96 protein-coding genes, 1 tRNA gene, 3 pseudogenes and 2 riboswitches (2 of these 102 cut by a window edge) are annotated in these 115,009 nt (G+C 73.5%); of the genes and pseudogenes, 51 read left to right on the top strand and 49 right to left on the bottom strand.

The genetic code is table 11. From position 1 onward, the window contains the following. From AB0Q99_RS06935 to AB0Q99_RS06925, 3 genes are all read left to right on the top strand, one after another. A protein-coding gene (locus AB0Q99_RS06935) for an NUDIX domain-containing protein (RefSeq protein WP_363569194.1) crosses the window boundary here: on the top strand, positions 1–295 show its 3' portion. 224 nt of this gene lie to the left of the window's left edge; 295 of the gene's 519 nt are visible here — the last part of the coding sequence; the start codon falls outside the window, past its left edge; the stop codon is at positions 293–295. 237 nt (positions 296–532) lie between these two features. Continuing rightward, positions 533–1,348: a TetR/AcrR family transcriptional regulator gene (locus tag AB0Q99_RS06930; protein ID WP_363569292.1), complete on the top strand. Its 816-nt coding sequence runs from the start codon at positions 533–535 to the stop codon at positions 1,346–1,348. A gap of 175 nt (positions 1,349–1,523) precedes the next feature. Next, positions 1,524–3,050, top strand: coding sequence for a hypothetical protein (locus AB0Q99_RS06925; protein ID WP_363569192.1), 1,527 nt, complete (start codon positions 1,524–1,526; stop codon positions 3,048–3,050). A gap of 216 nt (positions 3,051–3,266) precedes the next feature. Here AB0Q99_RS06925 and AB0Q99_RS06920 read toward each other — a convergent pair. The 12 genes and pseudogenes from AB0Q99_RS06920 to AB0Q99_RS06865 all read right to left on the bottom strand — a co-directional run. Then, a pseudogene (locus tag AB0Q99_RS06920) lies at positions 3,267–3,480 on the bottom strand (winged helix-turn-helix domain-containing protein); the annotation flags it as partial. A 122-nt stretch (positions 3,481–3,602) separates the two neighbouring features. Next, entirely contained in the window at positions 3,603–4,313 is a 711-nt protein-coding gene (locus tag AB0Q99_RS06915; RefSeq protein WP_363569190.1) for a spermidine synthase, read from the bottom strand. Positions 4,314–4,446: 133 nt separating this feature from the next. Continuing rightward, positions 4,447–5,556, bottom strand: coding sequence for a putative sulfate exporter family transporter (locus AB0Q99_RS06910; protein WP_363569291.1), 1,110 nt, complete (start codon positions 5,554–5,556; stop codon positions 4,447–4,449). 59 nt (positions 5,557–5,615) lie between these two features. After that, entirely contained in the window at positions 5,616–6,197 is a 582-nt protein-coding gene (locus AB0Q99_RS06905) for a cysteine dioxygenase family protein (RefSeq protein WP_363569188.1), read from the bottom strand. A gap of 76 nt (positions 6,198–6,273) precedes the next feature. Then, positions 6,274–7,179 carry a LysR family transcriptional regulator gene (locus AB0Q99_RS06900; protein WP_363569290.1) on the bottom strand — a complete coding sequence of 302 codons (906 nt, stop codon included), beginning with the start codon at positions 7,177–7,179 and terminating at the stop codon, positions 6,274–6,276. 139 nt (positions 7,180–7,318) lie between these two features. Next, entirely contained in the window at positions 7,319–8,188 is an 870-nt protein-coding gene (locus AB0Q99_RS06895; RefSeq protein ID WP_363569186.1) for an amino acid ABC transporter permease, read from the bottom strand. Next, positions 8,185–8,829 carry an amino acid ABC transporter permease gene (locus tag AB0Q99_RS06890; RefSeq protein ID WP_363569184.1) on the bottom strand — a complete coding sequence of 215 codons (645 nt, stop codon included), beginning with the start codon at positions 8,827–8,829 and terminating at the stop codon, positions 8,185–8,187. Before AB0Q99_RS06890 ends, AB0Q99_RS06895 begins: the two co-directional genes overlap by 4 nt. A 12-nt stretch (positions 8,830–8,841) precedes the next feature. Beyond that, the gene (locus tag AB0Q99_RS06885; RefSeq protein WP_363569289.1) at positions 8,842–9,741 is read right to left on the bottom strand and encodes a glutamate ABC transporter substrate-binding protein; all 900 of its coding nucleotides are present in this window, start codon (positions 9,739–9,741) and stop codon (positions 8,842–8,844) included. A gap of 81 nt (positions 9,742–9,822) precedes the next feature. Then, positions 9,823–10,542, bottom strand: a complete 720-nt coding sequence (locus tag AB0Q99_RS06880; RefSeq protein ID WP_363569288.1) for an amino acid ABC transporter ATP-binding protein — start codon at positions 10,540–10,542, stop codon at positions 9,823–9,825. Positions 10,543–10,598: 56 nt separating this feature from the next. Further along, positions 10,599–10,844 (bottom strand): LapA family protein, encoded by a 246-nt coding sequence (locus AB0Q99_RS06875; RefSeq protein WP_363569183.1) that lies wholly within the window; start codon positions 10,842–10,844, stop codon positions 10,599–10,601. Positions 10,845–10,971: 127 nt separating this feature from the next. Then, positions 10,972–12,744 (bottom strand): ABC transporter ATP-binding protein, encoded by a 1,773-nt coding sequence (locus AB0Q99_RS06870; protein WP_363569181.1) that lies wholly within the window; start codon positions 12,742–12,744, stop codon positions 10,972–10,974. A gap of 55 nt (positions 12,745–12,799) precedes the next feature. Next, positions 12,800–14,575, bottom strand: coding sequence for an ABC transporter ATP-binding protein (locus AB0Q99_RS06865; protein WP_363569180.1), 1,776 nt, complete (start codon positions 14,573–14,575; stop codon positions 12,800–12,802). A 537-nt stretch (positions 14,576–15,112) separates the two neighbouring features. Here AB0Q99_RS06865 and AB0Q99_RS06860 point away from each other — a divergent pair. Beyond that, positions 15,113–15,976, top strand: coding sequence for an aldo/keto reductase (locus AB0Q99_RS06860; RefSeq protein WP_363569178.1), 864 nt, complete (start codon positions 15,113–15,115; stop codon positions 15,974–15,976). Between the two features lie 198 nt (positions 15,977–16,174). On the opposite strand, the gene AB0Q99_RS06855 is transcribed toward AB0Q99_RS06860, so the two are convergent. Continuing rightward, the gene (locus tag AB0Q99_RS06855; RefSeq protein WP_363569176.1) at positions 16,175–17,041 is read right to left on the bottom strand and encodes a MarR family winged helix-turn-helix transcriptional regulator; all 867 of its coding nucleotides are present in this window, start codon (positions 17,039–17,041) and stop codon (positions 16,175–16,177) included. A gap of 403 nt (positions 17,042–17,444) precedes the next feature. Between AB0Q99_RS06855 and fabG (AB0Q99_RS06850) the strand changes: the two genes are divergently transcribed. Both fabG (AB0Q99_RS06850) and AB0Q99_RS06845 read left to right on the top strand, forming a co-directional pair. After that, the gene (fabG, locus tag AB0Q99_RS06850; protein WP_363569174.1) at positions 17,445–18,212 is read left to right on the top strand and encodes a 3-oxoacyl-ACP reductase FabG; all 768 of its coding nucleotides are present in this window, start codon (positions 17,445–17,447) and stop codon (positions 18,210–18,212) included. Positions 18,213–18,457: 245 nt separating this feature from the next. Continuing rightward, positions 18,458–19,489 carry a phosphatase PAP2 family protein gene (locus AB0Q99_RS06845; protein WP_363569172.1) on the top strand — a complete coding sequence of 344 codons (1,032 nt, stop codon included), beginning with the start codon at positions 18,458–18,460 and terminating at the stop codon, positions 19,487–19,489. Here AB0Q99_RS06845 and AB0Q99_RS06840 read toward each other — a convergent pair. Next, positions 19,440–19,658 carry an I78 family peptidase inhibitor gene (locus tag AB0Q99_RS06840; RefSeq protein WP_363569170.1) on the bottom strand — a complete coding sequence of 73 codons (219 nt, stop codon included), beginning with the start codon at positions 19,656–19,658 and terminating at the stop codon, positions 19,440–19,442. The two genes, AB0Q99_RS06845 and AB0Q99_RS06840, sit on opposite strands and share 50 nt — an antisense overlap. A gap of 77 nt (positions 19,659–19,735) precedes the next feature. Here AB0Q99_RS06840 and AB0Q99_RS06835 point away from each other — a divergent pair, with 77 nt between their 5' ends. Continuing rightward, on the top strand, positions 19,736–20,008 hold the full coding sequence (locus tag AB0Q99_RS06835) for a DUF6343 family protein (RefSeq protein ID WP_363569168.1): 273 nt from the start codon (positions 19,736–19,738) through the stop codon (positions 20,006–20,008). Between the two features lie 107 nt (positions 20,009–20,115). Here the strand turns inward: AB0Q99_RS06835 and AB0Q99_RS06830 are convergent, their stop codons facing one another. From AB0Q99_RS06830 to AB0Q99_RS06760, 15 genes are all read right to left on the bottom strand, one after another. Beyond that, positions 20,116–21,516, bottom strand: coding sequence for an aspartate aminotransferase family protein (locus tag AB0Q99_RS06830; protein WP_363569166.1), 1,401 nt, complete (start codon positions 21,514–21,516; stop codon positions 20,116–20,118). Then, entirely contained in the window at positions 21,506–23,416 is a 1,911-nt protein-coding gene (dxs, locus tag AB0Q99_RS06825; protein WP_363569164.1) for a 1-deoxy-D-xylulose-5-phosphate synthase, read from the bottom strand. Before dxs ends, AB0Q99_RS06830 begins: the two co-directional genes overlap by 11 nt. Before the next feature lie 112 nt (positions 23,417–23,528). Then, entirely contained in the window at positions 23,529–24,557 is a 1,029-nt protein-coding gene (gene hpnH, locus AB0Q99_RS06820; protein ID WP_363569162.1) for an adenosyl-hopene transferase HpnH, read from the bottom strand. 2 nt (positions 24,558–24,559) lie between these two features. Next, on the bottom strand, positions 24,560–25,264 hold the full coding sequence (locus AB0Q99_RS06815; RefSeq protein WP_363569160.1) for a 1-hydroxy-2-methyl-2-butenyl 4-diphosphate reductase: 705 nt from the start codon (positions 25,262–25,264) through the stop codon (positions 24,560–24,562). After that, positions 25,261–27,228 carry a squalene--hopene cyclase gene (gene shc, locus AB0Q99_RS06810; protein ID WP_363569287.1) on the bottom strand — a complete coding sequence of 656 codons (1,968 nt, stop codon included), beginning with the start codon at positions 27,226–27,228 and terminating at the stop codon, positions 25,261–25,263. The genes AB0Q99_RS06815 and shc overlap by 4 nt, the downstream gene beginning before the upstream one ends. A 127-nt stretch (positions 27,229–27,355) precedes the next feature. Then, positions 27,356–28,387: a polyprenyl synthetase family protein gene (locus tag AB0Q99_RS06805; RefSeq protein ID WP_363569286.1), complete on the bottom strand. Its 1,032-nt coding sequence runs from the start codon at positions 28,385–28,387 to the stop codon at positions 27,356–27,358. 251 nt (positions 28,388–28,638) lie between these two features. Continuing rightward, complete coding sequence (gene hpnE / locus AB0Q99_RS06800; RefSeq protein ID WP_363569158.1) at positions 28,639–30,072, bottom strand: hydroxysqualene dehydroxylase HpnE; 1,434 nt, start codon at positions 30,070–30,072, stop codon at positions 28,639–28,641. A 127-nt stretch (positions 30,073–30,199) separates the two neighbouring features. Continuing rightward, entirely contained in the window at positions 30,200–31,057 is an 858-nt protein-coding gene (hpnD, locus tag AB0Q99_RS06795; RefSeq protein WP_363569285.1) for a presqualene diphosphate synthase HpnD, read from the bottom strand. 41 nt (positions 31,058–31,098) lie between these two features. After that, positions 31,099–32,046, bottom strand: coding sequence for a squalene synthase HpnC (hpnC, locus tag AB0Q99_RS06790; protein WP_363569156.1), 948 nt, complete (start codon positions 32,044–32,046; stop codon positions 31,099–31,101). Positions 32,047–32,365: 319 nt separating this feature from the next. Further along, entirely contained in the window at positions 32,366–33,175 is an 810-nt protein-coding gene (locus AB0Q99_RS06785) for an ABC transporter ATP-binding protein (protein WP_363569154.1), read from the bottom strand. Next, positions 33,168–34,109, bottom strand: coding sequence for an ABC transporter permease (locus tag AB0Q99_RS06780; protein ID WP_363569152.1), 942 nt, complete (start codon positions 34,107–34,109; stop codon positions 33,168–33,170). Before AB0Q99_RS06780 ends, AB0Q99_RS06785 begins: the two co-directional genes overlap by 8 nt. Before the next feature lie 141 nt (positions 34,110–34,250). After that, on the bottom strand, positions 34,251–35,096 hold the full coding sequence (locus tag AB0Q99_RS06775) for a glycosyltransferase (protein WP_363569284.1): 846 nt from the start codon (positions 35,094–35,096) through the stop codon (positions 34,251–34,253). Positions 35,097–35,146: 50 nt separating this feature from the next. Further along, entirely contained in the window at positions 35,147–35,884 is a 738-nt protein-coding gene (locus AB0Q99_RS06770; protein WP_363569283.1) for a CDP-alcohol phosphatidyltransferase family protein, read from the bottom strand. Positions 35,885–35,975: 91 nt separating this feature from the next. Next, positions 35,976–37,037 (bottom strand): iron-containing alcohol dehydrogenase family protein, encoded by a 1,062-nt coding sequence (locus AB0Q99_RS06765; protein WP_363569150.1) that lies wholly within the window; start codon positions 37,035–37,037, stop codon positions 35,976–35,978. After that, positions 37,025–37,780, bottom strand: coding sequence for a phosphocholine cytidylyltransferase family protein (locus AB0Q99_RS06760; protein ID WP_363569148.1), 756 nt, complete (start codon positions 37,778–37,780; stop codon positions 37,025–37,027). The genes AB0Q99_RS06765 and AB0Q99_RS06760 overlap by 13 nt, the downstream gene beginning before the upstream one ends. A 556-nt stretch (positions 37,781–38,336) precedes the next feature. Here AB0Q99_RS06760 and idi point away from each other — a divergent pair. Next, on the top strand, positions 38,337–38,984 hold the full coding sequence (gene idi, locus AB0Q99_RS06755) for an isopentenyl-diphosphate Delta-isomerase (protein ID WP_363569146.1): 648 nt from the start codon (positions 38,337–38,339) through the stop codon (positions 38,982–38,984). A 50-nt stretch (positions 38,985–39,034) separates the two neighbouring features. On the opposite strand, the gene AB0Q99_RS06750 is transcribed toward idi, so the two are convergent. Beyond that, positions 39,035–39,628, bottom strand: coding sequence for an ATP-binding protein (locus AB0Q99_RS06750; protein ID WP_363569144.1), 594 nt, complete (start codon positions 39,626–39,628; stop codon positions 39,035–39,037). A 322-nt stretch (positions 39,629–39,950) separates the two neighbouring features. Here AB0Q99_RS06750 and AB0Q99_RS06745 point away from each other — a divergent pair. Then, a tRNA-Leu gene (locus tag AB0Q99_RS06745) sits at positions 39,951–40,035 on the top strand. Positions 40,036–40,351: 316 nt separating this feature from the next. Beyond that, complete coding sequence (locus AB0Q99_RS06740; protein ID WP_363569142.1) at positions 40,352–42,037, top strand: APC family permease; 1,686 nt, start codon at positions 40,352–40,354, stop codon at positions 42,035–42,037. Between the two features lie 134 nt (positions 42,038–42,171). On the opposite strand, the gene AB0Q99_RS06735 is transcribed toward AB0Q99_RS06740, so the two are convergent. Continuing rightward, positions 42,172–43,173, bottom strand: coding sequence for a class I SAM-dependent methyltransferase (locus tag AB0Q99_RS06735; protein ID WP_363569140.1), 1,002 nt, complete (start codon positions 43,171–43,173; stop codon positions 42,172–42,174). Positions 43,174–43,564: 391 nt separating this feature from the next. On the opposite strand from AB0Q99_RS06735, the gene AB0Q99_RS06730 reads away from it, so the two are divergent. Continuing rightward, on the top strand, positions 43,565–44,992 hold the full coding sequence (locus AB0Q99_RS06730) for an aldehyde dehydrogenase family protein (RefSeq protein ID WP_363569138.1): 1,428 nt from the start codon (positions 43,565–43,567) through the stop codon (positions 44,990–44,992). A 180-nt stretch (positions 44,993–45,172) separates the two neighbouring features. On the opposite strand, the gene AB0Q99_RS06725 is transcribed toward AB0Q99_RS06730, so the two are convergent. Beyond that, the gene (locus AB0Q99_RS06725) at positions 45,173–46,630 is read right to left on the bottom strand and encodes a glycine hydroxymethyltransferase (protein ID WP_363569136.1); all 1,458 of its coding nucleotides are present in this window, start codon (positions 46,628–46,630) and stop codon (positions 45,173–45,175) included. Positions 46,631–46,650: 20 nt separating this feature from the next. Then, positions 46,651–46,747, bottom strand: a riboswitch (ZMP/ZTP riboswitch). A gap of 303 nt (positions 46,748–47,050) precedes the next feature. Between AB0Q99_RS06725 and AB0Q99_RS06720 the strand changes: the two genes are divergently transcribed. The 6 genes from AB0Q99_RS06720 (at position 47,051) to AB0Q99_RS06695 (ending at position 54,061) form a co-directional block, all read left to right on the top strand. Further along, positions 47,051–48,028, top strand: a complete 978-nt coding sequence (locus tag AB0Q99_RS06720) for an ABC transporter permease (protein WP_363569134.1) — start codon at positions 47,051–47,053, stop codon at positions 48,026–48,028. A 217-nt stretch (positions 48,029–48,245) separates the two neighbouring features. Next, positions 48,246–50,000, top strand: coding sequence for an ABC transporter substrate-binding protein (locus AB0Q99_RS06715; protein WP_363569132.1), 1,755 nt, complete (start codon positions 48,246–48,248; stop codon positions 49,998–50,000). Between the two features lie 140 nt (positions 50,001–50,140). Then, positions 50,141–51,133, top strand: coding sequence for an ABC transporter permease (locus tag AB0Q99_RS06710; protein WP_363569130.1), 993 nt, complete (start codon positions 50,141–50,143; stop codon positions 51,131–51,133). Positions 51,134–51,146: 13 nt separating this feature from the next. After that, entirely contained in the window at positions 51,147–52,859 is a 1,713-nt protein-coding gene (locus tag AB0Q99_RS06705; protein ID WP_363569128.1) for an ABC transporter ATP-binding protein, read from the top strand. 66 nt (positions 52,860–52,925) lie between these two features. Next, positions 52,926–53,366, top strand: coding sequence for a cytidine deaminase (locus tag AB0Q99_RS06700; protein ID WP_363569126.1), 441 nt, complete (start codon positions 52,926–52,928; stop codon positions 53,364–53,366). Positions 53,367–53,497: 131 nt separating this feature from the next. Beyond that, positions 53,498–54,061: an EF-hand domain-containing protein gene (locus AB0Q99_RS06695; protein ID WP_363569124.1), complete on the top strand. Its 564-nt coding sequence runs from the start codon at positions 53,498–53,500 to the stop codon at positions 54,059–54,061. 145 nt (positions 54,062–54,206) lie between these two features. Here the strand turns inward: AB0Q99_RS06695 and AB0Q99_RS06690 are convergent, their stop codons facing one another. Together AB0Q99_RS06690 and AB0Q99_RS06685 are read right to left on the bottom strand one after the other, a co-directional pair. Next, a complete protein-coding gene (locus tag AB0Q99_RS06690) occupies positions 54,207–54,782 on the bottom strand; it encodes a TetR family transcriptional regulator (protein ID WP_363569122.1) in 576 nt (191 codons plus the stop codon). A 149-nt stretch (positions 54,783–54,931) separates the two neighbouring features. Then, positions 54,932–56,014, bottom strand: coding sequence for an EamA family transporter (locus AB0Q99_RS06685; protein ID WP_363569120.1), 1,083 nt, complete (start codon positions 56,012–56,014; stop codon positions 54,932–54,934). A gap of 132 nt (positions 56,015–56,146) precedes the next feature. Here AB0Q99_RS06685 and AB0Q99_RS06680 point away from each other — a divergent pair, with 132 nt between their 5' ends. The 6 genes and pseudogenes from AB0Q99_RS06680 (at position 56,147) to AB0Q99_RS06655 (ending at position 60,473) form a co-directional block, all read left to right on the top strand. Beyond that, positions 56,147–56,605 (top strand): gamma-glutamylcyclotransferase family protein, encoded by a 459-nt coding sequence (locus tag AB0Q99_RS06680; RefSeq protein ID WP_363569118.1) that lies wholly within the window; start codon positions 56,147–56,149, stop codon positions 56,603–56,605. 210 nt (positions 56,606–56,815) lie between these two features. Next, complete coding sequence (gene cbiE / locus AB0Q99_RS06675) at positions 56,816–58,054, top strand: precorrin-6y C5,15-methyltransferase (decarboxylating) subunit CbiE (protein WP_363569116.1); 1,239 nt, start codon at positions 56,816–56,818, stop codon at positions 58,052–58,054. Then, positions 58,051–58,812, top strand: coding sequence for a precorrin-4 C(11)-methyltransferase (cobM, locus tag AB0Q99_RS06670; RefSeq protein ID WP_363569114.1), 762 nt, complete (start codon positions 58,051–58,053; stop codon positions 58,810–58,812). Before cbiE ends, cobM begins: the two co-directional genes overlap by 4 nt. Beyond that, a complete protein-coding gene (locus AB0Q99_RS06665) occupies positions 58,809–59,555 on the top strand; it encodes a cobalt-precorrin-6A reductase (RefSeq protein ID WP_363569112.1) in 747 nt (248 codons plus the stop codon). The genes cobM and AB0Q99_RS06665 overlap by 4 nt, the downstream gene beginning before the upstream one ends. 85 nt (positions 59,556–59,640) lie before the next feature. After that, positions 59,641–59,880 (top strand): annotated as a pseudogene (locus tag AB0Q99_RS06660) (DUF664 domain-containing protein); the annotation flags it as partial. Between the two features lie 86 nt (positions 59,881–59,966). Further along, positions 59,967–60,473, top strand: a complete 507-nt coding sequence (locus tag AB0Q99_RS06655) for a protein phosphatase (protein ID WP_363569110.1) — start codon at positions 59,967–59,969, stop codon at positions 60,471–60,473. 37 nt (positions 60,474–60,510) lie between these two features. Here the strand turns inward: AB0Q99_RS06655 and AB0Q99_RS06650 are convergent, their stop codons facing one another. Further along, on the bottom strand, positions 60,511–62,040 hold the full coding sequence (locus AB0Q99_RS06650) for a UDP-N-acetylglucosamine 1-carboxyvinyltransferase (RefSeq protein ID WP_363569108.1): 1,530 nt from the start codon (positions 62,038–62,040) through the stop codon (positions 60,511–60,513). Positions 62,041–62,186: 146 nt separating this feature from the next. After that, the gene (locus AB0Q99_RS06645) at positions 62,187–63,395 is read right to left on the bottom strand and encodes a cobalt-precorrin-5B (C(1))-methyltransferase (RefSeq protein ID WP_363569106.1); all 1,209 of its coding nucleotides are present in this window, start codon (positions 63,393–63,395) and stop codon (positions 62,187–62,189) included. Positions 63,396–63,805: 410 nt separating this feature from the next. Here AB0Q99_RS06645 and AB0Q99_RS06640 point away from each other — a divergent pair, with 410 nt between their 5' ends. Further along, the gene (locus tag AB0Q99_RS06640) at positions 63,806–65,545 is read left to right on the top strand and encodes a TIGR03767 family metallophosphoesterase (protein ID WP_363569104.1); all 1,740 of its coding nucleotides are present in this window, start codon (positions 63,806–63,808) and stop codon (positions 65,543–65,545) included. A 154-nt stretch (positions 65,546–65,699) separates the two neighbouring features. Here the strand turns inward: AB0Q99_RS06640 and AB0Q99_RS06635 are convergent, their stop codons facing one another. The 3 genes from AB0Q99_RS06635 to AB0Q99_RS06625 are packed head-to-tail and all read right to left on the bottom strand — an operon-like array spanning position 65,700 to position 69,183. Continuing rightward, positions 65,700–67,220, bottom strand: coding sequence for a precorrin-2 C(20)-methyltransferase (locus AB0Q99_RS06635; RefSeq protein WP_363569102.1), 1,521 nt, complete (start codon positions 67,218–67,220; stop codon positions 65,700–65,702). After that, complete coding sequence (locus AB0Q99_RS06630) at positions 67,217–67,843, bottom strand: precorrin-8X methylmutase (protein WP_363569100.1); 627 nt, start codon at positions 67,841–67,843, stop codon at positions 67,217–67,219. Before AB0Q99_RS06630 ends, AB0Q99_RS06635 begins: the two co-directional genes overlap by 4 nt. After that, positions 67,840–69,183, bottom strand: a complete 1,344-nt coding sequence (locus tag AB0Q99_RS06625) for a hypothetical protein (RefSeq protein WP_363569098.1) — start codon at positions 69,181–69,183, stop codon at positions 67,840–67,842. Before AB0Q99_RS06625 ends, AB0Q99_RS06630 begins: the two co-directional genes overlap by 4 nt. Positions 69,184–69,479: 296 nt before the next feature. Beyond that, a riboswitch (cobalamin riboswitch) is annotated at positions 69,480–69,565 on the top strand. Between the two features lie 47 nt (positions 69,566–69,612). Between AB0Q99_RS06625 and AB0Q99_RS06620 the strand changes: the two genes are divergently transcribed. The 3 genes from AB0Q99_RS06620 (at position 69,613) to lnt (ending at position 75,247) form a co-directional block, all read left to right on the top strand. Next, complete coding sequence (locus AB0Q99_RS06620) at positions 69,613–69,789, top strand: hypothetical protein (protein ID WP_363569096.1); 177 nt, start codon at positions 69,613–69,615, stop codon at positions 69,787–69,789. Beyond that, complete coding sequence (cobN, locus tag AB0Q99_RS06615) at positions 69,786–73,421, top strand: cobaltochelatase subunit CobN (RefSeq protein ID WP_363569094.1); 3,636 nt, start codon at positions 69,786–69,788, stop codon at positions 73,419–73,421. The genes AB0Q99_RS06620 and cobN overlap by 4 nt, the downstream gene beginning before the upstream one ends. Positions 73,422–73,549: 128 nt before the next feature. Next, positions 73,550–75,247 carry an apolipoprotein N-acyltransferase gene (lnt, locus tag AB0Q99_RS06610; protein ID WP_363569092.1) on the top strand — a complete coding sequence of 566 codons (1,698 nt, stop codon included), beginning with the start codon at positions 73,550–73,552 and terminating at the stop codon, positions 75,245–75,247. A gap of 78 nt (positions 75,248–75,325) precedes the next feature. On the opposite strand, the gene AB0Q99_RS06605 is transcribed toward lnt, so the two are convergent. The 3 genes from AB0Q99_RS06605 to gdhA all read right to left on the bottom strand — a co-directional run bounded on the left by AB0Q99_RS06605 (position 75,326) and on the right by gdhA (position 78,699). Continuing rightward, the gene (locus AB0Q99_RS06605; RefSeq protein ID WP_363569090.1) at positions 75,326–76,090 is read right to left on the bottom strand and encodes a VOC family protein; all 765 of its coding nucleotides are present in this window, start codon (positions 76,088–76,090) and stop codon (positions 75,326–75,328) included. 214 nt (positions 76,091–76,304) lie between these two features. Beyond that, the gene (locus tag AB0Q99_RS06600; RefSeq protein WP_363569088.1) at positions 76,305–77,180 is read right to left on the bottom strand and encodes an AraC family transcriptional regulator; all 876 of its coding nucleotides are present in this window, start codon (positions 77,178–77,180) and stop codon (positions 76,305–76,307) included. Positions 77,181–77,298: 118 nt separating this feature from the next. After that, positions 77,299–78,699, bottom strand: coding sequence for an NADP-specific glutamate dehydrogenase (gene gdhA / locus AB0Q99_RS06595; protein WP_363569086.1), 1,401 nt, complete (start codon positions 78,697–78,699; stop codon positions 77,299–77,301). Positions 78,700–79,019: 320 nt separating this feature from the next. Here gdhA and ribA point away from each other — a divergent pair, with 320 nt between their 5' ends. The 9 genes from ribA (at position 79,020) to AB0Q99_RS06550 (ending at position 85,052) form a co-directional block, all read left to right on the top strand. After that, a complete protein-coding gene (gene ribA, locus AB0Q99_RS06590; protein WP_363569084.1) occupies positions 79,020–79,649 on the top strand; it encodes a GTP cyclohydrolase II in 630 nt (209 codons plus the stop codon). A 498-nt stretch (positions 79,650–80,147) separates the two neighbouring features. Next, a complete protein-coding gene (locus AB0Q99_RS06585) occupies positions 80,148–80,471 on the top strand; it encodes a hypothetical protein (RefSeq protein ID WP_363569082.1) in 324 nt (107 codons plus the stop codon). Position 80,472: 1 nt separating this feature from the next. Next, positions 80,473–80,985 (top strand): DUF6879 family protein, encoded by a 513-nt coding sequence (locus AB0Q99_RS06580; RefSeq protein WP_363569080.1) that lies wholly within the window; start codon positions 80,473–80,475, stop codon positions 80,983–80,985. A gap of 9 nt (positions 80,986–80,994) precedes the next feature. Next, positions 80,995–81,843: a helix-turn-helix transcriptional regulator gene (locus AB0Q99_RS06575; RefSeq protein WP_363569078.1), complete on the top strand. Its 849-nt coding sequence runs from the start codon at positions 80,995–80,997 to the stop codon at positions 81,841–81,843. A 98-nt stretch (positions 81,844–81,941) separates the two neighbouring features. Further along, positions 81,942–82,160 (top strand): hypothetical protein, encoded by a 219-nt coding sequence (locus AB0Q99_RS06570; protein WP_363569076.1) that lies wholly within the window; start codon positions 81,942–81,944, stop codon positions 82,158–82,160. A gap of 405 nt (positions 82,161–82,565) precedes the next feature. Beyond that, entirely contained in the window at positions 82,566–82,994 is a 429-nt protein-coding gene (locus AB0Q99_RS06565) for a hypothetical protein (protein WP_363569074.1), read from the top strand. After that, positions 82,991–83,647 carry a hypothetical protein gene (locus AB0Q99_RS06560; RefSeq protein ID WP_363569072.1) on the top strand — a complete coding sequence of 219 codons (657 nt, stop codon included), beginning with the start codon at positions 82,991–82,993 and terminating at the stop codon, positions 83,645–83,647. Before AB0Q99_RS06565 ends, AB0Q99_RS06560 begins: the two co-directional genes overlap by 4 nt. Further along, complete coding sequence (locus AB0Q99_RS06555) at positions 83,611–84,453, top strand: hypothetical protein (RefSeq protein WP_363569070.1); 843 nt, start codon at positions 83,611–83,613, stop codon at positions 84,451–84,453. Before AB0Q99_RS06560 ends, AB0Q99_RS06555 begins: the two co-directional genes overlap by 37 nt. Beyond that, positions 84,450–85,052, top strand: coding sequence for a GNAT family N-acetyltransferase (locus tag AB0Q99_RS06550; protein ID WP_363569068.1), 603 nt, complete (start codon positions 84,450–84,452; stop codon positions 85,050–85,052). Before AB0Q99_RS06555 ends, AB0Q99_RS06550 begins: the two co-directional genes overlap by 4 nt. Positions 85,053–85,325: 273 nt before the next feature. Here AB0Q99_RS06550 and AB0Q99_RS06545 read toward each other — a convergent pair whose 3' ends face one another. Next, positions 85,326–86,204: a GNAT family N-acetyltransferase gene (locus AB0Q99_RS06545; RefSeq protein WP_363569066.1), complete on the bottom strand. Its 879-nt coding sequence runs from the start codon at positions 86,202–86,204 to the stop codon at positions 85,326–85,328. A 38-nt stretch (positions 86,205–86,242) separates the two neighbouring features. Between AB0Q99_RS06545 and AB0Q99_RS06540 the strand changes: the two genes are divergently transcribed. Next, the gene (locus AB0Q99_RS06540) at positions 86,243–86,614 is read left to right on the top strand and encodes a hypothetical protein (RefSeq protein ID WP_363569064.1); all 372 of its coding nucleotides are present in this window, start codon (positions 86,243–86,245) and stop codon (positions 86,612–86,614) included. Positions 86,615–86,688: 74 nt separating this feature from the next. On the opposite strand, the gene AB0Q99_RS06535 is transcribed toward AB0Q99_RS06540, so the two are convergent. The 3 genes from AB0Q99_RS06535 to AB0Q99_RS06525 form a co-directional block, all read right to left on the bottom strand. After that, positions 86,689–89,892 (bottom strand): hypothetical protein, encoded by a 3,204-nt coding sequence (locus tag AB0Q99_RS06535; RefSeq protein ID WP_363569062.1) that lies wholly within the window; start codon positions 89,890–89,892, stop codon positions 86,689–86,691. A 1,270-nt stretch (positions 89,893–91,162) separates the two neighbouring features. Further along, the gene (locus AB0Q99_RS06530) at positions 91,163–93,277 is read right to left on the bottom strand and encodes an EAL domain-containing protein (RefSeq protein WP_363569060.1); all 2,115 of its coding nucleotides are present in this window, start codon (positions 93,275–93,277) and stop codon (positions 91,163–91,165) included. 142 nt (positions 93,278–93,419) lie between these two features. After that, positions 93,420–94,226 (bottom strand): SAM-dependent methyltransferase, encoded by an 807-nt coding sequence (locus tag AB0Q99_RS06525; protein WP_363569058.1) that lies wholly within the window; start codon positions 94,224–94,226, stop codon positions 93,420–93,422. 250 nt (positions 94,227–94,476) lie between these two features. On the opposite strand from AB0Q99_RS06525, the pseudogene AB0Q99_RS06520 reads away from it, so the two are divergent. From AB0Q99_RS06520 to AB0Q99_RS06480, 9 genes and pseudogenes are all read left to right on the top strand, one after another. After that, positions 94,477–96,112 (top strand): annotated as a pseudogene (locus AB0Q99_RS06520) (glycoside hydrolase family 15 protein). Between the two features lie 46 nt (positions 96,113–96,158). Beyond that, complete coding sequence (locus AB0Q99_RS06515; protein ID WP_363569056.1) at positions 96,159–96,686, top strand: SRPBCC family protein; 528 nt, start codon at positions 96,159–96,161, stop codon at positions 96,684–96,686. 163 nt (positions 96,687–96,849) lie between these two features. Continuing rightward, positions 96,850–98,091, top strand: coding sequence for an aminotransferase class I/II-fold pyridoxal phosphate-dependent enzyme (locus tag AB0Q99_RS06510; RefSeq protein ID WP_363569054.1), 1,242 nt, complete (start codon positions 96,850–96,852; stop codon positions 98,089–98,091). 265 nt (positions 98,092–98,356) lie between these two features. Continuing rightward, a complete protein-coding gene (gene egtA / locus AB0Q99_RS06505; RefSeq protein ID WP_363569282.1) occupies positions 98,357–99,664 on the top strand; it encodes an ergothioneine biosynthesis glutamate--cysteine ligase EgtA in 1,308 nt (435 codons plus the stop codon). Continuing rightward, positions 99,661–101,136, top strand: a complete 1,476-nt coding sequence (gene egtB, locus AB0Q99_RS06500; protein WP_363569052.1) for an ergothioneine biosynthesis protein EgtB — start codon at positions 99,661–99,663, stop codon at positions 101,134–101,136. The genes egtA and egtB overlap by 4 nt, the downstream gene beginning before the upstream one ends. Further along, entirely contained in the window at positions 101,136–101,885 is a 750-nt protein-coding gene (gene egtC / locus AB0Q99_RS06495) for an ergothioneine biosynthesis protein EgtC (protein ID WP_363569050.1), read from the top strand. Before egtB ends, egtC begins: the two co-directional genes overlap by 1 nt. Positions 101,886–101,930: 45 nt before the next feature. Then, positions 101,931–102,902 carry an L-histidine N(alpha)-methyltransferase gene (gene egtD / locus AB0Q99_RS06490; RefSeq protein ID WP_363569048.1) on the top strand — a complete coding sequence of 324 codons (972 nt, stop codon included), beginning with the start codon at positions 101,931–101,933 and terminating at the stop codon, positions 102,900–102,902. A 174-nt stretch (positions 102,903–103,076) separates the two neighbouring features. Beyond that, complete coding sequence (locus AB0Q99_RS06485) at positions 103,077–104,501, top strand: sugar porter family MFS transporter (RefSeq protein WP_363569046.1); 1,425 nt, start codon at positions 103,077–103,079, stop codon at positions 104,499–104,501. Positions 104,502–104,909: 408 nt separating this feature from the next. Continuing rightward, the gene (locus AB0Q99_RS06480; RefSeq protein ID WP_363569281.1) at positions 104,910–105,959 is read left to right on the top strand and encodes a nitric oxide synthase oxygenase; all 1,050 of its coding nucleotides are present in this window, start codon (positions 104,910–104,912) and stop codon (positions 105,957–105,959) included. Positions 105,960–106,035: 76 nt separating this feature from the next. On the opposite strand, the gene AB0Q99_RS06475 is transcribed toward AB0Q99_RS06480, so the two are convergent. Then, positions 106,036–106,725, bottom strand: a complete 690-nt coding sequence (locus AB0Q99_RS06475; protein WP_363569044.1) for a TetR/AcrR family transcriptional regulator — start codon at positions 106,723–106,725, stop codon at positions 106,036–106,038. A gap of 185 nt (positions 106,726–106,910) precedes the next feature. Between AB0Q99_RS06475 and AB0Q99_RS06470 the strand changes: the two genes are divergently transcribed. The 4 genes from AB0Q99_RS06470 to AB0Q99_RS06455 all read left to right on the top strand — a co-directional run bounded on the left by AB0Q99_RS06470 (position 106,911) and on the right by AB0Q99_RS06455 (position 111,904). After that, positions 106,911–108,074: an acyl-CoA dehydrogenase family protein gene (locus AB0Q99_RS06470; protein WP_363569042.1), complete on the top strand. Its 1,164-nt coding sequence runs from the start codon at positions 106,911–106,913 to the stop codon at positions 108,072–108,074. Between the two features lie 30 nt (positions 108,075–108,104). Continuing rightward, positions 108,105–109,304 (top strand): acetyl-CoA C-acyltransferase, encoded by a 1,200-nt coding sequence (locus tag AB0Q99_RS06465; protein ID WP_363569040.1) that lies wholly within the window; start codon positions 108,105–108,107, stop codon positions 109,302–109,304. A gap of 168 nt (positions 109,305–109,472) precedes the next feature. After that, complete coding sequence (gene fabG / locus AB0Q99_RS06460) at positions 109,473–110,231, top strand: 3-oxoacyl-ACP reductase FabG (protein WP_363569038.1); 759 nt, start codon at positions 109,473–109,475, stop codon at positions 110,229–110,231. A 302-nt stretch (positions 110,232–110,533) separates the two neighbouring features. Next, positions 110,534–111,904 carry a S53 family peptidase gene (locus AB0Q99_RS06455; protein ID WP_363569036.1) on the top strand — a complete coding sequence of 457 codons (1,371 nt, stop codon included), beginning with the start codon at positions 110,534–110,536 and terminating at the stop codon, positions 111,902–111,904. A gap of 175 nt (positions 111,905–112,079) precedes the next feature. Here the strand turns inward: AB0Q99_RS06455 and AB0Q99_RS06450 are convergent, their stop codons facing one another. After that, on the bottom strand, positions 112,080–114,026 hold the full coding sequence (locus AB0Q99_RS06450; RefSeq protein ID WP_363569034.1) for a hypothetical protein: 1,947 nt from the start codon (positions 114,024–114,026) through the stop codon (positions 112,080–112,082). 403 nt (positions 114,027–114,429) lie between these two features. On the opposite strand from AB0Q99_RS06450, the gene AB0Q99_RS06445 reads away from it, so the two are divergent. Beyond that, on the top strand, positions 114,430–114,939 hold the full coding sequence (locus AB0Q99_RS06445; protein ID WP_363569032.1) for an HAD domain-containing protein: 510 nt from the start codon (positions 114,430–114,432) through the stop codon (positions 114,937–114,939). A 43-nt stretch (positions 114,940–114,982) separates the two neighbouring features. Here AB0Q99_RS06445 and AB0Q99_RS06440 read toward each other — a convergent pair whose 3' ends face one another. Beyond that, positions 114,983–115,009 carry the 3' end of a hypothetical protein gene (locus AB0Q99_RS06440; RefSeq protein ID WP_363569030.1) on the bottom strand. 732 nt of this gene lie beyond the right edge of the window, so the window shows 27 of its 759 coding nt (coding positions 733–759); the start codon falls outside the window, past its right edge; the stop codon is at positions 114,983–114,985.

Below are 115,009 nucleotides of genomic sequence, written 5' to 3'. Positions count from 1 at the left end.
CGAGACCTACGCCGAGGCCGCCGTCCGCGAGGCCGAGGAGGAGCTCGGCGTCCGCGGCATCGCCCCGCGCCCGATGTTCAAGTTCCTCTTCCGGGAGCCCGACGGCGGCAAGCTCAGCTGGTGGTGCGACATGTACGAGGCGGAGTGGGCGGGCCCGGTCTCGCCACAGGAGTCCGAGGTCGCCTGGCACGCCTGGCTCACCCCCGACGAACTCGCCGTGCGCCTCACCCGCGACACCTTCGTCGCCGACGGCCTGGAGGCCTACCGCCGCTACCTGGACTTCCGGGCCGCCTAGCGCCCGCCTGGCCGTACCGAGCCGTGCGGAGCCGTACCGAGCAGTCCCGAGCCGTGGCGTGCCGTGGCGTGGCATGCCGGCCCACCCGACCGGGGCTCCCGGACCGCATGGGCCGCCGGGCGACCGCCGGATAAGGTGACGCGCATGGCCTCCCGCACGCCGTCCCCGACGGCCGACCGCGCAGCACGGACCTCCGCACCCGACCGGGCGGCAGCGGGTGAACGGCCCCGCCGGCGGCTGAGCGTGGACGAGCGGCGGGAGCAGCTGATCGCCGTGGCGCTGGAACTGTTCAGCCGGCGGGCGCCGGAAGAGGTGTCGATCGACGACATCGCGGCCGCCGCGGGCGCCTCCCGACCGCTGGTGTACCACTACTTCCCCGGCAAGCAGGCGCTGTACGAGGAGTCGCTGCGACGGGCCGGCCGGGAGCTGTCGGCCCGCTTCGAGGAGCCCATGGAGGGGCCGCTGTCGGAGCGGCTGCTCCGGGTGATGGGCCGCTACCTGGACTTCGTGCAGAGCCACGGGCCGGGCTTCGCGGCGCTGCTGCGGGGCGGCTCGGTGGCGGCCAGCGCGGGCACCTCGGCGGTGATCGACGACGTGCGCCGGGCCGCGCAGGAGCAGATCCTGGCCCACCTGGCGATCCCCTCGCCCAGCCCCGGGCTGCGGCTGACCGTCCGTGCCTGGATCGCCAATGCCGAGATCACCTCGCTGGAGTGGCTGGGCGAGCGCTCGGTGCCGCTGGAGGAGCTGCAGCTGCACCTGGTGCAGGAGTTCGTCGCGGCGCTCACCCTCACGGCCGCCCGGGAGCCGGCGCTCGCCGCCGAGCTGGGCTCCTTCCTCGCGGACGAACACCCGGACGGTCCGACCGGGCGCCTGGTGCGGGACCTCGCCGGGCTGTTCGCCGTCCCGGGGATCCTCGACGCGGTCACGGCGCTCGCCACCGGGGAACCCGCCTCCGGGGACTCCGAGTCCTCCGGGGCCGACGGGGGCTCCAAGTCCTCCGGGCCTGGCGGGGTCGGCGGGGCCGACGGAACCGGCGGGGCCGCCACCGGGTGACCGCCGAACCGGTGGTCACAGCCCCGGCCCGAGTGATCATCACGTCATCCTGCGGTTCGGGCGGGACGGGGGGCTCTGATAGGAATGGGCGGGGATCTGACGGCCCGCCGCCCCGGCGAGCCCGGTTCCACCCGAACCACCGACGGCAGACGGAGCAGAGCGGGGGGCTCACCAGTTGACCCAGGACGTCCAGTTCAGTGCGGAGGCCAACCCCTTCGCGGCAGCCGAGCAGGTCTGCGCGACCCTCGGCACGCTCACCGACGCCCTCTTCGACGAGCACACCTCGCGCCACCCGGCGGCCTCACTCGGCGCCCTGCGCACGGGCCCGGCCGCGCACCCCGCCGCCGAGGCGCTGTTCGGCCTGCCACTCGCGCCCAACGGCCCGGTGTACGCCGCCCTCGACCGGCTCGGCACGGTGGTCACGGCCGGCACCGCCCGCCCCGGCACCGGCGCACGGATCGCCGACCGGGTGGTCGGCGCGCTGCAGGCCCGCTACGGCGGCGGAGCGGTGCGCGGCGCCATCGCCGACCGGGGCACCACCTCGGCCGCGCTGTTCCAGCTCCCGGTCACCGGTGAGTTCGCCGACGCCAAGCTGCGCCCGCCGTTCGCCCCGGCGCTGGCCGCGCTGGCAGCCGGACAGCAGACCCGTCGGCCGGTCGAGCTGCCCACCGGCGCGGGCACCGAGGTCCGGCTGGTCGTCCCGCCCGGCTTCCACCCGCTGACCTCCCCCGGCGGGCCGCCCGGGGTCTCCTCCCGGACGGTGCCCCCGCTGCCCGTCGACGCCGACCCGGCCGACGGGGTGGCCGCCACCGTGGCGGCGGCCACCGAACTCACCGGGCACCTGACGGAGGTCGCCGAGGAGCTGTTCAGCGCCACCGGCGCCGAGCCGCGCCGCGACTTCGCGGTGATCGCCGCCACCCTGGCCGACCTGGTCCACGACGCGGGCGTCGTGTACGCCGGCGTCTGCGCCCTGGAACTCGACGACCGCGCCTCGGACGCCGCGCTCGTCGTCTCACTCGCCCGGCACCCGCTGCCGATCACCGTGCTCGCCACCGAGCTGGCCACCGTCCGGCGGCACGCCGAGGTGTGGACGGTCCTGCTGCCGGCCGGCCCGGCCGCCGTCCTGGTCGAGGGGCGCACCGTCCCGGTGCCCGGACCGCTGGCCGCCGACGGGCAGCGGCGCTGGGTGGTCACCTCGGCCGTCCAGGCCTTCGTACCGCTGCCGGACGGCGGGACGGTGCTGTGCGTCCAGCTGTCCACGGCGCGGCCGGAGGACTGGGAGCTGTACACCGAGGCGTTCGCGGAGCTGCTGAGGAGCATCCAGTTCGGCTGGGACGGCGAGTCGGCCCCGACGGCCGCCGTGCCTGCTGCCGCTCCGGTTCCCGCAGCGGCGCCCGCCGCACCCACCGCGCCGACCGCCGAGAAGGAGCCGCGGGAGGAGGAGCAGCGAGCGGAGCAGGCGGAGGAGCCGGTGCACCTGCGCGGCACGCCGGTGCGCGTCCCGCCCGCGGACTTCAATCCCTTCGCCCCGATCGCCGAGCCGGCTGCGGAGGACCGGCCGAAGGGCACGCCGGTCATGATCCCGCCGCCGGACTTCGACCCCTTCGCCATGCCGGACCTCCCCTCCACGCCGACGGCGACGCCGGAGCCCGAGGCGAAGGCGGACGCGGACGCGGCGCCGGAGCACCGCCCGTTCGGCTGAGCCTTGCGGCCGCAGGTGGCGAACAACTGACAGGTAACAGCTGACAGATTTCAGATTTCGTTCGCTGAAATCTGAAATCCGTCACCTGTCAGCTGTTAGCTGTCAGCTGCCCCCGGAAGCCGCCGGCCGGCGAACCGCCGCCACCGACGCGCCCCCGGCCAGGCCGCTCCCGCCCGCCGTGCTCCCGGCCGCCCGCGCCCCGGCCACCACCGTCCCGGCCACCACCGTCCCGACCCCGGGGACGGCCCGGACCAGCCCCTCGTCCCCGCAGCCGGTTCAGCACCTTGGTCGCCATGGCCATCGCCACGCCCCACTCCTGGGTGATCCGCCGGGTCGACGGCACCCGCGCCCCCGGCGCCAACTCCCCTGCCGCGATGCGCCGTCGAAGCTCGGCCGCGATCCGTTCCGGGGGAGTCCCGTGCTCAGCCACCACCCACCACCAACCGCCCGACCCTCAACGGTCCGGCCTCAACTGCCCCGGAAGAAACCCGAAGGGGAGAACCCGACCGGACGGCGATCGCCAACCACCGCGCGCGGCAGCCGAGTTCGCCCTCAGTCCGCGCGCCGCGCCAGGTGCACGACGTCCGGCACCCCCCGGGACACCGGGATCTCGTGCGTCACCACGTCCGAGAAGCCCACCGCCCGCAGCGCCTCCTCGAAGGCCGGCGACGGCTGCGCGCTCCACACAGCCAGCACCCCGCCCGGCCTCAGCCGGTGCCAGAGCACCGCGAGCCCGTCCGCGCCGTACAGCCCGTTGTTGGAGTCGGTGACGGTCCAGTCCGGCCCGTTGTCGATGTCCAGGCACAGCGCGTCGTAGCGCTCGCCGTCCGCGGCCGCGAGGTACTCCAGCAGGTCGGTGTGGAGCACCGCGACCCGCTCGTCCTCGAACGCCCCGCCCGAGAAGGCGCCGAGCGGCCCGCTGCGGTGCCACTCGATGATCGCGGTCTCCCGCTCGACGATGGCGATCCGCCCCCAGCGCGGCTCGGCGGCCGCGTACGCGAGCGAGAAGCCGACCCCGAGGCCGCCGATCAGCACCGACGGCCGTTCGGTCCGGCGGCCCGTCCGGTCCAGCTCGTCCAGGGCCGCCTGGATCAGCAGCCGCTCCGAGCGCCCGTCGGCGGTGTCCATCAGGAAACAACCGTTGGCGATGATCTCGAAGTGCCGTCCACGCTGCCGCAGTACCACCTCGCCGTACGGGCCCTCCCGTCGGTCGAGCGTGACGACGGCCCCGTGGCCGTCCCGTTCCGGCAGTGCGGTGGTCATTCGTCCTCCTTGACGAACTCCGGCGGAAACCAGGGTGCGAACTCGCCGACGGGACCGCCCCCGCGCCGTCGCGGGACCGTCCCGGTGCGGACGAGTACCCGCCCGACAATAGCCGAGTCCGCACCCGGAACCGTCAGGTCGTGATCAGTACTCCCGCGTAGGAGACGCCCGCCACGACGACCCAGGAGCCCAGCCCGAGCAGGGCGATCCGCCCGCCGGTACGGATCATCGTCGGCAGGTGCACGGCGCTGCCGAGCCCGAACAGCGCCGCGGCCAGCAGCAGTTCCTGGGCGTCCCCGGCCAGGCCGAGTGCCCGCTCGGGCAGCACCCCGGTGGTCCGCAGGACGATCATCGCGAGGAACCCCGCCACGAACAGCGGCACGATCGGCGGACGGCTCCCGGTCTTCACCGGGTTCTCGGCCGACCCCTCCGCAACGCCCGGGCCCTCGGCAACGTCCGACCCCTCCGCGACGCCCGGGGCCCCTGAGGATCCCGAGGCCCCCGCAACGCCCGAAACAGCCCCCGCCCGAGACGCCCGCAGGTTCCGCCGCACCACCACGGCGACCCCCGCGACCAGCGGCGCCAGCAGCACCACCCGCATCAGCTTGACCAGCACCGCCTCCCGCAGCGCCCCCGCCCCACCCGTCTGCGCGGTGGCGACCACCTGCCCGACGTCGTGCACGCTCGCGCCGACCCAGCGCCCGAACTCCACCTCGCCAAGCCCCAGCGGGTGCTGGAGCAGCGGCAGCACGGCGATCGCCAGCGTCCCGCAGAGGGTGACCAGCGCCACCGAGGCCGCGACGTCCTCCTCCTCGCTGCCCGCCGCCTGGCTGACCGCGCCGATCGCCGAGGCCCCGCAGATCGAGTACCCGGTGGCGACCAGCAGCGGCTGGTCCCCGGGCAGGCCGAGCCGCCGGCCCAGCCAGAGCGTCCCCGCGAAGGTGGCCGCGACCACCACGAGCACCATGGCGACGGTGGCCCAGCCGAGGCCGAGCACGTCGCCCAGGCCGAGCTTGAGCCCGAGCAGGACGATCCCGGCCCGCATCAACCGCTTCCCGGCCATGGACAGCCCGGGCCGGGCGATCCCGCGGACCACCGGGCGCAGCCCGGGCAGGTGCGCCGCCGCCATGCCGAGCAGGACGGCGGCGGTGAGCTCGGGCACGGCCGGCACCACCGCGTGGACGCCCAGCGCGGCGGCCACCCCGAGGGCCGCGAGCAGCAGCCCGGGGGCGTCCCCGCGCATCGGGGGCAGTGAGTGGGTACGGGCGGCGCGTTGCCGGAGGGTGAGTGCCACGCCGCCGCTCACCGCTCCTGGTCGGCGGGCAGCCGGTAGACCCGCCGGATGCTGGTGCCGAGCCGCGAGACGTCCGCGCCGTACACGTGGATGGAGATGGCCGTGGTGCCGCAGGCGTTGCGCACCAGGTGGATGTCGCCGGGCGGGGCGAAGGCGGCGACGGTGCCGGCCGGGCCGGCCACGTGCTCGGTCTCGACCAGCCGGGCGGTGCGGCCGTCGGAGACCAGCCGGTAGCGGGTCTCGCTCTCCTGGCCGCGGTGGACACCGGCCACGCACCAGGAGACGTGGTCGTGGATCGGGGTCCGCTGTCCGGGCAGCCAGACCAGGGCGACGACGGAGAAGCTGCCGTCCTCCTCGGCGTGCAGGACGTGCTGGCGGTAGCGCTGCGGATCGCCCTCGCACTGGGCGGGGGTGAGCAGCGCGTCGGGTCCGTCCGCGGCGGCGTGCAGGTGCGGGGCGAGCCGCTCGCCGACCAGGTAGGCGGTGAGCTCCGGGGGCAGTCCGCGGTCCACGACGGCGCGGATCTCACTGATCAGCGCGGTCATCCGCTCGGTGAGCCGGTCGCTGCCGACCGTGGCTGAGGGTGTCATGCCAGCAGGTTGGGACCCACCGACCTATCACGTCCAAGGAGGGTTCGTAAGCGACATCCCCACCAAGGCTTATGTATCAGCAGCCGACCCGGCTCGCGGCCGCCTGCCGCAGGTGGTCCAGCACCAGCCCGGTGGCCGGGATCCGGCGGTGCTCGCGCAGCACGTACGCGCTCACCTGGCGCCGCAGGTGCGGCTCGACGGCCCGCCCGGTGACCTTGCGGTGGCACATGAAGGAGAGCACCAGCGCGGGCATCAGCGCGATCCCGACCCCGGCCGCGACGAGCGACTGCACCGCGAGGTTGTCGTCGGTGGAGAACACGATGTCCGGCGCGAAGCCCTCTTCCGCGCAGACGTGCAGCAGGTTGGCCCGGCACCGCGGACAGCCGGCGATCCAGCGCTCGCCGTCGAGGTCGGCGAGCCGTACGGCGTGCCGGCGGCCGAGCGGGTGCCCGACCGGCAGCAGCACCGTGAGCAGGTCCTCCATCAGCGGGATCTCGTCCAGCCCGTCCGGTACCCCGGTGGGCGCGCCCGGGTAGCGGAAGGCCAGCGCGATGTCGCACTCCCCGCGCAGCAGCCGCTGGACGGAGTCGGGCGGCTCGGCCTCCAGCAGCTCGACCCGCACGCCGGGGTGCTCGGCAAGCAGCCGGGCCATCGCCTCCGGTATCAGGGTGGCGTTGGCGCTGGGGAAGGCGCAGACCCGGACCCGCCCGGCCCGCAGCCGGGCGAGCGCGGCGAGCTGCTGCTGTGCGGCGGACATGCTGCCGAGGATCAGCTCGGCGTGCCGGGAGAGTGCCTCGCCCGCCTCGGTGAGCCGCAGTCCGCGCCCGGCGCGGGTGAACAGCGGGACGCCGACGGTGCGTTCGAGCGCCTTCATCTGCTGGGTGATGGCCGGCTGGGTGTAGCCGAGTTCACGGGCGGCGGCCGAGTAGGAGCCGGCCCGGACGACCTCGTGGAACGTCCTGATGTGCCGCGAGTCGAACACCGGCTCCATGGCCCCTCCCGCCCGGGTCGTCGTCCGGACCGTCCAGGCGGTCCCGTCCAGCCCCGCAATCATAAGAGGAATTTGGAGGTATCGACCCCGTCCCCATCCACATCTATGGTTCAGGCTCGAACCAGGCTTCTCACTGCTGCGCCGACGGCGGCAGCCCCAGCGCCACCCCGGCCTCGGCCACCGGCGCCCCGCCCCGTGCACGCGGGCTGCGCCGACTGCGCTTCTCGACGGTGCGGGCGAGCCAGGAGAGCAGCAGACACATGCCGATGTAGATCGGCGTGATCACGATCACCACCGGGATGAACGGCAGGTCGTAGTCCAGGTTGGTGGCGATCAGCTTGCCCGCGTGCAGGAACTCCTCGTAGGTGATCAGGAAGCCCAGCGAGGTGTCCTTGAGCGCGACCACCAGCTGGCTGATGATGGCCGGCAGCATCGCCCGGGTGGCCTGCGGCACCAGCACGTGGGCCATCACCTGGGTCTTGCGCAGGCCCAGCGCGTACGCCGCCTCCGACTGCCCCCTGGGCACGGCGAGCACGCCGGCCCGGAACACCTCGGCCAGCACCGAGCCGTTGTAGAGCACCAGCCCGGTCACCAGTGCCCAGAGCGGCTGCACCTTGAGGGCGACGAACACGAAGAAGATCATCACCAGCACCGGCATGGCCCGGAAGAACTCCACCACCAGCGTGCAGGACCAGCGCACCGCCCGGTGGTCGGACAGCCGCCCGGCCGCGAACAGCGCGCCGAAGGGCAGCGCGAGCAGCACCGTCCAGCCGAAGGCCTTCAGGGTGTTCCCGAGCCCGCGCAGCAGCAGCTCCTGCACGCCCCGGTACTCGAAGGCCATCCACTTCCCGTAGGTGAACTGGCCGGTGTGGAACAGCATGTAGACGACCCAGCCGATCACCGCCGCGATCAGCAGCAGCGCGATCCCCCCGTACAGCCGGTGGCGGGCGAGCGCCTTCGGGCCGGGGACGTCGTACAGCGCCGAGGCTTCAACGGTCATCGGGACACCGCCGCTCGTCGTTCCAGCAGGTTGAAGACGATGCTGATGGTCAGGGTGATGATCAGGTAGCCGACGGCGATCCAGACGAAGGTCCAGACGATGCTGTAGCCCAGCTCGTTGATGGTCCGGTAGGTGCCCAGCAGTTCGGTGACGCTGAACGCGCCGGCGATCGCCGTGTTCTTCGCCAGCGCGATCATCACACTGCCGATCGGCGCCACCACCGAGCGGTACGCCTGCGGCAGCACCACCAGGCTCATCGTCTGCCCGAAGCTCATGCCCAGGCTCCGGGCCGCCTCGCCCTGCCCGGTCGGCACGGTGTTGACGCCCGAGCGCAGCGCTTCGCAGACGAAGGCCGAGGTGTAGCAGCCGAGCGCGAGCACGGCGAAGGTGTAGAAGGGCAGGGTGATGTCGAACCGGGGCAGGCCCAGGACCACGATGAAGAACAGCAGGGTCAGCGGCGTGTTGCGCAGGATCGTCACCCACGTCGCCCCGAAGATCCGCAGCGGCCTGACCGGCGAGACCCGGAAGCTCACGATCAGCACCCCGAGCACCAGCGAGAGCACGGCGCTCACCGCGAAGAGCGAGAGCGTGCCGAGGAAGCCCTGCCAGTAGGTCGACCAGTTGTCGATCAGCGTTTTCACGGCGCGGCCCTCTCAGTACCGGTTGATCTGCGGCGGCGTCGGCGCGGCTTCCCCGGAGAGGCCGAGGGTCGCCTCGAAGGCCCGCTGCCAGTCGCCGTTCCGCTCGTGCTGCTCCAGCGCGTCGTTCAGCGCCGTGCGCAGCGCGGTGTCGCTCTTCGGCACCCCGACCCCGTAGGGCTCGGTCGAGAACAGCGGGCCGACCACCTTGAGCTCGTCCGGCACCTTGGCCGCGTAGCCGAGCAGGATCGCGTTGTCCGTGGTCACGGCGTCGACCTGGTTGGTGATCAGGTTGTCCACGCAGGCCGAGTAGGTGTCGTAGCCGATCAGTTCGGCCTTCGGGTACTGCGACTGGATGCGCTGGTACGGTGTCGAGCCGGCCGCCGAGCAGACCTTCTTGCCGGCCAGGTCCTCCGGACCGTGGACGGTGTCGTCGTTCTTGCGCACCAGCAGCGACTGCCCGGCGACGAAGTACGGCCCGGCGAAGCCGACCAGCTTCTTCCGGTTGTCGTTGATGGTGTACGTGCCGACGTAGTAGTCCACCTGGCCGTTCTGCAGCGCGGTCTCGCGGTTGGCCGAGGCGATGGTCTTGAACTGGATCTTGTCCGGCGGGAAGCCGAGGGAGGCGCCGAGCATCTTCGCGATCTCGATGTCGAAGCCGGAGTACTCGCCGGTGGCCGGGTTCTTCTGGCCCAGGTACGGCTGGTCCTCCTTGGCGCCGACCACCAGGTGGCCCCGGCTGCGGGCGGCGTCCAGGGTCGGCGAGCCGGTGATCGAGGAGGCGTCCTGCACCTGGTAGGTGGGCAGCGCGCTGGGCTGCGGACCCTTGGGCGGCGGGGTGCCGGGCTTGCCGCAGCCGGCCGCCAGGGCGGTGAGCAGCAGGGCGGCGACGACCAGGCGGCCGGACGCCCTCACCCGCACGCCGGCCTTCCCCTCCCGCGCACCGGGCTCCACCGCCACCGCGCCGGCTTTCGTCTCACGGTCCACGGCACCGCCTCAGTGCTTCAGGATCTTGGACAGGAAGTCCCGGGCGCGCTCGCTCTCGGGGGCGCCGAAGAAGTCCTCCGGGGCACGGTCCTCGACGATCCGGCCGTCCGCCATGAACACCACCCGGTTCGCGGACGCCCGGGCGAAGCCCATCTCGTGGGTGACCACGACCATCGTCATGCCCTCGTGCGCGAGCTGACGCATGACGTCCAGCACCTCGTTGATCATCTCGGGGTCGAGTGCCGAGGTGGGCTCGTCGAAGAGCAGCGCCTTGGGGTCCATCGCCAGCGCCCGGGCGATCGCGACCCGCTGCTGCTGGCCGCCGGAGAGCTGGGCCGGGTACTTGTCGGCCTGCGCCGCGAGGCCCACCCGCTCCAGCAGCGCGCGGGACCTGGCGTCGGCCTCCGCCCTGGACCGGCCGCGCACCTTGACCTGCGCGAGCGAGACGTTCTGCAGGACCGTCTTGTGCGCGAACAGGTTGAAGGACTGGAACACCATGCCGACCTCGGCCCGCAGCCGGGCGAGCCCCTTGCCCTCCTCGGGCAGCGGCTCGCCGTCGATCAGGATGGTGCCGTTCTCGATCGGTTCCAGCCGGTTGATCGCCCGGCAGAGCGTGGACTTGCCCGAGCCGGACGGTCCGATGACCACGACGACCTCGCCCCGGCCGACCGTCAACTCGATGTCCCGCAGCACGTGCAGGTCGCCGAAGTGCTTGTTGACGCCGTGCATCTCGATCAGCGGGCTGAAGGCCGAGGTACCGGTGCGGGCCGGCTCGGGATCCGCGGTCACCGGCTGCGCCGCCCCTTCAGCAGCCAGCCGAGCGCGGCACCGGCGATCAGCGTGGCCAGCAGCGCGATCCAGAGCGGCGCGGTGACGGTGAGCACCCAGAACTGGATCTTGACCTTGTCGAGGTTGGCGAACAGGAACCACACGGCGAGGACGACGAGGACGCCGATCCCGATGTAGCGGGTGGGGATCCCGCCGATCTCACCGCGCGGGGAGCGGGACGAACGGTCTGAAGTCTTGGTCACCGGAGCAGTCTGCGGGCCTGGCTGCCGTTTTGCCCGGTTACGCGCCCTCCCCAGCCTGGGAGTAACCCGCACGGGGCAATCCGACCCCGTGCGGGTTTACCGATCTCCCTCACACCCGCTGTCGCGCCTACCGCTCGTCCCGCCAGGAACGCCAGAGCGCCGCGTACGGACCGCCGGCCGCGACCAGCTCCGGGTGGCTGCCGTACTCGCTGATCCGCCCGCCCTCGACCACCGCGATCACGTCCGCGTCGTGCGCGGTGTGCAACCGGTGGGCGATGGCGATGACCGTCCGGCCCTCCAGCACCCGGGAGAGCGAGCGCTCCAGGTGCCGGGCCGCACGCGGGTCCAGCAGCGAGGTGGCCTCGTCCAGCACCAGGGTGTGCGGATCGGCCAGCACCAGCCGGGCCAGGGCCAGTTGCTGGGCCTGCGGCGGGGTCAGCGAAGTGCCCCCGGAGCCGACCTCGGTGTCCAGCCCCGCCGGCAGGGCGTCCACCCAGGCGCCGGCGTCCACCGCGTCCAGCGCCGCCCGCAGCTCGGTGTCCCCGGCATCGGGCGCGGCCAGCCGCAGGTTGTCCCGCAGGGTGCCGACGAAGACGTGGTGCTCCTGGTTGACCAGGGCCACCTCCGCGCGCACCCGCTCGGCCGGCATCCGGGACAGCGCCGTGCCGCCGAGCGTCACGCTGCCGCGGCCGGGGGCGTAGATCCCGGCCAGCAGTCGCCCGAGGGTGGACTTGCCCGCCCCGGACGGCCCGACCAGCGCGACCCGGCTGCCCGGGGCGACGTCCAGACTGATCCCGTGCAGGACGTCCGCGCCCTCGCGGTAGCCGAACCGGACGTCCCGGGCCTCCACCCGGCGGCCGTCCGGGCGGGCGGTCTCGTCCCCCTCGTGTTCCGGCACCTCGCGCACGCCGACCAGCCGGGCCAGCGAGGCCTGCCCGATCTGCAGCTCGTCGTACCAGCGCAGGATCAGGTCCACCGGGCCCGTCAGCAGCTGCGCGTACAGCACCCCGGTGGTCAACTGGCCGACGGTGATCCAGCCCTTGAGCGTGAACAGCCCGCCGAGCACCAGGGTGGCGAGCACCGCCGCGGCGTAGACCGCGTCGATGGTCGGGAACCAGACCGAGCGCAGCCAGAGGGTGTACCGCTCCCAGGCCAGCCACTCCCGCAGCTTCTGGTCGGTCAGCCCGATCCGCCGGTCGCCCAGGCGCAGCGCCTCGACCGTCCGCCCGGCGTCCACCGTCTCGGCCAGGACGGTGTTCACCGCGGCGTACCCGGCCGACTCGTTGCGGTAGGACTGCGGCGCGCGCCGGAAGTACCAGCGGGAGGTGGCCAGCAGCAGCGGCAGCCCGATCAGCGAGGTGAGCGCGAGCAGCGGCGAGGTGACCAGCAGGGCGCCGAGCACCAGCAGCAACGAGACCACGGCGACGGCGAGTTCGGGCACCGCCTCGCGCACCGACTTGTCCAGCCGGTCGACGTCGGTGGTGCCCCGGGACACCAGGTCCCCGGTGCCGGCCCGCTCCAGCACGCCGGTCGGCAGCGCGACCGAGCGGACCAGGAAGTCCTCGCGCAGGTCGGCCAGCACCCGCTCGCCGAGCACCGCGCCGCGCATCCGCGACCAGCCGGTGAAGGCGGCCTGTGCCACCAGCGCCAGCAGGTACCAGGCGACCGCCACCGTGATGGTGGACCCGGCGGTGCCGGTGGCCAGCGACTCGACCAGGCTGCCGAGCACCCAGGGCCCGACGAGTCCGGCCAGCGTGGCCACCGAGTGCAGTGCCACCACCGCGGCGAACCCGCCGCGGTGGCGCCGCGCGAGCAGCCGCAGGTACCCGCGCACCGCGGCCGGGGAGCCGACCGGCAGGGTGGCGGCCGGCTCCCGCTCCTCGTGGACGGGGGGCTTCATGACGTACTCCTCGCGGGTGGGGCAGGGCGGTGGCTGCGGCGGTGCACGAACCCGTTCACACCGCCTCACCCACCGGCTGGGCGGCTTCCTCGTCGCGGGTGACCACGGCCCGGTAGACCGGCTCGGTCCGCATCAGCTCGCGGTGCCGCCCGGCCGCGGCCACCCGGCCGTCGCGCAGCAGCACCACCCGGTCCGCCTGGTCGAGCAGCAGCGGACTGGTCGCGAAGACCACGGTGGTCCGGCCCGCCCGGGTGTCCCGCAGCCCGGTGGCGATCCTGGACTCGGTGTGCGCGTCCACCGCGCTGGTGGGCTCGTCCAGCACCAGGACCGGCGGGTCCGCCAGCAACGCGCGGGCCAGGGCGAGCCGCTGGCGCTGCCCGCCGGACAGCGAGCGCCCGCGCTCGGTGATCCGGGCGCGCATCGGATCGCCCGCGCACTCCGGCGAGCCGTCCACCAGCGCCTCCAGCACGTCGCCCGACCGGGCTGCCGCCAGCGCCTCGGCCGCCGGGACCCGCCCCGAGGACGGGATGTCGAACAGCTCGGCCAGCGTGCCGGAGAGCAGCACCGGCTCCTTGTCGTGGACCAGCACGGCCGCCCGCGCCTCGGCCAGCGGCACCGCGTCCAGCTCCGTCCCGCCGAGTCGCACGGAGGGCTGTTCCGGCTCGCCCTCGGCCCGTGGGACGTGGCCGCCGAGCCGCTCGGCGAGCGCCCCGGCGAAGTCCGGGTCCCCGCAGACCACCGCGGTCAGCTCGCCGGCCCGCGCGGTCAGCCCGCTGGCCGGGTCGTGCAGGTCGGCCTTGGCCGGCCGGGTCAGCGTGGCGCCGGTCTCGCCGCCGGTCCGGCTGAGCGACAGCACCCGGACGGCGCGCCCGGCGGAGACCCGGGCGACGCTCCAGGCGTGCGCCGCCTCACCCAGGATCCGCAGCGGCGCGGCCAGGAAGGCCGTCGCGCCGTACACCGCGATCAGGGTGCCGACGGCGAGCTCGCCGGAGGCCGCCAGCCGGGCGCCGTACCAGGTGACGCCGACCACGAACAGGCCCGGCAGCAAAACCTGTTGGGCCTGCATCAGCGACCAGATCCGGGCCGAGCGGACGGCCGCCACCCGGACCTTCTGGGAGGCGGCCCGGTACCGCTCCAGGAACAGCTCCTCACCGCCGATGCCGCGCAGCACCCGCAGCCCCGCGACCGTGTCGGCGGCCAGCTCGGTGGCCTTGCCGCCCAGTGCGCGCTGCTGCTCGTAGCGCCGCTCGAACGGCCCGATCAGCGGCCAGACCGAGGCCGCCAGCACCGGGACCCCGAGCAACACGCCGATGCCCAGCACCGGTTCGACCACCAGCACCGCCGAGCTGACGGCCAGCCAGACGATCACCGCGGACCGGACCCGGGCGATCAGCTCGACGTACCAGCCGATCCGCTCGACGTCCCCGCTGCCGACCGCGACGACCTCACCGGTGGCGATCCGACGGGACAGCCCGGTCCCGAGCCGGGAGGCCTGCCGGGCCACCAACTGCCGCATCTGGCAGGCGGCGTGGATCCAGTTCCAGACCGCTTGGCGGTGCGACAGGACGGTGCCCAGCGCGGCGCCCGCGGCCAGCAGCAGGGCGAGCCCGCCGGCCTGCCAGATCCGGCCGGCGTCACCGTCGACGGCGGCCTGCACGCCCATGCCCAGCGGTACCGGCAGGGCGGCCTGGCACCCCATTTCGAGCAGCGTCCACCAGGTGGCGAGCACCTGCCCGCGCCGCTGGCTGCGCTGCAGCCAGCGCAGGAAGGCCAGGGGGGAGGAGAGGTCGGGACTGCCGGGATCGGCCAGCGGCAGGGGGGTGAGCGGCATGACACTCCGATACGAACGGTGCGGAGGTACGGGGGAACGGAGGCCCGGGTACGGGTACGGGGAACCGGGTGCGAACGGGCACGGGCACGACCCGAGCGGCCCGGCAGCCCGACCCACCCGGACGGCCCGAGCCGACGGGCGACGGACGCGCGGCGCGACGGCGCGGCGACGTCGAGGCGTCCGGAGGGAGCGCCGGACGAACACGGGAAGGGCGCGAAGGGCCCGGATCTCAGGAGGTCATGTCCGCGAGCCTGCCAACCCCGGTGTGACCCTCGCAACAGGTTTTCCGCCGCCGCGTCCACCCCGCGGTCCACCCGACGGCACACCCCGCCGCCTGCCCGGCCGCCCACCCGGCCCGGCCGCCCCTCCCCCTCCCCCGCCCGCTCCCCGCCCCGTACGGCCCGCACGGCCCCGCACGGCCCCGCACAGCCCCTGCAAACCTTCACCCAAGATTCGCCCGTTCGGCGGGAACAATCACGTTCCGGTGCCAGTTGCCCCCCACTGGAAAGACCTACGACCAGGAGGGCACCCCGTCCCGTGAGCAACATCCCCAGCGTCACCCTCAACGACGGCACGACCATCCCGCAGCTCGGCTTCGGCGTGTGGCAGGTCCCGGACGGCGAGGCCACCGCGGCCGTCCGCTCCGCGATCGACGCGGGCTACCGCTCGATCGACACCGCGGCCATCTACGAGAACGAGGCCGGCACCGGCGCGGCGATCGCCGAGGCGCTGGCGGGCGGCGTCGCCCGTGAGGACCTCTACATCACCACCAAGCTGTGGAACTCGGGCACCCGCGACTGGTCCGGCGAGCAGGGCCGGGACGCGGTGCTGCGCGAGTTCGACGCCTCGTTGGACAAGCTCGGCCTCGACTACCTCGACCTGTACCTGATCCACTGGCCGCGCCCGATGCACGGCAGCTACCTCAACGTCTGGAAGGCCTTCGAGCAGCTGAAGGCGGACGGCCGGGTCAAGTCGATCGGCGTCTCCAACTTCGACACCGAGCAGCTGACCCGCCTGCTCGACGAGGCCTCGGTCGTCCCGGTGCTGAACCAGGTCGAGCTGCACCCGTACTTCCCGCAGGAGGAGCTGCGCGCCTTCCACGCCCGGCACGGCATCGCCACCGAGGCGTGGAGCCCGCTGGGCCAGGGCGGGGAGCTGCTCGCCGAGCCGGCCCTGGTGAAGGTCGCCGAGAAGCACGGCCGCACGGTCGCCCAGGTGGTGCTCCGCTGGCACCTGCAGAGCGGCGTGATCGCCATCCCGAAGTCGGTCACCCCGTCCCGGATCCGGGAGAACCTGGACGTCGCCGGCTTCGAGCTGGACGCCGAGGACCTCGCGGCGATCGCCGCCGTCGCCACCGGCGAGCGGATCGGCCCGGACCCGCAGGGCTTCGACTGGAACTGACGCCGGCCCGGGGCCCGGAATCCGGGCCCCGGGGAGCACCCGCGACGGGCCCCGAGCGGCCCTGAACGCCGGTCACGCTGAAGAGCGCCCGCCCCGTACGGGGCGGGCGCTCTTCAGCGTGCGCGATTCACGACACCAACGGGCAGGAGCCCGCAGTACGTTGGCGAATCGTTTTGGCTCCTGTTACCAATGCTTGGCCTAAAGCCTGGCCGCCTTGCCGATGAGCACGAGGGCGGCCTCGTGCTCGCCGTCCTCCAGCGGAGCCAGCAGCAGCCGCTGGACCTCGGCCACGCCGGCGGCCGAGCGGTGCAGCAGGTCCTGTCCCGCCGGTGAGAGCGAGAGCAGGTTGCGCCGCCCGTCCGAGGGGTCGCGCCGGCGCTGCACCAGACCGCGGCGCACCAGTCGGCTGACCATCTCGGCCATGGTGGCCTTGTCCAGCGAGGCCAGCTCGCCGACCGTGCGCTGGTCGGCGCCCGGTTCCAGCTCCAGCGCGTCCAGCACCGCGTACTGCGGGGCCGTCAGCTCGGAGCCGACGTGCTCCGACCAGAGCTTGGTGTGCACCTGCTGGCTGACCCTGATCAGGTAGCCGATCGCCCGCTGGGCGTCCAGTATCGGCCGCGCGTCCGTGAAGACGGCGACCGCCGCGGGCTCCAGCCTGGCTATCTTGGCCATCACCCGGACGATCTCGACCTGCTCCTCCGCCGTGAGCGGCTCGAACAGGACGCGCTGCACGCGGACAACACCGCCGGTGGCCTCGCGCACCGCCTGGGCGCCGCTCTGCGAGAGAGCGAGCAGCTTGCGCCGGCCGTCGGCCGGGTCGCGCCTGCGCAGTACCAGGCCGCGGCGGACCAGCCGCGCGACCATCTCCGCCATCGTGGCCTTGTCCAGCGAGGCCCGCTCGCCGACCGTGCGCTGGTCCGCGCCCGGTTCGAGGGCCAGGACCAGCAGTACGGCGAACTGTGGAGCCGTGAGATCGGCTCCGACGTGCTCGGACCACAGACGGGTGTGAACCTGCTGTGCAACGCGAATCAGGTGACCGGGCGACTGCTGCAGTCGCGCGGACACGCGGGTTGTCGGGATCTCCCCCAGCACCATGTATCCGTCCCGATGTCACACCCGGTGTGTGTGGGACACCCGGGTGGGGCAGTAACGGCGAGTGGGCGTCCAGCTATGAGGGAGGGCGCTCCAGCCGTGCAGCCGGTGGCTGCTGGCGGACACTATACAAACGGCGGGCCCTTGCTGGCAGGCAGGGGCGGATAGTAGACGCAGGTTCGGCAACATTGGCATATTTACGCGCTGCGACACCCTTGCAGTAACCCGTTCTCAGCAGAAAGCCGACCGGTCGGTCCTTACCGACCGTCACCTGCGCCTCTCCGCTCTGGCCGCCCTCCCTACTCGCCGGTAGGGTGTGGCCACCCTCTCCGGGGGCTCTCCCCGGAGGCGGTCCCCGAGAGAGACGAGAGCGAGCATGACCGAGCAGAGCACCGCCCCCCGGGTCGCCGTCGTCACCGGCGCCGCCCGCGGCCTGGGTGCCGCCACCGCCGTCCGGCTGGCCGCCGACGGCTTCGCGGTCGCCGTCCTGGACCTGGACGAGGCGGCCGGCAAGGACACCGTCGACCGGATCACCGCCGCTGGCGGCAAGGCCCTGGCCGTCGGCGCCGACGTCTCGGACGCCGAGCAGGTCCAGGCCGCCGTCGACCGCGTGGTCGCCGAGCTGGGCACTCCGGTCGTCCTGGTCAACAACGCGGGCGTGCTCCGCGACAACCTGCTCTTCAAGATGTCCGAGTCCGACTGGGACACGGTCATGAACGTTCACCTCCGCGGCGCCTTCCTGATGACCCGCGCGGTGCAGAAGCACATGGTCGACGCCGGTTTCGGCCGCATCGTCAACCTGTCCTCCTCCTCGGCCCAGGGCAACCGCGGCCAGGCCAACTACTCGGCCGCCAAGGCCGGCCTGCAGGGCTTCACCAAGACTTTGGCCATCGAGCTGGGCAAGTTCGGCATCACCGCCAACGCGGTCGCCCCCGGCTTCATCGCCACGGACATGACGGCGGCCACCGCCGCCCGGGTCGGCATGGACTTCGAGGACTTCAAGCGGGCCGCGGCCTCGCAGATCCCGGTCCAGCGGGTCGGTCAGCCCGAGGACGTCGCCCACACCATCGCGTTCCTGGCGAGCGAGGGCGCCGGTTTCGTCTCCGGCCAGGTGATCTACGTCGCGGGCGGTCCGCTCGACTGAGCCCCCTCGACTGAGCACGCAACCTACACAGGGTTACCACGGAGTGGGAAGCCAGGCAGACCGGCCTCCCGCTCCGTTTCCTTTACCGGCACTTTTGCAGAATCATTCGAAGACCACACTGGTATTCGATCCCGGAATAGCGGAAATCACTCCCCGGGCCGTCCCGGGCGGATCCGATTGTCGATTTCCCGGGAAAATGACAATTCCCTCCGGAATGACCCTGCCCGGATGGGTAAGGTCACCCCGTGCAATCCAGAAGCACCCCCGCTCCCATTCCGCGGCAGGGACCGCGGCAGGGGCCGGAACACCACACCGCCCCCACCGGCCCGGGACGGCCCGCCACCCCCGCCACCCCCGGCGGCGCCCGCGGCCCGATCGGCCCCGGCCACCACCGGCCCGATCACCGCCGGCCCGACCAGCGACGACCCGACCCCCGGCAGTCCGACCCCGGACAGTCCCACCCCCGGCAGCCCGGCCGCAGCCACCCCGACCGCCGCGGCCCCACCGGTCCCGACCACCGCGAACCGGGCTGGCCGCCGATGAGCCGGCGGCAGGCCGCCCTGCTCGCCGCCACACTCGTCGTCTACCTGCTGGTGCTGGCCGGCGTCCTGCTCAACACCGCCCTGGTCGACCTCGACTGGTCGGTCCGGCTGCTGCGCCCGTACGAGCGGTGGCCCCGGCCGGAGCCGCTGCTCGACACCTGGGTGGTCGCCGGACAGCGCGGCCCCTCGGCGATCGCCGCCTTCGCCTGGCTCGCCTGGCGCGCCCACCGGCTCGGCCGGCTGCGCCCGCTGCTGGTCATGGGCGTCGCCCTGCTGCTGCTCAACATCACGGTCGGCGCGGTGAAGATCGTCACCGGCCGCCTCGGCCCGCACTACGCCCAGTACGTCGGCTCGCCCGAGCTCTTCTCCGGCGGCACCATCTTCCCGTCCGGCCACACCGCCAACGCGGTCGTCACCTGGGGGGTGCTGGCCTACCTCGCGGTCCGCTGGCGTCGCACCGGTGCGGTGATCGCCGCCGCCACCGCCTGCTCGATCGGCCTGACCACGGTCTACCTGGGCACCCACTGGGTCACCGACGTGCTGGCCGGCTGGGCCGCCGGACTGCTCGTCCTGCTCTCGCTGCCGCTGCTGGAACCCCTGGTCGCCGCCGCCGAGCACCGGCTGCACCGCCGGTTCGGCCGCCGCCCGTCGCCCTACTGGGCTCGACCGGCACGGGAAGCGGGCGCTACCCCTCCCAGCTCCGCTCGACCACGCCGTCCCGCACCGCGAGGTTGAGCCGCCCCTCCCGGTACTCCATCGTCATCAGCTCCCCCGGTTCCAGCACCCGGACCGAGGCCCAGCCGTGTCGCCGGGCCAGCTCCCGGGCCCGCTCGACCCGCAGGCCCGCGTACCCCTCGGCATCCGCCCCCGCGGCACCCGACCCCACCGTGTCCGAACCCGACATCGCGCCTCCCCCGGCCAGCTCCCTCGGACGTACGCTGGAATCGTAGCCCGACCCGCGCGGTCCGGAGGTGAACCGTCATGCGCACCAGGACCCCGCGCCGGTGGCACAGCGGCACCGAGCCGGCCACCGCCCGCAGCGACCTCAAGCTCCGCTACCTGCTCTCGCTCGTCTTCACGCCGCTGTTCGTCCTGGCCACGGCGGGCTTCGCCCTCTGGGCGGCCGCCTCCCCCGTCGACGGCGTCCCCAGCCGGGGCACGCTGACCGGCTTCGCCATCGCCTGCGGGCTGCTCTCCCTGTTCGCCGTCGTCGATCTCGTGGTGGTCATCCGGCGTCGCCGGACCGAGCTCTGACGCGGTGTCTCCCACGGAGTGGGAAGTCGGCCCGGCCGACTTCCCACTCCTCGCGTCCGACCCGTACCCGACCCGGCCCGTACCCGACCCGGATCCGCCCCCGGGCCTCAGCGGCCGCCGACCGCCTGTTTCACCAGCGTCCGCCCGAAGTCCCACATCAGCCCGCTGCCCCGGTGGGCCTCGTCCATGATGTCGGTGAAGGCGTCCATGAACCGGTCGACATCCCGCTCGGTGATGATCAGCGGCGGAATCAGTTTGATCACTTCCAGGTGGTCCCCGGACACCTGGGTCAGGATCCGGTGCCGCTGCAGCAGCGGGACCACGACCATCTGCGCGAAGAGTCCCTTGCGGGCCGCCTGCAGGGCCGTCCACCCGGTCCGCAGCTTGAGCGACTTGGGCCGGCCGAACTCGATGCCGATCATCAGCCCGCGCCCGCGCACCTCGGCGAGCAGTTCGTACCGGTCGACCAGCGCGGTCAACCGCTCGCGGAGCCGGTCGCCCACCTGGCGGGCGTTCTCCACCACCTTCTCGTCCCGCATCACCTCCAGGGTCGCCAGCCCGGCCGCCATCGCCTGGGCGTTCGACCCGAAGCTGGCCGAGTGCACCAGCACCCGGTCCATCGAGGAGTACACCTTCTCGAAGATCCAGCCCTTGCCGAGCGTCGCCCCCACCGGCACGTACCCGCCGGAGAGCGCCTTGGCCGCGCAGACCAGGTCGGGCAGCACGCCGTCCTCGTGCTGGTAGGCGAAGAACTCGCCGGTGCGGCCGAGCCCGGTCTGCACCTCGTCGCAGATCAGCAGCGCCCGGTGCTCGTGCAGCAGCGCCTGGGCGGCGCGCAGCCAGCCGGGCGGCGGTGCCTGGACGCCCTTGCCCTGGATCGGTTCCACGATCAGCGCCGCGACGTCGCCGCGCTTCAGCTCCTTCGCCAGCGCCCCGAGGTCGCCGAGCGGGATGGCGGTGTCCGGGAGCAGCGGGTCGAAGCCCTTGCGGAAGCCGCTCTCCCCGTTGACCGAGAGCGAGCCGGTGGTCAGGCCGTGGAAGGCGTGGTCTGCGTAGAGGATCCGCCGGCGTCCGGTGGCGTACCGGGCGAACTTCAGCGCGGTCTCGACCGCTTCCGTCCCGCTGTTGCCGAAGAACACCCGGTCCAGTCCGGGCGCGTACGACAGCAGCCGCTCGGCCAGCAGTCCGGGCAGCGGCGAGCAGTCGAAGCGGACCAGGTCCGGCAGGTCCAGGTCCATCACCTGCTGGATCGCCGAGCGCACCACCGGGTGGTGGCGGCCGAGCGCGAAGATGCCGAAGCCGGCCAGCATGTCGAGGTACTCGTTGCCCTCGGCGTCGTAGAAGTACTGCCCCTCGGCCCGCTCGTAGTACTTGTCGAAGCCGATGGCGTGGAGCATCCGGGACAGCTGCGGGTTGAGGTAGCGGCTGTTCAACTCGTAGCGCTCGCCGCCGCGTTCGGCGAGGAGGGCGGCGAGGTCGAAGGCGGGGCGGTCGGGGTCAGCCGGCATGGCGCGGGTTCGCTCCTCGGGTCGGTAGCAGGTTCTTGGCGAAGACGGCGGTCTGGGCGGCGACGCCGGTCCCGGTCAGCCCGGCCTCCTCCAGGATCTCTCCGCGCGAGGCGTGCCCGAGGAACTCCTGGGGCAGGCCCAGCACCCGCACCGGTACGTCCACGTCGGCGTCGCGCAGCGCCTGGGCGATCGCCGAACCGACCCCGCCGGTGCGGCCGTTGTCCTCGACGGTGACCACCAGCCGGTGGGCGGCGGCCAGTTCGGGCAGCGCCGGGTCGACCGGTTTGACCCAGCGCGGGTCGACCACCGTCGCGGTGAAGCCCTCGGCGAGCAGCAGCCGGGCGGCGTCCAGGCAGGCCGGGGCGGTGGTGCCGACGGCGACCAGCAGGATCTGGGCCGGCCGCCCGGTGCGCAGCAGCACGTCCACTCCGCCGATCCGCTCGACGGCCGGCACGGCGGGGCCGACGGTCCCCTTCGGGAAGCGCACGACCGTCGGCGCGTCCCCGACCTCCACGGCCTCGCGCAGCTGGGCCCGCAGCTGGTCGGCGTCACGCGGCGCGGCGAGCCGCAGGCCCGGGACGACCTGCAGGATCGACATGTCCCACATGCCGTTGTGCGAGGCGCCGTCCGGCCCGGTCACCCCGGAGCGGTCGAGCACGAAGGTGACGCCCAGCCGGTGCAGGGCGACGTCCATCAGGACCTGGTCGAAGGCCCGGTTCAGGAAGGTCGCGTACACCGCGACCACCGGGTGCAGCCCGCCGGTCGCCAGCCCGGCGGCGCTGGTGACGGCGTGCTGCTCGGCGATCCCGACGTCGAAGGTCCGCGCCGGGTAGGCCTTGGCGAACGGTGCCAGGCCCACCGGCTGCAGCATGGCCGCGGTGATCGCCACCAGCTCCGGGTGCTCCGCGCCGAGCGCGAGCAGTTCCTCGCCGAACACCGAGGTCCAGGAGACGCCGCCGCTGGGCGAGATCGGCAGGCAGGTGTACGGGTCGATCGGGTTGACGGCGTGGAAGCGGTCGGCCTCGTCCTGCTCGGCGGGGCGGTAGCCGCGCCCCTTGACGGTCAGGCAGTGCACGATGACCGGCCCGCCGAAGTTGCGGGCCTGGCGCAGCGCCTGCTCGACCGCTCCCAGGTCGTGGCCGTCGATCGGCCCGAGGTACTTGAGGCCGAGGTCCTCGAACATGCCCTGCGGGGCGAAGGCGTCCTTGAACCCCTTCTTGGCGCCGTGCAGCGCGTCGAAGATCGGCTGGCCGACCAGCGGGGTGCGCTGCAGCGCCTCCTTGCCGAGGGCGAGGAAGCGCTCGTAGCCCTGGGTGGTGCGCAGGGTGGCGAGGTGGTTGGCGAGGCCGCCGATGGTCCTGGCGTAGGAGCGCTCGTTGTCGTTGACGACGATGACCAGCGGCCGGTCCCGGGCCTCGGCGATGTTGTTGAGCGCCTCCCAGGCGAGCCCGCCGGTGAGCGCGCCGTCGCCGATCACCGCGACGGTGTGCCGGTCGTGCTGGCCGAGCAGCCGGGCGGCCTTGGCCAGGCCGTCGGCGTAGGAGAGCGCGGTGGAGGCGTGCGAGTTCTCGACCAGGTCGTGCTCGGACTCGGCCCGCGAGGGGTAGCCGGAGAGTCCGCCCCGCATCCGCAGCCGGGCGAAGTCCTGGCGGCCGGTGAGCAGCTTGTGGACGTAGCTCTGGTGGCCGGTGTCGAAGACGATCCGGTCGTAGGGCGAGTCGAAGACCCGGTGCAGCGCGATGGTGAGCTCCACCACGCCGAGGTTGGGCCCGAGGTGTCCGCCGGTGCGGGTGACGGCGTCGATCAGGAAGTCGCGGATCTCGTCGGCGAGCAGCGGGAGTTCGGCCGCCGGGAGCTTGCGCAGCTCGGCCGGCGAGGTGACGCGGGAGAGCAGTGACATGGGAACACCTCACGACGGGAAGCGGTGCGGTGATGCCTCCGCCCGACTGCGGGCGGAGCCGGCCCGGGCGCGGGCCCGGGCCGGGGTGCCGACCTGGCGGTCAACTCCCTCTTCAGCGACTCTGGTTGCCGCTGATGGTCTCGGTGATGGCGCGCAGCGACTGCTGCAGCGAGCCCATGGTCGCGAGGACGGCCGTCGGCTCGTACCCGCAGTGGGCCATGCAGTTCTCGCAGCGCGGGTCCCGGCCGCGGCCGTACTTGCTCCAGTCGGTCTTCTCGACCAGCTCGCGGTAGGTCGGCACGTAGCCGTCCGCCATCAGGTAGCAGGGCCGCTGCCAGCCGAACAGCGAGTAGTTGGGGATGCCCCAGGGGGTGCACTCGAAGTCGGCCTTGCCCTCCAGGAAGTCCAGGAAGAGCGGGCTGTGGTTGAGGCGCCAGCGCTTGCGGTTGCCGCCGGCGAAGGCCTTGCGGAAGAGCTCCCGGGTCTGTTCGACGCCGAGGAAGTGCTCCTGGTCGGGGGCCTTCTCGTAGGCGTAGGCGGGCGAGATCATCATCTCGTCCACCTTCAGTTCGTCGTTGAGGTAGTCCAGCACGTCGATGACGGTCTGCGGGGTGTCGGTGTTGAAGAAGGTGCTGTTGGTGGTGACCCGGAAGCCGCGCCGCTTGGCCTCCTTGATCGCGGCCACCGCCTCGTCGAAGGTGCCCTCCTTGGCCACCGACTCGTCGTGCCGCTCGCGGAGGCCGTCGATGTGCACGGCGAAGGTGAAGTAGGGCGAGGGCGTGAACTTGTCCATCTTCTTGCGCAGCAGCAGCGCGTTGGTGCACAGGAACACGTACTTGCGGCGCTCGACCAGCTGGCGGACGATCTCGTCGATCTGCGGGTGCATCAGCGGTTCACCGCCGGCGATCGAGACCATCGGGGCACCCGACTCCAGGACCGCGCCGACCGCCTGTGCGACGGGCATCCGCTGCTTGAGGACGCCCGCAGGGTGCTGGATCTTGCCGCAGCCCTCGCAGGCGAGGTTGCAGGCGAACAGCGGTTCCAGCTCCACGATCAGCGGGAACTTGTCCCGTCGTTTGAGCAGCTTCTGCTGCATGAGGTAGGTGCCGACCCGCACGGTCTGGCGCAACGGCATGGCCATGGCTAGCTCGCCTCCTGGGGGAGCGTCGAGGATGTGGGGTGGTTCAGGTCCACGGACCGGGGCTCGGGCTCCGGCGCGGGCCGGGGCGCGGGCCGGGGCCGGTACCAGTCGACGAGGGCGGGTACGGTCGCCCGCAGGGTCCGCCAGGCCCGTACCCCGGCCGGGAGGGTGCCGGGCCGCAGCAGCTCGTGCTCGGGGGTGTCGACCACCACCCGCAGGACGGCGGCGGGCAGCGTCGGCCGCACCTCGCGCAGCGCGGCCAGGACGGCGGCGGCCTCCATGTCGACGGCGAGCGCGCCCTGCAGGTGCAGGGCCCGCCGCTCGATGCCGCGCACCACGTGGTCGGCGGTGTGGTGCACCCCGGTGTGCACGGTCAGGCCGCGTTCCTCCAGCGAGCGGGTGAGCCGCGACCCGGAGTCGACCGGGTAGAGGTGGCCCTCGGCGTCCCGCACGCCGTCGGCCACGACGACGTCGCCGGGCAGCACGCCCGGGCCGAGCGCGGCCCCGAAGCCGGCCACCACGACCGCGCCGTAGGCACCGGGGGCGGAGCCGAGCAGCCGCCGGACGGTGAGCCCGGCGCGCCGGCGGCCGACCCCGGTGCGCACCAGCACCGGGGGGCCGCCGAGCGCGCCGCGCCAGTCACCGCCGCGCAGGGCCCAGACCTCGGGGCCCAGCGCGCAGAGCACCAGCAGGGGGGCGGTGGTCACCGCGCCGCCCCGATCGCCGGGGTGCCGTTCGCCCGGCCGCCGCCGGTCGCCGGGCTGCCGTGGAGGTAGCGGCCGAGCGCGGTGACCGGGAAGACCAGCCGGTACAGGTGGTAGTTGATGGAGAAGTCCCACGGGAAGCCGGTGCCGGTGAACTGCGGCTCGTCCCAGGTGCCCTCGGGCAGCTGGGTGCGCACCAGCCAGTCCGCGCCGCGCTCGACCGCCGGGTTGGCCCGGCCGTCCGGGCCCTCGCCGGCCGCGATCAGTGCCATCAGCGCCCACGCGGTCTGCGAGGCGGTGGAGTCGCCGCGCCCGGCCCAGCGCGCCGGGTCGTCGTAGGAGCGCATGTCCTCGCCCCAGCCGCCGTCGGTGTTCTGCCGGTCCTCCAGCCAGCGCACCGCCCGGCGGATCGCCGGGTGCTCGTCCGGGACGCCGGCCGCGACCAGGGCGGGCAGCACCGAGCCGGTGCCGTAGATGTAGTTGGTGCCCCAGCGGCCGAACCAGGAGCCGTCCGCCTCCTGGTTGCGCAGCAGCCACTCGATGCCGCGCCGGGTCCGGGGGTCGCGGGCCCGGCCGGTCTCCGCGAGCATCTCCACCACGTGCGCGGTGACGTCGGCGGACGGCGGGTCGACCACCTCGCCGAAGTCGCAGAACGGCAGCTTGTTGGGCAGCGTGCTGGTGTTGTCGACGTCGAAGGCGCCCCAGGCGCCGTTCTTGGACTGCATGCCGAGGTTCCACAGCACGCCCCGGTCGACCGCCGCGTCGACCTTGCCCTGGTCCGGGTGGGCGACCCGGCGCAGGGCCAGGACCACCTCGGCGGTGTCGTCGATGTCGGGGTAGGTGTCGTTCTCGAACTCGAAGGCCCAGCCCCCGGCGGGGAGCCCGGGCCGCTGGACGGCCCAGTCGCCGCGCTTGCGGATCTCCTCGCCGAGCATCCAGTCGACGGCGGAGACCAGGGCCGGGTGGTCGGCCGGCACTCCGGCGTCGGCCAGCGCGATGGTGGCCAGGCAGGTGTCCCAGACCGGGGACTGGCAGGCCTCCAGCCAGCGCTTGCCGTCCTCGGTGTGCACGGTGAAGCGGTCGAAGGAGGAGAGCCCGGCCTGCATCACCGGGTGCTCCAGTTCGTAGCCCTCCAGGTGCAGGGCGATCAGCGAGTACACGGCGGGCGGCTGGATGCCGCCCCAGCAGCCGTCGGCCTCCTGGCGTTCGACGATCCAGCGGCAGGCCTGGGAGACGGCGAGTCGGCGCAGCGGGCGGAAGGCCCGGTGGTGGTAGGCGTGCAGCGCCTTGTCGAGGCGTTCGAAGAGGCCGTCCCAGGTGGTGACGGGGGCGAGCGGCCGTTCGGGGTAGGGGTCGTCCGGGTCGGTGTGCAGCTCGGTGAGCGCGAAGGGGGCCGGGCGGACGGGCCGGTGGGCCGAGACGACGGTCAGCGGGACGATGGTCTGGCGGGCCCAGCAGCCGAAGGCGTAGATGTTCAGCGGCAGCCACTTGGGCAGGAAGATGATCTCGGGCGGCATCTCCGGTAGCCGCTCCCAGGGCCACCAGCCGAACAGTGCGAGCCAGATCCGGGTGAACACCCGGGCGGCCGCGATGCCGCCGGCGGAGCGGACGTACCGGGCGGCGGCCAGCATGTGCGGGGCGTTCGGGTCGTCGCCGGCCAGCCTGAGCGCGACGTACGCCTCGACGGTGGTGGACAGTTCGGGCGGCCCGCCGTGGAAGGTGGCCCAGGTGCCGTCCTCACGCTGCTGGGAGCGGATCCAGTCGGCGGTGGCGTTCGTCTGCTCCTCGGTCCGGATGCCGAGGAACTGGCGGAGCAGCAAATCCTCGGCGTCCATGGTGACGTTGGTTTCCAGGTCGCCCTTCCACCAGCCTTCGGAGGACTGCAGCGAGAGCAGGTGGGTGGTGGCGCGGGCCAGAGCCTCCCGCGCGTCGGCCGGCCGGAGGTCCGCCTCGTCGGCCGACCGCAGCCGGTCGGCGTCCTCGGGCTGCCGCCGCCCCGGGCCCAGCAGGGCCGGGGGGCGGTCGCCCACCGCGACCGGCTCGGGATCGTACTCAGGGTCGAGCCGGCCGTCCGCGGTTGCTGTCAACGTAACGTCACCTCTCTCGTACCACCACGAATTCGGCGAGTGCGACGAAGTGCTCGCGCACCTCGTCGGACATGGGCACCTCGTCCAGGGCGGCGAGGGCAGTCGTGTGCTGGCGGCGGGCCTCCTCCTGGGTCCAGGCGCGACCGCCGGCCTGCTCGATCAGCGCGGCCCGGGCGGCGAGCTCGGGCTCGCTCTCCTCCCCGCGTCCCTTCGGGTCGGCCAGCTGTTCGGCGAGCCGGCGGGAGGCCGGGCCGCCCTCGGCCAACGCTGCGGCGACCGGCAGGGACTTCTTGCGCTGGCGCAGGTCCCCCCAGTGCGGCTTGCCGGTGACTTCGGTGGCGCCCCAGATGCCGAGCAGGTCGTCCACCGCCTGGAAGGCCAGTCCCAGGTGGTGGCCGTAGCGCTGGAGGGAGTCGGAGACCCCGTCGTCGGCCCCGGCCAGGACGGCGCCGATCGCCGAGGCGGCGGCCAGCAGGGCCGCCGTCTTCCCGCCCTCCATCTCCAGGCACTCCGCGACGGTCACGCTGTCGCGCTGTTCGAAGGCGACGTCCATGGCCTGGCCGTCGATCAGTCCGCGGGTCGCCGTGGTGAGCAGCCGGACGGCACGCGCGGCGTCGGTGGGGCTCGCGCCGCCGGTCACCGCTGCGTCGAGCAGCACCTCCGTGCCGAGCGTCGCCAGGGCGTCGCCGACCAGGATCGCCTGGGCCGGCCCGAAGACCGTCCAGGCGGTGGCCCGGTGCCGCCGGGTCTCGTCACCGTCCATCAGATCATCATGGAGCAGGGAAAAGTTGTGCACCAGTTCAACAGCGACCCCACCGGGCACCCCCACCTCGGCGTCCGCGCCGACGGCCTGGGCGGACAGCAGCGCCAGCGCGGGGCGCACGGCCTTGCCGCCGTCCCCCGTGACCGGGGTGCCGTCCCGGTCGATCCAGCCGAAGTGGTAGGCCGCGACGGTGTCCATCGGTGCGGCCAAACGGGCGACGGCGGCCCGTAGCGGCGGGGTGCAGAGCGTACGGCTGCGGGCGAGCAGCTCCGGCACCGAGACCGGTTCGGCGTGCGCCGTGCCTCCGACGGCGAAGCCGGTGCGTGACTCCACGTGCGTTCCCTCTCCCTTGTGGTGCCCGACCGCACGGGGCGGCCGGGTGCCGTCGGTGCGGCTGGTGTCGATCCGAGTGGTGCCGGTGCCAAGGACGTCGGTGCGGCCGATCCGACCGGTCCCGCTGATTCCGCCGATGCGCTCGACGGTACGCCCGTCGGCTCTGGCGGGCTCTCCGGCGGCGGGACCCGCCGTCACCTGGGCCACCTCCCGTCGCCGCGGTCCGTCGGCACCCGGGTGCCGGCCGCGGCGAGCGCGGCGTCGGCCGCGGCGTGGCCGCTGCGCACGGCGCCCTCCATGGTCGCGGGCCAGCCGGTGGCCGTCCACGAGCCGGCCAGCAGCAGGCCGGGGACGTCGGTGCGGGCGGACGGACGCAGCGCCCCGCTGCCCGGGGCCGGGTCGAAGGTCGCGGTGCGCTCGCGGGTGACGAAGAAGTCGAGCACCTCGGCCCCGGCCGCGGCCGGCAGCAGCCGTTCCAGCTCGGGCAGGTAGCGGCGGCGCAGCTCGGCGACCGGCAGGTCGATCTCGTCCTGCGCGGCGGACTGCGAGAGCGCCAGGTACTGGGCACCCGGGTGGGCCCGGCCGAGCGCGGTGGCGGCCAGGCCGGAGTGCGCGGTGCGGTCGAAGACCCACTGGACCGGCGAGCCGAGGGCGGCGAAAAACGGCCGGCGCAGCAGCTTGCGGTCGTAGATCACGTGCACGTTGAGGATCGGCGTGGTGCCGAACCCGGCCAGTCGTTCCTGCCCCGGGATCGCGTTCGGCGGCAGCAGGGCGGCCGCGCTGTCCTGGGCGCCGGCCAGGACGACGGTGTCGGCGGTGAGCGGTTCCCCGTCCTCCAGGAGGACGGCGTGCTGCGGCGCGGCCGGCTTGAGCTCGGCCACCCGGGCGCGCAGCAGGACCTTCACGCCGGCGCGCTCCAGCTCGGCGAGCGCCCGGTCGTGGTGGATCGCGCCGAGCGGGGCGGCGGCGATGCCGATGTCGGCGGCGCCCGGGTCGGAGAGCAGCCCGGTCTGGAAGACCTTCGCCGCGAGCGCCATCGAGACCTGGTCGGCCCGGCCGTTCAGGGTGGCGACGCCGACCAGGTCCCACAGGGCGGCCTGGGTGGCGGCGTTCTGCCCGTTGCGGCGCAGCCACTCGCCGAAGGAGATCCGGTCCAGTGCCGGGTCGGCGAGGTCCAGGCCCTTCAGGGCGAGCGCGCCGCGGACCACCCGGGCGCGGTCGGCCGGGGACAGGTGCGGGTAGCGGGCGAGGCTGGCGGCCAGGTGCAGCGGGACGGGCAGGCCCGCCCGCCGCAGCCGCCCGAGGGTGCGCACCGGGGCGTCGGCGGGCCCGGTGACGGAGAGCACCGGGACGTCGAGGCGGTCCTGCAGGTGGACCAGGCGGGTGGCGCCGAGCCGCTCCAGCAGGCCGCGGTAGGCGGTGCAGCAGCGCAGGTAGACGTGCTGACCGTTGTCGACGGTCAGCTCGCCGCGCCGGAAGGAGAACGCCAGGCCGCCGAGCCGGGGGCGCCCCTCGGCGAGGGTGACCCGGTGGCCCGCCTCGGCCAGGCGCAGCGCGGCGGTGATCCCGGCCAGACCGCCGCCGACCACGACGGAGTGCGGGCGCGCGGCATCGGCTCGCCCGGTCATCGGCCCTCCCCCTCGCAGTCGCTGGACCGCCGGGAGGCGGTCGCTGAAGCCGGTACTCGTTCGGTCAACACGGAACTACCCGCACGTGATTCCCCGCTGACACAGCGTGACAGAACTGTCGCGAGAATCAAGAACGCCCCCCGGCGAGCCCGGAAAGCGCCACGTACGCCTTCTCCCAGCCCGGCAGGGAGACCCGGCCGCGCAGCACCGACTCGGGGTCGGCGGCGATCCGGCCGAGCAGCCGGTGGTAGATCCCGGCCATCGCGGCGGTGCAGGCGCGGCTGCGGCGGTCCAGCATCGGCAGCAACCGCAGGCCCTCCTCGAAGGCGGCCTGGGCGCGGGCGGCCTCGAAGGCCACCAGGCCGGTGAAGTCCGCGCCGACCGGCGGCTTGGGCAGGGCGAAGCCCTGCTCGCAGCCGAACCGGACCAGGTCCTCGGCAGGCAGGTAGGTGCGGCCGTTCAGGGCGTCCTCGCGCAGGTCGCGCAGGATGTTGGTGAGCTGCAGGGCCAGGCCCAGGGTGTCCGCGTACCGGGCCCCGAGCTCGGGGTCGTCGCAGCCGTAGACGCCCAGCGAGAGCCGGCCGATCGCGCCGGCCACGCAGCGGCAGTAGACCTTCAGCTCCTCGTACGTCTGGTACTCGGCGCCCTTGAGGTCCATCTCGACGCCGTCGATCAGCTCGTCGAAGGCGCCGAGCGGGATCGGGAAGCGCCGGGCCGCGTCGGCCAGGGCGACCTTGATCGGATCGGTGTCGTCCTCGGCGACCACCCCGGAGCGGACCTCGTCCACCAGTTCCCGGGTGCGCAGCAGCGCCTCGGCCTTGCGGTCGGCCGGGAGGTCGCCGTCGCCGATGTCGTCCACCCGACGGGCCAGCGCGTACAGGGCCGACATGGCCAGCCGCTTGGGTTCGGGCAGCAGCCGGATGCCGTAGCTGAAGTTGCGCGCCTGCAGTCCGGTGACTGCCTCGCAGTACCGGTACGCCGCCATGACCTGGGCCGACGCCAGTGGTGATGCCGCCACGCGGGCGTTCACCTTCCCTTCGCGAAGATGGCCGCCGCCTTCGCTGCGAGGCGGCGCTTGTCCGGCTTCGCCTGCCGGGCGAGCACGTCGTACCCGGCGCCCTCGATGGCAGCCAGGGCCGCGTACCCGCCGGCGGTGAATCCCGCCAGGAGCAGTCGAAGCCTCCCCCGAACCGTACCTACCAATGGTGCGCCGTGATCGAGCAGGGTGCGGGCCCGCTCCGCTTCGAAGGCGATCAGCTCCCGGACCGCGCCGTCGGCGGAGGGGGCGGCGAGGTCGGATTCGGTGACGCCGAAGCGCTCCAGGTCCTCGGTGGGGAGGTAGATCCGGCCGCGGCGCAGGTCCTCGGCGACGTCCTGCAGGTGTTCGACGACCTGGAGGCCGCTGCAGATCGCGTCGGAGAGTTCGGTCCGCTCGGGGGTGGAGACGCCCGCGATGGCCAGCACCAGGCGGCCGACCGGGTCGGCGGAGAGCGTGCAGTAGCCGAGCAGGTCGTCGTAGGTGGCGTAGCGGGCGGTGGTCTGGTCCACCCGGTTGGCCTCGATCAGACGGCGGAACGACTCGGGGGTCAGGCCGCGCCGGTCGACCAGCGGGACCAGGGCCCGCATCAGCGGGTGGCGGGGGCGGTCGGCGCAGGCGGGGTGCAGCGCGGCCTCGAAGACCCGGTCCAGGTCGTGCTCCAGCCCGTCGAGCAGGGCGAGCCGGAAGGCGGTCTCCTCCGGAGTCGGCGGGCCGGACTGGTCCGAAGGGGTGGCCGGGGGCGTCCGCTCGACCCCGAGCAGGCGGGCGGTGGCGGCCGGGTCGGCCAGGTCGCCGTCGCCCGCGTCGTCGACGAGGCGGGCGAAGCCGTAGACCGCCATCAGGTCGTCGCGCCAGGCCGCGGGCAGGAAGAACGGGGCGACCGGGAAGTTCTCTGCCCCCGCCTTCTCCAGGGTCTGACCCGCGGAACGGTTCACCGGCGTATCACTGGGCTGGGCCGAAGCCGACACTGCTGTCACTCCCCCGTTCTACACCGCTGGGTACCACCGGTCCGACTCGGACACGCGTCCGAGCGCGGGCGTCACGTCCGGCACACCGCCCCCGCGCCCACCAGCCTGACACCGCGGGCCGCGCCGGAGAAGAGCGCCCCGCCTGCCGGGCCGGACCGCTCACCCCCGCGGCGGCGGCCACCCGGGGTAACGGCGGGGAGAACGCCGAAGGGCCGGTCCCGGGGGTTCCGGAACCGGCCCTGGTGGCGGGGTGGCTCAGCCGAGCACCGTGGGTCGACCCGCGGTGCTACGGGCGCTCGCCGCGCTCGTAGCGGCCGACGACCTCGTCGGTCGGGCCGTCCATGACCAGCTCGCCGGCCTCGATCCAGATCGTCCGCTCGCAGACCTCGCGGATCGAGTTGTTGTCGTGGCTGACCAGGAAGACCGTACCGGCCGACCCGCGCAGCTCGTCGATGCGCCGCTTGCTGCGCTGCTGGAAGGCCTGGTCACCGGTGGCCAGGGCCTCGTCGATCAGCAGCACGTCGTGGGTCTTCGCGGCGGCGATCGAGAAGCGCAGGCGCGCCCCCATGCCGGAGGAGTAGGTGCGCATCGGCAGGGAGATGAAGTCGCCCTTGTCGTTGATGCCGGAGAATTCGACGATGTCCTGGTACCGCGCCTTCACGTCGGCCGGGGACATCCCCATCGCCAGGCAGCCGAGGACGACGTTGCGCTCGCCGGTGAGCTCGTTCATCAGCGCGGCGTTGACGCCCAGCAGCGAGGGCTGGCCGTTGGTGTAGATGCCGCCCTTCTCGGTCGGCAGCAGGCCCGCGATGGCGGCCAGCATGGTCGACTTGCCGGAGCCGTTGGAGCCGATCAGGCCGATCGCCTCGCCCTTGTACGCGGTGAAGCTGATGCCCTTGACCGCGTGCACCTCGCGCACGCCGGCGGCACGCCGGCGGCTGAGGATGCGGCTCAGTGCCGAGGTGGCGCTGCCCTTGCCGGAGCCGGCGCCGTGCACCCGGTAGACGATGTGCACGTCGTCGACGACCACGGTGGGCTCGCGGGTCACGTCCGTGTCCCGGACGAAGTCGTTCTTGCTCAGGTCGACGTCAGCCACGGCCGTACTCCTCCTCGGCCTTCCAGAAGAAGACGTATCCGATGACGAACATCCCGACGCCCCAGGCGAGCCCGTACACCCACTGGTGCGGCGGCAGGGACTGGTACACGGGCTGGTGCTTGTTGTAGATGATCGGCGCGAAGGCGTGCCGCAGCAGGTCCATGTAGACCGAGGCCGGGTTCACGTTGCAGATCACCTGGATGTAGTGCGGCCACTTGTGGACCCGGTCCTGGATGCTGAACATCACGCCGGACAGGAACATCCACGCGCGCATCACGAACGGGATCAGCTGGGAGATGTCACTGGTCTTGGCCCCGATCCGGGCCATGATCAGGGAGATGCCGGTGTTGAACATCGTCTGCAGGATCAGCGCCGGGACGATCAGCAGCCAGGTCTTGCCCGGGGCGATGCCGCTGGCCAGGACGGTCACGACCAGCACGATCATCGAGATCAGCAGCTGCTGGAGCTGGATCACGGTGAAGGCGATCGGCAGGCTGGCACGGGGGAAGTGCAGCGCCCGGATCAGGCCGAGGTTGTCGGAGATCGCCCGGGTGCCGGACTGCACCGCGTTCTGGGTGAACTGGAACACGAAGACGCCGATGCAGAGCCAGGCGATGTACGTGTCCGGCGGGAAGCCGTCCTTGCTCGACAGGATGACGCCGAACACCAGGTAGAAGACCGCGCAGTTGAGCAGCGGGGTCACGACCTGCCACAGCTGGCCGAGCTTGGCGTCCGTGTACTGGGCCACCAGTCGGGCGGTGGCGAAGGCCCAGATGAAGTGGCGCCGGGCCCAGAGCTGCTTGGTGTAGGCGAACAGACCCGGCCGGGCGCCGCTCACCGACAAGCCGTACTTGTCCGCGAGCTGCTTGGGGGTCAGGCCCGCGTCCACCCCCCTGGGGGTCGAGAGGCTGACGGGTTCACTCACTGTCGACACATTCGTCCTTCACGCGGGATCGGTCGGGGCGGCCGGTCGGCGGCGTCCGCCGACCGTTGCGCCGATGGGGATCCACAGGGATCTCGGGGGGAGCCGGCCGGTGAGTGATCACCGGCCGAGGCGATCGATCATTCGATCAGATCAGATGATCGGTGGTCGGCCCAGCCTGGTCAGTTGCCAAACGGTACGCCATCGCATGGGCCGCCGCGGACCGCAGGGTTCGCGCCAGCCCGCCCGGAATCCGCCCCACCAGGCCTTCAGCGCCTCGGGGGAGGGGCGGCGGGCCAGGGTGAGCAGGAACCAGGTTCCCAGATAGAGAGGCACCAACAGGGCCGGAAGGTTCCGCCGCGCGAGCCAGACCCGGTTCCGGGCCACGTTGTGGAAGTAGGTCGCGTGCCGGGCGGGCGAGGTCGTGGGGTGGTGCAGCACCACGTCCGCCCGGTAGTCGATGGCCCAGCCGGCGTCCGCCGCGCGCCACGCGAGGTCGGTCTCCTCGTGGGCGTAGAAGAACTCGGCGGGCAGCTGGCCGGCCCCCTCGAACACCTTGCAGCGCACGGCGCTCGCGCCGCCCAGGAAGGTGGTCACCCGGGACGAGCGCAGCGGGTCGCTGGCGCGCAGTCGGGGGACGTGCCGGCGCTGGGTGACGCCGGTGTCCGGGTCGGCGATCCGGAAGGAGACGATGCCCAGCTCCGGGTCGGCGGCGAAGGCCTCGCGCAGCAGGCGGGCGGAGTCGGTGCGCGGCAGGTGGCCGTCGTCGTCCAGGAAGAGCACGGCGTCCACCTCCTCGCCGTCCCGGCCGAACAGCTCGATGCCGACGTTGCGGCCACCCGGGATGCCGAGGTTCTCCGGCAGCTCGACGCTGCGCACGCCCGGCGGCAGCGGGGGCAGCGGGGCGCCGTTGGCGACCACGGCCAGCTCGACCTCCGGGCCCTCCTGGGCGCGGACGGACTCGATCAGGGCGTTGAGCTCGGCGGGCCGGTTGCCCATGGTGATGATCACGGCGCCGAGGCGGAAGCTCTCCGCACTGGTCACGGCGGTCACCGCAGCCTGCTCGACAGGACGATGCTCAGCAGGTGCAGCACGGTCTGCAGCATGGCGATCGCCGCCAGGACGACCACCGCGAGCCGGGTGAAGAAGAGCCCGCCGTGCACCGCGTCGGCGATCCCGGCCGCGAGGATGAACAGCGAGGCCTCGACGGCGCCGACCAGGCGGTGGAACTTCAGCAGCGAGGCCGCCCGGCGGGCCTTGGCCACGGTGGCCGAACGCGGCACCGAGGCGCTGTCCTCCACGGCCGTCAGGCCGCTGCGGGCCCGGGCCACGTCCACCAGGTCCGTCTCGGACTTGATCAGGATCGCGCCGAGCGCGGCCAGCGTGCCGAGGAAGGCCCACTCCCAGTGCGAGCCACCGCCCGCGCGGTGCAGCAGGTCGGTGGCGCGCAGGCCGAGGCCGGTGAGCAGGGCAGCCTCGGACATGTAGTGGCCGACCCGGTCCAGGTAGACGCCGGTGAGCGAGGTCTGCCGGCGCCAGCGGGCCACCTCGCCGTCCACGCAGTCCAGCAGCAGGTAGACCTGGATCAGCAGGGCGCCCAGGACCGCGCCCACGATGCCCGGCACGATCAGCGCGGCACCGGCCAGGACGCCGGTGAACATCATCAGGTACGTCAGGCCGTTGGGCGTGATCGCCGTCACGGTGGAGAGCACGCGGGTGATCCGCAGCGAGATCTTCCGCATGTACAGGCGCCCGGCCCAGTGCTCGGCGCTGCGGCGCTGGAGCATGCCCTCCGGGTGGATCACCGCGCGCAGCTCCTCGATCGAGGGCCGGCGGGTCAGGTCCACCGGGGGCCGTTCGGCGCCCGCGGTGGAGGGGTCAGCTGTTGACGGCTTGGACATAGTCGGCGTACGCGTCCCTGATTGCGGAAGGGGAGAGGTCGAGGTGTTCGAGGATGGTGAAGCGCCCCGGGCGGGTGTTCGGAGCGTAGTGCACCGCTTCGGTGAACTCCGCCTCGGTGAAGCCGATCTGAGCCGCGGTCACCGGCAGCCCGTGGCTCGCCAGGCGCTCCACGATCAGACCGGTCAGCTCGCGCTCGCCCCGCAGGAAGCTGGCGAACGCGGCACCGAGGCCGACCTGCTCGCCGTGCTGGGCGGACCGCTTGGGATACAGCACGTCCAGGGCATGCGAGATCTCGTGACAGGCGCCCGACGAAGGCCGGGTGCTGCCCGCGATGTTCATCGCGATGCCGGACAGTACCAGGGCTTCCGCGAGGGCCGTCAGGAGGTCCTGATCCTGAGTGTTTCCTGGGTGCCGCAGCAGGTTCTCGCCCGCCGAGCGGGCCATCGCCACGGCCAGTCCGTCCACCGGCTCACCGGTGACCGCGTGCGACAACTCCCAGTCGGCGCAGGCCGAGATGTTGGAGACGACGTCGCCGATGCCGGCCGCCACGAAGCGCGGCGGGGCCTGCCGGATCACGTCCAGGTCGACGATGATGCCGATCGGGCTGGGCACCCCGTAGGAGCCCCGCCCGGCGTCGTTGTCGAGGGTGGAGACCGGCGAGCAGATGCCGTCGTGGGCCAGGTTGGTGGCGACCGCGACCAGCGGCAGGCCGACCCGCGCGGCGGCGTACTTGGCGGCGTCGATGATCTTGCCGCCGCCGAGGCCGACGATCGCGTCGTAGTGGCCGCCGCGCATCGCCTCGGCCAGGTGCACCGCGCTGTCCAGGCTGCCGTCGTCCACGTTGTACCAGTCGGCGCCGGGCAGGGCCGGCTCCAGGCGTCGGCGCATGGCCGCGCCGGAGCCGTTGCTGATCGCCACCGCGATCCGGCCCGAGGCCGACAGGCGCTGGTCCGCGAGGATCCCGCCGAGCGCGTCCAGCGCGCCCGAGCGGATCTCGACGAACAGCGGCGACGGGACCAGTCGGGTCAGTACTGGCACGCGATCTCCCGCGCCTTCGCCAGGTCGTCGTGGTTGTCGACCTCGACCCAGGAGACCTCGCCGATCGGCTGCACGTCGATCCGCAGGCCGCGGTCGACCATCTCCTGGTAGCCGTCCTCGTAGTACAGCTGCGGGTCCCGCTCGTAGGTGGCGCGCAGGGCGTCGGTCAGGTCGGCGGCGGCGGACGGGTTGATCACCGTGACGCCGATGTACTCGCCGCTCGCCTCGGCCGGGTCCATGAGCTTGGTGATCCGGCGCATGCCCGCGGCCGGGTCGACCACGACCTTCATCTCCTCGTCGGCGAGCTTCTTCACCGTGTCGAGGGCCAGCAGGATGCCGGGGGCGGTGCCGCCGTCGATCAGGCGCCGGTTGCCCTCCAGCATGGTGCGCTGGACGGAGGCGGGGTGGACGGTGTCGCCGTTGGCCAGCAGCAGGCCCTCGCCGAACAGCTCGCGGGCGCACCAGAGCGAGTACGCGTTGTTCCACTCCTCGGCCTTGTCGTTCTCGACCAGGTGGAGCTTGACGCCGTAGGTGCGCTCCAGGGCGTCCTTGCGGTCGTACACCGCCTCCTTGCGGTAGCCGACGACGATCGCGGCCTCGCGCAGTCCGACCTCGGCGAAGTTGCCGAGGGTGAGGTCCAGGACGGTCCGCTCCCCGTCGACCGGCACCAGCGCCTTGGGCAGGGTGTCGGTGTACGGGCGCAGCCGGCGGCCGGCGCCGGCTGCCAGAACGAGGCCGATCATGCGGGGTCTCCTGATCCGTCGTGCTGTGCGCGCGGGCCGTGCCGGAGAGCGGCGGCGCTGCTTCGCCGGACCGGTGTGCGACCGGACCGGGCAGCGGCGCGCCGGTGCCGGCACGGATCCGGGCACCGTGTCGTATGTGATGGTAGGCGACTTGGCGGACCGGCCCGAACGCGCCCGGAGACCAGACGGTGACGGAGCGGCGACCGGCGGGCGACACCGGGGTGCGGACGGCGGTTTCGCACCGGCGTTCGGCCGGGGTGCGGGCGGGTGTCCGGGCCGGACCGCGCCGGGACGGTCGAACGGCGGCCGAACGCTCGTCGAACGGTTCTCCGACGATCGTGACCCTTATGGGGGTTTCCCGGACCGTTCCCGGTACGGATTCCGACCTCTCCGGGTCATGATCCGCCCGGTTGTGCGTGGGACCCCTGGCCGCCGCCACCCATACGGCAGACTGGAGCCCGACGCCGGCGCCGGTGCCCCCGCTGCGCCCGCGCGCCGCCCGGTGCGCCGGACGCACCCGATGCTCCCGTTGCTCCCGCCCCCGGAAAGAGGCCCCATGCCCCAGAGTCTGCCGACCGACCCGACGCACTTCGACGCCGAGATCGACACCGGTCTCGACGTGGAGGCCGATGTGTCGGTCGCCCCGCGGGCCGACTCGGCCGGCGGTACCGAGATCCTGCTGGAGCTGGTCGACGACGAGGGCGTCACGATCGGCACCGCCGAGAAGCACTGGGCCCACCAGCAGCCGGGCCGGCTGCACCGTGCCTTCTCGGTGTTCCTCTTCGACCGCCAGGGCCGCCTGCTGCTCCAGCGCCGGGCCCTCGGCAAGTACCACTCCCCCGGCGTCTGGTCGAACACCTGCTGCGGCCACCCGTACCCGGAGGAGCCGCCCTTCGTCGCCGCCGCCCGGCGCACCGCGGAGGAGCTGGGCGTCGCCCCGGCGCTGCTCTGCGAGGCCGGCACCGTCCGCTACGACCTGCCGGACGAGGCCTCCGGGCTGATCGAGCGGGAGTGGAACCACCTCTTCGTGGGGCTGGTCACTGCCCCGGTCGCACCGAACCCGGACGAGGTGGACGACTTCGCCTTCGTGACCGCGCAGGAGCTGCGGGAGCTGCGGGCCGAGCGGCCGTTCTCGGTCTGGTTCGAGACCGTGTTCGAGGCGGCGCTGCCGGGGATCCGGGAGATCGCCGGGCGGGACTGGTAGCCGGGCGGGACCGGTGGCCGGCCCCGCGCGCTCTCGTCCGGGCGGGCCGGTCAGCGGTCGGGCTCCGGGGGGACGGGCAGCGAGGCCCAGACGACCTTGCCGCCCTCCCCGGTCCGCTCGACGTCGCACACCCCGCCGGCCTGCAGCGTGACGCTCTTCACCAGCAGCAGGCCGCGCCCGCCGGTGCGGGCGGTGTCGTTCTCCAGCGCCTTCGGCCGGTACGGGTCGCCGTCCTCGACCGACACCCGCACCCAGCCCCCGCGCACCGACAGCTCGGTGACCACCTCGGGCGACAACTCGGCCGCGTGCGTCACCGCGTTGCTCACCAGCTCCGAGACGATCAGCAGCAGGTCGTCCACCAATTCCTGATAGCGCACCCCGGCCATGCCCTGGGCCAGCAGGCGGTCGCGCACCGCGTGCCTGGTGAGCGGCACCGAGGCTTCGGCGGCGGGCACCGGGAAGCGCCACAGGCCCTCGACCGGGCCGCCCGCCGGACCGCCCGCCGGACCGCCGGCCGCCGCGACGGCGGCACCCCGACCGTCCCCCGGCCCGCCGCGTCTCGGTTCGGCCTCCGCCGTCCCGCTGATCTGCTCCACGTCCAGCCGCCCTTCGTCCGCGACCCGGGAATCAGGCGATCCGCTCATGGCGCCCTCGGTCCACAGAGGCTAGGAGAGCGGTCGCGACGGCTGTGGCACCGTCGACAACTTGCCCGTGTCGGACCGCTTCCGGCCGGAACCGATCGCGGTCGACACCGGAGTCGACCGGTTCCTTCGCGGTCGCCATCGGTTCGGGCGGGGTTCGAGCGTGTTCGCCAGCCGTACCAACCTGTGCGCCGGGTCGTCCGGGGCCCGGCCGGCCCCCGGGGCGCGGGCCCGAGGAAGCGCAGGTGAGAAGCACTCCAGAAGCCTGGTAATGTTCTCTCTGTCGCCGAGGGGGCGAAAGAAAAACCCCCGAAGCACACACCCCGTCCGGGTGGCGGAATGGCAGACGCGCTAGCTTGAGGTGCTAGTGCCCTTTATCGGGCGTGGGGGTTCAAGTCCCCCCTCGGACACAACCGAATTCCCCGTGGGATCCGAAAGGAACCCACGGGGAATTTCTTTTTGCCGCGGGTGCTCCCCCTGCGGCCTTTCCCGGTCGCCCTCGCGACTGCCTTCACCGACCGCCTCCCTCGGCCGCCTCCCCCGGTCGCCGGCGCCGGCGGTCCGGAAACCGGACACGAGATGGCAACGATCGAACGGTTTGAGCTTCCCCTGAGGTATTCGCCCCTTTTCGGACCATAAGCTGCTGTGCGTTTGTCCGGAATACCGGCGCAAAATCGCAAAAACCCTGACACCACCCGATGAACCCCGAGCGAAAGGACCGATACGTTGAGTGAGCCCGAATCCTCGGCGGCATCACACCAGAACTACCGCCGATCGCTCGGCACGATCAGCCTGACCGCGGTCGGGCTGGGGTCGATCATCGGCTCCGGGTGGTTGTTCGGTGCCGAGCGGGCCGCCAGGCTCGCCGGGCCGGCATCGATCCTCGCCTGGGTGATCGGCGCCGCGGTGGCCCTGACCATCGCGCTCACCTACAGCGAGCTGGGCTCGATGTTCCCCAAGGCCGGCGGCATGGTCCGGTACGGCCAGTACTCGCACGGCTCGCTGGCCGGCTACCTGGCCGCCTGGGCCAACTGGATCGCCATCGTCTCGGTCATCCCGGGCGAGGCCACCGCTTCCGTCCAGTACATGAGCTCCTGGCACTTCGGCTGGGCCAAGGGGCTCTACGACGGGCAGGAGCTGACCCTCAGCGGTGTGGCGCTCGCCAGCGTGCTGCTGCTCGTCTACTTCGCCCTCAACTGGTTCGCGATCACGCTGTTCGCCAAGACCAACACGGCGATCACCGTCTTCAAGGTCGTCGTGCCCGCGCTGACCGCCGGCGCGCTGCTCCTCGCGCACTTCGACAGCGCGCACTTCACCGACCACGGCGGCTTCGCGCCGAACGGCTGGAGCGCGGTGTTCACCGCCGTCGCGGTCTCCGGAATCGTCTGGGCCTTCAACGGCTTCCAGTCGCCGCTCAACCTGGCCGGCGAGGCCAAGGACCCCGGCAAGTCGCTGCCGAAGGCCGTCATCGGCTCGATCCTGATCGCCCTGGTGATCTACGTCGCGCTGCAGATCGCCTTCCTCGGCGCCATCCCGGCCGCCGACCTCTCCCACGGCTGGAGCAGCCTCTCCTACACCTCGCCGCTGGCCGACCTCGCCATCGCCTGGGGCATCAACTGGCTGGCGATCGTGCTCTACGCGGACGCCTTCGTCTCGCCGTCCGGCACCGGCATGATCTACGCCGCCACCACCTCGCGCATGATCCACGGCGTGCAGGAGAACGGCCACCTGCCGAAGCTCTTCGGCAAGGTCGACGCCGGGACCGGCATCCCGCGCCCGGCGCTGCTGCTCAACCTGGGGGTCGCCTTCCTGTTCCTCGCGGTCTTCCGCGGCTGGGGCTCGCTGGCCGAGATCGTCTCGGTGGCCACCGTGATCTCGTACATCACCGGCCCGGTCGCCGTGATGGCGCTGCGCCGCCTCGCCCCCGACCTGCCGCGCCCGGTCCGGCTGCGCTCCATGCCGGTCATCGCCCCGGTCGCGATGGTCTTCGGCTCGCTGGTGCTGTACTGGGCCCGCTGGCCGCTCACCGGCAAGGTCATCCTGCTGATGGCCGCCGGTCTGCCGATCTGGGCCTGGTACGAGCTGCGCAAGCCGTTCGCCGTGCTGAAGCCGCACCTGGCGGCGGGCGCGTGGATGGTCGCCTACCTGTTCGTGATGGCCGGCGTCTCCTGGGCGGGCAGCAGCGACTTCGGCGGCCACGGGTACCTGCCGGAGGGCTGGGACCTGCTGATCGTGGCCGCGATCGGGCTGGCCTTCTACTACTGGGGCGTCGCCAGCGCCTGGGCCAACCCCTCGCTGGCCGCGGTCCGGCAGGAGATCGCGGACGCCGAGCACGCGGAGCACGTGGAGCTCGTCGAGGGCGCCGAGGGCGCTCCGGCGGCGGTCGCGGCGGGCGAGCCCTCCCGGGTCTGATCCCGCGTTCATGCCGAAGGCCGGTCGGAACCATCCGACCGGCCTTCGGCATGTGCGGCAGCCTGCAGCGGCTGCGGGGCGCGGGGTGGCGGGTCCGGGGGTCCGGAGGTCAGGGGCCCGCGGGTCAGGACCGGTCAGCCGCGGCGGGCCCGGCGGATGGCGGAGGTGACGACCGGCGGGAGGAGGTCCCGGGCGGCGCGCTTGGCGACGTTGGCGGGGCGGCGCGCCTCGGCCGCCCGGGCCCGGCGGGCGGCCAGGTCGACGGCGGCCTGGTCGCGGGCCGACCGGAGCGCCCGGTGGGCCTCCGCCGCGGACTGCTCGGCTTGGCGGCGGGCCGACTCGGCGGAGAGCCGGTCGTGGTGGCGCGAGCCGCGGAACGGCTCGATGCCCTCCGAGTCACCGGTCAGGCGCAGCACCTGGCGCCCGTTGAGGGTCTCGGTGCTCAGCCGGCAGCCCGCCGCGAGGTCGATCCGGTCCAGCAGCTCACGCTGGAACGGCTCCGGGTCGCCCCAGGTGCCGTAGAACTTGCACTCGGTGAGCAGGATCGGCCGGAGCCCGTGGTTGAACACGGCCTCCCAGGTCGCGGCCGCCACTCCCGGGGTGTGCTGTGAGCGGTAGTCGTCCAGGACGACGACGCCCTGCTCCTGCAACGCGACCCGGGCCACCTGGAGGTCCCCCACGACGTGCTCGTACAGGTGGGAGGCGTCGATGTGGATGAAGCGGAAGGCACCCGCCGGGATGCGCCCGTGGGCCAGGACGGAGGTCGGCGCCTGAATGATCTCCGGCAGCTCGTCGTGGAAGGCGAGGTAGTTGCGCTCGAAGGCCGAACGGGTCAGCGTCTTCCGGTAGGAGAGGTCCATCTCGGCGGCGTTCTCGTCGTCGGGCGCGTCCGAGTCGAAGAGGTCACAGACGGTGAACGTCTCGCCGGGCTGGAGGTGCTCGCCGATCACGATCGCGCTGCGGCCGAGGTAGGCCCCCATCTCCAGCAGGTCACCGGTGACGCCGGTCTTCTCCTGCCGGCCGAGGAACCACTCGAAGGAATGCCGGTCGTGGTCCCAGAACCACCCGGGGACGTCGTCCAGGATCGCCGGCTCGGTGGCGTGCTGCGACTCGCCCGGCAACACGGCGTCGGTCATGGGAACTCCTTCGGGGCGACGGGTGGACCGGTGGATCTCTCACCGGACCTCAGCGGGAGGAGAGTTCCGGGCCGATCGCGTGAGACGCCGGTCCCGACCGTGCCGCACGGCACGTCGAAAGTCGTCAGCAGTAGTCCCCCGCCGCTGAGTTCACTGCAATGTACCTGCGTACCGACCACCGTGTGGAGGACTTGGCGTGGGGAGTTTCCGGAACCGCCACCGGACCACGGGAAGGTGAACACGGCAGTAGTCGGGCGTGGCCCCATTATGTCCCGTTCGGTGCTTCCGCGCTTCCGGGGCGCCGGCTCTTGCGCACGGCCGCCCGGGCCGTTTTGACTGGCCTCCGACTAGCGCTGTTAGTCATACGTCTGAGCAGATGAGAGGACTATCGGTGCAGCAGTACGCGGAGCACGGCGACCAGTACATCGACGGCGCCTGGCGGCCCTCCGGGGACCCAGGCTCGCTGGCCGTGCTGAACCCGGCCACCGAGCAGGTGCTCGCCACGGTACCGGCCGGCGGGGCGGCCGACGTCGACGCGGCGGTGGCGGCGGCCCGCCGGGCCGCCCGGAGCTGGGCCGCGACCACCCGCGCGGAGCGGCTGGAGCTGCTGACCCGGCTGCGGGACGGGCTCCAGGCCGCGCAGGACGAGATCACCGAGACGGTGGTCGCCGAACTCGGCGCCCCGGTCGGCTTCGCCGCCGCCGTGCACGCCGGGCTGCCGCTGACCGTGACGACCTCCTACCTGACCCTGCTCGCCGAGCATTCCTTCGAGGAGCGGATCGGCAACTCGGTGGTGCACGCGGAGCCGGCCGGCGTCGTCGCGGCGATCACCCCGTGGAACTACCCGCTGCACCAGATCGTCGCCAAGGTCGTCCCCGCGCTGGCGGCCGGCTGTCCGGTGGTCCTCAAGCCCGCCGAGGACACCCCGCTGGTGGCCCGGCTGTTCGCCCGTCTGGTGCACGAAGCCGGCTTTCCGGCAGGGGTGTTCAACCTGGTCACCGGCACCGGGGCGACGGCGGGCGCGGCGCTGGTCGCCCACCCGCAGGTGGACGTGGTCTCGTTCACCGGCTCCACCGCCGTCGGCCGGCAGGTCGCCGAGACGGCCGGCCGGGGCCTCAAGCGGGTCGCCCTGGAGCTGGGCGGCAAGTCGGCGAACGTGGTGCTGCCGGGCGCCGACCTCGCCCGCGCGGTCAAGGGCAACGTCGCCAACGTCTTCGCCAACTCCGGCCAGACCTGCAGCGCCTGGACCCGTCTGCTGGTGCACGAGGACCAGTACGAGGAGGCCGTCACCCGGGCCGCCGAGGCCGCCGCCCGGTACCTGCCCGGCGACCCGGCCGACCCGCAGACCCGGATCGGCCCGCTGGTCAACGCCGAGCAACTGGCCCGGGTGCGCGGGTACATCGACGGCGCGCTGGCAGAGGGCGCCCGGCTGGTCGTCGGCGGCTCGGAGCCCGTCGCCGAACTGCCCACCGGCTTCTACGTCCGCCCGACCGTGCTCGCCGACGTGGCGCCGGAGACGGCGGTGGCCCAGGAGGAGGTCTTCGGCCCGGTCCTGGTGATCCTCGCCTACCGCGACGAGGACCACGCCGTCGAACTGGCCAACGGCACCCCGTACGGCCTGGGCGGCGGCGTCTGGGCCCACGACACCGACACCGCGGCCGCCTTCGCCCGCCGCCTCGACACCGGCCAGGTCGACCTGAACGGCGGCCGCTTCAACCCCCTCGCGCCCTTCGGCGGCTACAAGAACTCGGGCCTCGGGCGCGAACTGGGCCGCCACGGGCTGGAGGAGTTCCTGCGGTACAAGTCGCTGCAGTACTGAGGGTTGCGGCAGTGAACTGCCGCACCGCAGGCCGTTGTACTGCAGGCTGCGGCGACTCGTGCCGCTCGTAGGGCAGTTCATCGCGGCGAACCGGGGACCGGGAGTCGCCCGGGGGTGTCGGGGGTCGCCCGGGGGTGTCGGGGCAGGCTCGGCACCCCCGGGCGTACCGCGTGGCCGGGCTCAGGCGAGGTCGATGCCCGGGTAGAGGGGGTAGGGGGTCAGGAGGTCGGCGGCGCGCTTGGCGACGGCGTCCCGGAGGGCCGGGTCCAGGGCGTAAGTGGCCTTGGACGGGGCGCCGTTGGCGGCCGTGCTGGGGGTGGTGGCGCGCAGGACGGTGTCGATCAGCTCGGCGATCTCGTCCATCTCGGCGGTGCCGAGGCCGCGGGTGGTGAGGGCCGGGGTGCCGAGGCGGACGCCGGAGGTGTACCAGGCGCCGTTCGGGTCCTGCGGGACGGAGTTGCGGTTGGTGACGATGCCCGAGTCGAGCAGGGCCGCCTCGGCCTGGCGGCCGGTCAGGCCGTAGCCGGAGACGTCGGCGAGGACGAGGTGGTTGTCGGTGCCGCCGGTGACCAGCGTGCCGCCGCGGCGCAGCAGGCCCTCGGCGAGGGCCCGGGCGTTGGCGACGACGGCGTGGGCGTACGTCTGGAACTCGGGGCGGCGGGCCTCGGCGAGGGCGACGGCCTTGGCGGCCATCACGTGCGAGAGCGGGCCGCCGAGCACCAACGGGCAGCCGCGGTCGACGTGTTCGGCCAGCTCCGCGGTGCACAGCACCATGCCGCCGCGCGGGCCGCGCAGGGACTTGTGGGTGGTCGTGGTGACGATGTGGGCGAACCGGACGGGGTCGTGGTCGCCGGTCAGCACCTTGCCCGCGACCAGGCCGGCGAAGTGCGCCATGTCGACCATGAGGGTGGCGCCGACCTCGTCCGCGATCTCGCGCATCCGGCGGAAGTCGACCAGGCGCGGGTAGGCGGAGTAGCCCGCGACGATGATCAGCGGACGGAACTCGCGGGCGGTCTCGCGCAGCGCGTCGTAGTCGATCAGGCCGGTGGCCGGGTCGGTGCCGTAGCTGCGCTGCTCGAACATCTTGCCCGAGATGTTGGGCCGGAAGCCGTGGGTGAGGTGGCCGCCGGTGTCCAGGGACATGCCGAGCATGCGCTGGTTGCCGAGCTCGTGGCGCAGCCGCGCCCAGTCCTCCTCGGTGAGGTCGTTGACGTTGCGGACCCCGGCGCGCTCCAGGGCCGGGCTCTCGACCCGCTGGGAGAGGACGGCCCAGAAGGCGGTGAGGTTGGCGTCGATGCCGGAGTGCGGCTGGACGTAGGCGTGGTCGGCGCCGAACAGTTCGCGGGCGTGCTCGGCGGCGATGGCCTCGACGGTGTCGACGTTGCGGCAGCCCGCGTAGAAGCGGCGGCCGACGGTGCCCTCGGCGTACTTGTCGCTGAGCCAGTTGCCCATGGTGAGGAGGACGGCCGGGGAGGCGTAGTTCTCGCTGGCGATCAGCTTGAGCGAGGCGCGCTGGTCGGCGAGTTCCCGGCCGATGGCGGCGGCGATCCGCGGCTCGACGCCGGCGACCACGTCGAGGGCGCTGCGGAAGGCGGTGTCGGCGGCGGGGGTCGCGGCGGTGTGGGGCTGCTGGGCCAAGGCGGTCTCCTGGTGGGGATGCGGATGGCCCAGGCGCTCGGCAACTTCACGTGAGGGTTCACGAGGCCGCTTCCCGATGGTTGATTCCATCCCTACGCGCCAGTCGCAGCCCACCGGGATCGTATCAACATCGGACGGACTGTGGCGGAGGTCTCAGAATGCGGAACGACCGGCCCGGTTTGGGGGCCTATGTCCGTTCTTTTGCAACGCCGGCGTTGCGGCGAAATGAAGCCGCCACATGTCCCGAAACAATGCCGCAGGAATTCCCCGAAGAGCCGCCGGAGGGATTTGCGGAACCTCGGACGCATCCGATCTGATGTCGCTCGAACGGCCCCCGGGAAACCCCCGGAGGCCGGACCGGAAATGCACACCAGCGCACCCTCACCCACGGGGCGGCGAAGAATTCGGGGGTTACGCCTCATGGCAGTGGTCGACACGCTCCAAGCGCCCGCGGCCGGGCCCGCGACCACCGCGGCCCCGAACCTGCTCCGCCGGATCCTGCGGGACCGGGTCGGCACCGCCGCCCTGGCCGTCGTGGCGCTGTTCCTGCTCCTCGCGGCCGCGGCCCCGCTGGTCGCCGCGCTGTACGGGAAGAACCCGACCGAGCACTACGGCCAGAACGTTCCCGGCCTGCTCAGCGATGGTGGCCTGCCGGTGCTGCCGAACGGCGGGATCTCCGGCGACTTCTGGTTCGGCCTGGAGCCCGGCCTCGGCCGGGACGTGTTCACCCAGCTGCTGTACGGCATCCGGACCTCGCTGCTGATCGCCTTCGCCGCCGCCACCGTGACCACCGCGCTGGGCGTGCCGGCCGGCGTCGCGGTCGGCTACCTCGGCGGAGTCGCGGACCGGCTGTTCGGATTCCTGGCCAATGTGCTGCTGGCCTTTCCGACCCTGCTCCTGCTGCTCGCACTCGGTCCGGTCATCCAGTCCCGGCTGGTCGATCCGGGCGCCGCGGAACCGGAGTGGCTGCAGTTCCTGGTGTTGGTCCTGGTTTTCTCCGCGTTCGGCTGGATTCCGCTCGCGCTTTCCCTGCGGGCCACCGTGCGCTCGCTCCGGGAAAGGGATTTCGTGCAGTCCGCCCGGGCCCAGGGCGCGAGCCGATTCCACGTCGTCGTCCACGAACTGCTGCCGAATGTGCGCTCGCAGTTGCTGGTGCACGCCACCATGGCGGTACCGGCCTACGTCGCCGCCGAGGCCGCGCTGTCCTTCCTCGGCGTCGGCATCACCGAGCCGGTGCCGGACTGGGGGCGGATGATCTCGCGCGGCTCGGAGGTCTTCCAGGCCGATCCCACCTACCTGGTCTTCCCGGGGGTCGCGCTGCTGCTGTTCGTGATCGCCTTCAACCTGCTCGGCGACGCCGTCCGGGACGCGCTGGACCCGCGCTCCGGCGGCCGCTGAACCCCGCCGGGCCTGACTGACCCGCCCGGCGTACCTGGCTTGCCCGGCCCTGCCCGGCTGGCCTGCCCGGCCCTGCCCGGCGCATCTGCCGCACCCCGGCGCCTGTCACACCCCGGCATCCGCCGCACCCCGATACCCGGCACACCCGCCGGACCCTTCCGATGTCGTCAACCCGAGCCTCCCCGGCGCGATCCGCCGGGGCGAGGAGAGATTCGCCATGCGCTGGACCAGACCGTCCCTCGCCGTCATCGCCACCGCCCTGCTGGTGACTTCCTGCTCGGCCGGTGCGGGCAGCACCGGCTCCGCCGGCGCCGGGGCCTCCACCAAGGAGACCTCCCCGCTGACCGCCGCGCTCGGCACCGAGCAGGAGAGCGCCGGCCCGGCCCCGGCCGTCCCGGGCGCCCGCGCGGGCGGCACGCTGAACGTGTACAACAGCGTCGAGTTCCGCCACCTCGACCCGCAGAAGGTGTACGCGGGCGCCGCCTACAACGCCTCGCTGCTCTGGGGGCGTCAGCTGACGCAGTACCAGGTCGTCGACGGCAAGGCCAAGCTGGTCGGCGACCTGGCCACCGACACCGGCACCCCGGCCGACGGCGGCCGCACCTGGACGTACAAGCTCAAGCAGGGCGTGGCCTGGGAGGACGGCAAGCCGATCACCGCCCAGGACGTCAAGTACGGCATCGAGCGCACCTTCGGCAAGGGCTACGAGGTCGGGCCGCCCTACTGGCCGCAGTGGCTCACCGGCGAGGCCGACTACGAGGCCGCGCGCGCCAAGTACGCGGGCCCGCAGGACGGCGACCTGGCCGCGATCGAGACGCCGGACGAGCGCACCGTCGTCTTCCACTTCCCGCAGCCGCAGGCCGACGTCCCGTACATGGCCGCGCAGTCCTCCTCCTCGCCGGTGCGCCGGGACAAGGACACCGGGACGGACTACGACCGCCAGCCGTTCGCCACCGGCCCGTACCGGATCGTCGAGCACGTCCAGAACACCCGGATGGTGCTGGAGCGCAACCCGGCCTGGAAGCCGGAGACCGACCCGATCCGCAACCAGTACCCGGAGAAGTTCGTCTTCACGTACGGCAAGGAGGCGCTCAACCTCAACCAGGAGATCCTCTCCGGGCGGGACGGCGGCGCCAACGCCACCACCGCCTCCGACACCCTCTCCCCCGAGCTCTACCAGACGACCGACACCGACCCCAGGGCCAAGGAACTGGTCGTCACCGGCCGGCAGGGCGCCTTCGTCACCCAGCTGGTGATCAACAACGAGCGGGTCCCGGACCTGGCGGTCCGCAAGGCGCTGAACCTCGCGTACCCGCGCCAGCAGGCCCGCCAGGTCCAGGGCGGCTCCCGGACCGGCGAGGCGGCCACCACGCTCAGCTCCCCCGCGCTGATCGACTGGCAGAAGTACGACCTCTACCCGGCCAAGCCCGAGGGCGACCCGGAGGCCGCCAAGGCCGAACTCGCCAAGGCCAAGCAGGCACCGGCCGGGCTGACCTACGCGTACCGGAACACGCCGAACGGGCAGCGCGTCGCCCAGGTGCTGGTGGACGGCTTCGCCAAGGCGGGGATCACCGTCGTGCCCAAGCCGGTCGACCCCAAGGCCTTCCTGGACGAGGTGCACCGCGCCGACTCCCCGTACGACCTGTTCGAGGAGACCTCCTCGGTCGACTGGCCGACCCCGTCCACGCTGATCCCGTTCTCCTTCGACGGGCGGGCCGGCAGCGACCTCAACTCCGCGCGCTACCGCAACCCGGAGGTGGACAAGGAGATCGACCGGATCAACCGGATCGGCGAGCCGCGCGCCAAGGCCAAGGAGCTGTACGCGCTGGAGCAGACCGTGATGAAGGACCTGCCGGTGCTGCCGTTCTCCTACCCGACCACCAGCCAGCTGCGCGGCAGCAACGTCGGCGGGGCGTTCGTCCACCCGATCTACGGGACGGTCTCGCTGGCCTGGCTGTACCTGAAGTCCTGACCCACCGAGGTCAGGGAGCGGCCGGGCCCGCTTCCGGGGCCGGCCGCTCCCCTCCTTCCTGCCTCGCTTCCTCCCTGCTTCGCTTCCTCCCTGCCTCGCTTCCTCCTTGTCTCCCCGCCACGTCGACCCCCGGATCGGCCATGCTCTCCTTCGTCCTGCGACGGGCCGTCCAGGCCCTCGCCGTCCTGGTGGCGGTCTCCGCCGCCGCCTTCGCCCTCTTCTACGCCGCGCCCTCCGACCCGGCCCGCGCCGCCTGCGGCCCGCGCTGCGACAGCGGGCAGGTCGCGGCGGTGCGCCAGAGCATGGGCCTGGACCAGCCGCTCGTCGCCCAGTACACCGACTACCTCGCCGGGGTCGTCGCCGGGCGGGACATCAACGACGTGGACGGCTCGGCCATCCACTGCGCCACGCCCTGCCTCGGCTACTCCTACCGGCTGCACCAGCCCGTCAGCGAGGCGCTGGCCGACCACCTGCCGGTCACCCTCTCGCTGACCGCCGGGGCGCTCGCCGTCCTGCTGGTACTCGGCCTCGGTACCGGGTTCGTCTCCGCGCTGCGGCACGGGCGGCGGACCGACCGGCTGCTGTCCGGCTTCACCCTGGTCGGCGCCAGCGTGCAGATCTACTTCCTCGGGTACGTCGCCCAGTGGCTCCTGGTCTACTCCACCGGGCTGCTGCCACTGCCCTCCTACACCCCGCCGGCCGAGGACCCGGCGGCCTGGGCGGGCGGGATGCTGCTCCCCTGGCTCGTCCTCGGCTTCGTCAACTCGGCCGTTTTCGCGCGCCTTTCGCGCTCGCAGCTGCTGGAGACGATGAACGAGGAATACGTCCGCACGGCCCGTGCCAAGGGCCTCGGGCGGCTGCGCGCCCACCTCAAGTACACCTCGCGCGGCGCCGCCGGGCCGCTGGTGCAGCTGCTCGGGCTGGAGGCCGGGGCCCTGCTCGGCGGAGCGGTGATCACCGAGACGGTGTTCGGGCTGAACGGGATCGGACGGTTCGCCGCGCAGGCCGTCGCCGGGCAGGACCTGCCCGCCGTGGTCGGCGCGGTGCTGCTGGCCGCCTGCTTCGTGGTGCTGTTCGTCGCGCTGGCCGACCTCGCGGTGGCCTGGCTCGACCCGCGTGTCCGGCTGAACTGAGGGGAGCGTTTCGATGAAGTCCACGTCTACGGGTGCGGGTTCCGCTGTCGCGGGTGGCGGTGGCGGCGGGGATGGCACCGAGCCGGTGCTGAGCGTCCGCGACCTGACCGTCACCTTCGCCGACCCGCGGGGCGGTGCGCCGGTGACCGCCGTCCAGGGGCTCTCCTTCGACCTTGCGCCGGGTGAAGTCCTGGGCCTGGTCGGCGAGTCGGGATCCGGCAAGTCGACCGTCGGGCTCGCCGCGCTCGGCCTGCACGACCCTCGCACCACCACCGTCACCGGCTCGATCCGGCTGGGAGGTCAGGAGTTGGTGGGCGCCGAGGAGTCCGCGCTGCGCGCGGTGCGGGGCGGCCGGGCCGCGCTGGTCTTCCAGGACGCGCTCACCTCGCTCAGCCCCTTCCACGGCGTCGGCGCCCAACTCGCCGAGATGTACCGGCTGCACCACCCCGGGGCGGGCCGCACCGAGGCCCGTCGGCGAGCAGCCACGATGCTCGACCGGGTCGGCATCCCGGCGGCGCGGGCCCGCGACTACCCGCACCAGTTCTCGGGCGGGATGCGGCAGCGCGTGATGATCGCGATGGCGCTGATGAACGACCCCCAACTGCTGATCGCCGACGAACCGACCACCGCCCTCGACGCTCGCATCCAGCGCCAAGTGCTCGACCTGCTCGGCGAGTTGCAGCGCGAGCACGGCACCGCGGTGCTCCTGGTCAGCCACGACCTGGGCGTGGTCGCCGGGACGACGGACCACACCCTGGTGCTGCGCGGCGGCGTCCGGGTCGAGTCCGCGCCGACCGCCGAGCTGCTGGCCGCACCGCGCGAGCCCTACACCCGGGCGCTGGTGGGGGCGGCGCTGCGCCTGGACTCCGTACCGGGCAGTCGACTTGCCACTGTTGACGATCCGTCACCTTCGCCCACGGTCCGGCCGAGGGTCGTCGAGCGGCCCGAGCGGTGGCTGGTCGAGGTGGAGGACCTCGCCGTGCACTTCCCCGGCCGACGGCGCTTCCCCGGCCTGCGGGCCGAGCCGGTCCGGGCGGTCGAGGGCGTGGGCCTGCGGATCGCGCCCGGTGAGACGGTCGGGCTGGTCGGCGAGTCCGGCTCCGGCAAGTCCACCACCGCGCGCGTCCTGGCCGGTCTGCAACGGCCCACCGGCGGGCGGGTGTCGTACGACGGCCAGGACGTCACCCGCCCGGACCGGGAGCTGCGGCGCCGACTCAGCCGAGAGATCCAGCTGGTCTTCCAGGACCCGTACGCCTCGCTCAACCCGCGCCGTACCGTCGCCCAGACCCTCGACACCCCGCTGCGCCTGCACACCCCGCTCACCCCGGCCGAGCGGCGGGAGCGCTCGGCCGAGCTGCTGGAGCAGGTCGGGCTGAGCGCCGGGCACCTGGACCGCTACCCGCACGAGTTCTCCGGCGGGCAGCGCCAGCGGATCGGCATCGCCCGGGCGCTGGCCCCGCAGCCGCGCCTGATCATCGCGGACGAGCCGGTCTCGGCACTCGACGTCTCGGTGCAGGCGCAGGTGCTCAACCTGCTGATGGAGCTGCGCGAACGCCTCGGCGTGGCCTTCCTGTTCGTCTCGCACGACCTCGCCGTGGTCCGGCACTTCTGCGACCGGGTGGCGGTGATGCACCGGGGCCGGCTCGTCGAGGCCACCGACCGGGACCGGCTGTTCGACGCGCCGCACACCGACTACACCCGGGAGCTGCTGGCGGCGGTGCACTGAGGACGGCCCCCGGCGAGTGGGTCATGATCAAAGCCCGTCAGCTCCGATCGGAGAGGTGAAGCCACCATGTCCACCAATGACCAGGTGCCCGTGAACGCGGAGCTCGTGGACACGGAGCTCGTGGACACGGAGCTCGTCGAGGCGGCCCGGGAGGTGGCCCTGCGGTACGCGCGGGGCGACAACCACACCGTGGCGGCCGCCGGGCGGAACGCCGACGGGCGGATCGTCACCGCCCTGAACGCCTACCACTTCACCGGCGGGCCGTGCGCCGAGCTGGTGCTCATCGGGGCGGCGGCCGGGCAGGGCGCGTACGAGCTCACCACCGTCGTGGCGGTCGGCGACCGGGAGCGCGGGGTGATCCCGCCGTGCGGGCGCTGCCGCCAGGCGCTGCTGGACTACTTCCCGGAGCTGCGGATCATCGTCGGGCAGGGGACCGGGCTGCGCACCGTGCCGGTGCTGGACCTGTTGCCGGCGGCGTACGTCTGGGCCGACCACCAGGAGGACTGAGGGGTGGGCGACACCGGGACGAACTTGCACAGCCGTTCGACCTTCGTTCAGCTGCGCGAACGCGACTCCAGGCACTAGCGTGCAGGCGACGTGACGGAGGAAGCCCAGGAATCACCAGCCGAGGGGACACATTGTCGGACGACCTGCTCATCGCAAAGATCAACCACGGTTTCGATCACCTCGACGCCGACGGCGACGGACTGATCACCGAACGGGACCACGTCCTGATGGGCCGCTCGGTGGCCCGCTCGCTAGGCCACCAGGACGGTTCGGAGGCGGAGGCCGTGATCGTCCGCGCCTACCTGACGATCTGGCAGGACCTGCACCTCGCCCGGCTGCCCGCCGGCACCGAGGCGATCACCCGCGAGCAGTTCGTCACCTCGACCGGGTCGCTCGCCGACGACCCCGAAGCCGCCCGGGACAGCCTCGGCGCGCTCGCCGAGGCCTTCCTCGCCGTCGCCGACGCCGACCGCAGCGGGACCATCGACGCCGGCGAGTTCTTCGTCTTCCAGCGCGGCCACTTCGCGGGCCTCTGCCGCGACGACGCCGACGAGGCCTTCCGCCACCTCGACACCGACGGCGACGGCGTCCTGTCCGCGGCCGAGTTCACCGACGCGATCATCGAGTACTGGACCAGCCGCGACCCCGACGCGCCCGGCAACTGGTGGACGGGCAAACCGCCGCACGCCTTCTGAGCCCGAGGGCGGCCGTGGCTGCCGGGAGTTCGCGTCGGACTCGTGCACCCAGACCTCGGCGCCGGAGGCGGCGCGGACGCGCTCGGCGATGCCGACGTGGTCGGGGTGGCCGTGGCCGAGCCCGTCCTGCTCGCGCCCGGTGCGGTCAGGCGGCCGGGACGATCCGCTCGACGATGGTGTCGATCAGCGGCGCGAGGCCGTCGACGCCCAGCACCTCGGGCAGGGTGAGGTGTTCGAGGATCAGGCCGGTCATGGCGAGGTGGAGCACGACGACGGTCTCGCGGTCGCCGGGGAGGCCCTCGTCCAGGTGGGAGGCGATGTTGGCCTCCAGGTCGTCCCGGATGGTGCCGGTGAGCTGGGCCCGCAGGTCCGGGCGGCGGGTCGCCTCCAGCCGCAGTTCGAGCATCGCGAGGTAGCCGGCCCGGTCGGCGGTGATGCGGCGGATCAGCTCGTGCATCAGGGCGGTGACCAGGGCGCGGTCGCGCGGGGCGCGCAGCAGTCCGGCGAGGATCGCCGGGTCCGGGACGAGCCGGTGGTGGATGTGCCGGGCGGTCTGGTGGAGCAGGTGGTCCCGGCTGGCGAAGTAGTTGGAGGCCGTGCCCTTGGGGACGCCGGCCTGGACGTCGACCGCGCGGAAGGTGAGGCCGCGGGCGCCGTCGCGGGCGAGGACCTCGATGGCGGCGCCGGCGAGGGCGGTGCGGCGGGCTGGGTTCGGGACCATGGGCCGATTCTCCCTCCTGTGACTTCGAGGGCTCGGGGCGGTGCGGGCCCGCGGCGGGGCGCGCTTGAGGGGCCCGGTCCAAGGGAAATCCACGCCCCGCGCCTTCACCCTCACCGACAGCCGGATCTTCGAGCGCGGGAACGTCGTGCTCACCTACGAGCGGACGTCTCCTTCGCGGGACGCCCGGGACGCCGACTGACGCTCACCACCAGGCAGACCGCCGCGACCACGATCCCCCCGCCCGCCAGGGTGGGGCCGGTGAGCGGCTCGGCCAGGATCAGCCAGCCCAGCAGCACCGCGACCACCGGGTTCACGTACGCGTACGTGGCGACCAGCGTCAGCGGGGCGGAGCGCAGCAGCCAGGCGTACGCGGTGAAGGCGAGCAGCGAGCCGAACAGCACCAGGTAGCCGAGGGCCAGCCAGGACCGGCCGGAGACGGCCCCCAGATCCAGCCCGCTCTGCTCGCCGCGGACCAGTCCGATCATCAGGTCGAAGAGGCCGCCGGCCAGCATCTGGTAGGCGCTCGCGGCGAGCACGTTGCCCGGCATCGGGACCTTCTTGCTCGCGAACGAGCCGACCGCCCAGAGCAGCGTGGCGCCGATGATCAGGACCACGCCGAGCGGCTCGACGGACCCGCCGATCGCCGGGGCCGACAGCACGCCGAGGCCGACCAGGCCGAGCAGCACCCCGGCGAGCTCGGCGGCCTTCGGACGCTCGCCGCCGAAGGCCGTCAGCACCACCATCCAGAGCGGGACGGCGGCCACCAGCAGGGCGGCCAGGCCGGAGGGGACGGAGGTCTCGCCCAGGACCACCAGGCCGTTGCCGCCGGTCAGCAGCAGCACGCCGACCAGGGCGGCCGAGGCCAGCTGCCGCCCGCTCACCTTCAGTCCGGCCGGGCCCTGACGCACCAGCAGGTAGCCGGCCAGCAGAAGGCCCGCGGTGAGGAAGCGGGCGGCGGCGGAGAGGAAGGAGGGCATCGTCTCCACGGCGATCCGGATCGCCAGGTAGGTCGAGCCCCAGACGACGTAGACCACGGCGAGGGCCAGCCAGACCGCGCCGCCGAGACGGGTGGCGGGGCGGGCCTCGCCGAGCGGAGACGGGCCGGCGGGGGCGGCCTTCGCGAGGGTCGCACCTGCCGGGGTTGCGTCGGCGGGCGCCGCGTCAGCGGGCGTTGCGTCGGCGGGGGTGGAACCGGCGGAGGTGCCCGGTCGGGAGGAAGCGGGCGATGTCATGTGTGTCCCCCTTGGACGGTGCTGGCCGAACATCCGATATGACAGCGCATCGACGGCCCGACGCGCCAGTCGGTATCAGGAATCGGACCGGAGGACGTACCGTGGGCGCTCCCCAGCGAGGAGGTCGAACCCGTGTCCGCGTCCGAGGAGGAGCTGCCGTTCTTCGTCTACGGCACCCTGCGCAGCGGCGGCCGCAACCACGCCGCACACCTGGCCGGACGCTGTGCCGCCATCCGCCCGGCGGTGCTGGACGGCGCCGCGCTGCACGAGGGCCCGGGCTTTCCGTACGCGGTGCTCGACGCGACGCCCGGGCGGCGGATCGTGGGCGAGCTGATCACCGTACGCCCGGGCGCCTACACCGGCGCGCTGGCGGCCCTCGACCTGCTGGAGGAGTGTCGGGCGGACGGGACCGGGCTGTACGTGCGGCGGCGGATGGCGGTGCGAACGGCGGCGGTGGGGGCGACGGCAGTACGGACGGCGGTGGCGGGTGCGCCGCAGGACGCGTGGGTCTACCTGGCCGGACCGGCCGCCGAGGCTCGGCTGCGCGAGCGGCCGGCCCTGATCGCCTCGGGGGACTGGGCGGACAGGTGAGGGGTGGGGGGTGACGGATCACAGCTGACAGAGTTCAGCAAACAGCTTTCAGCAAACAGAGTTTGAAATCTGTTCGCTGAAAGCTGTTCGCTGTCGCCCGGGCCGCCCCGATACCCGCCGGATACCGCCAGGTAGGCTGCCCCGGCCGGCCGGATCACCGGCCCCCAGGATCGCTGGAACCCGCAGGACCGAACGACGAGGAGCCACCCGGTGCCCGAGCTGCCACCCCCGATCACCGTCGTCGGGATCGGGGCCGACGGCTGGCCCGGCCTCGCCGCCGTCTCCCGGGCCGCGCTGCGGGACGCCGACGTGGTCCTCGGCGGCCCCCGCCAGCTGGACCTGCTCCCCCGGGAGGACGTCACCGCCGAGCGCCTCCCCTGGCCGTCCCCGCTGCGCCCGGCCGTCCCCCGGCTGCTCGCCGCCCACGCCGACTGCCGGGTCGCCGTCCTGGCCAGCGGCGACCCGATGTTCTACGGCATCGGCCGCACCCTCGCCGAGACCGTCGGCGCCGAGCGGCTGCGCGTCCTGCCGCACCCCTCCTCCGTCTCCTACGCCTGCGCCCGGCTCGGCTGGCCGTTGGAGGCGACCGAGGTGGTCAGCCTGGTCGGCCGTCCGCTCGACACCCTCGCGCTCGCCCTCCACCCCGGCCGCCGCCTGCTGGTGCTCAGCGCCGACGCCGCCACCCCGGCCGCCGTCGCCGCCCTGCTCACCGAGCGCGGCTACGGCACCGCCCGGCTGCGCGTGCTCGAACGGCTCGGCCACGCACGCGAACGGCAGCTCCACGGCCCGGCCGACGGCTGGCCGCACCCGCCCGGCGACCCGCTGAACCTGATCGCCGTCGAACTCGGCGACGGCCCCCGCGCCTCCCTCGTCCCCGGCCTGCCCGACGCCGCGTACGAGAGCGACGGCCAGCTCACCAAGCGGCACGTCCGCGCCGCCACCCTCGCCACGCTCGCCCCCTCCCCCGGCGAACTGCTCTGGGACGTCGGCGGCGGCTCGGGCTCGATCGCCGTCGAGTGGCTGCGCGCCCACCGCGACTGCCGGGCCGTCAGCGTCGAGCGCGACCCGGTGCGCGCCGAGCGGATCGCCCGCAACGCCGCCGCGCTCGGCGTGCCCAGGCTGCGTGTGGTGACCGGCCCCGCCCCCGCCGCGCTCACCGAACTCCCCACCCCCGACGCCGTGTTCATCGGTGGCGGCCTCACCGCGCCCGGCCTGCTGGACGCCTGCTGGGCCGCGCTGCGCCCGGGCGGCCGAATCGTCGCCAACACCGTGACCCTGGAGTCCGAGGCACTGCTCACCGAGTGGTACCGGCGGCACGGCGGCGAGCTCGTGAAGCTGGCCGTCGCCCACGCCGTCCCGGTGGGCGGCTTCACCGGGTGGCGCCAGGCCATGCCGGTCACCCAGTGGTCCGCCGTCAAGACCGACACCCCCCAGGAGGACGCCTCGTGACCGTCTACTTCATCGGAGCCGGCCCGGGTGCCGCCGACCTGATCACCCTGCGCGGCCAGCGCCTCCTGGCCCGCGCCGAGGTCTGCCTGTTCGCCGGCAGCCTGGTCCCCCGCGAGCTGCTGGACGAGTGCCCGCCCGGCGCCCGGCTCATCGACACCGCCCGGATGACCCTGGACGGCATCGTCGAGGAGATGACGCGCGCCCACCAGGAGGGCCGGGACGTCGCCCGGCTGCACTCCGGCGACCCGTCCGTGTTCTCCGCCGTCGCCGAGCAGATGCGCCGCCTGGACGCGGCCGGCATCCCGTACGAGGTCGTCCCCGGCGTGCCCGCCTTCGCCGCCGCCGCGGCCGCGCTGAAGCGGGAGTTGACCGTGCCGACCGTCGGCCAGACCGTCATCCTCACCCGGATCGCCAAGCGCGCCACCCCGATGCCCGAGGGCGAGGACCTCGCCACCCTCGGCCGCAGCGGCGCCCTGCTGGTGCTGCACCTGGCCGCCGGGTACGTGGACGACGTGGTCGAGCAGTTGCTCCCGCACTACGGCGCCGACTGCCCGGCCGCCGTCGTGGCGATGGCCAGCCGCCCGGACGAGCTGGTGCTGCGGGGCACGGTCGGCGACATCGCCGAGCAGGTGAAGGCGGCGGGCGTGGTCCGCACCGCCGTCATCATCGTCGGCCGGACGCTGGCCGCCGAGCACTTCCGCGACAGCCACCTCTACTCGGCGGACCGCGAGCGCCCGCACGAGCCCTGCGGGTCGTGATGCGCCACCTGCTGATCCTCGGCGGGACGACCGAGGGGCGGGCGCTGGCCGCCGCCCTCGACGGCCGCCCCGGCCTGCGGGTCACCAGTTCGCTGGCCGGCCGGGTCGCCCGACCCCGGCTGCCCGCCGGAGAGGTGCGGATCGGCGGCTTCGGGGGCCCGGAGGGGCTGGCCGACTGGCTGCGCGCCGAGCGGGTGGACGCCGTCGTCGACGCCACCCACCCGTTCGCCGCCGGCATCTCACGCAACGCCGCCCTGGCGTCCGCCGCCACCGGCGTGCCGCTGCTGGTGCTGCGCCGCCCCGGCTTCACGCGCGTCGACGGGGACCGCTGGATCCCCGTCCCCTCGCTGGCCGCGGCGGCGGCCGCACTGCTGCCGCGACGCGGGGAGCGGGTCTTCCTCACCACCGGCCGGCAGGGCATCGCCGCCTTCGCCCACCTCGACGGGGTCCACTTCCTCGCCCGCTCGGTCGACCCGCCCGAGCCGCCGCTGCCGCCGTCTTTCGACGTCCTGCTGGCCCGCGGCCCGTTCACGGTGGAGGGCGAGCTGGCGCTGCTGCGCGAGCACGCCGTCGACGTCCTGGTCACCAAGGACAGCGGCGGCGCCGCGACCGCCCCCAAGCTGGCCGCCGCCCGCGAACTCGGCCTGCCCGTCATCGTCGTGGAGCGTCCGCCGGTGCCGGAGGGCGTGCCGGTCGTGCCGGACGTCGAGAGCGCGGTGCGGCGGCTGGAGCAGTCGCGCTGAGTCCGGTCCGTGGAATGCCGGGCGGGCCCGCCGACCGCCCGGCAGGACGACCCCATGACCGACGGCCAGGCACCCCGACGGCTCCTTCGCCGAGTTCGACGCCGAGGACGCCGACCCGGACGAGGCCGTCGCGATCCGGCGCCGCGAGTGCGACCACGCCCGGGAACTCGTCGCCGCCGCCGCGTCGTTGGACGTCCTGGGCCGGCACGGCGAGGAGGTGTTCTCGCTGCGCTGGATCCTCACCCACATGATCGCGGAGTACGCCCGCCACAACGGCCACGCCGACCTGCTGGGCGAACACCTCGACGGTACTACCGACGAGTAGCGCCCGAGCCGGGGCGGAGCCGGCCAGGACGAACCGGGCCAGGACGAACCGGGGCCGGGCGGGCCGACACGGGAGGAAGCAGGATCGTGCGGACCCGGCGGAAGGAACGCGGCACACCCGGGCCGTCGGCCCCCTGGAACGAGATCGCCCCCGGGCTCTGGATGGGCGGTCACTACGTCACCCCGCCCGGCGGCGAGCTCGAACCCGTCATCGTCCGGCGCGAGTTCGACCTGGTGGTCAGCCTCCTCACGCTCCCCGGGCACGGTCCGGCGCCCGGGGTGGAGCACGTCGTCCGGGAGGTGCCCGACGCCCCGCTCTCCCCCGGGCAGCTCGCGGCCGTGCAGGAGGCGGCGCGGCTCACGGCGGAGGCCGTCCGCCGGGGCCGCCGGACGCTGGTGCGCTGCCACTCGGGCTACAACCGCTCGGGCCTGGTGGTGGCACAGGCCCTGGTCGACCTCGGCCGTGACACCGGCGAGGCGGTCCGGCTGGTCCGGGAACGGCGGTCGCCCTGGGCACTGAACAACCCGGTGTTCATGGACTACCTGAACACCGGGTTGGACGTGGCCATCCTGCTGACCGGGCTCAACGGGTGAGGCCGGACCGCAGGGTGACGGTCGGTCAGACGAACGCTCAGATGTCGCGGAAGGTCTCGATCCGGGCGCCGATGGAGTTGAGGCGCTCGGCGAGGTCCTCGTAACCGCGGTTGATCACGTAGACGTTGCGCAGGACCGAGGTGCCCTGGGCGGCGAGCATCGCGAGCAGGATGACGACGGCCGGGCGCAGGGCCGGCGGGCACACCATCTCGGCGGCGCGCCAGCGGGTGGGGCCCTGGACCAGGACGCGGTGCGGGTCGAGGAGCTTGACGTCCGCGCCGAGGCGGGTCAGCTCGGTGAGGTAGATCGCGCGGTTGTCGTAGACCCAGTCGTGGATCATCGTGGTGCCGTGCGCGGCCGCGGCGATGGCGGCGAAGAACGGCACGTTGTCGATGTTGATGCCGGGGAACGGCATCGGGTGGATGGTGTCGACCGGCGCGGTCAGCTTGGAGGGGCGCACGGTGAGATCGACCAGCCGGGTGTGACCGTTGTGGGCCCGGTACTCGGGGGTGCGGTCGTAGTCGAGGCCCATGCCTTCGAGCACCGCGAGCTCGATCTCGAGGAACTCGATCGGCACCCGGCGGATCGTCAGCTCGGAGGAGGTGACGACAGCGGCGGCGAGCAGGCTCATCGCCTCCACCGGGTCCTCGGCCGGGGTGTAGTCGACGTCGCGGGTGATCTCCGGGACACCGTGCACGGTGAGCGTGGTGGTGCCGATGCCCTCGATCCGGACGCCCAGCTCCTCCAGGAAGAAACAGAGGTCCTGGACCATGTAGTTGGGCGAGGCGTTGCGGATGACGCTCACGCCGTCGTGCCGCGCGGCGGCCAGCAGGGCGTTCTCGGTGACGGTGTCCCCGCGCTCGGTCAGCACGATCGGGCGGTCCAGCGGGGCACCCGGCTCGACCGAGGCGTGGTAGGTGCCACCGGTGGTGGCGACCTCCAGGCCGAAGCGGCGCAGCGCCGTCAGGTGCGGCTGGACGGTGCGGGTGCCGAGGTCGCAGCCGCCCGCGTACGGGATGGCGAAGCGCTGGGCGCGGTGCATCAGCGGGCCGAGGAACATCAGCACGCTGCGGGTGCGGCGGGCCGCCTCGACGTCCATCGCGTCGAGGTCCAGCTCGGCGGGCGGGGTGAGTTCGAGGTCGCGGCCCTCGTTGATCCAGCGGCTCTTGACGCCGATGCTGGTGAGGACTTCGAGGATGCGGTACACCTCCTCGATCCGGGCGACGCTGCGGATCGTGGTGCGACCGGTGGTCAGCAGCGAGGCGCAGAGGATCGCCACGCAGGCGTTCTTGCTGCTGCGGACGTCGATCGCGCCGGAGAGGCGGGTGCCGCCGGCGACGCGCAGGTGCATCGGGCCGGAGTAGCCGAGGGAGACGATCTCGCTGTCGAGGGCTTCGCCGATGCGGGCGATCATCTCAAGGCTGACGTTCTGCTTGCCCTGTTCGATCCGGTTGACCGCGCTCTGGCTGGTGCCGAGTGCCTCGCCGAGCTGCGCCTGGGACCAGCCGCGGTGCTGGCGTGCGGTACGGATGAGAGTGCCGATACGGGTGAGGTAGTCGCCTGTCACTCGGCAGACCATATCTCATGGTTGAGATGGCGATGGAAGCAGAGGACGGTGCGGCGCTCCTTTTGCCCGCTTCCCACCCTGTATTGCTGTCAGATCTTCACATCACCAGATGGTGTTGTCACACTCCCGTGACAGTCGTGACAATGTCACGGCCCCAGCGGCCCCAGCGGCTCCGCCCGGCCGACGACGGTGCCCGCGCGGTCGATGCAGATGACGTCCACCGCGACCGGTGAGCCCACCAGGACGCCGAGCGCCGTCGCCCGGGCCGCCTCGGCGACCAGGTCCCCGAGCGGCACCCCGGCCGCGCGGCAGAGCTGCACCGCCTCCAGGCCGGTGTTGGCCGCCGCCACCGCCCCGGCCAGCGCCTCGTCCGCCCCGCCCCGCCGGGCCAGTTCGGCCAGGTACCCCTTGTCCACCTGGGAACGCGCCGAGTGCAGGTCGAGATGGCCGGCCGCGAGTTTGGACAGCTTGGCGAAGCCGCCCGCGATGGTCAGCCGGGGCACCGGGTGGCGCTTCAGGTACTTGAGCACGGCACCGGCGAAGTCGCCCATGTCCAGCAGCGCGTCCTCGGGCAGCCCGTGCACCGCGACCGCGACCTTCTCCGAGGTCGAACCGGTGCAGCCGGCGACGTGCGTACGGCCCGCCGCCCGGGCCACGTCCACACCCCGGCGGATGGAGTCGATCCAGGCCGAGCAGGAATAGGGGACGACGATCCCGGTGGTGCCGAGGATCGACAGGCCGCCGAGGATGCCCAGCCGAGGGTTCCAGGTCGAGCGGGCGATCTCCTCGCCGTGGTCGACGGAGACCTCGACCACCACGTCCCCGCTGCCGCCGTGCGCGGCGGCCACCTCGGCGACCGCGTCCCGGATCATCTGCCGGGGCACCGGGTTGATCGCGGGCTCGCCGACGGGCAGCGGCAGGCCGGCCTTGGTGATCGTCCCCACCCCGGGCCCGGCGCGGAACACCACCCCGGCACCGGGCTCTCCGGCCCGCACGGTCGATCGGATCAGCGCGCCGTGGGTGACGTCCGGGTCGTCACCGGCGTCCTTGACCACCCCGGCCATGGCGGACGGCCGCCCGCCCGTCTCCAGCTGCCCGTCCGCCGCCGGCTGCCCGTCCGTCTCCAGTCGCTCCGCGGCGAGGGCGAAGGCGGGCTGCTGCCCCTTGGGCAGGGTGATGACCACGGGGTCGGGGAACTCGCCGGTGAGCAGCGCGGTGTACGCGGCCTTGGTGGCCGCGGTGGCGCAGGCGCCCGTCGTCCAGCCGTGCCGCAGGCCGCTGCTCTTCAGCTGGCCGGCCCGGCCGTCCGCCCCGGCCTGCGCCTGGGCTCCGCCCTCGGCTCCCGCTGCGGCCACCTGCGCCTCGCTTCCGACGGCACCCGCGGCGCCGTCCTGCTCTCCCGGGCGGCCGCACCGGCCGCCGCCGCCGATTTTCCCCCATTCGCGCCGCCGGGGCCCGACCGGGGTGGCCCGCGGGGACCTGGGGCGCCGGTCGGCGGGAGCCGCGCGGGAGCGACGCCGGAGCCGGTCGGGAGCTGCGCGGGAGCCGGGCGGGAGCCAGTGTGGGACCGGCGCGGGACCGGCGCGGGACCGGCGCGGGAGCCACCGTCCGGCGTTCCCGAAGAGTTCTCCGCACGGGCCTCGCCCCCGCGCCTACCAGTGAGTAATCTGTCGATCCGCCAGAAGCGGGTTCATGACACGTGGGTCCGGCGAACGGGTCGTCCGCCCGGCCGGGTCACCAGGATGTGGGGGTTTTTGTGGCAGGGATGAATCGGCGGACGTTCCTCACGGGCACGTCGGTGGCCGCCGCGTGGTCGGCCTTGTCGCTGGGCGGCGCGCAGTTCGCCTCGGCCGCCACGCGGGACCGGGCGCTGGCGGCCACGGCCGCGAGAGCGGTCAAGGTCGCCGGGACGACGCTGGAGCAGGTGGCCACGCCGGTCGGCGCCGGCGGCTACAAGCGACTGACGGCCGGTCCGGGCTGGCCGCTGCTGGTGCGCGGCGAGCTGGCGGCGCCGGGCACCGGCCGGGACGACCGCCGCACCGGGCTGGCCAGCTTCGTCCAGTTCAGTGACCTGCACCTGGTGGACACCGAGTCCCCGGTGCGCTTCGAGTACCTGGCCCGGTACAACGGCAGCGCGTACCGGCCGCAGGAGGCCCTGAACGCCCGCGGCGTGTCGGCCCTCGTCGAGCGGGTCAACTCGCTCGGCGGAGGCCCCTACACCGGGATGCCGTTCAGCATGGTGATGGCCACCGGCGACAACACCGACAACCACGAGCTCGCCGAACTCGACTGGTACCTCAAGGTCATGGGCGGCGGCCGGCTGGCGCAGAACACCGGCGACCCGAACCGCTACGAGGGTGTCCAGAACTCCGGCAACGCGGCCTACTGGAACCCCGAACTCTCCTACGGCGACGGCTACAAGGCCAAGGGCTTCCCGCTGGTGCCCGGCTTCCTGTCCGCCGCCGGCCGGCCCTTCGACGCGCCGGGCCTGCGCACGCCCTGGTACACGACGGTCGGCAACCACGACGACAGCATCGAGGGCACGCTGCCGGACCTCGGGCTGCTCAACGACCTCTACACCGGCCAGTACAAGCTGGAGGGCTGCGACGACGCGACCGCCGCCCAGCTGACGGACTCGCTGCGCCGGGACCCGGCGGGCGCCGTGCTGCTGCTCGCCAAGCTGATCGCCAACGGCGAGGCGGTGCGCCGGATCACCCCGGACGAGCGCCGGAAGCCGTTCACACTCAAGGAGTTCGCCAAGGCCCACCTGAACCCGGCGGCCACCGGTGCGGGCCCGTACGGCCACGGCTTCACCTCGGACATGGTGAACAGCGGCAAGCTCTACTACACCTTCCGCATCTCGGAGAAGGTGGTCGGGATCAGCCTGGACACCACCAACCAGGCCGGGTTCGCCGACGGCTCGCTGGGCAGCGCGCAACTGCGCTGGCTGGAGCAGCAGTTGAAGGCGCACAGCGGGCACTGGTACGACACCGACGGGCACCGGGTGACGGGCGGCAGCACGGACGACGTGATCCTGGTCTTCAGCCACCACACCAGCACCTCGATGGGCAACCTGCTGCCGGACCCGCGCAACGTCTTCGAGAAGCGGCACGACGGCAACGAGCTGGTGGCACTGCTGCAGCGCTACCCGAACGTGGTCGCCTGGGTGAACGGCCACACCCACATGAACAAGATCACGCCGCACGGCCACGCGGTGCCGGAGCGGGCGTTCTGGGAGATCAACACCGCCTCGCACATCGACTACCCGCAGCACGGCCGGATCATCGAGGTCGTGGACAACGGGGACGGCACGCTCTCCCTGTTCACCACGCTGATCGAGTCCTCCGCACCGTACGCGACGGACTTCGGCAGCACCTCGGACGCCAACCTCGCGGCGCTCTACCGCGAGCTGTCGTACAACGACCCGAACGGGCGGCAGACGGCACTGCTGGGCACGGGTGCGGACCACAACACGGAGCTGCTGATCGCCAAGCCGACCCGGTGACGAAGCCGGTGACGGCCGGCGACACCGACACCGACACCGACACCGGCACCGGCACCGACACCGGCGAGCGGACGACGGGAAACGGCTGACGGAAAACGGATGACAGCTGACAGATGATGAAATCTGTCAGCTGTCATCCGTCAGCTGTTCGCCGTCACGCCTCCGGGTACCGCCGGGGCGTCCAGACGACCTCCACGCCACCGCCCCGCTCGACCGCCCGGGTCTGCGAGGAACCGACCAGCAGGATCGTCCGCATGTCGACCAGCGCCGGGTCCAGCTCGCCGAGCCGGACGATCCGCACCCGCTCGGTCGGCCCGCCGACGTCGCGCGCCATGACCACCGGCGTCTCCGGCGCCCGGTGCTCCAGCAGCAGGTCCCGGGCGAGGCCCACCTGGGTGGTCCGGGACTTCGAGCCCGGGTTGTACAGCGCGAGCACCAGGTCCGCCTCGGCGGCGGCGCGCAGCCGCTTGGCCACCGCCTCCCAGGGCTTGAGCCGGTCCGAGAGCGACACCACCGCGTAGTCGTGCCCGAGCGGGGCGCCGGCCCGGGAGGCGGCCGCGTGGGCGGCGGTCATCCCCGGCAGGACCCGCACCGGGACGTCCCGGTAGGCCTCCTCGCAGGCGACCTCCAGCACGGCCGTGGCCATCGCGAACACGCCCGGGTCGCCCGAGGAGACCACCGCGACCCGGTGCCCGCGCCGCGCGAGGTCCAGCGCGTACTCGGCGCGCTCCGACTCCACCTTGTTGTCCGAGCCGTGCCGCCGCTGCCCGGGGCGCTCCGGCACCCGGGCCAGGTAGGTGGTGTAGCCGACCAGGTCGGTGGCCTCGGCCAGCGCGCCGCGCGCCTCGGGGGTGAGCCAGAGCGGCCCGGCCGGCCCGGTGCCGACCACGGTCACGCTGCCCGTCCCGTCCGCGATCCGCACCTCGGGCTCCAGCGGCGCGACCTTGCTCGGCAGCACCGCGACCGAGAAGTACGGCACCGTCTCGCCGTCGACCTCCGCGAGCGGCGCGATGCGCTCACCCGCCATGAAGGCCCGCTCGACGTACTGGGCGTCGGCCAGGCGACCCGCCCGCTCCAGGGCGCGGCGGACGGTCGGGAAGGTGCGCCCGAGCTTCATGATCACGGCGGAGTCGGCCGAGGCGATCCGCGCCGTCAGCTCCTCCTCGGGCAGCGTGCCGGGGATGACGGTGAGCGTCTCCTCGGCCTCGGTGAGCGGCTGTCCGAGCCGGGCGGCCGCCGCGCTGACCGAGGTCACGCCGGGCACCACCTCGGTCGGGTACCGGTGCGCGAGCCGCTTGTGCATGTGCTGGTACGAGCCGTAGAAGAGCGGGTCCCCCTCGGCGAGGACGACGACGTCGCGCCCGGCGTCCAGGTGGGCGGCCAGCCGGGCGGCGGCCTCCTCGTAGAACTCGTCCAGCGCGCCCCGGTAGCCGCCGGGGTGGTCGGTGGTCTCGACGGTGAGCGGGTAGACCAGCTTCTCCTCGATCTGACCACCCGTCAGGTACCGCTCGGCGATCGAGCGCGCGATGGACCGGCCGTGCCGGGCGCTGTGGTACGCCACCACGTCGGCCTTGCCGATGAGTTCGGCGGCACGGACGGTCACCAGCGACGGGTCGCCCGGGCCGAGCCCGACGCCGTACAGCCGCCCGGTCGAAGACTCCTGATGCTCCGTCACTCTGCCTCGCTCGCAATCGCGTTGATGGCGGCGGCGGCCATCGCACTGCCGCCTCGGCGGCCGCGCACCACCAGGTGCTCCAGGCCGGAGGGGTGCTCGGCCAGGGCCTGCTTGGACTCGGCGGCGCCGATGAAGCCGACCGGGACGCCGATCACCGCGGCCGGGCGCGGCGCGCCCGCCTCGATCATCTCCAGCAGCCGGAACAGCGAGGTCGGCGCGTTGCCGACGGCGACCACCGCGCCCTCCAGCCGGGGCAGCCACAGCTCCATGGCCGCGGCGCTGCGGGTGTTGCCCATCGCGCGGGCGAGCTCGGGCACCGACGGGTCGGTGAGGGTGCAGATCACCTCGTTGTCGGCGGGCAGCCGCTTGCGGGTCACGCCGCTCGCGACCATGTTGACGTCGCAGAGGATCGGCGCACCGGCGTGCAGCGCGGCGCGCGCGGAGGCGACCACGCCGGGCGAGTACACCAGGTCCTCGACCAGGTCGACCATCCCGCAGGCGTGGATCATCCGCACCGCGACCTGGGAGACGTCTGCCGGGAGGGCGGCCAGATCGGCCTCCGCGCGGATGGTGGCAAAGGACTGGCGGTAGATGGACGCGCCGTCCTTCTCGTACTCGATCACTTCGTGGTCCTCCTGGCCTCGGCGACCGCCTCGGCCATCTGCTCGTTCGTCACCTCGGCGGCCATGGGGGCGGCCGCCGGTCCGTTCACCGTCACCCGGTAGCCGTGCCCCGTGGCGAGCACGTCCACCCACCGCCCGGCCGGGTGGCCGCAGCGCCGTTCACAACCCGACCAGTGGACGGGCAGCGCGCCGGAGGCCCCGCCCGCACCGAGGGCCCCGCCCCCGCGCGCGGACCCGGCGTCGGCGTCCAGCGCCCCGGCCGCGTCCGAGCGGACGTCGGCGAGCGACTTGGCGCACCCCGGCAGCCCGGTGCAGGCGGTGGCCCGCTCCCAGACGGAGCCCGGCTCGGTGCGGAACCCGACGGCGGCCAGCCCGGGCAGCAGGTCGGCGGACGCGCCGGGCACGACCGCGCCGCGCCAGGGCGTCAGCCGCAGCTCACCGGCCGAGGCGGCCGCGACGGCGACCAGTGCCCGCCACTGCGCGGCGTTCGCCCGGCCGAAGCGCAGTCCGACCGAGAGCCCGCCGGGATGCGCGCCGACGGCGGGCGCCGCACCGGCGAAGGCGGGCAGCGGCACCGGGCCGGCCGGCAGCAGGTCGGGCACCTCGCGCAGGTGCCAGGCCCGGCGTCCGCCGGTGCGCAGCGCGTCCAGGAAGGAGCGGGCCGCGTCCAGCACGGCCGTCACCTCCCGCCCGGCCTCGACGGGGTGCCCGTGGGTCGAACGCCCGAGGCGCAGCAGGGCGGGCCCGTCCGGCGCCGCTCCCGAGCCTGCGACCCCCGAGCCTGCGACCCCCGAGCCTGCGGTTCCCGAGGCTGCGATCAATGTCACATCGGCGTCGAGCGCGGCGACGTCGCCCCGCCCGTCGTCCAGCGCGAACAGGAACTTGCCGGAGAGCCCGGCCGCCCAGTCGCTCGCGCACAGCCGCGCGTCCAGTTCCCGCACCCAGGCCCGGACCTCGGCGCCGGGCCGGGCGTCCAGCCCCGCGAGCGGCGAGGCGACGATGTTGCGGACCCGCTCGTGGGTGTCCGAGGGCAGCAGTCCGACGGCGCGCAGCCGCTCGGCGAGCTCCGCCCCGCACTGCGGCGCCAGGCCGCGCAGTTGGACGTTGCCGCGCGAGGTGGTCTCCAACTCCCCGTCGCCCAGGGCCTCGGCGGCTTCGATCAGGGCACGTGCCTGACGGTCCGTCAGCAGGCCTCCGGGTAGGCGGATCCGGGCCAGGGCGCCGTCGTCGGCCGGGTGCAGGCGGAGCGCTCCGGGGCAGGCGTCCGCGCGCCCCCGGTCGGGCACCTCCCGGTCGGGCACGGCGGCGCCCGGCGCGCTGGCGTCGGGTGTCGGTGGCATGGCGGCGAGCATACAGATGATCCGAACGGTTGCCTCCGTCCGCTGCATCACACTCCGGCGCACCCGACGCGCGCGCCGGGCGGCCGCCCCGACCGGCCCGAACGCGTCCGCCGGGCCGCTCCGGGCGGGGCACGGGACGCCCCCGGGCCGGTACGCCGACCGGCCAGGAGCCGCGCACCGACCGGTCCGGAGCCCCCGGCCGAAAGCTCACTCTCCCCCAGGTCAGCCGCACCCCGTACGATGCAGGGCGGACGGTCCCGTGCGGACCGTCCGCACACGCCAGCGACGGCGCAGGGGAGGAAACCGGTGCAAACCCGGTGCGGTCCCGCCACTGTGACCGCGGTTCACCGGGAAACCGGCCGGCCGCGGGAGCCAGGAACTCCTGCCGTCCTCCACCGGCCCGGGGCGCGGACCCCGAGGAAGGCAGAAATGCACCAGCGCTGTCGCATGCCCGCGCACGCGTCCACGGCCGTCCACACGGCGGCCCCGGCCGGAGTCACGGCCACCCTGGCCGACCCCTCGGCCGACCCGGCCCGCATCCGGGCCACCCCGGCCGGCTCCACGGCCGACCCGGCCACCGACGAGGCCGGGAGGGCCTTCGCATGATCCTGCTGCTGTCGACGTCCGACACCGACCTGCTCAGTGCCCGCGCGTCCGAGGGCCCGGTGCGCTACCGCCTCGGCAACCCGGCCCGGCTCACCCCCGCCGACCTGCCCGCGCTGCTGGAGGGCACCGAGCTCGTCGTGGTCCGCCTCCTCGGCGGGCGCCGCGCCTGGCAGGAGGGCCTGGACGCACTGCTGGCCGGCCCCCGCCCGGTGGTGGTGCTGACCGGTGAGCAGGCCCCCGACGCCCAGCTGATGGAACTGTCCACCGTCCCGGCCGGCATCGCCGCCGAGGCGCACGCCTACCTGGCCCACGGCGGCGCCGCCAACCTGGCCGAGCTGGGCGCGTTCCTCTCCGACACCGTGCTGCTGACCGGCCACGGCTTCGCCCCGCCCGCCTCCGCGCCGGCCTGGGGCCCGCTGGAGCGCGAGGCCCGCACCGGCGACGGCGCCGACGCGCCGACGGTCGCGGTGCTCTACTACCGCGCCCACCACATGAGCGGCAACACCGCCTTCGTGGAGACGCTCTGCCGGGCCGTCGAGGAGCGGGGCGCCCGGGCCAAGGCCTACTACTGCGCCTCGCTGCGCGGTGCCGAGCCCGAGCTGCTGGCCGCGCTCGGCGAGGCCGACGCGATCGTCACCACTGTGCTCGCCGCCGGCGGCACCCGCCCGGCCGACGCCCAGGCCGGCGGCGACGAGGAGGCCTGGGACGCGGGCGCGCTCGCCGCACTGGACCGCCCGATCCTGCAGGCGCTCTGCCTGACCTGGTCGCGCGCCCAGTGGGAGGGCAGCGACGACGGCCTCTCCCCGCTGGACACCGCCACCCAGATCGCCGTGCCGGAGTTCGACGGCCGCCTGATCACCGTCCCGTTCTCCTTCAAGGAGCTGGACGAGGACGGCCTGACCGTCTACGCCGCCGACCCGGAGCGCGCCGCCCGCGTCGCCGGCATCGCCGTCAGCCACGCCCGGCTGCGCTACGTCCCGGCCGCCGAGCGCCGCCTCGCGCTGGTGCTGTCCGCGTACCCGACCAAGCACGCCCGGGTCGGCAACGCCGTCGGCCTGGACACCCCGGCCAGCGCCGTCCGGCTGCTGCACCGGCTGCGCGAGGAGGGCATGGACCTCGGCCACGACCTGCCCGGCCTGGACGACGCCGCCGAGGACGGCCACGAGGGCGACGCGATCATCCACGCCCTGATCGCGGCCGGCGGCTACGACCAGGACTGGCTCACCGAGGACCAGCTGGCCCGCAACCCGGTGCGCATCCCCGCGGCCGACTACCGCCGCTGGTACGCCACCCTTCCGCAGGCGCTGCGGGAACAGGTCGAGGAGCACTGGGGCCCGGCGCCCGGCGAGCTGTACGTCGACCGCTCGCAGAACCCGGACGGCGACATCGTGCTGGCCGCGATCCGCTCCGGGAACCTGCTCGTCCTGATCCAGCCGCCGCGCGGCTTCGGCGAGAACCCGGTCGCCATCTACCACGACCCCGACCTGCCGCCGAGCCACCACTACCTGGCCGCCTACCGCTGGATCGAGGCCGCGCAGGAGGACGGCGGCTTCGGCGCCCACGCGGTCATCCACCTCGGCAAGCACGGCAACCTGGAGTGGCTGCCCGGCAAGACCGCCGCGCTGTCCGCCGAGTGCGGCCCCGACGCCGTCCTCGGCAACCTCCCGCTGGTCTACCCCTTCCTGGTCAACGACCCGGGCGAGGGCACCCAGGCCAAGCGCCGCGCCCACGCCACCCTGGTCGACCACCTCGTCCCGCCGATGGCCCGCGCCGACTCCTACGGCGACATCGCGCGGCTGGAGCAGCTGCTGGACGAGCACTCCAACATCGCCGCGATGGACCCGGCCAAGCTGCCCGCGATCCGCGCCCAGATCTGGACCCTGATCCAGGCCGCCAAGCTCGACCACGACCTCGGTCTGGACGAGCGCCCCGAGGACGACGGCTTCGACGACTTCCTGCTGCACGTCGACGGCTGGCTCTGCGAGGTCAAGGACGCCCAGATCCGTGACGGCCTGCACGTGCTCGGCCAGGCGCCGGCCGGCACCGACCGGGTCAACATCGTGCTCGCCATCCTGCGCGCCCGGCAGATCTGGGGCGGCGTCAGCGCGCTGCCCGGCCTGCGCGAGGCACTCGGCCTGGACGAGGCGGCGCTGACCCTCGGCGCCACCGACGCGGCCGAGGCCCGGGCCCGCGCCCTGGTCGAGGCGATGGAGGCGGAGGACTGGGCGCCCGAGGCGGTCGAGAAGGTCACCGCCGAGCTGCCGGAGACCGTCCGGGAGGCCGTGCACGAGGTGCTGGCCTTCGCCGCCACCCAGGTGGTGCCGCGACTGGCCGCCACCACCGACGAGCTGGACGCCGTGCTGCACGCGCTGCGGGGCGGCTTCGTCCCGGCCGGCCCGTCCGGCTCGCCGCTGCGCGGCCTGGTCAACGTGCTGCCGACCGGCCGCAACTTCTACTCCGTCGACCCGAAGGCCGTCCCCAGCAAGCTCGCCTGGGAGACCGGCCAGGCGCTCGCCGCCTCGCTGATCGAGCGGTACACCGCCGACAACGACGGCGCCTACCCGCCCTCGGTCGGGCTCTCGCTCTGGGGCACCAGCGCGATGCGCACCGCCGGCGACGACATCGCCGAGGCCTTCGCCCTGCTCGGTGTCCGCCCGGTCTGGGACGACGCCTCCCGCCGGGTCACCGGCCTGGAGCCGATCCCGCCGGCGGAGCTGGGCCGCCCGCGCATCGACGTGACGCTGCGCATCTCCGGCTTCTTCCGCGACGCCTTCCCGCACGTGGTCGCCCTGCTGGACGACGCGGTGCGCCTGGCCGCCGCCCAGGAGGAGCCCGCGGAGCAGAACTTCGTCCGCGCCCACGTCCAGGCCGACCTCGCGGTCCACGGCGACGAGCGCAAGGCCACCGTCCGCGTCTTCGGCTCCCGCCCGGGCACGTACGGCGCGGGACTGCTGCAGCTGATCGACAGCCGCGACTGGCGCACCGACGCCGACCTCGCCGAGGTGTACACGGTCTGGGGCGGCTACGCCTACGGGCGCGGGCTGGACGGGCGGCCGGCCCGCGAGGAGATGGAGACCGCGTACAAGCGGATCACCGTCGCCGCGAAGAACACCGACACCCGCGAGCACGACATCGCCGACTCGGACGACTACTTCCAGTACCACGGCGGCATGGTGGCCACCGTCCGCGCCCTCACCGGCAAGGCGCCCACCGCCTACATCGGCGACTCCACCCGCCCGGAGACGGTCCGCACCCGGACGCTGACCGAGGAGGCCGCCCGGGTCTTCCGCGCCCGCGTGGTCAACCCGCGCTGGATCGAGGCGATGCGCCGCCACGGGTACAAGGGCGCCTTCGAGATGGCCGCGACCGTCGACTACCTGTTCGGCTACGACGCCACCACGGGCGTGGTCGCGGACTGGATGTACGAGAAGCTGACCGAGGAGTACGTGCTCGACCCGGTCAACCGGGAGTTCCTCGCGGGCGCCAACCCGTGGGCGCTGCACGGGATCAGCGAGCGCCTGCTGGAGGCGGCGAGCCGCGGGCTGTGGGAGCAGCCGGACCCGGAGCTGATCGCGCAGCTGCAGGCCGCGTTCCTGGAGACGGAAGGGGACCTGGAGGGCGGCGAGGGCTGAGGGCGGCCGTTCGACGGGTGAGCGGCCGTTCGAGCGGTGGGCCGCCACCCCGCTGTTGGTGTTCCCGTCGCCCATTCGGGTGACGGGAACACTGGTGGCGCACGCCGTCCGAGCGGACAATACGGGGCATGTCGCGCCGCATCGGTCCCACCAGCCCAGCCCTGAGCACGACCCCCTCGGCGAACGCGGACGCAGCGGGAAGAGCGGGGAGAGCGGAGAGAGCTGGGCAAGCGGAACAGGCGGAGCAGGCGGAGGGAACGGAGCGAGCCGGGGACCGGGCGCCGCGCCCCTCGTACCCGTCGCGGTCCTCGCACCCCTCGCGGCACTCGCACCCGCCGCACCGGTACCGGGCGCGGTTCGGGGCGCTGGCCGCCGGGGCGGTGCCGGTGCTCGCCTTCCCGGCGCCCGGGCAGGCCTGGCTGGCCTGGATCGCGCTCGTCCCCGGGCTGCTGCTGATGCAGCGGGCGCCGTCGGGGCGGGAGGCGGCGGTGCGCGGCTGGTGGTTCGGGGCCGGGTTCATCCTGACCGCGATGTACTGGCTGGTGCCGTCCATCGGGCCCGGACTGCCGGTGCTCGCGGTGCTGTTCGGTGCGCTGCAGGGCGCCGTCGGGTACGCCGTGCACCGGCTGCTGAGCCCGCCGCTGACCACCCGTCGGGCGCTGCTCGCGATGGTGGTCGTCCCCGCGGTCTGGGTGTCCGCCGAGTACGCGCGGTCCTGGTCGGCGCTCGGCGGGCCGTGGGCGCTGCTCGGCGCCACCCAGTGGCAGCACCCGGCGATCCTCGGGCTGGCCTCGACGGGCGGGATCTGGCTGGTCAGCGCGGCGGTGGCGGCGGTGAACACCGGGGTGCTGATCGCGCTGACCTCGGTGCACTGGCGGCCGCGGGCCGTCGCGGCCTCGGCGACCGTGCTGGTCCTGGCCTCCGGACCGGCGCTGTTCGCGCTGCGCGAGGCACCCGCCGGAGCCGGGTCCGTCACGGTCGCGCTCGTCCAGCCCGGCATCGTCGAGGACCCGCAGGCACGGTTCGACGCGAGCGTCCGGGCCACCGCCGCCCTGGTCGGGCAGCCGGTGGACCTGGTGGTGTGGGGCGAGAGCAGCACCACGGCCGACCTGGACCACGACCCGGCCGCGCTGGACGCGCTGCGCGGACTCGCCGCGACCACCGGCGCCCGGATCATCGCCGGGGAGGACGCGCGCAAGGCGGACGGGAGGATCTCCAAGGACGCGGTGCTGGTCTCCCCGGCCGGGGTGGTGGACCGCTACCGCAAGATCCGGCTGGTGCCGTTCGGCGAGTACATCCCGCTGCGGCCGGTGCTCGGCTGGATCGCCGGGGTCAGCCGGGCGGCGGGCGAGAACCGGGCGCCCGGCACCGCGTTCCACCTGCTGCCGGCCACCGACCGGACGGGCGCGCCGCTGCCGGTCGGGGCGCTGATCTGCTTCGAGTCGGCCTTCCCCGACATGGCCCGCACCGCCGCGCGGGACGGCGCCCGGGTGCTGGTCTACCAGTCCTCGACCTCGACCTTCCAGCACACCTGGGCGCCCGAACAGCACGTCTCGCTGGCGGCGATCCGGGCCGCCGAGACCGGGCGGCCGGCCGTCCAGGCCTCGCTGACCGGCGTCTCGGCTGCCTTCGACGCACAGGGCCGGGAGCTCGCCCGGCTCGGCACCGACGACACCGGCGCGCTGACCGTCCGGCTGCCGCTCACCGTGCCCGGGACGCTGACCTGGTACGACCGGGTCGGCGACGTGGTGCCGGTGGGGGCGCTGCTGATCACGGCCGGGGCGGCGGCGGTAGCCGTGGCGGGACGACGGCAGCGGCGGCGGTAGCGGCGGCGGTAGCCGTGGCGGGACGACGGCAGCGGCGGCGGTAGCGGCGGCGGTAGCCGTGGCGGGACGGCGCTCGGCTCAGCCCTCCGAAGGGGCGTGGTAGATGCCGAAGGCGGCGCCCTGCGGGTCGCGCAGCACCGCGATCCGCCGACCGCCCGGCACGCCACCGGCGGGCATCAGCACGTCCGCGCCCAGGGCCACCGCCCGGGCGACGGTGAGGTCGGTGTCGGCACAGGAGAAGTACGGCAGCCAGTGCGGCGGCACCTCCGGCGGGAAGCCGTCGCCCATCACCAGCATGCCGCCGAAGTCCCGGCCGGCCAGGCCCCATTGGGTGTAGTGCTCGGACGGGGCGACCGACCAGCCGAAGACCGCCGGGTAGAAGTCGGTCGCGCCGGCCGGATCGCGGGTGAGCAGTTCCACCCAGCCGAGCGAGCCGTGCTCGTTGAACACCCCGGCGCCCTTGAAGGCGCGGGCCTGCCAGAGGATGAAGACGGCGTGGGAGCGGTCGGCCGCCACCGCGAAGCGGCCGTGGTCGAGCACGTCGGCGGGCTCCTTCAGGAGGCTGCCGCCGGCGTCCGCGATCCGCGCGGCGGTGGCACCGGCGTCGGCGACCGCGAAGCAGACCGTCCAGGCCGTCGGCTGCCGCGGAGCGTAGCGCGGCATGATCGCGGCGACCGGGGCGTCCCCCAGGAACATCCGGACCCCGTCCCCGTCCTCGGGGCGGGTGCCGTCGTCCTCCCGCCAGCCGAACAGTTCGCGGTAGAAAGCCCTGGCGGCGGCCGGGTCGGAGGTGCCCAGCTCGACCCAGCAGGGGGCGTCGGTGGTCACGGAGGTCAGCTTCATGGCATCGGTTCTCCAGCTCGGTGTCGGCCCCCGGGCCCTCCCCGCCCAGGATGCGGCGCGGGAAGGGACAGGGGCGGACGCTGGTGGGCCGAACGGGGGCGGGGGAAGAGGCGACGGCTGACGGAGGGCGAGTAACAGATGACAGATGACAGCTGACAGATTTCATCATCTGTCAGCTGTCATCCGTTACCTGTCATCTGTCAGCCGGCACCCGTCAGCGCCGCAGGGCCCGCGCCACCGGGATCCAGAGCTCCGCCTCGGCGTCGCCCGCCCCCGGGACGAAACGGGTCTGCAGGATCTCCGGACCCGGCCGGGCCTCGTACGGGTTGGACGGGAACCACTGGGTGTACACGTCCGCCCACATCTCCTGTAGCGCCTGCGGGAACGGCCCGGAGTTGCGAAACACCGCCCAGGTGCCCGCAGGCACGTCCAGCACGTCCAGGTCCTTCGGGACGACGGCGTCCTCGCACGCCACCACCGCGTGCCAGTAGTCGAGTTCGACCCCCTCCTCCCGGACGGACGGGATGTCGTCGCTCACCGACACGATGCCGACCGGGTCCGGGCCCGTCAGCGCCGCGATCCGCTCGACGGTCTCCGTGCCGAGCCCCTTGATGAACTCCGCGATGTGCGGGTTGACGCCCAGGTAGATCAGGGGCACCCGGGCCTTCCTGCCGACGATCCGGAAGTCCGGCTTCTCGACGATCCGGTATTCCATGCTGCTACTTCCCTCCACGACGAGTCGGAAGGACATCCGGGGCTGGGAGGTGAGCACCGCACCGTCGCGCCGGGCCTCGCCCGGCCCGACCCCGTGCACGGCCCGGAACGCCCGGGCGAACGCCTCGCCCGAGCCGTACCCGTACCGGATCGCGATGTCGAGCAACGTCCGCTCACCGGCGAGGACTTCGGCCCCCGCGACGGTCAGTCGCCGGCGCCGGACGTACTCCGACAGCGGCATCCCGGCGAGCATCGAGAACAGCCGCCGGAAGTGGTACTCCGACGTCATCGCGATCCGCGCCAGCTCTGCCGCGTCGACCTCGCCGTCCAGGTGCCGTTCGATGTGCTCCATCGCCCGGTTCAGGTGTTCCAGCACTCCCGCCCGTCCTTCCTCGTTGATCACCACCGTAGGAAGGACCCACCCTGCCGCACCCGACGATCGGTGCCCGCTCCGGTCGGGTACCGATCGCCGGGTCACCAGCGGAGACGGCTGCTCAGATGAGGCCCTGGGCCAGCATCGCGTCCGCGACCAGCTCGAAGCCCGCGATGTTGGCGCCCACCACGTAGTCGCCGGGCCGGCCGTAGCGCTCGGCGGTGGTGAAGCAGGAGTCGTGGATGTGCTTCATGATCGCGGCCAGCCGCTCCTCGGTGTGCCGGAAGGTCCAGGAGTCGCGCGAGGCGTTCTGCTGCATCTCCAGCGCGCTGGTCGCGACGCCGCCCGCGTTCGCCGCCTTGCCCGGGCCGAAGGCCACCCGGGCCTCCTGGAACACCCGCACCGCCTCCGGGGTGGTGGGCATGTTGGCGCCCTCGGCCACCGCGAGGACGCCGCCCCGCACCAGGGCGAGCGCGTCGGCCTCGGTCAGCTCGTTCTGGGTCGCGCAGGGCAGCGCGACCTCGCAGGGCACGCTCCACACCCCCGGCCCCTCCACGAACCGGACGTGGCTGCCGCGCAGTTCGGCGTACTCGGAGATCCGGCCGCGCCGGACCTCCTTGACCTCCTTGAGCAGGGCGAGGTCGATGCCCTTCTCGTCGACCACGTAGCCGGTGGAGTCGGAGGCGGTGAGCACCGTCGCGCCGAGCTGCTGCGCCTTCTCGATCGCGTAGAGCGCGACGTTGCCGGAGCCGGAGACCACCACCCGGCGCCCGTCCAGGCCCTCGCCGCGGCTGTGCAGCATCTCGGCGGTGAACAGCACGCAGCCGTAGCCGGTGGCCTCCGTCCTGACCTGCGCGCCGCCCCAGCCCAGGCCCTTGCCGGTGAGCACGCCGGCCTCGTAGCGGTTGGTGATCCGCTTGTACTGGCCGAAGAGGTAGCCGATCTCGCGGCCGCCGACGCCGATGTCCCCGGCCGGCACGTCGGTGTGCTCGCCGAGGTGACGGTGGAGCTCGGTCATGAACGACTGACAGAACCTCATGATCTCGGCGTCCGAACGGCCCTTGGGGTCGAAGTCGGAACCGCCCTTGCCGCCGCCGATCGACAGCCCGGTGAGCGCGTTCTTGAAGATCTGCTCGAAGCCGAGGAACTTGACGATGCCGAGGTTCACCGAGGGGTGGAACCGCAGCCCGCCCTTGTACGGGCCGAGGGCGCTGCTGAACTCCACCCGGAAGCCGCGGTTGACGTGGATGTCGCCGGAGTCGTCCGTCCACGGCACCCGGAACATCAACTGCCGCTCGGGTTCGCAGATCCGCTCGATGATCCGGGCGTCGAGGAGTTCGGGCCGGTGGGCGAGCACCGGGGCCAGGGTCTCCAGCACCTCGTGGACGGCCTGGTGGAACTCCGACTCGCCCTTGTTGCGGCGGACCACGTCCGCGAAGAGGGACTCGACCGCGCGCTGTTCGGCGTCGAAGCGGGGCCGGGTCGAGGTGTCGGGGGCGGAATCGGGGCGGCTCAGGGGCATCTGTTCAGGACCTTCCGTGATCGTCGGTGGTCGTGCGCGGGGCGTTCCCGCGTCCAGGAGACGCGGGCCGTTCCCGTGCCCAGGAAACGGGACGAAGTCCCGCAGTGTCGACACCCCGGACCGTTCTCCTTCCACATGTCGGAAGGTCGGGCGGGAACACCCGGGACGGACGGGGTGTTGTGCGCCTCCGTGGTCGCGTCGGACATCGGGCGATTCAGTTGTTCAAATTGGAACAACCGAGTACGGTCGACATCCGATCCCCCCGATCGATCCGGATCCCGATCCGACCCGGCTCACCCCCGATCGACGAAGGCCCGCCCATGCCTCAACCCGGCTCCGCCACGGTGCGCTCGCGTGTGCGCATCCCGCTGACCTTCCCCGACGGCTACCGCGCCGAGGCGGAGGTCTCCACCTTCCACGGCCTCGCCGACGGCGCCGAACACCTGGCCCTCGCGCTCGGGACGGTCCCCGAGGGCGGTACCCCGCTGGTGCGGCTGCACTCCGAGTGCCTGACCGGCGACGTCTTCGGTTCGGACCGCTGCGACTGCGGGCCGCAGCTGCGCGAGTCGGTGGAGCGGATCAGCACGGCCGGCGGGTACCTGCTCTACCTGCGCCAGGAGGGCCGGGGCATCGGGCTCTACAACAAGCTCGACGCGTACGCCCTGCAGGACTCCGGGCTGGACACGTACGACGCCAACACCGCGCTCGGCCTGCCCGAGGACGGCCGGGACTACACCGCCGCCGCCCAGATGCTCGCCGCGCTCGGCACCACGGGCATCGACCTGCTGAGCAACAACCCCGACAAGGCCGCGCAGTTGGCCGGCCTCGGGATCACCGTCCGGCACCGGGTGCCGACGGGCGTGCACCTGTCGGAGAGCAACGTCCGGTACCTGACGGCGAAGGTGGAGCGGACGGGGCACTCGATCGAGCTTTCCCGGCTGGTCGGCTGAGCCTCCCGCCGGAGGCGCGCACCGGACGGCCGACCGTGGGTGCCGGCCACTGGACCGTCACCGGTGCCGGCCACGACCGCCGCCTCGACGTCACCCTCACCACCACCGACTTCGCCGCCGACATGTACGAGATCCGGGAGAACGGGCACTACATCTCCCGCCACCCCTACCGCCACCAGGCCGACGCCGCCGCGCGGCAGCTGCTCGCCGACGGCGTCGAGATCGGCGAAAGGACACCAGAGCCCCCCGCGGCCTCCACTCACCGCTGCTCCGCCAGTCTTGCCGGCCGCTGGCAACAGGCCCCACCCTCACCACTCTTCGCAACCGCTGTCTATGGCCCCATGTCTGTCGAGCAGCAGGATGAAGGGAGTTCGCCCCTTATCCACACGGCTACTTGCGCCCTCGCCAGGCTCCAGGTCGCTGAGCTGGTAGTTCGTCAGACGCGAGGTGGTTCGTCAGACACGAAACGCCTGACAGGACGGTCGTGCACCCGCCAGGATGAGCCCACCGGTTGTGCAACTACGCGGACCCAGAGTCACAGGGAGCATCGTGCAGCCTCTACAGTTCATCGGGATCATCTCCAACACGCCAGAGGTTGACTCGCCGACCATTTGGCGCGACCCGGAGAACGGCGACCTGATCATCCAGTCCTACAAGGCCAGCGAAGAGGACTTGAGCCGCTGCAAGGAGGTTGGTTCGATCCCCGGGCACTCGACTGACGTGCCTGACCACGAGACCGTGATCCGCCTCCCGGAAGAAATGATCAAGTTCATCGTGGACCTCGCCGCAGGGCTGGCCACTCAAGCGGGAGAGAAGGAGTAGCGTGGCCAACCCGATCGCCACGGCCATGGCAGAGGCCAAGTTCTCTGCCGTGCACCTGGAGATGCGCGACAACTACACGCCGAACGACCCGCAGTTCCAGCGCTATCGGGAGGGTCTTCGCTACAGCCCGGACGACCGGCCGGAGTGGTTCCAGAACTGGACCAACCTCGCCGGAGACGTGATCAACCGTGGTGTGGTCATGCGCCGGGCTCGGATCGTCTCCGAGCCGGTCACGGAGTACATCCGCTACGAGCACCACGTGACGTTCCTCAACGTGGCTATCGGCGAGCAGGTTCGCTGGCTTCCGCGTCGGTTGGCGGCAGACATTGCTCTGCCAGGAACTGACCTGTGGATGTTCGATGACTCCAAGATCATGTTCACCTTCTTCTCGGGTGACGGGGATGTGGTGGACCGGGAGTGGACGACCGAACCTGACGTCGTTCAGCTCGTGAAGAACGCCTTCGAGACCGTGTGGCATCGGGCGACTCCGCACGAGGACTACGTGCTCAAGTAGCCGAACGAGATGCGTACCTCTCGCTCATCGAGCGTTCAGCAGGCCCGGAAAGCTCTAGCCGAACGGCTTAAGGAGGTCCGGAAGGACTCCGGGCTCACCGGGCCTGCTCTCGCCCTCGCGTGCGGTTGGAGCAAGTCGAAGTGCTCCCGCATCGAGAACGCGATCACCGCACCGTCCGAGCAGGACATCAGGGATTGGTGCCGCGCCTGCGGAGCAGACGACCAGGCCGCGGACCTGGTGGCTTCCCTCCGCTCGGTGGAGACCATGTTTACCGAGTGGCGACGCATGGAGCGGAGCGGGCTCAAGCGCGCCCAGGAGATGGTCCTGCCGTTGTACGAGCGAACCGCCCGGTTCCGGGCGTACACACCTGGAATCCTGCACGGTCTCCTCCAGACCCGGGACTACACCCGCTCGGTACTCCAAGCCACCCAACGCCGTCGTGTTGCCGTGGACGACGTGGAAGAGGCCGTGCAGGTGCGCATGGAGCGGCAGGAGATCCTGAGAGACCACGGGAAGACCTTCGCCTTCATCATCGAAGAGGCATGCCTGTACCACGGCCTTGGCGGCGCGGAGGTAGCCGCCGGCCAGCTCACCCACCTGATCGCTGTGGCGTCCCTGGCGAACGTGAGCCTGGGAATCGTTCCGAGGGGTTATTTGCGTCACTCCATGCACGTCGAAGCGTTCTCGCTCTACGACTCGTCACAGGCCAACGTTGAACTCGTCTCCGGGTACCTCCAGATCACACAGCCCTCCGAGGTGGCCATGTACATCAGCCGGTTCGGGGAACTGTCCACAGATGCCGTGCACGGCGCTGCCGCTCGCACCCTGATCTCAGAGGCGATTGACTCTCTCGAGTGACTGCTGTGCAACTGCGTGCAACTTGTTGGAGAGCGTCTGGCTGAAACTCCTACGGTCTATCACGCACCCCCACCGCCACGGCGAAGGAGGACAGACCGATGGCGAGACGCAGCCCCGAGCGTGAGTACCACGAGGTTGTAATCAGCCCGAGCACGGACGAGTGGGGCCGGGCCCCTGCAGGCTGGAGCCCGCTGGACGACTACCGGAGGGCCAACGCCGCCGGGCGGGCCCCCTCGGTGGGCACGGCGCTCCAGATCGACGCTGTGCGTTCCACCTGCCCCTGCCGGGACTGCGTGGCCCGCAGATCGGCCGCGTGACCTGCACGGGCACCCCGTCCGCCTCGGTGTACCGAATGCGCAGCACCTCGTGCCGGGCCACCACCTGGTCCAGGGCCCGGCCGAGCGCCCGCCGCGCTGCGGGCCGCGCTCGGCGTAGGAACGCCGTGGACGATCAGGACGAGTACCGCGACGCGGCCGAGCAAGCCGCACACGGAGTCCCCACCCCAGTACCGGTCGCTGTCGCCTCCACGCTCTCGCTGTTCGCGCTGATAGCGCCGGCAACCGCGCTCATCGCCTCAGGCCGCTTCTAGCCAGCACCCGCGCCTCCGGGCGCCCACAGTCTCCCGGCCCATCGGAAAGGATCTGATGGGCCGGGCCGCACCACCACGCACCACTTGCCCGCCCGCATCCGGGCGAGCAGAGCCAACCCGATTGGAGAGGCACGTGAGCACCGCCACCATCAAGCCCAGCGCCGAGCTGGACGAGCTGGGCAAGTTCTTCACGATCGCCGCGCGCCAGATCGACGCGGGCCAGACCGCGCCGCAGATGTTCTCGGCCGCGATCGACGCGGCGTGGCACGCCCTGGCTGCGGCCCCGGGCGCGCACGAGGCGTTCACCCTCCAGCACGCCGGCCGCAAGCTGACCCACGTCGAGAGCGCGGGCAACGGCTTCATCTCCTGGGTGAGCGCGTACGAGGAGGCGTACGGCCCCCTGCCGGAGATCTGGTTCACCGATGCCAACGGCACGGTCAACACCGAGGCCCTGGGCCGCTACCGGGACACGGGCGAGGTCTACGCCGAGTGGGACTGCTCGCCCGCCGGCGGAGACGGCGACGACGACGGCGTCATGGCCCCGGAGAAGACCACCCGGTGATCACCGCACCATCCGACGGAGCGTCCCGGCCGACCACCGGGGCGCTCCGCCTCACCGAGGCCCGGGCGGAGAGCCCCGTCAGCATAGACGTGAACGGGTACCTCGCCGACCTGTACGAGCACTGCCCGTTCCTGCGGCCGTCCACCCGCCGGGGCATGACCGGCTGGACCGTCTACCAGATCACACCGGGCAGCCACCAGTACGCCGTGGAAGCCGAGTTGTTCCATGCCGGGGTCCAGGCCGCGGAATGGGTCCGCCCACTGATGGGTCGGCCGTACGGTGTTCTCGCATGCGAGAGCGTGGTGTTGCTCGGGCACTGCGAAGGCGCTGACCACCGGGAGTTGATGGCCTGGCCCCATTGGGCACTGAAACACCTCTACGCCCCCGTCGGAGTCATGTTCGGCAAGTTCGCCCACGGCGCTGTCGAGACCGGCCGGCGCGGGCAGAGCATCCCGCCGCCGCCCTTCTCGTTCCTCCCGGTACGGGCGGGCGTCCGGCCGCTGGACCCGAAGTTCCTGGAGGCAACGCCCGACCTCGCCACGGCGCTTTCCGTGGCGGCCGACGACGGCCGGGACGTCTTCGAGCACATTCCTTGCGAGTGGAAGGCAGTACGAGAATGGGCGAGTTCACTTCCGAGGCCGCAACGGCGCTGATGGCGGCGGCGGGCATCTGTGGGCCGTTCGAGCTGGAGGAGATCAGCAACCGGCGGGGCTCGGCGGTGTGGAAGGCCAGTGGTCCGCAGGGCATGGTGAGCATCAAGCTCGGCATCGGGGACGCCGCCGAGGTCACCGCCCGCGAGGCGGCCGTGCTGGACCGGCTTCCCGGGTACACCGTGATCGCCGGCCGCTTCGCCGACGGCGTCTGGTACGTCGCCCCATGGCTGGCCGGGCCGTCCACCTGGGACCTCTTCCGCACCGTGCGCAAGGGTGACGGCGGGAAGGCCGAAGCCCTCGCCGCTGCGGTCGGCCTGTGCCGCGCCGTGGCGGACCTGCACGAAGCCAGTTGGGTACACGGGGACCTCCAGCCCCAGCACGGCATCCACACCGAGCAGGGCGTCCGTCTCCTCGACTTCGCTTGGACGCGGCAGGTCGGCACCACGCCTTGGTCAGCGTTCGACGGCACGATGATCCACCTCACCGCGCCCGAGCTGGCCGCCTGGATCATCAACGGGCCCCAACCCGTGGACACCACGCAACCGGCCGACGTCTATGCCCTCGCTGGAACCCTGTGGACCTGCGTAACCGGTCACTGGCCTCTGGACTACGAGACCGCCGGGCTCGGCAAGGGAACCCCGCCGGATGCGATCCGCAAGGCCATCGCCCACCGCGCCGTCCCGCTGTCCACCACCCTGCCCTGGCCCTCCCTCCAAGCAGGTCTGCGGCACGCCCTCCTGGCCGCACCCGACGACCGCCCGACCGCCGCCGAGCTGACGACGCTCGTGGAAGCCGCGGACGCGTGATCGAACTGCGGGAGCTGGTCTCCGGTGACGCCGACGCCCTACTTCGCATCTACAGCGCGGAGGCGACGAAGTACCTGGGAAGGGCCCCGATGGACGCCGCCGAAGCCCGGTTCTACGCCCGAACCGCCGCAGCCGCCGCGGCCTCGACCCCGCGCACCCTGTACACGCTCGGACTCACCGCGAGCGATGACCTCCTCGGAGTCGTCAAGCTCCACCTGGACCGGCCCGTTGCCGCGATCAGTTACATCCTGCGGCCCGACGCCTGGGGCCTGGGCCACGCCACAGAAGGGGTCCGCACGATCCTCGCTCTGGCCTTCGGCCACCTCGGACTGCCCGAGGTCCACGCCAAGCACCACCCGGACAACCCCGCGTCGGGCCGCGTACTCCTCAAAGCCGGGTTCACACCCACCGGCGTGGCCGGTGGATTCCGCACCTACGCCATCCAGCCCCGTCCCGCTGGCTCCGCGTCGGCCAGCACCGCGGCGTCGAGATCTGGCAGCGCGGACTGCCCTTCGATATCCGCGTATTCGACCGGCACTGACCATCTCGCACCCCCGCCGCCGACAACCCCCACCGGCGGGCCCGCCCCCGTTCCGTGACTGCCCCCGGTGTCACGGAACGGGGGCCTACTCGTCCGTCCAGGAGAAGCCTTGCGACCGGAAGTCGATCACCAAATAGGCTCCCCCGCATGACGCCTACGAAGCAGCGGGGACTGATGGTCTCGAAGTCGAGATAACCCGAGGCGACCCCGCTGCCCCACGGGTGGTCTATCTGCCGTCCGCGGAGCTGGCTGAAGCCGAGTTGACCATGGACCGCCTGTGCGCCTACTCGAACAAGATCCGGCAGGAAAAAGCGATCCGCGCCGTCAGGCGTCAGGCGTCCCGGAAGCCGATGACCCGCTTGACCGCGCCGCGCAGCCGGCGGTCCGCCGCCGTCAGGGGCAGCCGCTCGCGGTAGTACGCCGGGGACGCCACCGGCCGCGCGCCGAAGCTCTGTTTGAACTCGGCCAGCGAGGAGTCCGGCCTGGCGTCGCCCATGTCGTAGAGGCTGCTCCCGGCCGCGCAGGCGTCCTCGACGGCGAGCCGGTGCAGCAGGTGGTTGGCGTGGACCGGGTGCGCCAGGCGTCGGTCCATCGCCCCGCGCCAGTACTTGGTGTGGGTGCCGTGCCGCAGCACGACGATCGCGGCGGCCGGCTCTCCACCGCAGCTGGCCAGCCAGATCGCGCAGGAGGTGCCGAAGCGCTCCGCGACCGCCTCCAGCAGGCGCGGCGGCTCCTCGCGCTGACGGCGCCACCGGGCCAGGGCCAGCGGCTCGTGCTGCTGCTCGGCCCAGCGGACGACCGACTCCCGGTAGAGGCGCTGGAACTGCGGCACCAGCCGCCCGCTCCGGTCCACCTCCACCTCGACCTCCGCGCGTTCGGCCCGCCGCACGCCCCGGCGCACCTGCTGCCGGAAGCGGTGGGCCCAGACCTCCTCGAAGCCGCCTTCCAGGTCGAGGAGGTAGGTCGTGCGGTCGACCGGTGCGAAGGCGCCCGGCACGGCCTCGCCCCAGACCGGGGCGGCCCGGGGACCGAACCGCACGGCCACCCGCAGGACGGGCCGGGCCGCGAGGTCCTCCAGGACCAGCCGGGCCTCCCACGCGTCCGGTGCGCCGTCCGGCACGACGGCGCCCCCGACGCCCCACCCGGGCCAGGACTCCTCGGTCAGCAGCCGCGTCGCCCAGCGACGGTGCCGGACCAGCGGGACGAGCACGTGCCGACCGCCGTCGAACCGGTACAGCCTGCTCGCGGGTGCTGCGGCACTCCGGCCGGGTGCTGGTGGCGGCGGTCGTGCTGCTGATCGCCGTCGCGCCGTGGGGGCTGCTCCTGTTCGGCCGCGACTACGCCCAACACGGCACGGTGGTGCTGTGGCTGCTCGCGCTCTCCGCGCTGCCGAACCTGCTCAACACCACGGTCGTCGCGCTGTCCCGGGCCCGGCGCCGGATGGGCGTCGTGGTGGGCGTGCTCGCGGGGCTCTCGATCGTCGTGCTGGGGCTGACCGCGCTGCTGCTGCCGGTGCTCGGCATCACCGGCGCGGGCGCGGCGTGGCTGATCGGCCAGACCCTCGTGGCGGCCGTGCTGCTGTGGCGCCGCTCCTGGTGGCTGCCCGGCCCGGCGCGGTGACGGGGGCGACGGAACCGGGCAGCGGTGCTTGCCGGGCCGAGGAGCCGTGCGGCCCGGACGGGGAGCCGTGCGGGTCAGCGGCCGGCCCGCAGGACCGTCCGCTGGACGGCGAGGCACACCAGGGGCAGGGCGATCAGCACGGCGGCCCAGAAGGCGCTGTGGCCCCAGAGCCCGGCGATGCCCCGGTAGAGCGGCCCGGCCACCGGGATGCGCAGCGCCTCCATCGGGCCGAGCGGCGGCGGCAGGGCGCCGAGCAGCAGGGTGCCGAGCAGCCAGAGGGCGAAGAGCCGGCGCGCGGTGCGGGGCCCGGCCAGCGTGCCGGCCGTCGACACGGCGGCCAGCAGCACGGTGAAGCCGGTCTGGTAGTCGGCGCCGACCAGTCCGGTCCCCCAGGACTCCGGGGTCGGGTGGTGCCCGGAGGCGGCCAGCCGCACCTCCACGGTGGCCCACAGCAGGACGACCAGCACGAAGGTGCAACCGAGCGCGAAGCGGGCCCGCTCGCGCGTACCGGCGCGGCCCGGGCTCCAGTTCCGCGCCACGGGCGCCGGCCCGCTCCGGCCGGTACCGCTCCGAACCGGCCCGGTCCGACCCGGCCCGCCGGTCCGGCCGCTCCCACCCCGGACACCAGCACTAGCACCGGCACCGACGCCGCCCCCGGCACCGGCGGGCCGGGCCCGCCGCCACTGCTCGGCGGTCCGCGTCCGGGCGTCGTGGGCCGTCCGCATCAGACGGGCGGCGCGCTCGGTCAGCACCACGGCCACCCCGACCCCGACGGCCGCCGCCACCCCGGCCCAACTGCCCATGCCGCCCTCGAACACCACCACCCGGTCGACCACGGCGGGCGGCGGCTTGAGCACCGTCATCGGCGGCCCCAGCCGCAGGTAGCCGACCGCCCCGGCCCCGGCCGCGGCCAGTGCCAGCGTCCCCCGGCCGACCCGGGCGGGGAACACCACCAGGATGACGGCGGCCGCCAAGGCCGCTCCCAGCTGCGGCGCCACCGACCGGGCCGCCAGATCGCCGGCGGTGCGCAACCGGTCGCCGAACGGGCCGTTCGGCAGGATCGCGAGCGCGTTGCCGGCGTCGACGCTGATCCGCGCGAGCGCGGCGGCCCAGAGCACCAGTGCCAGGGACACGAGCACCAGCAGGGCCGCCGCCGCCTGGCGCGGCAGGGCGGTCCGGGCGTTCGGCCACCAGACCCGGGCCCGGGGGGCCAGGTACGCCCACAGGCGTCGCGCGGCCGGTTCCCGGCCTTCCGTCCGCGTCCGCCCGGGTACGTCCTGCACGGCGTCGGCACGCCTCGCCCGCAGCGCCTCGGCGGCGACCAGGGTCGCGCAGCCGGGCACGGTCCCGGGGTCGGCGCGCACCGCGCGGCGGCGCAGCGCCGACCAGCGGCGGCGCACCCCGGTGTCCGCCGTCCCGCGGCCCGTGGCGGCGCCGGCGGCGCCGGTGGCCGTGCCGGCCCGGGCGGCCGTGGCAGTCCTGGCCGCCGTGGCGGCCCGGGCCCAGGCGGCCAGCGCGACGTCCGCCACGACCGCGGCCACCACCGCCAGGACGGCTGACACCCGCGCGGGCAGCGGCAGCCGGTGCAGCGCGGTGGGCAGCGGGGAGAGACGGCCCAGCAGTCGGGCGTGCTCCTCGGGCTGGACGGTCAGCCAGACCGCCAGGCGGTAGGCCTCGGCCCGTTCCTCGACGCTCAGCCCGTCCCCGGTGCGTCGGCCGCCGCCGAGCTCCCGGGCGGCCCGGTCGGTCTCCGCCACCACCTCCGGTACCCGGGCCATCGCGAGCAGCCGCCCGCAGTGCGCGCCGTGACACTCCCGGTGGTCGCAGTCGTAGCGGGCGGCGACGGTGTGCACCGAGGCGGCGAGCAGGTCGTCGATGAGGGCGACGGCGTCCGGCGCGGCGGCGAGCCGGGTGAGGCCGGCCGAGTCGATCGGGCGCTCTCGGTACACCGGGGTGGCCGAGGGCGCGAACGCGGCGCCGAAGGCGAGGACGGCGAGCGCGGCCGCGTCGGCCCGCCGGGCGCCCCGCGCGGTGTCGACGGCCCGCAGGTAGTGCAGGTCGAACAGGGTGTCCTTGACCTCCTCGCGCAGCCAGGCCAGCAGTTGCTGCGCCCCGCCGTCGACGAGCCACTCCGCCGCCTCCCCGGAGCGGTTCAGCATGCTCCAGGCCAGGACGGACGGGGCGTGGTACGGGTCGCCCAGGAAGGTGACCGGCCGGTGGACGTGGCCACCCGCGGCGCCCGCCGGCGCGCCCTGGGGGCGCACGACCGTGGGGCTGGCGCCCTCCAGCCAACCGGTGACCTGCTCGGCCTTCCAGCGGTGGGCCGGGTTCCTGGTCAGCAGGCCCTGGAGCAGCATGAGCCGGCGCGGGTCGGTGACGGCGGAGAGGTCCGCCTGCTCCCCGAAGACCAGGTCGTACTGCAGCACCTCGTCGCTGACCAGGAGGCCGTCCGCGTCCAGGTAGTGCGGGCGGCCGGAGAACAGCTCGTACAGCACGTTGCCCAGGCCCCACCACGGCCCGGCCGGGTGGTTGGCCCCGGCGAGCTGTTCGGGGGCCATGTAGGCGACGGTGACCTGCATCTCGGGCGAGAAGCTCCGGCTGGCGGTGAGGCGGGCGACGCCGCCGAAGTCCGAGATCACGAACTGCCCGGGCCCGCCGCCGGGGCGCACCAGAACGTTGGAGGGCTTGAAGTCCACCGGGTTGCGCCGGATCGTCCGCTGCCAGAAGTCGAGCATGGCGACGAGTTCGCGGATGATCCGGTCGGTCTCCCGCGGGTCGGTGTGCCGGCCCTCGCGGTGCAGGGCGGCGATGTGGTCGGCGAGGGTGACCGGCAGGTACTCCATCGCCACCCAGGCGCAGTCCGTCCCGGCGTGCTCGACCTGCCCGAAGTCGATGATCGCGGGGACGTGCCGCCGGTAGGCCTCGGTGCGCAGGTGCCGCAGCAGGTCGGCGTCCATGGCGTGGCCGGCCCGCGCCACCTTGACCGCGGCGTCCCCGCCGCCGTCCGTGCGCCGGACGTGCCAGACGGTGCCCTCGGTGCCCGAGCCGGCGACCCGGTACGGCTCGTAGCGGTTCAGCAGGGCCGCCGGGAAGGCGCCGCCGAAGTGGCCGCCGCGGGCGGGCGCCGGACGGCGGGCGACGGTGCTCGGCGTCTCGGCGTCGCGCGGTGGCGGGACGACCTTGGTCGGCGCGTCCGGGTGGGCGCGGAAGCGCTTGAGCCTGGAGGGCGGGCCGGCTGTCGGGACGTCCTCGGAGCGGCCCCAGGGCCGCCGGTCCACCCGTGTGCGCGGTTCAGAGCCCGTCGGCGCACCGTCGGCCATCCTGCCGTTCCCCTTCCAGCCGACACCTTGACGCGTCATCATCTCGCAGGCTACTGAAGAAGGTTGCCGACTTCGACAGCTTTCGGACCGGCCCGTGGCCAAGACGTTACCCACCCCGCGGCCGGGGGCCGCGCCGCCCGCCGGACCGGCGGCGGTTTCGCCCGGCGGGGGCGGGCACGCAACGCGGCCGGGCGGACACGGATCAGGGCTGTCGCTCCCGGCCGGGCCGGCGCAGGCTGGACGGAACGGGGGGTTCGACGAGGAGGCGCCCCGATGCCCGTGCCGGTCCCCGGTCCCGCGGCCGCCGGTCCCGCGGCGCGTCCTCGCCCGCCCCGCACGCCCTGCCGCCCCTGCCGGCCCCGCATGCCCCGCACGCACCGCGGGCAGCCGGGGGCAGCCGGGGGCCGGGCGGCTGGAGAAGCAGGCGGGACGCCGGATGCCTAGAGCGGGAAGGCACAGCGGCTGCTCGGCTCCGCGGGCGCTGTCCCCGCGGCTGCCGATGGTCCTGGTACTGGAGGCCGCGATCGTCTGCTCGCACCAGCTCACCCCGCTGATGCTGATCAGCTCGCTGGCCGTGCTCGCGGTGCCCCGGCGCAACCGCCGGGTGGTGCCGCCCCCACTGCTGGCCGCGGTCGCGATGACGGCGGTGTGGGACGCCACGGTGGCGCAGCCGTACCTGGCCGCCAACCCCGGCCAGTTCGTCCGGGCGCTCACCACGCCGGACTCCAACATCGCCTCCGGGTTCGCCAACCTCGGGACCGCCTCGGCGGACCAGGTGATGGTCGACTGGATCGACCGGGGGCCGTCCGCGACGGTGGTGCTGCTGGCGGTGCTCGCCGTGGTCCGCCGCCCCTGGGTCCGGCGCACCCCGGTGCCCTGCCTCGCGCTGGCTCCGCTGCCGCTGCTGGCGGCCAACAGCTACGGCGGCGAGATGCTCTTCCGCACCTACCTGTTCGCGCTGCCCACCACCGCGTTCCTGGTGGCCGCGCAGCCGTCGTCGGGAGACGGTGTCCAGCTGGGGGTGGGTACGGGAGTGTCCGCCGATCTCGATGCCGAGCGCGTCGAAGTCGGCGAGCTGGCGCCGGCTGAGCATCTCGGCGGGCGGCAGCAGGCCTCCCTCGGCGGGGTGGCCGGGGGTGTGCAGGGCGCCGGTGGTGACGAACAGGGTGGCGGGCAGGTCGCGACTCGGACCTCCGGGCATCGCCACCACCTCCGGGCGCGGGGCGACTCAGCCCTCGACCGGGCGCCCCTTCGGCTCTTCCACGATCCGCCGGGCGATCTCGGACGGCCGCACCGGGCGGCCGAAGTGCCAGCCCTGCGCCCAGTCACAGCCCATCGTCCGCAGCCGCTCGGCGTCCTTGGCGGTCTCCACGCCCTCCGCGGTGACGGTCAGCCCGAGCGCGTGCGCCATCGACACCAGGCCGCTGACGATCCGCCACCCGGTGGACTCGTCCTTCCCCGGCTCGTGCAGATCGCCCACGAAGGACCCGGCGATCTTCAGCCCGGAGACCGGCAGGTCACGCAGGTAGGCGAGGTTGGACCAGCCGGTGCCGAAGTCGTCGACGGCCAGCGACACCCCGAGGTCGACCAGCCCGTGCAGGGTGCGCAGCGCCTCGTCCTCGGGCCCGACCACGGTCGACTCGGTGATCTCCAGCTGCAGCCGGGCCGGGTCGAGTCCGGTGCCCTCCAGGATCCGGCCGAGGTCGGAGACCAGCCCGGCGTTGCGGGCCTGACGGACCGCCAGGTTGACGTTGAGCTGCGGCGCGGCGTCGCCGAACCGCTTGATCCAGTCCGCGGCCTGACCGCAGGCCTGCTCCAACACCCAGCGGCCGAGCGGCATGATCAGCCCGGTCTCCTCGGCCGTGGTGACGAACTCGTCCGGCCCGAGCACGCCGAGCTGCGGGTGGCGCCAGCGCACCAGCGCCTCCACGGCGGCCAGCCGGCCGTCCGCGAGCCGGTAGAGCGGCTGGTAGTCGATGAAGAACTCGCCGCGGTCGAGGGCGGCGGGCATCCGCACCGACACCGCGTAGCGGCTGACCGCGCGGGCGTTCTCCTTGGGGTCGAACAGGGTCCAGCGGCCGCGGCCGGCCTCCTTGGCGCGGTACAGCGTGAGGTCGGCGGCACGGACGGCGGCACCCGGGGTGGTGGTGGACACCCGCCGCTCCAGCACGCCGACGCTGGCCCCCACCGCGAGCTTGTGGTCACCGATCAGCACCGGGCCGGCCAACGCCTTGAGCACGCTCTTCGCGGCGGCCACCGCCTCCTGCTCGCCCCGGCACCTCTCCAGCAGGACGACGAACTCGTCGCCGCCGAGCCGGGCCACCAGGTGGCCGAGCGGGGTGAGGGCGGCCTTCAGCCGGGCGGCGACGGCGGACAGCAACTGGTCGCCCATGTCGTGGCCGAGGCTGTCGTTGACCACCTTGAAGCCGTCGAGGTCGACGTAGCAGAGACCGAAGCGGGCGCCCGGCTCCGGGTCCTCGAACAGCTTCTCCAGCCGCTCGAAGAAGGCCGCGCGGTTGGGCAGGCCGGTCAGCGGGTCGTGGGTGGCCTGGTGGCGCAGCCGCTCCTGGAGCCGGTAGCGGTCGGTGACGTCCTCCAGCATCGCCACCTGGTACTGCGGGGCGCCGTCGTCGTCGCGGATCAGCGAGACGGTCAGGTGGGTCCAGACCACCTCGCCGTCCTGCCGGTAGTACGGCTTGTCGAACTGGAAGTACTCGCGCTTGCCGCTGATCAGCTCCTCGTACGCCTCCCAGACGCCCGGGGTGTCCTCGGGGTGCACGAGGTCGCCGACCCGACGGCCGATCATGTCCGCGGGGCCCGCGCCGAACAGCTCCTGCAGCGCCTTGTTGACGGCCATGATGTTGCCGTCCGTGTCACCGATGCCGATGCCGATCGCGGCGCTCTCGAACAGCGCGCGGAACCGGGCCTCGGAGGCGCGCAGCGCCCGTTCGGCCTCCTTGCGGGCAGCGTCGGCGGCGGTGCGGATCGCCTCCTGCTCGCGCAGCGTGCGCTCGCGCAGGGCGGCGGCCCAGCCGGCCGCGAAGGCGCCGGTCAGGGCTGGGCCGCGGTCGTCCGTGAGCGGCTGCGCCTGGAGCAGTTCGACGGCCCGGGCCAGCAGCACCGGGTCGGTGAAGTGCGCGTCGACCAGCTCGGCGCCGGCCTGGGTGGCCAGCCGCGGCTCGAACGGCTCCTCCTCCTGGGCGCGGTGCAGCAGCGCGGCGGTGCGGGTGACCAGCCGGTTGAGCAGGTCGGGGTGGACGGCGATGCCGTGGTCGGCCGAGAGCAGCCGGGACCAGTCCTCGTGGAAGCGGTCGGCGCTGTCGGGTACCCGGGTGGTGTTCATCGGGCGGCCCCGGGTGCGTCGGCCGGCCGGGGGGCGCGGGGCGCGGCCGGCGCCGCGCTCCGGCCCGGCGCGCCCAGCGGTGCGCCCCCGGCGGTCGCCGCGCGGGGCGGGCGGCCGTCGGGTCCTCGTCCGTCGCGTCCGCTCAAGGGCGGAACCCCACGCCCGCCACCCCGGTCATCCGCTCGGGGTGCTCACCGACCGACTCCGGCTGATCGGGGCGCCACTGCGGCAGGTAGACCACGCCCGGCTCGACCAGCTCGAAGCCGGCGAACATGGCGGTGATCTGCTCGCGGGTGCGCATGGTGAGCGGGGTCGGCGTCATCCGGTAGAGCTTCTGGTGGTCCTCCGCCTGGTCGGGACGGCCCTCCAGGGAGGCGTGCGACAGCACCAGCGCGCTGCCGGGCGGGAGGGCGTCGCGGATCACGCCGACCAGCCTCCACGGCTCCTCGTCGTCGCTGACGAAGTGCGCGACGGCCACCAGCAGCACGGCCACCGGCTCGCCCGCCGCCAGCAGCTCGGCCACCTCGGGGCGGGCCAGCAGGTCGTCGACGTCGCGCAGGTCGGCCTGGACGACCGCGCTGGCCGGGTCGTCCTCCAGCAGCAGGCGGCTGTGCGCGACGGCGACCGGGTCGCGGTCCACGTAGACGACCTCGGCCTCGGGGCGGATCGCCCGGGCGATCTCGTGCACCGCGCCGAAGGTCGGGATCCCCGAGCCGATGTCCAGGAAGCGGGTGACGCCCTGCTCGGCGAGGAAGGTCACCGCACGGCGCAGGAAGGCCCGGTTGGAGCGCATGATCTGCGGCAGCTCCGGCCACAGGGCCAGCGCCTTGCGGGCCATCTCCCGGTCTGCCTCGAAGTTGTGCGAGCCCCCGAGGTAGTAGTCGTAGACCCGTGCGGCGTTCGGTTTGTCCAGGTCCGTACCCTCCGGTACCCAGCTCGGTCGCCGCATGCCTGTGACTCCTTCACTCCGGTTGCGGGGAAGCAGTGCCGTGGGTGCACTGCTGTGACAGCTGAGACTACAAGCACAGAAGATCCTCCTCCGCACCCCGAACGGGTGCAAGCGGAGTGCGCGGCTCCCGAAGGACGCCGGGGGCGCCCGGAGGATGCCGCGTCGCGGAGGCGGTCCTGCTGCGGTGCGGGGTGACGGAGGTGCGTCCTGCGGTGCGGGGTGACGGGGGCGCGTCCGACCAATGGGCGTGATGACCGGTGGCATCGAGGACTACGCCCTCATCGGCTACCTGCAGACCGCCGCCCTGGTGGGCCGGGACGGATCGGTCGAGCGAGTGGCAGGCCCCCGACGGGCGGGTGCGGATCACCGACTTCATGCCGCAGCGCGGCCAGGGCGGGCAGCGCGACCCGCAGCTGATCCGGATCGTCGAGGGCCTCGAAGGCACCGTCCCGATGCACGGCGCCCTGCGGCTACGCTTCGACTACGGGCGGATCGACCCATGGGTCCGGCGCACCGGGCACCACCGGGTCGCCGTCGCCGGGCCCGACTCCGCCTGGCTGCGGGTACCCGCGGGGGTCCACACGTACGGCCTGGACGGCGTCACCACCTCCGAGTTCACCGTCACCGCCGGGCTGCGCGTCCCCTTCGTCCTCACCTGGCAGCCCTCCCGCCTGGCCTCCGCCCCGCGCACCGACCCCGAACAGGCGCTGCTCGCCACGCTCGACCGGTGGCAGCGCTGGGCGTCCGGCTGCCGGTACCGGGGCGAGTGGCGGACGGCCGTACTGCGCTCGCTGCTCACCCTCAAGGCGCTCGCCTACGCCCCCACCGGCGGGATCGTCGCGGCGGCCACCTCCTCCCTGCCGGAGCGGATCGGCGGCACGCGCAACTGGGACTACCGGTTCTGCTGGCTGCGCGACTCCTCCATGACGCTCTCCGCCCTGCTGCGCGGCGGGTTCCGGGAGGAGGCCAGCGCCTGGCGCCGCTGGCTGCTGCGCGCCATCGCCGGCGGCCCCCGGTACGTCCAGGCCGTGTACGGGGTCGCCGGGGAACGGGTGCCCGGCGAGACCACCGCCGCCTGGCTGCCCGGGTACGAGAGCTCGCGGCCGGTCCGGTTCGGCAACGCCGCCGTCGACCAGCTCCAACTCGACGTCTACGGCGAGGTGGTGGACACCCTCCACCTCGCCCTGCTGGCCGGGCTGCCGATGGAGCGGCACGTCTGGACGCTGCTGCGCTCACTGATGGACCACCTCGAACGGCACTGGCGCGAGCCGGACGAAGGGCTCTGGGAGGTGCGCGGCGGGCGGCGGCACTTCGTCCACTCCAAGGTGATGTGCTGGGTGGCCGCCGACCGCGCCGTCCGGCTCGCCGAGGCCACCGGGCTGCCCTCGCCGGTCGACCGCTGGCGGGCGCTGCGCGACGCCGTCCACGCCGACGTCTGCGCGCACGGCTACGACCGGCAGCGCGGCGTGTTCGTCCAGCACTACGGCGGGCGGGGGCTGGACGCGGCCACCCTGTTCGTGGTCAAGAGCGGCTTCCTGCCACCGGACGACCCCCGGGTCGTCCGCACCGTGGACGCCGTCCGGGACAGGCTCGACCACGGCGGGCCGGTCCGCCGCTACCGGGCCGGGACCCACGGCGACGGGCTGCCGGGCGGCGAAGGCGCCTTCCTGGCCTGCTCGTTCTGGCTCGCCGACGCGCTCGCCGCGACCGGGCGAACGGGCGAGGCGCGGGCGCTGTTCCCGCGGGTGGTCGGGCTCGCCAACGACCTCGGGCTGCTCTCCGAGGAGTGGGACCCGTACGCCAGGCGCCAACTCGGCAACACGCCAAAGGCGTTCAGTCACGTCGCGTTGGTGAACACGGCCTTCGCACTGGCCGAACCGGGGTAGCGGCGGGGCGGGTTCGGGCGGACGGGGGTGCGGCTAGGGTGAGCCCGTGGACCCCAACCACTACCGTTTCCGCAGCGTCTGGCGGCTCGCGGCGCCCGCGCCGGCCGCGTACGCGGCACTGGAGGACGTCCGGAACTACCCCCGCTGGTGGCCGGAGGTCATCGCGGCCCGGCGGACCGGGGAGGACTACGGGGAGGTGGTGGTGCGCGCGCTGCTGCCGTACCGGCTGCTGATCGGCCTGGAGACGCGCCGGCGCGACCCGGCGGCAGGGGTCTTGGAGGTCGCGATGCGCGGCGACCTCGACGGGTGGTCGCGGTTCACCGTCGCCCCGCATGACCCGGACGACCCGGACGACCCGGACGACCCGGACGACCGGGGCTGCGGGGATGGTGGGGGCGGCGGGGGCTGCCGGGTGCTGTTCGAGGAGGACACCCGACCGCAGAAGGCGCTGCTGCGCCGCCTGGCCCTGCCCCTGCATCCGGCGTTCCGGGCCAACCACGCGGTGATGATGCGGCGGGGGCGGCGCGGGCTGGCGGCCTACCTGGCGGGCGGGGTGACGGAGGGACAGGGCTGACACCTTTCAGCGAACACCTTTCAGCGGACAGATAACAGATTTCGAAATCTGTCCGCTGTCATCTGTCACCTGTTAGCTGTCCGCTGTCGTCCGCCCCCGCCGGGTGGCGGCCCCACCCGGGGCTAGCGTGGCCGGAGCGTCCCCACCCACCGGAGGCCCGCCCATGACCCCGACACCCACCGGCCCCACCGACCCTGCCGACCCTGCCGACCCTGCCGACCGCACCAGCCCCGCCGACCACGCCGGCCCCGACGGCTTCGGCTTCGACGCCCCCTTCGACCGCACCGGCACGGGAAGCAGCAAGTGGGCCCGCACGGCCGGCGCCCCCGGGGTGATCCCGATGGGCCTCGCCGACATGGACCTCCCCGGCCCGCCCGCCATCGCCGAGGCCCTGCGCCGGCGCGCCCGGCACCGCGCGTACGGCTACACGGTGTGCGACCCGGCCGGCCGCTCGCTGGTGGCCGGCTGGTACCGCGCCCGGCACGGCGTCGAGGTGGATCCGGACTGGGTCCTGCTGCTGCCCTGCGGCCCACGCACCGCCCTGCGCATCCTGCTGGAGACCGTCCCGCAGGACACCGCGCGGACGCGGGCGCACGTCCTCTTCCCGACGCCCGAGTGGGGCGGCTTCGCCCAGCTCTGCCGCGCCGCGCGCCTCGGGTACCGGGAGCTGCCCCTGGCCACCGGCCCCGACGGCCACCGGCTCCCGTCCGGACCGCTCCCCGGCCCCGCCACCGCCGTCCTGCTCAGCAGCCCGCACAACCCCTCCGCCCGGGTCTGGCCCGCCGACCAACTGCGAGCCCTGGCCGACCGGGCGGCGGAGGCGGGCGCCTTGCTGGTCTCGGACGAGGTGCACGGCGACCTCACCCACCCCGGCCACGTCCACCCCGTCGCCGTCACCACCGTCGACCCGGCGCACCGGCACCTCGTCGTGACCCTCAACTCGGTCGGCAAGACCTTCAACTGCTCCGGCATCCCCAGCAGTTTCGTCCTCGTCCCCGACCCCGCGCTGCGCGCCCGGTTCGCGGACGCCCTGGCCGGTTACGGCCTCTGGGAGGGCGGCCTGCTGGAGCAGACCGTGCAGCGGGCGGCGCTGCGCGAGGGCGGCCCGTGGCTGGACGCGCTGCTCGCCCACCTCGCCGCCGCCCGTACCCGGCTCACCGACCGGCTCGGGGCCGCCGTCCGCTCGGCACCGCAGGCCTCCTACCTGCTCTGGCTGGACGCCGCCGCCCTCGGCCTGCCGCCCTCGGCCGCCCGGCGGGCGCTGCTGGACCGGTGCGGCCTGGAGGCCTCCGACGGCGCCGATTTCGGCCCCGGCGGTCACGGTTCGCTGCGGTTGAACTACGCCCTGCCGGGCCCGGTGCTGGACACCGTCCTGGCCCGACTGGCGCGGCTCGACCTGCGGTGACCCGGGCATGTGCCGGGGTCACGCACACCGGGCGGGCACCCCGCGCACAGCCCGTCCGAACCATGCCCTCACCCGTTCGCCACACCTCTGACCTGCGGAAAGGAACGTTCACACGATTTTTGCGAAGCGCCCCCGCATGCTCCGTAGCAGACTGGGCAAGGTAGACCGGGCCGCAATCGTGATCCCGAGGATGGTGAGTCCGGTGATACCGACATCCCGCACCACTCCGCCCGACCGGCAGAGCGCGCCACCGCCCCCGACGGGGGTGACCCCGCTGACCGAATCGGGGGCGCGCAGCCACGTGTCGGGCGTCTGTTTCAAGATCGGACCGCCTCGACTGGTGGGAGTCGAGGTCGAGTGGTTCGTCCATGACGATCGATGTCCCACCCGGCCCGTCCGGCCGGAACTGCTCCACGCCGCGCTGGAATCGCTGCCCCTCGGCGGCACCGACGGCACCTCGCTCCCCTCCGGTTCGCGCCTCACGCTCGAACCCGGCGGACAGGTCGAGCTCAGCTCCCCGCCCGCCATCGGCCTCCTGGCCTGCGTCGACGACACCCGACGCGATCTGACCGCCCTGCGGGCCGCCTTCGCGGCACAGGGCCTGCGACTCACCGGAACCGGGACGGACCCGTTGGCCCGCCCCCGACGGATGGTGCTGGACCACCCCCGCTACCTCGCGATGGAGCGCTTCTTCGACTCCGCCGGGCCCTGGGGCCGGATCATGATGACCGGTACCGCGTCGGTGCAGGTGTGCCTGGACGCCGGCGAGGCGGACGGCCCGCACGCGGTGGAGCGCCGCTGGCAGCTGGTCCACCGGCTGGGCCCGGTACTGGTCGCCGCCTTCGCCAACTCCCCGCTGCTGGACGGCAGGCCGACCGGCCACCGGTCGACCCGGCAGACCGTCTGGTCCCGGATGGACCCGACCCGCACGCTCGCCCCGAAGCCGGACCACGGCGACCCGCGCGAGGCCTGGGCGCAGTACGTGCTGGACGCCGAAGTGCTGTGCGTGCAAAGGGCGGAGGGGCTGCCCTGGACGGCCCCGCCCGGCGTGAGCTTCCGCGACTGGATCCGCGGCGCGGGCGAACGCCCGCCCACGCTCGCCGACTTGGACTACCACCGCACCACCCTCTTCCCGCCGGTGCGCCCGCGCGGCCACCTGGAGCTGCGGATGATCGACGCCCAGCCCGGGGACGGCTGGATGGTGGTCGCCGCGCTGGTCACCGCGCTGCTGGACGACCCGGTGGCCGCCGACACCGCGCTGGCCGCGCTGGAACCGCTGGACTCCGCCGACCGGTCGGACCGGGCCGACGGCCCGCGACCGCCGCGCAGCGGGGCCTGGCGCCGCGCCGCCACCCTGGCGGTCGCCGACCCCGAGCTGCGCCGCGCCGCCCTCGCCTGCTTCGCCGCCGCCGACGCCGCGCTGGGCCGCCTGCCCGGCGCCGGGTGGCTGCGCACCGCCGTCGCCGAGTTCGCCGAGCGCTACCCCGCGCGCGGCCGCTGTCCGGCCGACGACCAGTTGGACGCCCTGCGCTCCGGCACCCTACGCACTCCCACGGAGGAGGCCGCACCATGACCGACGTCCGACCGAACGGCCCGACCGCAGCCCCCGCCGAGGGCACCGGATGGGCAACCGCCGAGGCGGCCCGCGCCACGGGGACCGCCCGCACCACCGAGACCGCCCGCACCGCCGAGACGTCCCGCGCCGCCGAACCCGCCCGGGGCATCGAGGCTGCCCGGGGCGTCGAGGACCTGCGCGAGGCCATCGCCGCCGAGCTGCTGGCCGCCCGCGCCCGGACCGCCGCGCTGACCGACTGCGTCGAGGACCGCGACCTCACCGCCCAGCATTCCCCGCTGATGTCCCCGCTGGTCTGGGACCTCGCGCACATCGGCAACCAGGAGGAGCTCTGGCTGCTGCGCAACGTCGGCGGCCGGGAGCCGATGCGCCCGGAGATCGACGGGCTGTACGACGCCTTCCAGCACCCCCGGGCCGAGCGCCCCAGCCTGCCGCTGCTGCCGCCCGCCGAGGCCCGCGCGTACTCCCACGAGGTGCGCGGCCGGGTGCTGGACCTGCTCGCCGCCAGTCCGCTGGAGGGCGCGCCGCTGCTGACCTCCGGCTTCGCGTTCGGGATGATCGCGCAGCACGAACAGCAGCACGACGAGACGATGCTGATCACCCATCAGCTGCGCACCGGCGAACCGGCCCTGGCGGCTCCCCCGCCGCCGCCCGCGCCCGCCGACGCGGCCACGCTGCCGGCCGAGGTCCTCATCCCCGCAGGCCCGTTCACCATGGGAACGGACACCGAGCCGTGGGCGCTGGACAACGAACGCCCGGCGCACACCGTCGACCTGCCGGCCTTCCTGCTGGACACCACCCCGGTCACCAACGCCGCCTACCAGCGCTTCATCGCGGACGGCGGCTACCACGACCCGCGCTGGTGGACCACGGAGGGCTGGGCGCACCGGCAGCGCGCCGACCTGACCGCCCCGCTGTTCTGGCAGCGCCAGGACGGCGAATGGCTGCGCCGCCGCTTCGGCGCCGTCGAGCCGGTCGAGCCCGACGAGCCGGTGCTGCACGTCAGTTGGTACGAAGCGGACGCGTACGCCCGGTGGGCCGGACGGCGGCTGCCGACCGAGGCGGAGTGGGAGAAGGCGGCCCGGCACGATCCGGCCACCGGCCGCTCCCGCCGCTACCCCTGGGGCGACCGGGCTCCCGGCCCGGAGCACGCCAACCTCGGCCAGCGCCATCTGCGCCCGGCCGCCGCCGGCAGCTACCCGGAGGGCCAGTCCCCCTACGGCGTACGCCAGTTGATCGGCGACGTGTGGGAGTGGACGGCAAGCGACTTCCGCTCCTACCCGGGCTTCCTGGCCTGGCCCTACCGGGAGTACTCGGAGGTCTTCTTCGGCCCCGAGCACAAGGTGCTGCGCGGCGGCTGCTTCGCGGTGGCGCCGGTCGCCTGCCGGGGCACGTTCCGCAACTGGGACTACCCGATCCGGCGGCAGATCTTCGCCGGATTCCGCACCGCCCGCGACCTGGAGCTCACCTGATGTGCCGTCACATCGCCTACCTGGGCGAGCCGATGGCGCCGCAGGACGTGCTGGTCCACCCGCCGTTCGGTCTGTACCGGCAGTCCTGGGCGCCCCGGACACAGCGGTACGGCACGGTCAACGTGGACGGCTTCGGCCTCGGCTGGTACGCGGACGGCGACGAGGTGCCCGCCCGCTACCGCCGGACCGGGCCGATCTGGGCCGACGGGACCTTCGCCGACCTGGCCCGGGTGATCCGCACCCGCGCGCTGCTGGCCGCCGTGCGCTCCGCCACCGAGGGCTGCGCGGCGGGCGAGCACGCGGCCGCGCCGTTCGGCGCCGAGCGCTGGCTGTTCAGCCACAACGGCGCGGTGGCCGGCTGGCCGGGCAAGCTGGACGCCCTGGCCGCGCTGCTCCCGCCGGCCGAGCTGCTGGAGCTGGAGGCGCGCACCGACTCGGCCCTGCTGTGGGCCCTGACCCTGCACCGGCTGCGAGCCGGCGCCGGGCTCGGCGAGGCCCTGGCGGGCACCGTCGCGGACGTCGCCGCGCACACCACCGGGCGGCTCAACCTGCTGCTCACCGACGGCACCGCGATCGCCGCGACCACCTGGGGCGACACCCTGCACCACCGGACCCTGTCGGGCCTCGGGACGGTGGTGGCCTCCGAACCGTACGACGACGAGTCGGGCTGGACACCCGTCCCGGACGGCTCGCTGCTGCTGGTCGACGCGCGCGGCGCCACGGTCCACCGGCTCCCCGGTCACAGCTGACTCGACACTCTCCCTTCATCTTCTGAACAGAGGAACCACCCTGTCATGGACACCTTCGCACTCACCCGACTGCTGCCCGCCGACCACTTCAGCACCGCCCTGCGCCACGACGTGCAGCACGGCCTGACCGCCGACCCCAAGCGGCTGCCGCCGAAGTGGTTCTACGACGCGCGGGGCAGCGAGCTGTTCGAGGAGATCACCCGGCTGCCCGAGTACTACCCGACCCGCGCCGAGCGGGCCATCCTGACCGCCCGGGCCGGCGAGATCGCCGCCACCACCCGGGCCCGGACCCTGGTCGAGCTGGGCTCCGGTTCCTCCGAGAAGACCCGGCTGCTGCTGGACGCCCTGCGCGCGCTCGACACCCTGGAGACCTACGTCCCGGTGGACGTCAGCGAGAGCGCGCTGACCGCGGCCGGCAGCGCGCTCGCCGCCGAGTACCCCGGGCTGGCCGTGCACGGCGTGCTGGCCGACTTCACCGCCCGGCTCGGCCTGCCCCCGGACGGCGGCCCCCGCCTGGTCGCCTTCCTCGGCGGCACCCTCGGCAACCTGCTGCCCGAGGAGCGCGCGGCCTTCCTGCGCGGTCTGCGGGCCGCCCTCGACCCGGGCGACTTCCTGCTGCTCGGCACCGACCTGGTCAAGGACCCGGCGGTGTTGGTCGCCGCCTACGACGACTCCGCCGGGGTGACCGCCGCGTTCAACCGGAACGTGCTCACCGTGCTCAACCGCGAGCTGGGCGCCGACTTCGACCCGGACGCCTTCGAGCACGTCGCGCTCTGGGACGCCGACCGGGAGTGGATCGAGATGCGGCTGCGCTCGCTGCGCTCGCAGACCGTGAAGATCCCGGCCCTGGACCTGCCGGTGCACTTCGCCCGGGGCGAGGAGCTGCGCACCGAGGTGTCGGCCAAGTTCCGCCGCGAGCGGGTGGCCGAGGAGCTGGCGGCGGCCGGGCTGCGGCTGAGCCACTGGTGGACGGACCCGGAGGGCCGGTTCGGGCTCTCGCTCTCCGCCCCGGCCTGAGCGACGCGACGGCAGCGGGCTCGACGGCTCGACAACGGACGGGGCGGCTCAATTTGCTTATTCACCTTACGAATTCTCTGAGCAGGGATTGAGCCTCCCCGTGTACAAGACTTAAATGAAGAGGGGTTACGATCGCGGCTACCGAGCTCAGTGTTGAGTACCAGGAGTCAGATCGTGAGCGTCACCCAGCAGCCCTCCGGGGCGGTCGAGGCCCCCGCGCCCGGCCGCCTCGGCTTCGTCGTCTTCATCACCGCCGCCGCGGCCCTCGGTGGGTTCCTGTTCGGCTACGACAGCTCCGTGATCAACGGCGCCGTCTCCGGCATCCAGGCGAAGTTCGGCGTCGGCGACGGCGTGACCGGCCTGATCGTCTCCTCGGCCCTGCTGGGCTCGGCGATCGGCGCGGCGCTGGCCGGCCGGTTCGCCGACCGGTACGGCCGCATCAAGGTCATGAAGGCGGGCGCGCTGCTGTTCGCGGTCAGCGCGGTCGGCTCGATGCTGCCGTTCTCCGCGTGGGACCTCGCCCTGTGGCGCGTCCTCGGCGGCGCGGCCATCGGCATCGCCTCGGTGATCGCCCCGACCTACATCGCCGAGGTCGCGCCGACCAAGTACCGGGGCCGGCTGGCCTCCTTCCAGCAGGCCGCGATCGTGCTGGGCATCGCGATCTCCCAGCTGATCAACTGGATGCTGGCGCAGGCCGCCGGCGGCGACACCCGCGGTCAGCTGCTCGGCCTGGAGGCCTGGCAGTGGATGCTCGGCATCTGCGTCGTCCCGGCCGCGGTCTACTTCGTGCTCGCCTCGGTCATCCCCGAGTCCCCGCGCTACCTCATCCAGGCCGACCGCCTGGCGGACGCCCGCAAGGTGCTCGCCGAGGTCGAGGGCGAGGGCGTGGACACCGAGGCCCGGATCGCCGAGGTCCGGGCGCTGATCGCCTCCGACCACCGCCCGCGCTTCCGCGACCTGCTCGGCGGCCGCTTCGGCCTGCTGCCGATCGTCTGGGTCGGCATCGGCCTGTCGGTCTTCCAGCAGCTGGTCGGCATCAACGTGATCTTCTACTACTCGTCGATCCTGTGGCAGTCGGTCGGCATCGACCAGAGCAACTCGCTGATGATCAGCTTCATCGGTTCGGTCATCAACATCCTCGGCACCGTGATCGCGATCGTGCTGGTCGACCGGATCGGCCGCAAGCCGCTCGCCCTGATCGGCTCGATCGGCATGGCCGTCGCGCTCGGCACGGCCGGCTGGGCGTTCTCCTCGGCCACCGGCAGCGGCGACAACCTCACCCTGCCCGACCTGCAGGGCACCGTCGCCCTGATCGCCGCCAACGCGTTCGTGCTGTTCTTCGCCATGTCCTGGGGCGTGGTCGTCTGGGTGATGCTCGGCGAGATGTTCCCGAACCGGATCCGCGCCGCCGCGCTCTCCGTCGCCGCCTCCGCCCAGTGGATCGCCAACTGGGTGATCACCGTCTCGTTCCCGTCCATGGCGCGGTGGAACCTGTCGGTGACCTACCTGATCTACGCCGCCTTCGCGGCGCTGTCCGTCCTCTTCGTGGCGAAGTACCTGAAGGAGACCAAGGGCGTCCGCCTGGAGGACATGGGCTGACGGCCGCACATCGGCTGATCAGCTGGTCTGCCGGTCGGCTGATCCGGCCGTCGGACCTTCGGCCCCCGCACCCTAGCGCCATCGGCGCGGGTCCGGGGGCCGAATCGTTCACTCCCTGCGGCGGCCCGGACACCTCCGGTACTCCTGTGCGACAGGAGGGATGTGTCCTTGATCTTCGACCGGCTTCGCACCCGCAGAACCACGGCCGCCGCCCCGACCGGCGGCTGCCCGTACGCCCACACCCACACCCACCAGACCCCACCGGAACACCCGACGCACCCGACGCCCCAGGACCAGCCGTCACCCCGGGGCCGATCCGCGCGCCCGGGGCCGTCGGTCGTCCCGCCGTCCGCACCACCGCCGTCCGCACCGCCGCCGTTCACCGACCCGGACCAGGCCGCCGACTTCATCCGGCAGTTCCACCACGAGCAGCCGGTCGCCGGGCCCCCCGGGCCACGGCTGCGCGCCGTCCTCGACGAGATCGACCGCACCGGCAGCTACCGGCACACCCGCGCCGAACTCACCTACGGTGCCAAGCTCGCCTGGCGCAACGCCGCCCGCTGCATCGGCCGGCTCTACTGGCGCAGCCTGCTGGTCCGCGACCTGCGCCACCTCGCCTCGGCCGACGACATCGCCGCCGAGTGCTTCGAGCACCTGCGGCTGGCGGGCAACGGCGGCCGGATCCGGCCGGTGGTCTCGGTGTTCGCCCCCGACCGCCCGGACCGCCCGGCCGCCCGCATCCTCAACCAGCAGCTCGTCCGCTACGCCGGTCACCGGGTCGGCGGGGAGTTCGTCGGCGACCCGGCCGGCGCCGCGCTCACCGCCCGGGCCCGCGACCTGGGCTGGAAGTGCGCCGAGGACCGCTTCGAGGTGCTGCCGCTGCTGATCCAGGAGCGGCCCGACGGACCCCCCGCCCGGTACGAACTGCCGGACGACACCACGCTCGAAGTGCCGCTGCTCCACCCCGACCACGACTGGTTCGCCGAGCTCGGGCTGCGCTGGTACGCGGTGCCCGCGATCAGCGACCTGACGCTGGAAATCGGCGGCGTCCGCTACCCGACCGCGCCGTTCAACGGCTGGTACATGGGCACCGAGATCGGCGCCCGCAACCTCGCCGACGCCGACCGCTACGACATGCTCGGCACCGTCGCCGAGCGGCTGGGCCTGGACACCTCCGGCCACCGCACGCTCTGGCGCGACCGCGCGCTGATCGAGCTCAACCTCGCCGTGCTGCACTCCTTCCAGCAAGCCGGGGTGACGATCGCCGACCACCACACCGAGTCGGAGCGCTTCCTCCGGCACGTCGCCCAGGAGAAGCGGCTCGGCCGGCCGACCCCGGCGGACTGGAGCTGGATCGTGCCCCCGGTCTCGGGCGGGCTGACGCCGGTCTACCACCGGTACTACGACCCGGTGGACCCGGCGCTACGCCCGGCCTTCGTCCCGCGCGAGGCCTGGTGACGGCTCCGCTCCGGACGGCTCCGTCCGCACCGGCGCGGACACCGGCGCTGCGGCCGATGCGGCCGCCGACGCGGCGTCAGGGCTGCCCGGGCAGGCGGGCGAAGCGCAGGCAGAGCCCGTCCAGCAGCGCCTCCAGACCGGTCTCGAAGGCGCCCTCGTCGACCGTCCCCCGGTGTCCGGCCAGCCGGTGCGCCTCGCCGAGGTGCGGGTAGTCGGCCGCGTCGTAGACCTCGGCGTCCGCCGGGAAGCCGGCCGCGAACGAGGCCAGCGCGGAGCCGGTGACGAAGTAGCGCATCAGCGCGCCGATCCGGGTCGCCTGGCCGCGCGGCCACCCGGCCTCGACCAGGTGCCCGAAGACCGCGTCGGCCAGGCGCAGCGCGTTCGGCCGCCGCCCCGGGCCCTGGGCGAGGACCGGGACGATGTTGGGGTGGGCGGCCAGCGCGGCCCGGTAGGAGCGGGCCCAGTCGCGCAGCGCCTCCGCCCAGGGAGCCCCGGCGGCCCCGCCGGTCCCCGCGGCCGCTCCGCTGCCCACCGCCCCGGCGCCCCCGAACATCGACAGGTCGACTTCGCCGATGACGCTGTCCACCACCGCGTCCAGCAGCTCGTCCTTGGTGGCGAAGTGGTTGTAGAGCGAGGGCCCGCTGACCGACAGCTCGGTGGCGAGGCGGCGGGTGGAGAGGGCGTCCAGCCCCTCGTCGTCGATCAGCCGCAGCGCGGCGGCGACGATGCGCTCGCGGCTGAGCAGCGGGGTGCGTGGGCGGGCCATCTCGGCGGCTTCCTCCGGTTCCTCCGGCCGGCTTCCCCCGGTCGGGTGCGGTGGGGACCGATTCTGACAGGTGCCCCTTCCCAGCACGGGCCGGGCGGGCTACAGTCCCCCCATAAAACTTGCAGCGCTAGTTTAATCGGTCCGGACCCGGCCCCGGGCCCTGGACACCGGATTCGGGAGCCGCCGTGAACCTGGAGTTGTCCGAGGAGCAGAGCGCGGTCCGGGACCTCGCCACCGCCTTCACGGACCGCGAGATCGTGCCGTACGCCGCCGAGTGGGACCGCGCCGAGTCCGTCGACCGCGCGATCGTCGGCAAGCTGGCGGAGGTCGGCTTCCTCGGCCTGACCATCCCCGAGGAGTACGGCGGCAGCGGCGGCGACCACCTCGCGTACTGCCTGGTCCTGGAGGAACTCGGGCGCGGCGACTCGGCCGTGCGCGGGATCGTCTCGGTCTCGCTCGGCCTGGTCGGCAAGTCGATCAACGGCTTCGGCACCGAGGAGCAGAAGCGGCACTGGCTGCCCCGGCTCACCTCGGGCCGGGCGCTCGCCTGCTTCGCGCTCACCGAGCCCGGCACCGGCTCGGACGCCGCCAACCTCACCACCCGGGCCGTGCGGGACGGCTCGGACTGGCTGATCAACGGCGCCAAGATGTTCATCACCAACGGCACCTGGGCCGATGTCGCCCTGGTCTTCGCCCGCACCGGCGGCGACGATCCCGAGCGGCGGGGCCACCGGGGCATCACCGCGTTCCTGGTCCCCACCGACCTGCCCGGCTTCACCCGCACCGAGATCCACGGCAAGCTCGGCCTGCGCGGCCAGGCCACCGCCGAGCTCTCCTTCGAGGACGTCCGGGTGCCGGACGACGCCCGGCTCGGCGAGGTCGGCAAGGGCTTCACGGTCGCGATGGCCGCGCTGGCCAAGGGCCGGATGTCGGTCGCGGCCGGCTGCGTCGGCATCGCCCGCGCCTGCCTGGAGGCCGCGGTCCGCTACGCGGGCGAGCGCGAGCAGTTCGGCCGGCCGATCGCCTCGCACCAGCTCGTCCAGGAGCTGCTGTCCGGCATCGCCGTGGACGTCGAGGCGGCCCGGCTGCTCACCTGGAAGGTCGCCGACCACATCGAGCGCGGCCTGCCGTTCGCCACCGAGTCCTCCGTCGCCAAGCTCTACGCGAGCGAGGCCGCCGTCCGGGCCGCCAACAACGCGCTCCAGGTGTTCGGCGGGTACGGCTTCATCGACGAGTACCCGGTCGGCAAGTACCTGCGCGACGCGCGGGTGATGACCCTCTACGAGGGCACCAGCCAGATCCACCACCTGCTCATCGGACGCGCCCTCACCGGCGTCAACGCCTTCTGACCCACCCCTTTCGATAAGGAGCCCGACGACGTGCGTCCTGTCTACTTCGCCGCAGCCCGCCGCACACCCATCGGCCGGCTGCGCGGAGCGCTCGCCACGGTCCGCCCGGACGACCTCTCGGCCACCGTGCTGCGCGCCCTGCTCGCCGACGTACCCGCCCTCGACCCCGCCCGGATCGACGACGTCTACTGGGGCGCCGCCAACCAGGCCGGCGAGGACAACCGCAACGCCGCCCGGATGGCCGTCCTGCTGGCCGGCCTGCCGGAGACCGTCCCCGGAGCCACCGTCAACCGGCTCTGCGCCTCCGGCCTGGAGGCCGTCACCCTCGCCGCCCGGGCCATCGGCTCCGGCGAGGCGGACGTGGTGCTGGCCGGCGGCTGCGAGTCGATGACCCGCGCCCCCTTCGTCCTGCCCCGCCCCGACGAGGCGCTGCCGCACCGGATGGAGACCTACGACACCCGGCTCGGCTGGCGGCTCACCAACCCCCGGATGGCCGAACTGCACGGCGTGCTCAGCATGGGCGAGACCGCCGAGGAGGTCGCCACCCGGCACGGCATCACCCGCGAGCGCCAGGACGCGTTCGCGCTGCGCAGCCACCAGCGGGCCGCCGCCGCCCGCAAGGACGGGCACTTCGACGCCGAGCTGATCCCGGTCGAGCGGCCGGACGGGGTGACGGTGAGCCAGGACGAGGGCATCCGCGAGGACACCAGCCTGGCCAAGCTCGCCGGGCTGAAGCCGGCCTTCCGCCCCGGGGGCTCGGTCACGGCCGGGAACGCCTCGCCGATGAACGACGGCGCGGCCGGGCTGGTCCTGGTCAGCGAGGAGGCGCTGCGCGACCTCGGGCTGCGACCGCTCGGCCGGTACGTGGCCGGCGCCTCGGCCGGGGTGCACCCCGACGTCATGGGCATCGGCCCGGTGCCGGCCACGGCGAAGGTGCTCGGGCGGGCCGGCTGGTCGCTCGCCGACCTGGACACCGCCGAGCTGAACGAGGCCTTCGCCGCCCAGGCGCTGGCCTCCGCCGACGGCATCGGGTTCGACCCTGAGCAGGCCGACGAGCTGGTCAACCCCAGCGGCGGGGCGATCGCCCTCGGCCACCCGCTGGGCGGTTCCGGCGCCCGCATCCTGACCACCCTGCTGCACCGGATGCGCCGTACCGGCGCGCGGCGCGGCCTGGCCACCATGTGCGTGGGCGTGGGGCAGGGTACGGCCGTGCTGGTCGAGAACGTCTGACAGCGGACAGCGGGCAGCCGGCAGTCGACGGCCGGCAACCCGGCGGCTGATACGTGACGGGCGACAAGTGACAGCTGACAGCTTTCATCATCTGTCGGCTGTCATCTGTCCGTCCTGATCCGTCAGCCGTCTCCACCCACACTCTTCCAAGGCTTCCAAGGAGTTCACATGACGCGTTTCACGGGGAAGGTCGCCGTGGTGACCGGCGCGGCGCAGGGCATCGGGGCGGCCACCGCCCGCCTGCTGGCGGCGGAGGGCGCGGCGGTCGCCGTGGTCGACCTCAGTGCCGAGCGGGCGGCCGGGACGGTCGCCGAGATCACCGCCAAGGGCGGCACCGCCCGGGCGTACGGGTGCGACGTGGCCGACTACGACGCCGTCGAGGCGGTGTTCGCGCAGATCGCGGCCGACCTCGGCGGGGTGCACGTCCTGGTCAACAACGCCGGGATCACCCGGGACAACCTGTTCTTCAAGATGCCCAAGGCCGACTGGGACGCGGTGCTGACGGTCAACCTGACCAGCGCGTACAACTGCAGCCACGTCGCGCAGAAGTACATGGTGGCGCAGAAGTACGGGAAGATCGTCTCGCTCAGCTCACGCTCCGCCCTCGGCAACCGGGGCCAGGCCAACTACGCGGCCGCCAAGGCCGGCATCCAGGGCCTCACCGCGACCCTGGCGATCGAGCTGGGGCCGTTCAACATCAACGTCAACGCCGTCGCCCCCGGTTACATCGCCACCGCGATGACCGCGGCCACCGCCGAGCGGATCGGCAGTTCGGCCGAGGACCAGCAGGCCGAGGTCGCCGCCCGGACGCCGCTGCGCCGGGTCGGGCAGCCGGAGGAGATCGCGTCGGTGGTCGCCTTCCTGGCGAGCGAGGACGCCTCCTACGTCAGCGGGCAGACCCTGTACGTCAACGGCGGCGCCCGGTAGGCCGGTCGGCGGGGCGAGGTCGTCCGGCCGGGACGCCGTGGTCCCGGTCCTGGTTGAACAGGCGACGAGCAGCGGATACGCTTGATATTCATTGAATATCACTGACGTGTCATCACATGGCCGTCTCAGGTGCGCGGTTACCTTCACCTGGGACGGCCTTTACCTTTTCTCGTGGCCGAGCATGACCATGGCGTTGATCGTATGACCCCACCAACGGACTATGGCATGATCATGTGGCTCTCGATGGGATGGCCCAATCGACCCGACCGGACCCGGTCGGGCCCTGCGTCCCAAGGAGTTCCATGGGCAGCCCCGCCTCCCTCCGTCGCGCCCTGGCCCTGCTCGCCGTCGGAGCCACCGCCCTCACGGCCGGCACCGTCGCCGTACCGGCCGTCGGCACCGCGACCGCCGCCCCCTCGCACGACCTCGCGGGCGTCCACGTCCGCCCCGCCTCCTTCGGGCACCACAACGTCCAGGCCCGCCCGGCCCCGCTGACCACCAGCCAGTGCGTCAGCCAGATCGGCATCCACTGCTACTCGCCGGTCCAGTACCGCGAGGCCTACAACCTCAACCCGCTGTACCAGCAGGGCGTCACGGGCAAGGGCCGCACGATCGTCATCGTCGACTCCTTCGGCTCGCCGACCATCCAGCACGACCTGGAGGTCTTCGACAAGCAGTGGGGCATCCCGGACACCAACGTCGAGGTGGTCAAGTGGGGCAACGTCCCCGTCTTCGACCCGAAGAACCCCGACCACACCGGCTGGGCCGGCGAGACCACCCTGGACGTCGAGTACGCCCACGCGGTCGCCCCCGACGCGCACATCATCCTGGTCGAGACCGGCGTCGCCGAGACCGAGGGCACCACCGGCCTGCCCGAGATGATGGACGCCGAGAAGAGCCTCATCAAGCAGGGCCGCGGCGACGTCATCTCGCAGAGCTTCGGCGCCACCGAGAACACCTTCCCGGGCTTCGACAAGGGCGACTTCAAGTCCATCAAGGACCTGCGCTACGCCTTCCAGGCCGCTGCCGACCGCAACGTCACCGTGCTGGCCGCCTCCGGCGACAACGGCGCCACCGACGCCAAGGAGAACGGCACCGACCTGTACCCGTTCAAGGTCAACTCCTGGCCGTCCTCGGACCCGCTGGTCACCTCCATCGGCGGCACCCAGCTGACCCTGGACGACGCCGGCAAGCGCACCGCCGACGACAAGGTGTGGCACGACCAGTCCGGCGCCGGCGGCGGTGGCGTCTCCGGCGTCTTCGAGCGCCCGTGGTACCAGGCCGGCGTCGCCAACGTCACCGGCAACCACCGCGGCACGCCCGACATCAGCATGAGCGCGGCCGTCGACGGCGGGGCCTGGACCTACGAGTCCTACGACCCGACCGCGGTCGGCTGGCACCTCACCGGCGGCACCAGCGAGGCCACCCCGATCTTCTCGGGCGTCGTCGCGCTCGCCGACCAGCTCGCCGGCTACCGCCTCGGCCAGATCAACTGGCGTCTCTACGGCCTGAGCCTGCTGCCCGCCCAGTGGAGCGGCATCAAGGACGTCAAGCAGGGCGACAACGGCTGGGGCGGCGTCACCGGCTACAACGCCACCGAGGGCTACGACCTCGCGAGCGGCCTCGGCACCATCGACGCCGCCAAGTTCGTCCACGCGATCGCCGGTCGGTGATCGGGCAGCGGCTCGGCCGGCCCCGGTAGCGGCTGACTGCTGACGAACCTGACGAACGACAGCGGACAGATAACAGATTTCGAAATCTGTTATCTGTCCGCTGTTTTCTGTCTTCTGTTTCCGTCTGCTGGTGCCTTCTGCCGACTGCCCCCGTCCCCGGGCTCCTGCTGACCCGTCAGCCGGTGGCGGCCAGTTGGGTGAGGTAGCGCTCGGCGGCGCGGAGCTTGCGACCCTCGGGGCCCGGCAGGTGGGCCCGCAGCTCGATGATCTCCGGGGCGATGCGGATGGCCTCCGCGCGGTCGGCGATCGAGCGCCAGCAGGCCTCGGCGTTGGTGGCCGCCCGCTGGGTCTCCGGGTGGTCCGGGCCCTGCGAGCGGAGCAGGGCCATCGCCACCTCGCGGTAGATGTCCGCGGCCTCGGCCGGCCGGCCCGCGAGCCGGCACACGTGCGCCCGCACCTGGCGCACCTGGAGGACCGGCTCGGAGACGGCGCCGTGCTCGGCGATCGCCTCCAGTTCGAGGGCGAAGGCCAGGTCGGTCGCGGCGGCGTGGTCCCCGGCGTCGGCGCTGCGGACGATCCGGCCGATCACCTCGCGGTAGTCCGCACGGGGCCGGCCGTCCGCCGGGGCTTCGGCGGGCGGAGCGTCGGCAGGCACCGCATCGTCAGGAACAGCGCCGGCCTCGTCGGCGGGGACCTCGTCCGCCGTCTCCTCGACCGGGTCCGCCGCCACCTCGTCCACCGCCACCGGGCGCTCCACCTGCGGGAGTTCGGCCCCGGCGACGACATCCGCGTCCGCGTCCGCGTCCGCGTCCTCCGACCGGCCCTTGAGGAGCGTGACGCCCGCCGAGGACGCGGTGTCCTCGGGCGTGATGTCCTCGGGCGTGGTGTCCGCAGGAGCGGTCTCCACCGGGGCGGGCTTCTGCAGGGCCACGCCCGGAGCCACCCCGGACTCGGCAGGCTGGGCGGATTCGCCTGACTCGACAGCCCGGGCGGGCTCGACGGACTCGCCCACCTTCAGCAGGCTGACCGGACGAGCCGGCCGGGGCGGGGTCGGCGGCACGCCCGGCTTGACCAGGCTGACCGGGCCACCCGCGAGCACCGGGACGGCGGGAGCGGTCGGCACCGCCCACGCGGCGAGATCGTCCTGCGGCCGCGCTGGCCGCGGCGCCGGGGGCGGTGGGAACTCCGCGGGCACCGCGTCCGCGACCGCCGCCGTGTCCGCCACCGGCACCGCCACCGGCACCGCGTCCATCACCGGCGGCAGGTCGGCGAACGGGCCGTCACCGCGCCGGGCGGTGTTGCGGAAGAACGGACGGTCGGGGGCGTGCGCGGCCAGGATGATCACGTCCGGCCGCAGCACCGAGTACACCTGCTGCCGCAGCTGCTCGGGCGCGAGCACCTCGCCGGCGCCGGGCCGGCCACCGTGCAGCGCCTCGATCAGAGCGCGGGTGAAGGTGCCGATCTGCTCCGGGTCCGGGCTGACGACGGCCCACAGCGGGATGCCCGCGCTGAGCGGCGAGACGGCGCCCTGGAGGTACGGCCAGGCGTTCTGATCGGCGCTCAGGTCCGCGATGACGAGGGTCTGCCACTCGGCCGGACGGTGGCTCAGCTCCGCGGCGACGGCCTGCCAGGGAAGGCCGTCCTGCTTGGCGTCGCGCAGGGTCAGCTGGAGCTGGCCGCCACGCTTGTCGGCGACCACGTGCCCGCCCAGGTGGACCAGCAGCGGCCCGGGGTGCCGGGAGGCGGCGCGCAGGTGGGCGAGGACGGTGTGCGGGTCGCCGGCGCCGGGGAGGTGGACGGCGTCCACCGCGTCGGCGGCGAGCAGCACCTGCGGCGAGACGGCGGCGAGCATCGCCGAGAGCACCGGCGCCTGGGCCGGGCCGCCCCGACCCCAGGCGCGGCGGCCGGAGTTGCCGTACCCGCCCTCGATCACCAGGATCCGTCCGCGCGGCGCGGCACCGAGCCCGCCGGGAGCGACCGCCGCGGCCGGGACCGGGACCGACGGCGGCACGGCCGAGGACGCCGGACCGACGGCGGGCAGGCCGGTGAGGGTCCATCCGGTCGACGGGACGATCGGCGGGACGGCCGGCGGGACAGGCGGTGCGGCGGGCGGTGCGGGCACCTGAGCGACCGGAGCAGGCGCGGAGACCGGCGCCGGACCGGGTACGGGCACCGACACGGGCGCCGGAACCGGAGCCGGTACGGCCGGGGGCGCGGGCGGCGGCTCGTAGAGCGCGGCCGGCCCGGGCGGGTGGGCCTCGGCCGGGAGGCGCGGGGCCGGCGGTACCGCGTCCCAGGGGCCCGAGCCCGCTACCGGGTCGGGACCTCCGGAAACCGCTGTCGTCTCCGCCATGTGGTGGTCACCGCCCCGCCCCGCCGCTCCCGCGGCGTCTGATGCCCTCGCCTGTGCGGTGCCTGCCACCGCACTCCGTGCGCGCCACCCTACGAGATCCCGGCGCGCCCGATCCAGGCCGGGTCGCCGATCGGCGCGCCACGCCACCCGCGGTGCCCGCTATCGTGCCGTCATGACCGGTACCGACCACCCCTTGCTCTTCCTCGACGTGGACGGACCCCTGATCCCGTTCGGCGCCCCTCCGCCGGGCGGATACCCCACCTACCGCGGCCCGTACGGGTCCGACGCGCTGCCGGGCGGGAACCCCTTGGTGGCGCGCGTCGACCCGGCACTGGGGCCGCGACTGCTGAGTCTGCCGTGCCGGCCGGTCTGGGCGACGACCTGGCTGGAGGACGCCGACGAATGCCTCGCGCCGTGGCTGGGCCTGCCGCAACTGCCCGTCGTGGACTGGCCCGTGGAGGAGGAGGACGTGCCGGGCGGCGTCCATTGGAAGACCCGCACCCTGGTCGCCTGGGCCGCCGGCCGCCCGTTCGTCTGGGTGGACGACGAGATCACGGAGGCGGACCGCCGCTGGGTCGCGGCCCACTCCCCCGCCCGCGCCCTCCTCCACCGGGTGGACCCCCAACGCGGCCTCACCGAGGCGGACTTCACCACCCTGGACAGCTGGCTGCGCACCGCCTGAGCACGTGCTCCGGGCGCCCGGTCGGCCGCGTTCGCAGGAACGTTCACAGGAACAGCGGGTCGACCGGCGG

The organism is Kitasatospora sp. NPDC086791, from assembly GCF_040685975.1.
GTDB lineage: Bacteria > Actinomycetota > Actinomycetes > Streptomycetales > Streptomycetaceae > Kitasatospora.
This window is presented reverse-complemented; position numbering and strand designations above follow the sequence as displayed.

Coding starts and splice junctions, on each gene's coding strand:
- AB0Q99_RS06915 (WP_363569190.1), bottom strand. CDS start 4,313: ATGACCACCGCACTGCCGGAACGGGACGGCCACGGGGCCGTCGTCACG.
- AB0Q99_RS06910 (WP_363569291.1), bottom strand. CDS start 5,556: ATGCGCGGGGACGCCCCCGGGCTGCTGCTCGCGGCCCTCGGGGTGGCC.
- AB0Q99_RS06905 (WP_363569188.1), bottom strand. CDS start 6,197: ATGACACCCTCAGCCACGGTCGGCAGCGACCGGCTCACCGAGCGGATG.
- AB0Q99_RS06895 (WP_363569186.1), bottom strand. CDS start 8,188: ATGACCGTTGAAGCCTCGGCGCTGTACGACGTCCCCGGCCCGAAGGCG.
- AB0Q99_RS06880 (WP_363569288.1), bottom strand. CDS start 10,542: ATGCACGGCGTCAACAAGCACTTCGGCGACCTGCACGTGCTGCGGGAC.
- AB0Q99_RS06870 (WP_363569181.1), bottom strand. CDS start 12,744: ATGAAGCCCCCCGTCCACGAGGAGCGGGAGCCGGCCGCCACCCTGCCG.
- AB0Q99_RS06865 (WP_363569180.1), bottom strand. CDS start 14,575: ATGCCGCTCACCCCCCTGCCGCTGGCCGATCCCGGCAGTCCCGACCTC.
- fabG (WP_363569174.1), top strand. CDS start 17,445: ATGACCGAGCAGAGCACCGCCCCCCGGGTCGCCGTCGTCACCGGCGCC.
- AB0Q99_RS06840 (WP_363569170.1), bottom strand. CDS start 19,658: ATGTCGGGTTCGGACACGGTGGGGTCGGGTGCCGCGGGGGCGGATGCC.
- AB0Q99_RS06835 (WP_363569168.1), top strand. CDS start 19,736: ATGCGCACCAGGACCCCGCGCCGGTGGCACAGCGGCACCGAGCCGGCC.
- AB0Q99_RS06830 (WP_363569166.1), bottom strand. CDS start 21,516: ATGCCGGCTGACCCCGACCGCCCCGCCTTCGACCTCGCCGCCCTCCTC.
- dxs (WP_363569164.1), bottom strand. CDS start 23,416: ATGTCACTGCTCTCCCGCGTCACCTCGCCGGCCGAGCTGCGCAAGCTC.
- hpnH (WP_363569162.1), bottom strand. CDS start 24,557: ATGGCCATGCCGTTGCGCCAGACCGTGCGGGTCGGCACCTACCTCATG.
- hpnE (WP_363569158.1), bottom strand. CDS start 30,072: ATGACCGGGCGAGCCGATGCCGCGCGCCCGCACTCCGTCGTGGTCGGC.
- hpnD (WP_363569285.1), bottom strand. CDS start 31,057: ATGGCGGCGTACCGGTACTGCGAGGCAGTCACCGGACTGCAGGCGCGC.
- AB0Q99_RS06775 (WP_363569284.1), bottom strand. CDS start 35,096: ATGGGCAACCGGCCCGCCGAGCTCAACGCCCTGATCGAGTCCGTCCGC.
- AB0Q99_RS06770 (WP_363569283.1), bottom strand. CDS start 35,884: ATGCTCCAGCGCCGCAGCGCCGAGCACTGGGCCGGGCGCCTGTACATG.
- AB0Q99_RS06760 (WP_363569148.1), bottom strand. CDS start 37,780: ATGATCGGCCTCGTTCTGGCAGCCGGCGCCGGCCGCCGGCTGCGCCCG.
- idi (WP_363569146.1), top strand. CDS start 38,337: ATGCCCCAGAGTCTGCCGACCGACCCGACGCACTTCGACGCCGAGATC.
- AB0Q99_RS06750 (WP_363569144.1), bottom strand. CDS start 39,628: ATGAGCGGATCGCCTGATTCCCGGGTCGCGGACGAAGGGCGGCTGGAC.
- AB0Q99_RS06735 (WP_363569140.1), bottom strand. CDS start 43,173: ATGACCGACGCCGTGTTGCCGGGCGAGTCGCAGCACGCCACCGAGCCG.
- AB0Q99_RS06720 (WP_363569134.1), top strand. CDS start 47,051: ATGGCAGTGGTCGACACGCTCCAAGCGCCCGCGGCCGGGCCCGCGACC.
- AB0Q99_RS06715 (WP_363569132.1), top strand. CDS start 48,246: ATGCGCTGGACCAGACCGTCCCTCGCCGTCATCGCCACCGCCCTGCTG.
- AB0Q99_RS06710 (WP_363569130.1), top strand. CDS start 50,141: ATGCTCTCCTTCGTCCTGCGACGGGCCGTCCAGGCCCTCGCCGTCCTG.
- AB0Q99_RS06705 (WP_363569128.1), top strand. CDS start 51,147: ATGAAGTCCACGTCTACGGGTGCGGGTTCCGCTGTCGCGGGTGGCGGT.
- AB0Q99_RS06700 (WP_363569126.1), top strand. CDS start 52,926: ATGTCCACCAATGACCAGGTGCCCGTGAACGCGGAGCTCGTGGACACG.
- AB0Q99_RS06690 (WP_363569122.1), bottom strand. CDS start 54,782: ATGGTCCCGAACCCAGCCCGCCGCACCGCCCTCGCCGGCGCCGCCATC.
- AB0Q99_RS06685 (WP_363569120.1), bottom strand. CDS start 56,014: ATGACATCGCCCGCTTCCTCCCGACCGGGCACCTCCGCCGGTTCCACC.
- AB0Q99_RS06640 (WP_363569104.1), top strand. CDS start 63,806: ATGAATCGGCGGACGTTCCTCACGGGCACGTCGGTGGCCGCCGCGTGG.
- AB0Q99_RS06625 (WP_363569098.1), bottom strand. CDS start 69,183: ATGCCACCGACACCCGACGCCAGCGCGCCGGGCGCCGCCGTGCCCGAC.
- AB0Q99_RS06620 (WP_363569096.1), top strand. CDS start 69,613: ATGCACCAGCGCTGTCGCATGCCCGCGCACGCGTCCACGGCCGTCCAC.
- cobN (WP_363569094.1), top strand. CDS start 69,786: ATGATCCTGCTGCTGTCGACGTCCGACACCGACCTGCTCAGTGCCCGC.
- lnt (WP_363569092.1), top strand. CDS start 73,550: ATGTCGCGCCGCATCGGTCCCACCAGCCCAGCCCTGAGCACGACCCCC.
- AB0Q99_RS06605 (WP_363569090.1), bottom strand. CDS start 76,090: ATGAAGCTGACCTCCGTGACCACCGACGCCCCCTGCTGGGTCGAGCTG.
- gdhA (WP_363569086.1), bottom strand. CDS start 78,699: ATGCCCCTGAGCCGCCCCGATTCCGCCCCCGACACCTCGACCCGGCCC.
- ribA (WP_363569084.1), top strand. CDS start 79,020: ATGCCTCAACCCGGCTCCGCCACGGTGCGCTCGCGTGTGCGCATCCCG.
- AB0Q99_RS06585 (WP_363569082.1), top strand. CDS start 80,148: ATGAGCCCACCGGTTGTGCAACTACGCGGACCCAGAGTCACAGGGAGC.
- AB0Q99_RS06575 (WP_363569078.1), top strand. CDS start 80,995: ATGCGTACCTCTCGCTCATCGAGCGTTCAGCAGGCCCGGAAAGCTCTA.
- AB0Q99_RS06570 (WP_363569076.1), top strand. CDS start 81,942: ATGGCGAGACGCAGCCCCGAGCGTGAGTACCACGAGGTTGTAATCAGC.
- AB0Q99_RS06555 (WP_363569070.1), top strand. CDS start 83,611: ATGGGCGAGTTCACTTCCGAGGCCGCAACGGCGCTGATGGCGGCGGCG.
- AB0Q99_RS06530 (WP_363569060.1), bottom strand. CDS start 93,277: ATGAACACCACCCGGGTACCCGACAGCGCCGACCGCTTCCACGAGGAC.
- AB0Q99_RS06525 (WP_363569058.1), bottom strand. CDS start 94,226: ATGCGGCGACCGAGCTGGGTACCGGAGGGTACGGACCTGGACAAACCG.
- AB0Q99_RS06510 (WP_363569054.1), top strand. CDS start 96,850: ATGACCCCGACACCCACCGGCCCCACCGACCCTGCCGACCCTGCCGAC.
- egtB (WP_363569052.1), top strand. CDS start 99,661: ATGACCGACGTCCGACCGAACGGCCCGACCGCAGCCCCCGCCGAGGGC.
- egtC (WP_363569050.1), top strand. CDS start 101,136: ATGTGCCGTCACATCGCCTACCTGGGCGAGCCGATGGCGCCGCAGGAC.
- egtD (WP_363569048.1), top strand. CDS start 101,931: ATGGACACCTTCGCACTCACCCGACTGCTGCCCGCCGACCACTTCAGC.
- AB0Q99_RS06475 (WP_363569044.1), bottom strand. CDS start 106,725: ATGGCCCGCCCACGCACCCCGCTGCTCAGCCGCGAGCGCATCGTCGCC.
- fabG (WP_363569038.1), top strand. CDS start 109,473: ATGACGCGTTTCACGGGGAAGGTCGCCGTGGTGACCGGCGCGGCGCAG.
- AB0Q99_RS06455 (WP_363569036.1), top strand. CDS start 110,534: ATGGGCAGCCCCGCCTCCCTCCGTCGCGCCCTGGCCCTGCTCGCCGTC.
- AB0Q99_RS06445 (WP_363569032.1), top strand. CDS start 114,430: ATGACCGGTACCGACCACCCCTTGCTCTTCCTCGACGTGGACGGACCC.